The sequence below is a fragment of the Daejeonella rubra genome (assembly GCF_900103545.1).
Lineage (GTDB): Bacteria > Bacteroidota > Bacteroidia > Sphingobacteriales > Sphingobacteriaceae > Daejeonella > Daejeonella rubra.
Genome location: NZ_FNHH01000005.1, coordinates 1 through 115343, shown reverse-complemented (window position 1 = coordinate 115343; position 115343 = coordinate 1). Strand labels below are relative to the sequence as shown.

Genomic DNA, 115343 nt, shown 5'->3' with positions numbered 1-115343 from the left:
AGCTTTGGATGATCAATTTTTATGGGATGCATTGGAAGGGTATTCCTATACCTCAGATCCGGGTGCCGACCTGAGTATTTTGCAAAGGCAGTTACATGAACGTATAGTTCATTTGCAGGAGAACAAGAAAGTATTTGATCTTACCTGGCAGCGTCTAAGCATAGCTGCTGCAGCAGCAGTTTTATTTATTTCTGCTGGCATTTTATTTTGGATGAACACTAGTCAAACTGCTAAAAAGCTTGCCTCGTCGCCAAAACAGGTAGATGTTACTTTAATGGATTCTGATTCTGTAGGAGCCGTAATTAAATCTGCTGAAGTGCCGGGGAAGGCTCCAGCATCTTTGGGCAAGGGATCAGTAAATGATCAAACCCGAATAAACAAAGAAAAGACCATCAATATTGCTTCTGCACCTTCTCTTCCGGTAATAAGCGCAGTCCCGGATGCACGGTCAGATGCTCCGCCCTCATCAGATACAAAACTATCAGCCAGAAATATAAGTTTAGATTCTAAAGTCACACCTTCCTCCAGCAGCCGCGTTTCTTCTTCCGGACAAGCTATTCAGGAGTCTGTTGTACAGCCTGTTACTGGCTGGGATATTTATAGAAAATACCTGGAAGAAAATATCAGGAGACCTGTTAATGAACCCAAATTAAGCGGGAGTGTATACCTTTCATTTGAGATCAATGCGGAGGGCAGGCCTTTAAATTTTAACATTTTGAAGTCGCTTTCTGGCTCCTATGATGCCGAAGCTATCCGGCTTGTAAGGGAAGGTCCTGACTGGAAATCAGCAGCAGGCTCAACGATCAGAACAGGCAGGGTTGAGGTTATTTTTAAATTTTAATTCAGCTTTCCGGGACTTATCAGCATCTTAATTTGTGTAAATTTGAATTTAAATCTTACATATGAGGAAGTTACTCCTACTAATTCCGGTATTATTTGTCCTGTCCTGTCAGCAAAAATCTACAGATGAAGGTGCTGTTTCAGCCATAGTGAGAGATGTTCATTCATTTGCAGAACCAGAAAAGGCTATTGTAAAGCACCTTGATCTGGATCTTAATGTAGATTTTTCAACGCAAATTATTTCGGGTAAAGCTATATGGACCATAGAAAATACTTCCGGCGGGACTGAAATAGTATTTGATAGCCGACAACTTCAGATCCAAAAGGTAACATTGGATGCCGATGAGAAGGAAACAACTTTTTCTCTGGGAGATGAGATAAAGTACCTTGGCCAGCCATTACGTGTTAAAATTGATCCGTCCACAACAAAAGTTACTATTTACTACTCTGCCTCTAAAGATGCAGCGGCCGTGCAATGGCTCAATCCGCAGCAAACAGCAGGTAAAAAATATCCTTTTCTATTTACTCAAAGCCAGGCCATCCTTGCCCGAACCTGGATACCCTGCCAGGATAGTCCCGGTATTCGGTTCACTTATAATGCAAAGGTTACAGTTCCGAAAGATCTGCTCGCTGTAATGAGTGCGGAGAATCCACAGGCAAAAAATACTGAAGGTATATACAGCTTTAAGCAGCCTAATCCTATTCCTTCTTATTTGATGGCACTGGCTATTGGCGACCTTGAATTTAAATCTATTGATGGCCGTACCGGTGTTTATGCAGAGCCTGCTACCATAAGCAAAGCAGTTTATGAATTTGCTGATATGGGGAAAATGGTTAATTCAGCTGAGAAAATTTATGGCCCTTATAAATGGGGCCGTTATGATGTGATCGTGCTGCCTCCCAGCTTTCCTTTTGGAGGGATGGAAAATCCCATGCTAACATTTGTAACTCCGACTCTGATTGCAGGCGACCAGTCATTAGTTAGCGTTATTGCACATGAACTTGCACATAGCTGGAGCGGAAATCTGGTAACGAATTCAACCTGGGATGATTTTTGGCTGAATGAAGGATTTACAACTTATTTTGAACGCCGTATCGTAGAAGATGTTTTTGGAAAGGATGAAGCCGGAATGCAGGAACTCCTGGGCTATGGTGTTTTAAAGGATCTCGTTAAAGAGATGGGAGAAACAAATCCGGATACAAAATTGAAGGGCAATTATGAAGGCCGCGATCCGGATGAGGGTGTAAGTGAAATTGCTTATGAAAAGGGTTATTCCTTTTTAAGGACTATTGAAGATGCGGTTGGTCGCGAAAAGTTCGATATTTTCCTGAATGAATATTTTAGTTCTCATGCATTTAAATCGGTCACCAGTGAAGAGTTTCTTGCTGACCTTGAAGGTAAACTGCTGAAGGGGGATAAAGGTCTGAAAGATAAAATAAATCCTGATCTCTGGGTTTATCAGCCAGGTCTTCCGGGTAATTCTCCTGCTGTTGGTTCAGTTAAATTTAAGGTGCTTGATAGCCTGATAACAAAATGGAAAAGTTCATCGAATGCGGATGTTTTTAACTCTGTAAAGCTTTCATCAAACGAATCTTTGTACCTGATCAGTCATTTGCCTGAAAATACCAGTATTGATCAATTGAAAGTACTCGATCAGGTCTTTAAATTTACACCCTCAGGAAATGCAGAAATTCAGGCTGCCTGGTATGCTCTTGCTATCAGAAAAAGATACCAGCCGGCTAATAAAAATATAGAAGCTTTCCTGACCACAGTCGGCCGACGAAAGTTTTTAATGCCGCTTTATAAGGAATTAGTTAAAACTCCTGAAGGAAAGGAATGGGCAAAAAAGATCTATATTAATGCCCGCCCTAATTATCATTCTGTTGCATATAACTCTATAGACGAATTATTGAAATGAAACACTACCTAAGCCTGATCACTCTGCTTTATCTTTTTTCTGCCTGTTCTGATACTCGCGATCCTGATAAGATAATTGACAAGAGCATTGCTTATTATCATATGGATAAGCTTAAGAATGCCACATTGGAATTTGGTTTCAGAAACGCCAGGTTCAAGGCAATGCAAAAGGACGGTCATTTTAAGTATGAGCGCACTTTTTCAGATTCAACAGGTAATGTTCACGATATCCTTTCTAATGAAGGATTTAAACGGATATTGAATGGCAATGAGCTTAGTCTGGATAGTATTGACCGGGCCAAGTATTCACAATCATTAAATGCGGTGATCTATTTTCTTTACCTTCCGCTTAAGCTGAATGACCCTTCGGTTGTTAAGAAATATCTTGGGGAAATCAGAATCAAGGGAAAGACCTATCACAAACTAGAGATCTCATTCGATCAGAGTAAGGGAGGAGCAGACCATAATGATATATTTTATTACTGGTTCGATGCAGAAGATTATAGCATGGATCATTTTGCTTATAGCTCCGGGGGTAACAGGTTCAGAGAAGTGCTAAGAACCCAGAATGCTGGCGGTGTGATCTTTCAGGACTATATAAACTATCAAATGCCAGTGGATGACTCTATCACAACTGTATTAAAATACGACAGTTTGTATGATGCCGGAAGGCTTAGGGAATTATCCAGGATCGAATTATTAGACATGGTTCTGACCGAACCTGAAAAATAAGTATCTCACCGGAAAACTCTTAATATTCAGTGGTTGAAGAAAATGGGTTTGCTTAAAGGAACAGGCTCAGGATAAAATATAAGCTTGCTGCCAATGCGGCTGAAACGGGGATCGTTAAAACCCATGCCCACATCAGGCTGATGGTAATGCCCCATCTAACCGCTGATACACGTTTACTTAATCCTACACCAATTATCGCACCTGTGATGGTATGAGTAGTTGAAACCGGTATTTTAAAGTGTTCTGTCATGAATAATGTGATGGCACCGGCTGTTTCTGCGGCTACCCCCTCTAATGGAGTTACTTTAGTGATCTTGGTACCCATTGTCTTTACGATCTTCCATCCGCCGCTCATAGTTCCTGCTGCAATTGCTGTATAACATGCAATAGGGATCCATTCCGGAATATGGTTGATCTTTACTTTTCCTTCAACAACAGTATAACCAACCTGAAGCCAATGAGCCATTGAACTCATAGCAAGATGATCATCTTTAAGATATACAATGATCGCAGCAGCGATGATTCCCATTACTTTCTGAGCATCATTTCCACCGTGTCCAAGACTAAATAATGCGGACGATACTAACTGCAGCTTTTTAAACCACCATTCTGCACGTGATGGATTTGCATAACGACAGATGTTCACGATGATAACAGTAATAAAGTATGCCATGATCATACCGATAATTGGTGCCAGAACAATAAATGCAGCAACCTTACCGATAACGCCTAAATTGATCACATCCAATCCTCCGTGTGCAACTGCAGCTCCTGCAAAGCCTCCGATAAGGGTATGTGATGAACTGGATGGGATTCCAAACCACCAGGTAAACAAGTTCCAGCAAATAGCTGCTATCACTCCAGCTAGTATAACCACGAGATTGATATTCATGGTGTCAGCAGTTTTGGCAACAGTATCTGCAACATTTAAACTGAATATCCAGTAGGCAAGAAAATTAAAAAAAGCTGCCCAAATTACTGCCTGAAAAGGAGTTAATACTTTGGTAGAAACAACCGTAGCGATGGAATTGGCTGCATCATGAAATCCATTGATATAATCAAAAACTAATGCTAAAACAATGATTACAATTAAAAGTGTAAATCCCATAAGGCAGATGTGCTATCGTTTTGAGGTTCTTAAGCGTTCTTTACAAGAATGGATTCAAGCACATTGGCTGCATCTTCACACATATCAGTAGCAGTTTCCAATGCGGAAAGCACTTCTTTATATTTGATCAGATTGACGGCATCTTTCTCATTATCAAAAAGATCACCAACTGCTTTATCAAAAACATAATCAGCCTGATTCTCAATGCTGTTGATACGAACACATGAATCTGCAATCAGACGAATATTTTTCAGATTGCGAAGCTCATGTATTGCTTTATGAAGGTCCTGACAAGCTTGTAAGATAAGGTTGGAAAGTTCCTTGATGGGAGGAGTAATGATAGTTAAATTGTAAAGGTCCATGCGGCTGGCTGATCCATGGATATAATCGGCAATGTCATCTATTGCACTTGCTAATCTGTGAATATCCTCCCTGTCAAATGGGGTGATGAAATTTTTACTAAGCTCCAGGTGTATTTGGTGAGTGATCTCATCTCCTGTATGCTCCAGATCTGATATGTCCTTAAAAAGCTCTTTACGCCTTGCAAGATCTTCAGTGTTAACTGCTTCTACAAGCTTTTCACCCAATTTTATCAGGTTGGCACTATCTTGTTCAAAAAGAGGGAAGAATTTCTTGTCCTTAGGAATAAAATATTGAAAAATACTGTTCAGTGACATATCTATGATTTTAAAGATGATGCAAAGCTACAATACCAATGTTAAGTTAATGTTAACTTATTGGTTCATTAATCAGGCTCTGGCGAGCGTAAAACCAAAGGTTGATCCTATATTTTCTGTACTTCGTACGGTAATGGTCTGTTCATGGGCTTCAATAATATGTTTAACAATAGCAAGTCCCAGGCCTGATCCACCAATGTCTCTGGAGCGACTTTTATCGGTACGATAGAAGCGTTCAAATAGTCTTGGGAGATATTTCTCCTCAATTCCAATTCCATCATCGGTTATTTCAACTAATATCTGATCATGCAGCTGGAAGGTTTTGATATAGGTATTGCCCGGATTTTTACCGTATTTAAACGAATTGCCCAAAAGGTTGACCAGAACCTGTCTGATTTTTTCACGATCGGCATTTACCCAGGTTGGTGTTCTATACTTGTCTTTAAAATGAAGGGTGATATTGTATTTTTTTGACTTTAACTCGAGCGAATCATTCACCTCATTGATTAATTCAACCAGATCAAATTTTTCATATTGAACTGGTATTTCACCGCTCTCTAATTTCGAGATTGCATCCAGATCTTTAATGAAAGAGGCAAGCCTGTCGACATTGTTAGAAGCCTTTTCAAGAAAACGTTTTGATAGTTCAGGATCTTCAATATCTCCATCCTGTAGAACTTCAATATATCCCTGGATAGCAAAGAGTGGTGTTTTTAATTCGTGCGAGATATTTGAAAGGAATTCCCTTCTGAATTTTTCCTGTTGTTTTAACTGATCGATCTCTGTTTTTTTATCTCTTGCCCATTCTTTTACTTCCTGCTCCACATCATTGATCGGATCAGCACTTACATATTCACCCAAAGCATCTTTGAGATCTTTTCCAAGCTTCAGGTTATGGATCAGCTTGTAGATCAGCTTGATCTTACTGTAAACGAAACGCTCGATCAGATAGTAGAAAACGAGATAACTGGTTACCAGTGAAACAGAAAAAGTGATCACCGAATCTATTATTATTCCTTGAAAATAGAAGTTGATAATCGATAATGATAATGCAACTGCTAATGCATTGATGAAGACGAGTACCCATAGTTTCATACTGCAAATTACTACATATATTATTAATGCAATTATTTACTCTGATTTTATATCAGGTTGATTTAAAATCAGCTGATTAAAAATGATGGTTTTGAATATCTCAATTTGGATAGAGGCCCAATCCCGATTGCCATCGGGACTTCAATCCTTAGCTTGATAACTTAGAATTCTTCATGAATGAATAAAAGATGTTATTTCAGGAGTATTTTTTTGAAAAAATCTATTCTTCTTAACCTATATAAAAACTTTACCATGTGTTTTTTTGACTAACATTTGCGTTAGCCCTGGGAATTTGTCAAGCGTATAAACTGCCAGGTCTGAAACCATTGTATTACCAAACAATCCTTGTATCATCCTTCCGCTTTTCAGTCTGAGAGCAAATTGTTTTTCCCATCTAAGCGTATAATCCTGCTCCAATGCTATCCTGTTGATGTCAGAGCCTTTTTTTGCAAAACGCATGATACTTTCAGCAAGTATTTTGCCTGAATGAATGGCGATTGCCATACCATTACCGCAAAGCGGAGTGATCATTCCGGCTGAGTCGCCGCAAAAAAGCAAATGGTTTTCTGTTAGAGTTTTTCGCTCAAAAGATATTTCATTGATCACCTCAGGCTTTTCAAAAAGAAATTCTGAATTTTTAAACAGGTTTCGCAAATGTGGATTTTTATAAAGCACCTGCTCCTCCATTTCAGGAATGCCTGAATACTTTTTGAGATTAGCCGTTTCAGAAAGGTAGCATAAACAGTGTTTATCATCTTCGATCTTACTTACCCCGCAATAGCCGCCCTCAAAATTATCAAGACGAATCAGATTCCCCGGAAGGTCTGTTTTAACATGGTATTTTACTCCCAGATAGGGACTGCGTCTATAAAAAAAACTGCGATTTAATTTTTGATCCAGATTGGATCGTTTACCGTAAGCTGCTATGGCAATGGCTGATTCATAAACTTTATTGCCAGGTGTTGAAATCCTGAATTTCTCTTCACTGAACCTGATATCATCCACCTTTTCGAAGATAAATTCTACACCCAGGCTTTCTGCATGCCGGTAAAGCATATGATCAAGTTTGAAACGACTTATACCAAAGCCTCCCATGGGCAGATCGGCCTGCAAGATCTTTCCTGAAACAGATGTTACTTCTAATCGGTTTATCCGGGAAGGCCCGAGTTCAGAGATCCCAATATCCAGTGACTCAAAAAAAGGTAAAACCTCATTTGAAATATACTCACCGCAAACCCTGTGAAATGGATATTTCTTTTTCTCTATTAAGCGTACCTGATAACCGTTTTTCTGTAAAAGAATTGCGCTGGTCAAACCTGCGAGTCCGCCTCCGATGATCAGCACATCGCTCATCTTTGCTTATATGGATTTTTATTTCCCGTCCCTAACTTTTTCCCGCTTTCAATGCATACCTGCCATCTGAAAGCCCACATCCATTTGATCGAATAATTTTTAAATCCTCCTGCTTTGAGCATTTGATCAATTTCAGACCGTTTAAAACTTCGAAGTACCGAAAGTTTTGAATCATGCTTAACCATCTCAGACCTTGAAAATACATAAGTGATAATTCCTATGGAATGGTAAGCAAACCAATGTCTATGGAGGTCATTGATAACAACATAGGTGCTGGCACAACCGGCCATTTTTTGAATTAGTCTGATCCAGTTTGGATCGGTAAAATGATGGGTAAAAAGACTGGAAATAACGATATCAAATTGATCAGGAAGTAGTTGGTCACTCATTACATCGGCTAAAATGTATGAGATCTCCGGGAAATCTTTTGATCTTTCCCTTGCATATTCTATTGCTGATTCTGTGGCATCAACTCCTACCAGACTGATCTTCAGATTGCGCTTGCGAGCCCATTTGGCAATAACTCTCAAAGAATCACCGCCGCCGCAACCCCAGTCGCTGATGCGCATACCATCCTTTATTCCAATCTTTTTGAAGGCATTAAAAAATACATCGTAGCCTCCAAGTAGTTTGTTCACTACTTCAAGCTCATCCATGATCGGGTCGATGATCTCATGGCCAAGAGAAAAATCGTCCATCATTTCCTCTTCTGAGCTTCGGTGTTTAAAGTCAGGCATTTCCATTTCTTTTCAGGATCATAGATTCAACAGTTAATCCCGGTCCGAAGGCAAAACCCAGAATATTTTCACCATCAATTCCCTCAGGATCCATCATTATTTTTTTCAAGACAAATAATATTGTTGCAGATGACATATTGCCGTAATCCCTCAATACATCATATCCAAAGCGATTGGCCAAAGTTGAAAAACCTAAAGCGTTTTCTGCGGATTCCAGAATTTTTCTTCCTCCCGGATGAACGGCAAACCTGCTGATATCTTTGAATTCGAGTCCCGCTTTTTTGAGCAGCTGATTGGAAATGGATTGAATATGTTTTAAAATCAGCTTGGATACCTTCGATGTTAATTTCATTTCAAAACCGGCATCACCGACATACCAGCCCATTTCATTTTTAGCTTCATTTAGAAATTCGGAATAAAATGTATCGAGAGTAAGGCAGTTTTTTTGATTGGTTCTTTCTGAACTATTTTCTACAATAACCGCAGCTGCTCCGTCCGAAAACAATGAATTTGCCACCCAGTTATCGAGAGTATTTTCTTTTTGAAAGTGCAGTGTGCATAGCTCGACAGAAACGATCAGAACTTTTGCAGATTGATCAGCACGGCAGATATAATCGGCAACTTTAAGAGCATTTAATGAGCCGTAACAACCCATGAAATTAATACAGGTTCGCTCAATGTTGCGGTTTAACCCTAATTTTTCGACCAGCTCAATGTCTATGCCTGGTGCATGCATACCCGTGCAGCTTACAGTAATTAGGTGTGTGATCTTTGAAGTCAGGTCTTCGCCATGATCAGTAAAACAATCTTTAACAGCTTCCGATGCCAATTCTGATGCTGTATCCTGATATAACCGCAATCGGTCGCGTGTTCCCGGGAAAGGTTCAAAACCTTCGGTATTGCTAAAGAAGGTGTTCTTATGGCTTTCTGTTTCGCCAAAATCGGGGATCACTGAATACCGGTGCTCAATTCCCGAATGATCATAAATCTGCTTCAACCTGGAAGCATTGGTAGCATTCAAACCAAATGCTTTTACCATGAATCTAAAGATATCATTCTGTGGGATCCGGTATTTTGGGTTGGCGGTACCAATCGCGCTTATGCAACTGCTCATAATTCAGTAAAATACTAAATTTTTCTCTTTCTGGATTTAATCATTAATTGATAAGCAATTATAATGATCCATATTATAGTTTAACCAATTGGCTTATTAAATGTTATTTTAGTGAATGAATTTTATCAGGAATATTTTTCCAAGTGCATCTGCTTTAGTGCATTTGCGCATTTTGTTTTCTGTCTTTCTGATGCCCGTCTTTCTGTTTGCACTCTCTCAGGTGCCGCAGATCAATTTGCAGGATACAATTTTGACATTCATCATTTGGCATTTATTGGTTTATCCTGCCAGCAATGGTTACAACAGTTATTTTGATAAGGATGAAGGAAGTATTGCGCTTATAGAAAAGCCACCAAAAGTTGATAAAAGCCTTTATTATTTCTCCCTTTTTCTTGATCTTTTAGCCTTAATACTCTCATTATTTGTTGGGTGGATCTTATTTCTTGCAGTGCTTATCTACGGAGTGATTTCTAAGATGTACAGCCATCCCGCATTCAGGTTTAAAAAATATCCTGTCATAAGCTTTTTGATCGTATTTATTTTTCAGGGAGCTTTTGTATACTGTAGCACCTACGTTTCGATATCAGGGCTTGATACACTGGCGGGATGGAATTTAAATTTTACGCTTGCCGGATTGATCTGTTCCTGCCTCATCGGAGCTACTTATCCGCTTACGCAGGTTTATCAGCATGAAGAAGATTCAAAAAGAGGAGATATAACCCTGAGTATTGTCTTAGGGATCCGGGGTTCTTTTTATTTCTCTGCAGTTCTATTCCTGCTTTCTGCTATTCTGCTTTATTTTTATTGGGATAGATTAGAAATGATCAATTACTTCTGGTTGTTTCTTATCATTGCTTCACCGGTTTTTATCCTGTTTGCCAATTGGTTTTCTGCGGTTTACAGCGACCCATCCTATGCAAATTTTAAGAACATGTCGCGAATGACACTCCTGAGCAGTATCTCGATGCTGATCTATTTTGGCTTATTGAATATTATTTAGACATGGAAACTACAAACTCAAGGTATTCCTGAGGTAGTTTATGTTCTTTAGCTCCTTCGGTAATACTTTTTAAATAGTCTTTTGATGGATAAATATTCTCATCGTCATTATCAGATATAAATGTAAAAGCCGGAACATTACCTGTTTCAGTTTCTATGGTAACATTGATCAGTCGATAGCCTGGTTCAGTAGAGAGAAGTGTCTCTTTATACTTATTATCAATCTCGTAAATAGCTCCAAATACATCTTCAGATTCAGAAACAATAATATTTGCTCTTGCAGTTCCATCAGCATTTTTAACATTAAAGCGAAAGCCATAATCCAGAAGTCTGCCCTGAAGATAGTTTTGAATTTTACTTCCTGTTCTTTGCTCCAGAATACTTTTTTTCAAGTTGCTGGCATAAGCAAAATAATTAAAGCTGTTATTGTTCTCCATTCCACTCATTATAAAACTGTTCAAGGTAAGTAAGCATAAACTGATGTCGCTCTTCTGCGATTCTCAGGCCTGTTTCTGTATTCATTTTATCTTTTAACAAAAGAAGCTTTTCGTAAAAGTGATTGATCGTTGGGGCTTCAGATTTCTTGTATTCCTCCTTGTTCATGTTCAAAGCAGGAGGTATTTCCGGATTGTATAATTCTCTGTTTTTGAATCCGCCGTAGGTGAATGCCCTCGCTATTCCTATAGCACCAATAGCATCAAGCCGGTCTGCATCCTGTACTACTTCCATCTCTTTGGAATGGAAATCTATCTGGCCAAGACTTGCCTTGAATGACATATTCCGAATGATCCGTTGAATATGTATGATAATGGAATCTTCTATTCCTATAGATTTTAGAAATTCGCCTGCTTTCTGCGGACCGATCTCTTCATCCCCGTCATGGAACTTACTATCTGCAATATCATGAAGCAGGGCGGCAAGTTCAATTATAAAGGTATCTGCCTGTTCAGTATTTGAGATCAGGATCGCATTGTTCCATACCCGCTGAATATGCCACCAGTCATGTCCGCTTTCTGCACCTTGCAGGGTTTGCTTAACAAACTGTACAGTCTGACTAATAAGTTCCCTATTCGGCAGCTTTGGGCTCTCTTTTACTACCTTCATATAACTCGTATTCCAATAATCTGCAGTCCAGTTTACCATTATAGAACTCGATCCTTCGATCAGCCCGGAGTCCGATCTTTTTTGCCAGATCAGGATTTCCAGTAAAAATATAACCGCGATATCCCTTGCATTTCTGCTTCATAAAATCACCGATACGTTTATAGGTTGCTTCCAGCTTCGAATGAACACCCAGTCTTTCACCATATTCCGGATTGAACATAACGACTCCAGGGCCTTCCGGAACAACAGTATCTGCAAAATCACAAACAGAAAAATCAATCAAATGATCAACCCCTGCAGTACGTGCATTTTTAATGGAAATATCAACGGCATCTTCAGAAATATCCGTTGCCACGATCCTGAAATCAATTTCCCGTTTAGCCTGATCCTTTAGTTTACGTCTTTCTGCGAAGAACACTTCTTCTTCATATCCCAGGATATGCATAAAGCCATAATTCATACGGAACAAGCCCGGAGTTTTATCGCAGGCAAGCAGTGCTGCTTCTATCGCTAAGGTACCTGATCCGCACATAGGTACAACAAAGGGGCTTTTCTTATCCCATCCCGTTGCCATGATCGTTCCCGCTGCCAATGCTTCAAGCATTGGTGCTTTTCCAGGAATTTTTCGGTAACCATGTTTGGCAAGCGTTTCGCCCGAGGTATCAATAAATATCTCCGCATCATTCTCTTTCCAGTACAGGTGGATCACCGCTTTGTTTGCTTCGGGGCCGGTATTGGGCCTGATCTCCTTTTTCTCTTTGATGCGGTCAACAATTGCATCCTTCACTTTCAGGTTTGCAAAAAGAGGAGTAGTGATCGTTTCATTATCTACTGTAGAAGTGACAGAAAAATAACCTGTAAAATCGATCAGCTCTTCCCATGCTATTTCAAGCAGTTCTTTGTAAAGCCGGGCAGGATTTTCTGCCGTGAAGGTCTTTATTGAATATAAAACCTGACTTGCGCAGCGCAGGTTAAGATTTAATGGAATACAATCATTTAAGGTACCTTCCAGTTCAAGGCCGGTGGAGAATGTCCTGGTAATTTTATAACCAAGGGCTTCAACCTCCTGCTGCAGATACGCTGATAAGCGATTGTTGCAGGTAATGATGATCTTACTTTTTGTGTGGAAAACTTGCATAATAATTTGCGAAGTTAACAATTAAAAATTGCCTGAATTTTATACTTTTACAAATTGTATCCGACGATAGTTTTGTGTTGCATACTTTCCTGATCAGCTTCAGGAAATAAAGAATAGAGTTCGTTCATAAATAGATAAATACAATGGAAGTTAAAGGAAAAGTACATGAAATCTCACAGGTAATTACAGTGAGTGAAAAGTTCAAAAAACGTGAGCTTATACTGGAATACGCAGAGAATCCTACCTATCCGGAATATGTGAAGTTTGAAGCAGTGCAGGATAAGGTTAACCTGTTTGACAATATTAAAGTTGGCGACAATGTTGAATTGTTTTTTAATCTTCGCGGACGTCCCTGGACAGATAAAACAGGTAAGACCTCTTATTTTAATACCCTTTCTGTTTGGAGATTAACACCGCTTGGCGCAGCTGATGGTGCATCTGCAGCTCCTGAATATGCAACTCCGGTTGATATCAGTGCAGCTCCTGGTGATGATGATGATCTGCCTTTCTAATTAGGATGATATTTAAATTCAGAAGCCCCGTTCCCAATAAAGGGACGGGGCTTTCTGATTCTCACATAAACAATTAGTTTTTAATCAGTTTTCTCACAAACCACCCGGTATTCTGTTTGATGCTGATATAGTAAATGCCATTTTTAGGCAAATCGATCTGCTTCATATAATTTCCTGTAAAGTTTGCGGCTTCATCGGCATAAATCTGATTAAGCTGGCTGTCTAAGATCTTTATTTTAACAGCACCGCGACTCTCCATATTGAATGAAAGCCCAAGTTTACCGTTAGAGAAATTAGGGAAAAGTGTGAGGTCTTCTACCTCCAATACAGTCGTCAGGCTTTCACTTCCCGTTATCTTCTTTAACTGCTCTTTCTCAGCATCGCTTATGCGGATGTTCATACGGCTTGGAATGCCATCCTTATCAATATGATTGTAGTTAAAGGAAGATACATTATTTCTTTCCTCTGTTCCGGGCATCATGCGTCTTTCAAAAACCATTGGCGGAGCAATTCTTCCACTCATCCTGGGTTCTTTTGTTGTATCGAAGTTTCTGTGCATGGTAATGATCCGCTTCCTTAAATTACTATCCAAACCATCCATTTTGAAATTAAACCCTTTCATAAGTGTATCAACATTGATCTCATTGCCATCGAACTTGAAAACATGTACACCCCCCGGCATTTTATTATCAAATCTGAATTCAAATTCCTGCTGTTTTCCATCGTTCCAGTTTAAAACGGGTGGCTCTTCTCCACTATTTCTTCTTCTGATTATTACCCGTTCTTCGTTTTGTCCGCCAGGTCCTTTAGCTTTACCCTCCATCTCATTAAATTCTTCTCTGAGTCGGATACGCTCTTTCTTATCAGCTTCACTCATCTTTTTACCATTCACAATGGTATCCCCATTACTGATAATGATGCTTCTGGTCATCTTTTTATCAACCTGAGCTTTAACAGATGATCCTGAACTGATGATGATCAGGACGAAAAAACCCATCAGAAGCAAGTGGGGATTAAGAATATACTTTTTCATGATTATTTTGGTTTTATAATATGGATGAATTTAGTTTGACTATATCAAAGGAAGATTAAATCGGTTTAAATTATTTCTTTAGACAAAAATATATGCCTGAATACAATGATTTTGTTAATGCTTTGTTAAAATATGTTAAAAGTAAATTGACATAGAGCATGTTGCGTATTTTTGTGATGGTATGAAAAGAAAAAGTATCAGTTTAATTATTGGATTAATGACAATTGCATTGCTTGGAGTAATGGGCATGCAATGGTATTTTTTCAGACAATCATACCAGTTACAGTCGCGCTTGTTCGATCAGTCTGTACATGAGGCGCTCAATAATGTAGTAGATCGATTGGCCAAAAGGGATGCGAACAGTTTTTTGGAAAAAAAAGCTGCTTTTATTGCACTTCCACCCCCTGTAAGAGCTGAAATTTCACCAAAACTTGTATCGGCACCTGAAAGGCCCCGAAAAATACAAAGAAGAAGGCCAAGGCTTTCAGATGCCAATTATTTGTTAACAGAACAAAGAAAGGCCGACAGTATTTTCAGGTTAAGAGACAGTATGCTCCGGGCGCGCTATCCTAATGTGCTATCATTCAATGATGTAGTGAGCCAGTCTGAGTTAAAGGATCTTAAATACAATTTCCAGGTTGATGTATATCAGGTGGAAGATGCTTTCGGACAGATCCATGAACAAACCAGGCGAACTATAACAAGAGCATTAAATGGGAATGTACTGGGCGGGAATACTGTTTTGCCTGATTCTGTTACTCAATATATTGTTTTTGACCCTGTGGAGGGCACTTTTTTACGGACTATCCCCAGGCCAAGAATGAAAAATTTAGTACGTCATGAAGCTGAGACTGAAAAAGACAATACCGTTCAGAAGGTGAAGCAATATTTTGCAGAGGGTAAAGATAATAAGGAAGAGGTATTCAAGGATCTTTATCAGGAGTACCGTGAAGTAAATGTTCCCCTGAATAAACGGGTACATCCTCAAACACTCGATTCTATGCTACGTTCTGAATTAAGAAATCTTTCAATTTTCAGTGAATATGAGTATAAAGTAACATCTGCGAAGCGGGATTCTGTCATTTTTACCCGTGCTTCCAACCGCGCAGAATTTTTGCCTTCCAATAGTTATGAGACCCCTCTTTTTCCTAAAGATATGATTCGCGATTCAGGGATGCTGACCATCACCTTTCCTGATAAAAACAATATTATTCTTTCCAACCTGACAGCGATGATGGGCCTTTCGGGCGGCTTATTACTGATACTGATCTTTAGCTTCGGTTATACCATCCATTCTATCCTGATGCAGAAAAAGATCTCTGAAATGAAAACGGATTTCATCAATAATATGACACATGAGTTTAAAACTCCGGTGGCAACAATTATGATCGCAAGTGAGGCATTGAAGGATCCCGAACTTGCCTCTGATAAAAGAAGTATTGACCGCCTTGCCAATATTATTTATGATGAGAATGTTCGTTTGGGAAGCCATATCGAACGGGTATTGAACATCGCTAAAATTGAAAAGGGTGATCTGAAACTTGAGCATAAAGAAGTTGAGATGAATGATCTTCTTGCTGCAATAGTTGACAGCATGTCTTTACAGCTTCAAAAACGTAATGCAAGCATTGAACTTGATCTGAGTGCAAGCCGGGCTATTGTAATGGGTGATGAGCTGCATTTATCAAATGTGATTTTCAACTTATTGGATAATGCCAATAAATACAGTCCGGAGAATCCTCAGATAAAGATCAGTACATTTAGCTCAGGCAGAAATCTGATTATCAGGGTGGCTGATAGGGGGATAGGAATGAGCAAGGATCAACTATCAAAAATATTTGACCAGTTTTATCGCATCCCGACAGGTAATCTGCATGATGTAAAGGGATTTGGCCTGGGCTTGAGTTATGTGAATAATATAATTAAAAATCTGAATGGAACGATCAAAGTAAAAAGTGAAAAAGATGTGGGTTCTGAGTTTGAGATCAGTCTTCCCCTGAAATCAGTAGCATAATATTGCTGCAATTGCCTTTTTTAACAAAATAGTTTTCCCTTTCCGGGACCTCCATATGAAAAGAATTTTATTAGCCGAAGATGACCCGAATCTGGGTATGCTTTTACAGGATTACCTTCAGTTGAAGGGAAAATTTGAGGTGGTCCTTTGTCATGATGGAGAAGAGGCTTTCAGGGTTTTCACCAAAGAGCATTTTGATATCTGCATATTTGATGTGATGATGCCCAAAAAGGATGGATTTACGCTGGGCAAAGAAATACGACGCATAAATCCCGGCATTCCGATCATTTTTGCAACTGCAAAGGCCATGATAGAGGATAAAGCCGAAGCTTATAATCTGGGAGGTGACGACTATATTACCAAGCCATTCAGGATCGAGGAACTTCTTTTGCGAATTAATGCTCTGCTGAAAAGAGTAAGTGAACCGGCAAAGACAGAAGCTTCAGACCTGCCTTCAAAATTCGAGATCGGAAATTATAAGTTCGATTATACCGCTCAGTTGATAACCAATGGTGATTCTCAGCAAAAGGTTTCGACCAAAGAGGCTGAACTCCTGCGCTTATTGTGCCTGAAGAAAAACGAGGTTTTAACCAGGGAAGAGGCATTATTATCTATCTGGCATGATGATAATTACTTCAACGGCCGGAGTATGGATGTATTTCTGAGCAAATTGCGCAAGTATTTAAAAGAGGATCCGAAGGTAGAAATAATCAATGTGCATGGAAAAGGATATAAGCTTCTGGTTAGCTAAAATTGATCTGATTTCTGTATATTCGGTAAAAGACTGCTTATGAAATTCCCATCTTTAGTGGCTCTTGTCCAGTCATCTAAAAAAGCTCTTACACGTTTTCCGCTCGAAATCCTGTTTGCCCTGACAGGTACACTTTCTGCCACAATCTTAGTTGAAATTGCTGATCTCAAACTTGAAGCAGAACGCTATTTTATAAGGTTGATCCTTATTTCAGTTTTGGGCCTGTCATTATCCCTGTCTGCAACCTTGTTTTCTGAAAGCAGGGCAATAAAAAATTCTCTAAAATACTTATTAAGATCAGCGGTAATAATTATATGTATTGGTTTATTTTTCCTCCTCGACCCACTCAAGCAGGAGTCTGATATTCTGAAATTCTTATTGCTGGCCCTTTCATTTCATCTTCTTGTTTCATTTTCTGCTTTCGCCGGTTCCGGGTATATCCACGCTTTTTGGGTGTTTAATAAAACAATTTTCCTGCGGTTTTTAACAGGGGGCCTGTACAGTGCCGTGCTTTTCCTGGGACTTGCAGCGGCTATTGGCTCAATGAACTTTCTGTTCAATTTCAAATTTGACTGGGACACATTCGCAATTCTGTGGATCTGGATCGTAGGAATGTTTCAAACAGTATTTTTTCTTTCAGGCGTTCCGGAAAACCTTTATTTACTGGAGGAGGACAAGAGTTATCCTAAAGGTTTAAAGGTATTTACGCAATATGTCCTTATTCCGCTTGCTACAGTTTATGCCTTAATTTTACTCGCTTATGAGGCTAAGATCCTCATTGAATGGGAACTTCCCAAGGGCCTTGTTGCAAATCTGGTATTGGGATATGCTGTGTTCGGGATATTGTCCCTGCTACTGATCTACCCGGTAAGGAATCTGGATGAGAATAAATGGCTGAAAAAATTCAGCCAGAGCTTTTATTATATTCTCATACCCTTAATTTCATTATTGATCTGGGCCATTCTGGCCAGAATAATAGATTATGGCATTACAGAGGAGCGTTATTTTTTAATGATCCTGGCAGGATGGTTAATCTTTATTACCGCCTATTTCCTGATTTCAAAAAGCCATGATATCACCATCATTCCTTTGAGCCTTTGTATCCTGACTATTTTATCAGTCTATGGGCCGCAGGGAGCCTTTGAAACATCCAGACGTTCACAGCTTAATGAGCTTAGTCTCCTGTTTGAAAAATACAAATCTGTTGAAGGAGGAAAGATCAAAACTTTAAAGCATGTTCCTGAAAAGGAAGATATGCTCAGGATGGTGAACATTGTGGATTATCTGGTGGATAATCATGGTTTAAAAAGTTTCAACCCAGTACTTGATCAGGATCTTCAGAGTGTTGAAGATTCATTACTTTTATTGACCAGATCAAAGAAAAAAAATTCAAGGACCGATACCTGGGAATTAAGAAGTAATCAAAAGAATTGGCTGTATAAGCATCTCAACCTCAAAACAGATGATCGAACAGGTTCAAAACTAAATTTAGGGAATAATATGTTTGAGGCTGAAAATATAGAGCTTCTTCCATTGAGTAAGGCAGATTTTATGTTAGCTGTTAGTCAATACCCTGATTCGGCAAGGAGCCTGATCAATAGTTCCAGGTTGCTTATCTCACAGGTTCAAAATCAAAACAGATTTAAGGTTGTATACGGATCAGAGGTCAAATATTTACAAATGGATACTCTGATAAACAAGCTTGATGCGGAACTGAAAAAGCAGGAGCTTCCTGAGGGACAGACATTGCCTGTCTCAAGGAAATTGCTTACTCAGAACCTGGAATTAGAGGGCATAGCCCTGGAAATTCTCTGGAATCACCTGAACTATAACGATCAAAAGAAATTGATATCAGCCAATGGCTATGCCCTTATAAGAATAAAGTAAGGATTCAAAAATTCTGCTATTTGCCGGGCTTAAAGATCAAATTTGATCCCCTGCGCCAGTGGCAATTTATCTGAATAATTGATCGTATTGGTTTGACGACGCATATAGGCCTTCCATGCATCAGATCCTGATTCACGTCCGCCTCCTGTTTCTTTCTCACCGCCAAAGGCTCCGCCAATTTCTGCTCCGGAAGTCCCGATATTCACATTGGCAATACCGCAATCTGAACCGGCATACGACAAGAACTGTTCTGCTTCACGCAGGTTCAGCGTCATGATTGCAGAAGAAAGTCCCTGAGGAACATCATTCTGCATAGCGATAGCTTCATCCAGGGTTTTGTATTTCATAAGGTAGAGAATGGGTGCGAAAGTTTCGTGCTGTACGATCTGATAGTCGTTTTTAGCTTCTGCGATACATGGTTTTACATAGCATCCTGATTCATAACCTTCACCTTCAAGCACCCCGCCTTCAACAACAAAATTGCCACCTTCTTCCTTGCATTTTTCAATCGAGCCGAGGTAGCTTTTTACTGCCTCTTTATCGATAAGCGGACCAACATGAATGTTTTCATCCAGTGGATTTCCAATTTTTAATTGTCCGTAAGCCTTGACAAGTTTATCGCTGAAGGCATCATAAACACTTTCTTGAATGATCAGCCTGCGAGTGGAAGTACATCTTTGTCCGGCAGTTCCAACCGCACCGAAAACTGCCCCAACCAGCGACATTTCCAGATCAGCATCTTTGGATATGATGATGGCATTGTTTCCGCCAAGTTCCAGTAAACTACGTCCCAAACGGGCTCCCACCGCTGCACCCACGGCTTTTCCCATACGGGTTGATCCGGTTGCGGATAGCAGTCCGATTCGTTTATCATGACTCATCAGTTCACCAATATTACGGTCGCCGATCAGCAGGCATGAAGTACCTTCAGGAACATCATTGGCTTCAAATACTTTTTGGATTATATGCTGACAGGCAATGGCCGTTAGGGGAGTTTTTTCAGAGGGTTTCCATATACACACATTGCCGCAAACAAGAGCAAGACTGGCATTCCATGCCCAAACCGCCACCGGAAAGTTAAACGCTGAAATAATTCCTACCACACCCATCGGGTGCCATTGCTCATACATGCGGTGCGCCGGCCGTTCAGAATGCATGGTTAAACCATATAACTGACGTGATAGTCCAACTGCAAAATCGCAGATATCGATCATCTCCTGCACCTCACCATAGCCTTCCTGCAGGCTTTTTCCCATCTCGTAACTTACAAGTTTCCCAAGATCTTCTTTATTCTGGCGAAGGGCATCACCAAGCTGCCGGATGATATCGCCTCTTTTCGGAGCAGGCCAGGTTCTCCAAACTTTAAATGCCGCTTCAGCTGTGACAACTGTATTTTGAAAATCTTCGGCATTCGCAAAATTTACACTGGCGATCTCTTTTCCATCTACAGGTGAAATTATAACAGTGCCCTCTTGTGCATTGCTGCTGTTCCAATGTTTTCCTGTGCTGCAGGATTGATTAATATGTTGTATTCCAAGGTTCTGTAATATCGGAAATATGTCTATTTGCATAAAATTTCGTATTTTTGTCAAAGTTAAGCATTTCCCCCAAGGGCAGGACACACGGATAAAAACTAAACATTTCCTGAAACAGCAATAGTTAATTAGTTATTTTCAGCCTGTTAGCTTTAAGAGTGTCAGGATGTGGAAAAATAAAAGCTGAATAATAAGCTATTTGCCTTAAATTGATTGCAATAGGATATATTGTTCTTTAAACAATATGCAGGGGGAACATTCTTAATGGTATTATTTTAGGATGGAAGAAGATTTTGAGTTTGATTTTTCCGAAGATCCCAGATTTTCGGTAGAAAGATATGAAGAGATGATCCGCAATCAGGATCAGTACTTTTTTGATGCTCAGGCATTTGAAAGTATTATTGAATACTACGTTGAAAAGAATGATCCGATCAAGGCATTGCAGGTTGCAGAATATGCCATTAATCAGCATCCTTTTGCTGCCGTATTTTCTATTAAACAGGCGCAGCTGTATTTAGCAACCAACCAGTTCGACCGGGCATTTGAGTCATTGAATAAGGCCGAGACACTGGAACCTTCGGATGCTGATATTTACACCATCAGGGGTAATATTTACGAAGGATTGGAGCGTAATCAGGATGCGCTGGATAATTATGAAAAGGCATTGGGGCTTGCAGAAAGCACCGACGAGATATTACTTCATATAGCTTATGTATATCAAAGCATGGGTGATTATGAAAATGCAGTTGGCTATTTAAAGCAATGCCTGGAGCAGAATATGGAAAATCAGGATGCGCTATATGAGCTTGCATTTTGTTATGATGTTCTGGATAAACAGGAAGAAAGCATCAAGTTTTATGAGCAATACATTGATAATGAGCCTTATTCTTATGCTGCCTGGTATAATTTAGGAAATGCATTCAACAAGATGGACCTATATGAAAAGTCGATCGATGCTTATGATTATGCTATTCTTATCAAAGATAATTTTGCTTCCGCTTACTTTAATAAAGGAAATGCCCTGGTCCATCTGGATCGTTATACCGAGGCAATAGAGGTTTATAAGCATACTTTTGAATATGAACCGCCAAGCGGGGACACCTATACCGCTATTGGGGAGTGCTATGAAAAGCTGGAACGGATGGATGAAGCGCGCTCCTATTATAAAAAAGCAGTTAAGCTTGATCCTTCACAATCTGATGCCTGGTTTGGTATCGGAGTAACTCTTGATTTTGAAGAAAGATATTTCGAATCTCTTTATTTTTATAAAAAGGCACTCGATCTGGATGATAAAAATGCAGACTACTGGTTCGCCATTGCAGATGCTCAGTATAAACTTAAACAGCTTGACGAATCTGAAAAGGCATATGAAAAAGTTCTGGAGCTCAATCCGGTGGATATCGAAGCCTGGCTTGACTATTCATCCATATTATTTGAGCAGGATAAACTTACTGCTGCAATAGAGATTATTTCTGAAGGAATTAAAAATAACCCTGACTCTGCCGAGCTCTATTACAGGATGGTTGCCTACCTTTTTGCCGCTCATCAGTTTGGTGAAGCACTGATCTACCTGGAAACAGCACTTAATTCTGATCCGGAGAAACACCATATTCTTTTTGAATATCTGCCTCAGCTGCATGAAAACAAGGTTATTGTTGATATAATCAACCGTTATACCCGTTAAAGGGCTAATAAATTTTTTGAGGCCTCAGGTATTGATTTTTTTTAGGAAATTTGCAAAAAATTAACCCGGCCTTCTTTTCAAAATAAACGATTATACCAAGGCTCAACCAATTATACAAAAGCAATATAATAGCAGATGAATTATACTTTAAAAAGCATCCCCGATCGTACACAAAAACCTCGTGTTAATGGTCTTACGATGGTTATGGACAAGGGTCTTAGCATTCGTCAGATTGAAGATTTTCTGGAAGTTGCCGGTCCGCATACGGATATTGTTAAATTAGGCTGGTCAACTTCTTATGTTACCCCTAATCTTGAGAATAAATTAAAAATATATCGTGACGCGCAGATCCCTGTGTATTTCGGAGGAACCTTGTTTGAAGCCTTTATCATCAGGAATCAATTTGATGACTACCGTAAGATCCTGGATAAATATGATATGAAGTTCGCTGAAGTATCTGATGGTTCGATTACCATTCCTCATGATGAAAAATGTGAGTACATCCGAAAACTAAGCGATCAGGTAACTGTTATATCTGAAGTAGGATCTAAGGATGCTGCCAAGATCTTTGCTCCCTACAAATGGATCAGTTTAATGAAAGCTGAGATTGAAGCAGGATCATGGAAAGTTATCGCTGAAGCACGAGAAAGCGGAAATGTTGGTCTTTACAGAGATTCAGGAGAGGTAAGACAGGGTTTGGTTGATGAGATCTTAACTCAGATACCTGCTGAAACCATTATTTGGGAAGCACCTCAAAAGGCACAGCAGGTATGGTTCATTAAATTGATCGGTTCAAATATAAATCTTGGAAATATAGCTCCGGCTGATGTGATTCCAGTTGAAACTTTGCGTCTGGGACTAAGAAGCGATACTTTCGATCATTTTCTTGATATGGAAGCATCCTAAACATCTTCCTTTATTATTTCAGAAGCCATAAGTGTAAAGAATTATTATGAAGAAGTACGGCCTGATCGGATATCCTCTAACTCATTCTTTTTCCAAAAAGTACTTTACAGAGAAGTTCTTAAGGGAAGGGCTGGATAGTTATCAGTATGAGCTTTTTCCACTGCCCAATCTAAGTGACCTGCCTGAGCTGATCAATAGTATTCCAGATCTTTGCGGCTTGAATGTTACTGTACCACATAAGATCGGAGTGATGTATTACCTCGATAAAGTGGATCCCGCTGCCAAAGAAATAGATGCGGTAAATTGTATAAAGATCGTTAATCATCAGCCTGTGGAGGCTTTTTTCAGTGGCGAACTATCTTCCATGCAGGTCAGGCTTGAAGGATATAATACGGATGCTTATGCTTTTGAAAAATCCTTAAAGCCTTTATTGAAAAAACATCATCACAAGGCATTGATTCTCGGTACCGGCGGTGCTTCCAGAGCTGTTGCTTATGTGCTTAAAAAACTGGGTATTTCATTCAAAAAAGTGTCCAGGCGTGCTGTTGGTAAACAGTTATCGTATAAAAAACTAACAGAGGAAATTCTGAATGACTATCTGTTAATTATCAATACAAGTCCGGTAGGTACAGCTCCAAATATTGAAGAATGTCCGGATATTCCCTATGAATTTCTAACAAGCAAGCATTTATTGTACGACCTGGTTTACAATCCGGCAGAAACCGAGTTCCTCAAACGCGGAAAGGCAAAAGGAGCCAGCATAAAGAACGGTTTGGAAATGCTTCATCTGCAGGCTGAAAAATCCTGGGAAATATGGAATAGCTGATGGTCAGGAATTTTCTATTTGGTCTTTTCAGCATCCTCATACTTCTTTACTCCTGTGCTGGCGATTACTCTCCTAAACCCCGTTCTTATTTTAAAATTGATCTTCCTGAAAAAAAATACCAGCTATACACAAGTGATTGCCCCTATAGTTTTGATTTCCCTGTTTACGCACAGATCCTGCCTGATAAAGACAGAGAGGCTAAGCCATGCTGGATCGATGTGCATTATCCTCAGTTCAATGGTCGGATACATTTAAGCTATCAATCATTTTCTTCAAGAGAGCAGTTCGATCAATTGGTTGAGGATGCCCGGACATTTGCATTTAAACATACCGTGAAAGCCACCGCAATTGATGAAGCCATGATCTCCTACCCTGAAAAGAAGGTTTATGGCATCTATTATTCAATTGATGGAAATACCGCATCCTCTGTGCAGTTTTTTTTAACAGATAGTACCAAAAACTATTTGCGTGGTGCCTTATATTTCAATGAACAACCTCGTCTTGATTCAATTCAGCCAGTTCTGGATTTTATTAAAAAGGATATTGATCATATGATCAAAACGTTTAAATGGAAATAGCAGATATACCGTTAGAACATAATGCTGGTGCACGCGTGTCGCGTGTTCTCATATTAACTTAAATCCAAATTTGTGCCTGTTGACGATTTGCCTCACCTGCTGGAGGGCAGGTTTCAGCATGTTTTCTGATTGAGTTTAAACTTTATTAGTCACTATGCAATCCTTTTGAGGGTATGTTTGCTTATATTCAAATCGTATTTCCCGAAATTTATAAGCTATTGATAAAGATTTGAGTTTACATTAAACTGAAAAAATTCATGAAAGTAATTTACACCCTCTTAATCCTCTTATTCATCCATTCAAGTACTCAGGCCCAGCTTAGCCAGGATGAAAAAAAAATCATTGAATATATCAAAGCAAATTTTGGCGAGTCGGAAGAATTGCTGATCGAGTCTGTTAATATTAACAGCGGTACTTTGAATACAGAAGGTGTAAAAAAGGTAGGTACTATTTATCGCAGAGAACTTGATAAACTGGGTTTTACCACCGAGTGGGTTGATCTGCCTGATTCATTGCGCCGTGCAGGGCATTTGGTAGCCACCCGAAAGGGTTCACAGGGTAAACGCCTCTTTCTGATCGGGCACTTGGATACTGTTTTTGAGCTGGATATGGCTTTCAGTCCTTACACAAAGCTCAATGATTCTACTGCAACCGGCCAGGGTGTGAATGATATGAAGGGTGGTAACATGGTAATGATCTCCGCATTAAAAGCCCTTAATTCCCTCGGACTTTTAGATAATACCCAGATCATTGCGTACTTCACCGGTGACGAGGAAAGCTCTGGTTCGCCTCATGCTGTGGCCAGGAAAGATTTTATTGAACGTGCCCGTACTACCGAGATCGCATTGGGTTTTGAAGGTGCACAGGGCCTGAATACTGTTGCTGTTGCCCGCCGTGGAATTGGTGGCTGGGTACTTAATGTGAATGCTAAGACAGGCCATTCTGCAGGAATTTTCAGTCAGAGTGCAGGTTATGGCGCTATTTATGAAGCTGCCAGGATTATCACTGAATTTCGCACCCAGTTAAAAGATGAAAAGTATCTGACTTTTAATCCGGGTTTGATGAGCGCTGGTTCCGAGATCAGAGTTGATAAAGCTAATGCAAGGGTTGAGGCGATCGGGAAAACCAATATTATTTCTCCTGCCGCTTATGTTGCCGGAGATCTTCGCTTCATTTCAGAAGTGCAGCGTGATAAGGCAAGAGAGAAAATGAAAACTATTACTGCCCAGAGCCTGAATGGAACCAGTTCTACCATAACTTTTACCGACGGACTTCCGGCAATGGAGCCAACAGAAGGGAACTACAGGCTGGTGAAATATCTGGATAAGATCACCCGCGATATGGGTATCGGTGCAACACTGGCAGGTGATCCCGGAGCACGCGGAGCAGGGGATATTTCTGATATTGCCAAATATGTGGATTGCCTGGATGGAATGGGCGCTTCAGGAGGTGGAGCACATAAGCCCGGTGAAGTGATCAACTTAAAGGAGCTGCCAATCCTCGTTCAGAGAGCAGCCTTAATGATCTACAGATTAAGTCGTGCAAATCCATCACTAAACTGACCTTAAAAATTCAATTGCGATCAATTTCTCTTGGCTGAAATTGTCTGAAGCAATATTCTGTATCGGAATGGACGGAATTAGGTACTTTTGTAATTATGATCCAAATTAAGTCACTCGCATTTAATCCTTATCAGGAGAACACCTATATTCTTTCCGACGAAACATCGGAATGCGTGATCATTGATCCCGGAATGTATACGGGCGATGAGCAAAACGAATTTTTGAAATTTATTTCCGACAATAAACTGAAGCCGGTTTTACTTCTGAATACGCATTGCCATATAGATCATGTTTTGGGAAATAAATTCGTTTTTGATACCTATGGATTATTACCTCAATTCCATAAGGGTGAAGAGATTGTCCTGAATTCAGTCGTTTCTTATGCCCCGCAAATGGGAATTCGCTATGAAGTTTCCCCCTTGCCTGAAGTTTTTTTGCCAGAAAGTGGCACTGTTAAATTCGGGGAATCTGAGCTTGAACTTATATTTTCACCGGGCCATTCGCCGGCTCATTTATGTTTTTATAGTGTGAAAGATTGCTTTTTGATTGGCGGTGATGTATTGTTTTACCGAAGTATAGGCAGAACAGACCTTCCGGGTGGGAATCATGATCTGCTGATCACTAATATCCGTGAGAAATTATTTGTCCTTCCTGATGATTGCCGTGTTTATCCGGGCCATGGACCATCCACCAGTATCGGATTTGAGAAGCAGTATAATCCTTTCCTTAGCTGATACAAACAATATTTAGACCGATAATTTGAACACCTCCTATTATATCGCCAAAAGGTATCTGTTTTCAAAGAAATCGGTCAATGCGATCAATTTCATATCAGGCATCTCCATGCTCGGCGTTTTTGTAGGTAGTGCCGCACTCATTATTATTCTTTCGGTATTCAATGGTTTTGAAAATATTGTACTTTCTATGTATAATACCTTTAGTCCGGAACTCCGCATCGAAGCCCTGAAAGGTAAGACCTTTGACCCTGGAAACACTCATTTCCTGACCTTGAAGAACGATAAACGCATCATTAATTATACCGAAGTATTACAGGAAAAGGCTCTGGTAAGATATGGCGAAAGTCAGTCGATTGCCCTCGTAAAGGGTGTTAGTGAAGGTTTTCTGAAAAATAAAACCGGACTGGATTCAGTAATTTCCAGTGGAAGCTTCACGCTTTGGTCTAAGGGTCAGGATATGGCTGTGATAGGTTCTGCCTTGCAGACCTATCTGTCCATTAACCTGAATAATGAATTTCAAAGTCTCGATGTATATTCGCCCAGAAAAGGTGCTTTAAATTCATTGAACCCTGCGGATGAATTCAATGTACGCTCCATTTATCCATCCGGTGTTTTTGCTGTTCAGCAGGAATTTGATAATACCATGATTGTTCCTATTCGTTTTGCAAGAGAATTGCTTGGGGAGAATAAACTGGTATCCTACATCGAAATAAATGCCGCTAGAGATGTTGTGATTGAGGATCTTCAAAAGGATATTGAAGAATCTTTAGGGAAGGAATTTTTGGTCAAGAACCGCAGTCAGCAGAATGAATTACTTTATAAGATCCTGAATTCCGAAAAGTGGGCCATATTTCTGATCCTGACCTTTGTTTTGATCATCGCGATCTTTAATATTATCGGATCATTAACGATGCTGGTTATTGATAAACGTAAAGATATTGCCATTTTAAGCAGCCTGGGGGCTAATAAAGGCTTGATCAGGGGTATTTTCTTTATTGAGGGGATGATGATCTCCATGCTTGGATGTGTTTTCGGTATGGCTGCCGGATTGATCTTTATCCTCCTGCAGCAGCAATTTGGTTTTATTGCGATGTCGGGCGCGAATCTGATGATCGATTCCTATCCTGTTGGGATCAAGCTGACTGATTTTATTCTTGTATTTGGAACCGTATTGCTGGTTTCTGTGATCGCTTCTGCGATCTCTTCCAGATTGAGTGTAAAGAATTCTATGAATTTGAGGGAGGATTTGTAGATTATAAAAACTTCCCCGGCACCAGATAATTTTTCACGTAATCCTCAATACCATCTTCAAGGTTGTAAAAATCCTGACTATATCCAATGGAGCGAAGTTTTGCCATATTGGCTTCAGTGAAGTACTGGTATTTTTCGCGAATATCTTCCGGAGTAGGTACAAAAGAAATAGAGGGCTCTTTGTCTAAAGCTTTAAAGGTGCCTTTTGCCAGGTCAAGGAAGGTTCTTGCCTTGCCGGTTCCAAGATTGTAAATACCGGAGTCTTTACGGTGATGCATCAGAAAATACAAGACGTTCACCACGTCTTTGATGTAAACAAAATCACGCATCTGTTCCCCATCCTTAAAATCGGGATTATGCGATTGAAATAATTTCATGGATCCTGTTTCCCGGATCTGATTGAAGGTATGAAATATCACGGATGCCATTCTTCCCTTATGATATTCATTAGGGCCATACACATTGAAAAACTTTAATCCAGCCCAGAAATATGGTTTCTTTTCCTGTTTCAGAGCCCAGATATCAAAATCATTTTTCGAGTCACCATAAGGATTAAGGGGTTTGAGCATTGGAATCCTGGATTCATCATCATCATATCCGAGCTCTCCCAAACCATAGGTGGCAGCAGAGGATGCATAAACTAGAGGAAGTCCAAATTCAGTACAAATATTCCAAATGGTCTTGGTATAATCAAGGTTCAACTGATTGAAAAGTTTAACATCCATTTCGGTAGTATCAGTGCGGGCTCCAATATGAAACACGAACTGCACATGCAAATGGTTTTCGCGCAGCCATTCCGCGAAAACATCCCGGTTTACCTGTTTGGAATAGCGTTTACCTTCAAAATTTTTATTCTTGTTTTCATTAGAAAAATCATCCACCAGCACCAGGTCATAAAAACCTTCATCGTTTAATTTTTGAACCAAACAACTTCCAATAAATCCTGCTGCGCCTGTAATAATGATCATGCTAAATGATTAAGTCTTTTGTACAATTATAAGAATAAGTTTTGTTTCGTTTCGGGGATGATACCGACTTTATGGGCCTCCTCAAAGAATGTATGAACCGCTTTTCTTCCCACCTCACCCAGATCAATGGAAAATTTATTGACGTACAGTTCAATGTGTTTGTTGATTACCTCTTTACTCATTTCCTGCGAAAGTGAGCAGATAAAATCCATTCCGGATTCCGGATGATCAAATGCGTATTGAACACTTCGTTGAATGATGCGGTTCACCTTTTGTTTTATGTCCTCAGGAAGCTCTCTTTTAATCATGATACCACCCAACGGAATAGGGCCCTTGGTCAGATCTTCCCAAAATTCACCCAGATCGATGATCTTTTTCAGACCTTTTTCCTGATAAGTGAATCGATTTTCATGGATGATCACACCCATATCGATCTGATGATTCAATAAGGCTGATTCAATTTCAAAAAATTTCATCTCAATCTTATTTTTCGCTTCCGGGAATGCCAGGCTAAGTAGAAAATTTGCAGTGGTGTATTTGCCGGGAATGCCAATTCTGAGGTCTGAAGACCCGATAGCTATCGGGTGAGGTCTGAGATTTTGCAAACCATCAGTTGAAATATAATCTTCATTTTCGCAAATGAGTAATGGGCCAACCCCGAAACCTAATGCACTTCCGGCATGAAGCAACACGTATTTTTCAGTGAGGTAGGCATAGGCATGATAACTCAGTTTGGTGATGTCGAGGTCTGCCCTGAAAGCTTTTTGATTAAGCGTTTCAACATCATCAAATACTACATCAAAGCTCAGCCCTTCGGTGTCGATCTTCTGATGGATCATGGCATCGAAAATAAAGGTATCGTTAGGGCAGGGAGAAAATCCGAGGCTTAATTTCATGAATCAAAAAGCTGTATCAGTGTATCATTTAATGTATTTACCGCTAGCTCAATTTTCCAGTTCTCCCGGTTGCGCCGCTCTACAAAATTTGAAATTGCCCGGATCTGAATGCAGGGTGTATTGCTTTGTTCGCAGGAATAAAAAAAGGCAGCTCCTTCCATGCTTTCAATTTCCGGATTGAAATGGGCGATGGTTTTTAAGATGGAAAGGTCATTCCCATGGACTTTATTGACAGTAATTGCTCTGACTTCCTGCAGGTTTCTATGTTTTGTAAAAGATGGATTGGGCTTTGGTAAATAGGTGCTCTTGCCAAGTCCGAGTATTTCAATAGATAAAAAATTATCTCCGTCTTCTGCTCCAAACTCAACAAAAATATCTTCTCTAACCAGGCAAATATCTCCGGGTTTCAGATTGGGATTAAAACTCCCTGCAATGCCTGCGTTTATGGCCAGTTCGAAATGTTCTTCAGAGAGGGCTTTACCAAGTGCAAATGCAGTAGGTACCATGCCGGCGCCAGTTATCAGGACTTTTATCTGGTAATTCCGGATGGTTTTTTCATATGGAGGCACATCACTGAAGGAGAAATGCGTCAGAAAGGGTTCTATCTCGGCCCTGGTAGCGGCAACAAGTAGTATTTTCATTGTGCAATTTACGCAATTCGCTTCATTTGTACTTAAGGAATTTTTTGGGATTCGCCTTTCGATGTTAAGCTGAAACTAAAACTATCGGTTAATAGGTTAAGCGATACATAGGTAGTATTGGCACTCTTATAATCCGTTTTTGAAGTTCTTATTTTTTTGAAAAATAAAACCCTAACTGTGTTTCCACATTTGTCATATCTACAACGATTGGAGCCTTTTGACCATCAGAAATGAACATTCCGCATAGATCATATTTATTCAGATCAATAATAATATATCCTGAATTAGCTGTATTAAACCTTAGATATCTTGCATTGATAAGCTCGGTAACCTTGATTTCAGGATAATATTTTTTCAAAATGCCCCTTGAGTATTTCATCTGGTAAAAGCAGTCGTGTTGTATACTTTCAAATACTTGTTTGCCATTAGTTTCAATATATTTCTCAGATTGAAGTTTGTCGGTATTGAAAAAAACAGCAGCAGGAAAACCTATTTTGATAGTGTCTTTAAAGCTACTGGAGGGCTTTCCCTCAATGGTCCTGACCGAATCAGTTTTAGAGGGCAGTACTTCTTTATTTTGTACATTATTGGTGCAGGAGTTTGAAAATATCATGACCAATACTGCCAGCAGGTAATTTATTGGATTTGTTATAACCTGTTTAATCTCCATGTCCTAAAAATTATGCTCTAAATTAAATCATTTGAAAAGAGCATCCCAGATAATATTTTATTTCCCGCATCATACTTAATTGAAAAACCAACCGCCCTTTGTATTGGACCGGTTGGTTTTTCAGTGATAAAAATTTACTATTTATTGAAAACTTAGTAGTTCCATAACCTGGTTATATTAAATCCGATCAGGAATTTACCACCTTTTACTTTTGTGCCATCTGCTGCAGTATAGTTAAAAGGGCTATTGTTATTGTAAAGGTTATTTCTTTGTTGATTCAGAGTGGAATAGTTGCCCATAAACAATTGGAATGAGTGGTTGCTGGTATTGAATTCCAGTCCGAATGATACATTTGGATTTGGGTTTTTAGTATTGTGTTTTGTAAGTGGCTGATCATAATTAACTATTACTGATGTAACAGCAGTTACTTTGTATCTTCCTGATACTGCCAAAGCAAAATGATCAAACTTCATTTCCCTGAAGATCTCTTGTCCAGTACTATCATTTTTTGTATAGAATCCATTTACTGAGTTCTGATGAGACATGCTGGGAGCTACTTGAATTGAAAACTTTTCAGTTACTTTTCTTGCAACAATGATCTGGTTAAATGAAGAAATACGCTCAGATTGGAATTTGAAAATACTGTTGTCCTCATCTTTTCTGGTATCATAGGCTAAATTTCCATAATAGGTTACACTGACAGGATATTTTCCTTTAGTTTGTTTAATGATGGAGTATTTGGCATTACCGTCCCATAACATATGATCTTTGGCAATACCAAAGCCGATGTACAGATTTGTAATTGGAGCGTAGTTTACACCGAGTCTGATATTAGAGGGTGCAAAAAATCCCCAGAAATCATCATAGCCCTTTTCTACAGTTCCAAATCTGTGCATGATATCCATTTCGAACGTTCCTTTAACGGGAACCATAACAGTTTGATTGTCAATGATCCAGACACTTTCAAAGGTATTTTTGACTGGCTTGACCTTAGCAGGCATGACTGAAGTATCAGCCACTGCTGTACTATCCTGTGCGTATAGGCTTGCCTGATTTATAAAAAGGCAAGCGACCAGAAATCCGGTTAGAACGAACAGGCGGGTAGGTAAATATATTATAGGTTTCACTTTCTTAGGTTTAGGTCAGTTAATTGTTCGGAGCACCATTTCTTATCCAGTCATATACTTTTTGTCTGTCTGAAGCAGAAGGGATATATTCCTTCATTTCTCCATTGATCATTTTGTATAATTTGCTCTCTTTAGGCACTATCGTGTTGACAAATCCGCCATTGACAACTTCCTGATAAGCAATTGCTGTTGCCAGATAGGGTTTATGAGCACCTGAAACATGACATCCCGATAAAGCACATTTGGTATTAAATATCGGTGCCAGATCCTTACTGAAACTTACCGATTGCGGTGGTCCATCCGGATCAATTGCCCCTTCCGGGATGATAGTATCCTTGTAACACCCGCTCATACCGATCACCATTGTTAAAATGAAACCGGCAAATATTAGTATCTTTTTCATAGTAATTCTTTATTAATTACTTGTTGTTGAAGTTCATATTACACTCGATGTCAATTTTATCGGATATACTGGTACTTGCAATCCCAAAATCTCTGCAGTTAAACTGAAACTTTAACTGTAATCCAAATACATCATATGGAGCTGCAGTAGTTCCTACAGTTGCTCTTTTTATATATTTTAATTTTCCGACAACTGATTTTGTTATAGGAGCACTTAAGGTACCCTTCCAGGTTAGTGTTAAAGTAACGATGTAGTCATTACTCAATGGATCAAATTTCACTTCTGTTGATTTGATCTTTGCCAGGTTAGTCATTGACAGGTTCTGAGTTCCTGCTATAATAGCGGTTGTTCCTAAAGCAGAAATATTACAACCTGCATCACGTCCGGGTTCTCCTGTATTGGATGTATTGATCTGTACATATCCATTGATAAATGTTTTTGTAGGATCACTTTCATAAAATGCCCATGAATTATCTTTTAATGGCTGACCAGTTGTTGTGTAAGTCGTCATTTCTGCATCCGTAACTTCATGTGTGCCAAACTGGTTGAAACGACCGGTAAGTAAGCCGGCGGCTCCAACATAATTTGTTGACCACATCACGTTTGAGTGTGATTTGTCAAGTTTCCACTCACTCGTATTTCCCACTGTCATATTTCCGGGGATATGAACATTAGAACCCCGGGTGATAACCGGACCAGTAGTGGCGGCAAGAGGAATGGCCTCGTTCTCATTTGTGCAACTGGCAATGTAACCAGTTCCGCTGATAATGAGCAGGAACATCATCAGTGTTTTGTTGTTAAATGTTTTCATATTTATAGGTTTAAAAAATGAACAATTGGTTAAGTATTTATAGCTCTAAGTTCTCATTAACAAGCCGCAACTAAAGTGATTCATATTAAGGTATTAAGTGACTGTTATCACTAAATTGGCCTGTATAATTGTATTGCTATTGCTTTCGTAAGTAATTGAAAATCAATAAAATATTATGGCATAAGTGAGACTATGGATTGCTCCGGGAAATCGTATTTGTTGATTGATTTCGAAGATGTTTTTTCCCTGAAAGAATATCTGATTTTTTCAGGTGATTATCTTTTTTCTAAAATGGTTTAACACAAAAGATAATAGAAGTAAACATGCAAAAGTGCCAAGATTCAAGATAAGGCTGGCGGTATAAATTTTCATGTCGTTTCTGACCATATTTATATCAGCAGAGGATGATGTTAACTGCGTCAATAAATTTTTAATCAGAACAATAAAAATGACTAAGCTATGCATCAGACTAATACTTGTTTTTTTGCTTATTGCTGGTATCCAGAAAAGGATAGCCAGGAGTCCCCAAATAGTTAAATAAGGATGTTGTATGTTTTCAAGCGAATAATTCGGGTATAGGTTTTTTAATATCAGCCCCAGGTATAAGGTGCCGGCTAATGCATATCCGTATGGCAAAAGCTGGACTAGTTTGCTTTTAAAACCCTGCTTTAAGTTTGAACTTCCGGCAACAACAAGAATTGTGGCATAGATTAATGGGAAACCTGAAAAAAAAGCAATCAGTTCAAGTTCTTGTATGTATGCAAAAAAACTATTATCCATTATGTTTAATAATTTTAAAATTGCTGATTTTTATTCCTGTAAGTTGATGAGCGCTTTTGAAATTTAAATTTCCTCCCATTGGTTAAAACAGGAGGAAATGATTCTTTATTTTAAGCGCTATGAGATGAATCTTCCCCATATTATTAATAGGGAAAATTTCTCTATAATTTGACTTTCATGTTCTTTTGGAGCTAATATTTTAAATTTCCTCCTCAGGAACAGCTACCCCCAATTTCTTTATTTTAACAATTTGTGTGATCAGATAAATGATGGTACCCCATACTCCTATGAAAATGGAATAGGCCATGATCAATAACCATATTGGCGTTCTGAATCGGGTGGTCCATAGTGTTCTCTGTTCAAAGAAACTATTGTCTGTTTTTACAGCAATTCCCCATGGTACAGTTTTTTCGATGAGAAGGTTTCCATAAAGATCGTTCTCCTGAATTTTGGCAACCAATACGAAATTTCCTTTTTGGTCGCCCGGTAAACTATCTTTAGTAAATTCCATGGTAGCAGTACCACTGGAGTCCGTAGTATAGGTTTCTTCATCGCCGGCAGAAAGAATTCCGCCCAGTCTTTGAACACCTACTTTCATCTCCACATCAGCTGCTGGAACCCATACTGAATCAGTCAGTTGCATCACCTTAACGCTTATGCTCCTGATCCCATCTGTGGTAAGGGTATCCAGTTGAATTTTGGATTTTGAAACGGCAAGTTCTGCAGCAATTTCATCTTCCTTACCAACAGCTACCGCAATAAAAGTAGGGTTTGAACTTTCAGCCCATGCTGCTTTTAATGAGGGTGGAAGAAAACTTTTAGCCCTGCCATTTTTATCGGTACTTACTTTGCCAATCAAATTTTCAGGTGTATTACTGTTCAGATAGAAGTGAAACACCTTATTCTTAAGTGGCTCTGTATTTCTTCCTTTCTTAAGCGAGTTTTCAAGTATCAGGTATTGTACTCCATTATTTACTGTGAAATAATTCAGTTTTACCAGCTCCACAGCTTCTTCTTTTTCCTGAGCCGAAACCCTGTTTGTTAATGCTATAAACAGGAATGGCAGTAGAAGGAAAATGTATTTATTTATTTTCAGCTTTTTCATGAGAATATAATTGTTTTTTAAAGGCTATGAATCTTACATGAGCTTATTCATGTCGTTTTGTGGGCGGTAAGCTCATGCAGGTTTCATCTTGTTCAGTTATAGTTTCCTGGATTGGAATGATCGGATAAATTCTGGCAAAGAAGGTGATCACCAGTAAAGTGCCTGCAAGAGTTCCCATTGCTATGGCCCATTCTTCCCAGCTGGGGAAATAATGATGAAACTCTGCCGGTGCATCCTGCATAGGTAAGAATGGATGCAGTAAAGTGGGTGTAACGATCAGATATCGTTTGAACCATGCACCGATCACGATCATGATACCTGCAATAAACATTGGTAGTGGCTTTCTGCCTTTTTTGAATACCAGTATCAGGATCGGAATGATCATCCCGATCAGGATGGCAAACCAAAAAATAAGTGCAAATTCACCGGAGAACAAACCTTTCAAATGCGCTTCTTCTCCACTCTTCATTTTAAAGGCAGGAACCAGGTATTCATTGATGTTGAAATACAGGTAAAGCAGAGATAGCATGACCACTATTCTTCCCATTTTTTCAAAATGCATTTCAGTGATATACTTTTCCAGTTTATAAAACTTGCGGAAAACAAACATTGCAACTACAACGCCACCTGCTCCAACAAGGAATGCCCCTGAGATAAAGTAGGCGCCAAAGTTCGTGCTGTCCCAGCCCGGCCTGTAGGTGGTTGCAAACAACCAGGAAGTAACGGTGTGAATACTAAATGCCACAGGGATAATAGTGATACAAAGTATGGTTATCGCCCGCTCACTTATTTTAAACTGTTCTGCTGTTCCTCTCCAGAATGAGCCCTGGAACAGGTATAATTTATTCAGGATATTACTTGACCTTTCTTTGAATTTGATCATTATTTTAAGATCAGGAAGCAATGGCAGGTATAGCAAAAGTAAACTGATTACAAAATAGGTACTGATTACAATTACATCCCACATGATAGGTGATTGGATGCGGCCATGTAAAAACAGGTTCAGCATTCTGTCGGGTCGCCCCATATCAATAATGATGATCAGAGAAGCAAATACGATAGCTGATACAGCGATGATCTCTGCAATTCTGGTCAACGGTGTGGCCCATTTCATGTTCGAGAGACGAAAGATAGCGGTGATGAGGGATCCCACCAAGCTAATGGCTACAAAGAACACAAAATTGGAAATATAGATGCCCCAGGATACATAGTCGCCCATGTTGGTTACCACAAGTCCCTTTGAGAGCTGTCGGTAATAGGCAAAAGCGCCAATTAAGCAGATGAAGATGAGTGAGTAGGTCCAGATCATGCCCAGCTTCCCAAATTTTTGGGGAAGAAGGTCCTGGATGATCTGGTCTTTTGTTAAAGATGGTGAATTTTCCACTTGACTAATTTTAATGACTTTGTTTATCAGCAGGGCTTAGATTCTCTAACCCTGATTCATAAGGGAAATTACGGCTAACCGGAGGCAGATAATAAACACTTGGTTTAGTTCCCAGGTCTTCCATTAATCGGTAACCGGCTTTATCTTTAATTAATTCGCTGAACCGGAATGTTTCTGCTCCATTGGTAACAGAATCTTCATTCATATCACCAAACATGAAAACACCATTCGGACAGGAGGTTACACAATGTGGTAATTCTCCCATTCTGGCCATATCCGGACAGAAATCACATTTACTAACCGTTCCGATCTTTTGTGGCATGCTGGTTTCGCATGAGTATGGTTGAGCGGCTACGGCTTCCTCAAGAATTGGCTCCTCCCAATTAAATACACGGGTAGAATAGGGGCATGCAGCCATACAAAAACGGCATCCGATACAGCGGTCACTGTCGATTAATACTAATCCATCCTGACGTTTGAAGGTTGCATCCACCGGACAAACCTTAACGCAGGGTGGTTCATCACAATGCATACAGGTAGTAGGTTGCCAGAAAGGAGCACTTTCTTCTGCTTCCTGCATGGAAAGTACTTTTATCCAGTTTTGTCCCGGATTTAAGGAGTGTGCATGGTTACATGCTTCCTGGCATTTTTTTAAGTTTTTACAACGTGCAAGATCTATGACCATCACAAATTTTTTGCCTTCAATACCTTTTCTTTCTTCACTGTTTGTGAGGGGTGGCATATGAGGAACAGGCTTTAAAAAGGCCTTATCTATTTCGATTATTTCACCATCGACAGAAAGTAGTTTTACTTTCTCTCCGCTTAGCGCGACTGTTTCTTCTGGTGCAAAAGGATTATTTCCGCATCCTGTGGCTGTTGCAGCAGCAGTTGCCAGCAGACCATTTACGAGGAAGTCCCTTCTTGAGGTATTGTTTTCCATGTCAGGTTTATCTAATTATCTGATTTATTTTTTAACCCATTTTTTCAGCTCTTCATCACTGATCTTTTTTGCAGAAGAAGTCAATAATTTTTTATCAATTTCTACCAGTTTGCCATCCTGGGTCAGCATTTTTATTGTCTCGGTTTTTTCCTCCTGCTTGTCAGCAAATATTTTCATGAACGTAAGGGAAGAGAGAACTGCAGCACCCCAAATCAGAAACTTTTTTCGGGTAGGAGTTTTTTGTGGATTTTCCATAAAATTGTTTGTCAGGGTTTCAATAAGGTACGTTATGTGCAATTCTGATGAATTGCGAAAAAATATTCAGGCTTATGGAAATAAAAAAGACCAGTCTTCAAATTCCGAGACTGGTCTTGCAATTTCCTCCTGTGCGAAATATTATTTAAGAGTTCTGATGAAATTTACCATAGCCCAGCTTTCGTCTGCATCTGGTAATTTCTTTTTGAAATTAGGCATATCATCACGGCCTTCTCTTATTTTGTAAAATAAAGAACCATCAGATTGAGCCTGAAAATCGGCTTTTGAAAAATTGCCAGGATCTGTTTCAAGCTTAGCAGCTTTTGACCCGTCACCTAATCCTTTCGCTCCATGACAAGATTTACAATGGGTGCTCCATAGTGCTTTTCCTTCAGCTATTGAGGCTGCATTGGAAGCTACAGGGTTCTTCATTTTTTTGAAGTTATCAGGAACAGGCCATGGCTTATTCTGATTGTTTTCCATTAAAGTAAAACTGAATCCTGTAAAGCCCATGGTAATGGCAAGTATTAAAATGATCTTTTTCATCTGTTTATTTTTATATTTTAACTTTAATTTAATTATTGCAATTCAAGGCTTAAGTATTTTTCTAATTAATTAAAAATTAGACGTTTATATTTAATATTTATTTCCTTGTTTTATAAAGGTATATATTCCGTTATGTCTATATCGTGTCTGATGTCAGTTGTTTAGGTGATGCTGGTCACCTTTTGTAATTTAAATGTCATCTGATCATATTTGATACTAATGCTGTTTAAAATGGTGATTATTGTCAATTTTGGCTATTCTTTCTCATTAATGAAAACGTTTTTCATCGGCAGTTGCCTTTTTGATTTTTATTAATTAGAGGTGATGCGGTTTTTTTATAATTTAAGCAGGCCGGTCTGGTTTATATCCGGACCAGCCTGTTTAATGTTAAAATTTTATGTTTTTAAAAATTCCATAAGCGGCTAATATTGAATCCAATTACAAATTGCCCGTTCCGGTAATCATTTTGGTTGAACATATTATTGCTCTGAGGTACAATACCGTAATAAGTACCCATAAATACTTGGAATGCATGGGCGCTGGTAGTTGTTTCAAAACCGAAAGCGATATTAGGATGCGGGTTATTGGTTGGATGTTGAGTAAGCGGCTGATCATATCCTACTGTTACTGCAGATTGATCGGTCACTTTGTATCTGCCCAGGGCTGAAATTGCCAAATGTCCGTTTTCCATTTTGTTTTGTACGTTCCCCTGACTGTCAACATAACCTTCTATATTGTTGAACCAGGAAAAACTTGGTGCTACCTGTAATGATAGCTTTTCTGTTATCTTTCTAGCAATTAGAAGTTGGTTGAAATAAGAAAAACGGTGTACGGCATATCTGAAAAAACTTTTGTCGCGGGCATCAATAACCATGTTTCCAAAGTAGGTGACACTTACGGGCATTTTACCATCAATGGTTTGAAGTAACAAACCAATTTTGGCATTCAGATCTGCCTGCATTCTTTCTTTTGTAAGACCTGCACCAACAAACAATTTGTTTAGCGGTGAATAGGTCAATCCCATTCTGATGTTTGAGGGTGCGAACAGTCCAAAAACATCTTTCCTGCCATTCTCTATGGTTCCAAAGCGGTGTTGAATATCCATCTCCAAAGTTCCTTTTATCGGAACCATTACAGTTTGGTTATCCATTAGCCAAACACTGCCAAATGTATTTTTAACAGGTTTTGATCCTTTATTTGTGGATACCTCGGTACTGTCAGCGGTACTTGCTACCGCTGTTGTGTCTTGTGCGAGTATACTACCAGGATTTAATCCTGATAATAAGGCAAGAGCCAGACAACTCCGTTTCAGGAACGGAAATTGAGAATTTATATATTTTTTCATATTGATTAGTTGTTTTGAGCGCCTTGTTTTAACCAGGCAAGGACTAGTGCATTGTATTCCTTATTGATTCCGCTTACCGGCATGGGAGTTCCTTTTTTACCGGTCATCCACAGATATACAACACTGGATTGCGGCTCACCGGGGCTTACAAAACCACCATTTGATAAAGAGGCATAGGCATTTACAGCTGACAGATCCGGTGATTTACCGCCAGGGCTATGACAACCACTGGTATTGCAGCTTTTATTTAAAACAGGTACAATATCTGCGGAAAAACTTACCGCTCTGGTTATTTCCTCACCCGTATCAAACAGCACGGTTTTGTCTTTGTAACAACCCATGAGTACTAACATGGTAATGCCAACTAAAAACCCGTATATTTTTTTATTGTATATCATGATCTAGATTTTAGGTTTTCCTGATTGGTACTGACAATTACTTTTTAAACTTCAGTATCAGGTTAGGTTTTATAGAGTGAGCGATCTGTGCATTCTCAAATATTCCTATTCCAAAATACTGATCTGCTAAGTCTGAAAAATCAACATCATAGATATTATCAGCAGTTTTTAGAGCCCTTGTAAATTCAAGTATCCAACCACTACCGGTATAGATAGCCTTGCAGCTAATATCACCGCGGCTACCTGTATAAGAATTAATAGTAAGACCTGGAATTGCTTTTGCACCGAGGCCTAGTCCGATTCTTTGATAATCTGTACCTGTATTCGGGTCAATTGTGGTACCATCACTTAAAGTAAGTTCTCCTGTTGCAGAAACTGCAGTAACTAATTTAGCGGTGCCGGCAGTAATTTCAGTTCCTAATATCCAGCCATAATTTGATTTTGCCGGAATTACATATTTAGGGACAGAAACTGCCAGGGCAGGAGCAGAACCTGTGATAAAGAGACTTTGGACATTATTAGCATATACATCATTTCCCGGATCACCTTGTCTGCCGTTTGGATATTTGTTGATCTGGTTTTGATCTTCAAATTGAAAACCTCCGTTTACTCCGCCTCTCACAGATTTCCAATGCCACATATCAATTTTTTCAGTGGCAGAATTGGTAAAGTGACGGCTTGAGCCATCTGTTGCCGGCAATCCTGTATGGCAGGATTTGTAGCAGGTTGCTGTACTCCATCCTGCCACAGAGTTATTGATATTCCAAAGGAAACCAACTTTGTCTTCATAAAAGGCCGGTCTTATAATGGCACCGGTAGCGCTGAATGTTGGAGCACCAATTTCCTGTGCCCACCTTTTAGTAGCGGGATCATAATACCATGGCTGACGGGATAAAGATTGAGTTGGATCAAGCCATTCAAGAAGGAAATAAATATTTGTTTGATCATAAGCTGATCGTAATGTAACATTAGAAATTACATTTCCGGTATAGCTTCTAAAAACATCGCCCGTTACTTCCGGAACAGCGGTGCTGAATTGCAATTTTGGACTATTACTCCATATCGCGTCGATAGTACCATCTATTACCGGTGGGGTGGTTACTTTGACAGACACCAAATCGGTGTTGTTATTGATGGTCTGTGGGATATCCAGGATCTGGTCTCCTTTTGTACAGCTGCCCAAATACCCTACAACCAGGATAACTGAACTCATTGCCGCAACATATTTTAGGCTTAATTTTTTCATAATTGTTTGTTTTTTTACTTTTATCTGACAAAATTCGATATTAATAGGGTCCGAATAAGTGACTCTTATCACTTTAATAGCTGACTCTGGGATCATTTTTATAAATTATTATTCTATTTTCAAATTCATAAATTTCTCATTCTTATATAATTGGAATCAAAACCTGAATACACATATTAACTGAAACAAAAGATTGTCATAATTGTGTTAAATTATTTTCGATTTATTTAAGCCATATTTCTTCCTGCCCTAAAACATTAAGTGATTATGTCAATAAACCCTCTCAGCGATAGCCAATTTGATTATTGATTCAATTATTACCATGCTATTTAGTTTGAGTATATTTGTATTTTAATTTTTTGAAAATGATATATATTACCCGTAGGGAAAGATTTAATGCTGCCCATAAGCTATACCGCGAAGAATGGAGCGATGAACAAAATCTTGAAATATTCGGAAAATGCTCCAACCCAAACTGGCATGGCCATAATTACGAACTGTTCATCACAGTAAAAGGAGAGATCAATCCGGAAACAGGATTTGTGATTGATCTGAAAGATTTGAAAAGGATCATCACAGTTTACGTAACGGATGTTCTGGATCATAAGAACATCAATCTTGACGTGAACTTTATGAAAGGGAAGATGGCTTCAACCGAGGTGCTGGCAGTTACAATCTTTGATGTTCTTAAACCGCATATCGATGGTCAGGGTGCTATATTGCATTCTGTGAAACTTTTCGAAACTGAAAATAATTTTGTAGAATATTTCGGCTGATCTAATTTCAACTCAAGCATCTGATAATGGACGTAAAAAACAACTCTGCAGAAGAAAAAATAGATGGGTATACTAAGATCGACCATTACGACCCCGCTAAGATCGAGCGTATAGCATCTCATTACAAGGCAATTTTAGCTGAGTTGGGTGAAGATCCATCTCGTGAAGGTCTTATTCAAACACCTATCCGCGTGGCTAAGGCTTTGCAATTTCTGACTCATGGATACGACACTAAACCGGAAGATATTCTTCGTAGTGCCATGTTTAAGGAAGATTATAGCCAAATGGTTGTTGTAAAAGACATCGAAGTATTCTCTATGTGTGAACATCATATGCTGCCCTTCTTTGGGAAGGCGCATGTTGCCTATATACCTAATGGTTATATTGTTGGTTTGAGTAAAATCCCCAGAGTGGTTGACTCTTTTGCCCGGCGTTTACAGGTTCAGGAGCGTTTAACAAATGAAATACGTGATTGTATCCAAAATACGCTTGATGCCGCTGGAGTTGCTGTTGTCATTGAGTGCAAACACTTATGTATGTCAATGCGAGGAATTCAAAAGCAGAATTCTGTGACCACTACCTCTGCATTTACAGGAGCTTTCGTAAATGAAACAACACGCTCAGAATTTTTGCGCTTAATAACCGCAAGCTTAAGTTAAAACCGACAACTATTTTTATTAATTTACATTTATTGGATTGATTTAATATGAAATCATACATATTTCCGGGTCAGGGTGCCCAATTTGCAGGGATGGGAAAAGATCTTTATGATCATTCATCCACAGCCAGAGATCTATTTGAAGGTGCCAATCAAATTTTGGGTTTCAGGATTACCGACATTATGTTCAATGGAACAGATGAAGATCTGAAGCAGACCAATGTCACGCAGCCTGCCATCTTTCTGCATTCTGTTATTCTGGCAAAAGAGCTAAAAAATGAATTTAATCCAGATATGGTGGCCGGACATTCTCTTGGCGAGTTTTCTGCACTGGTGGCAGCAAATGCTTTATCTTTTGAAGACGGATTGCGTTTGGTTAGTGCAAGGGCTAATGCCATGCAAAAGGCTTGCGAGGTAAGGCCATCTACAATGGCAGCAATACTTGGGCTGGATGATTTCACTGTTGAAGATATTTGTCAGCGGGTTAGCGATATCGTTGTTCCTGCCAATTATAATTGTCCTGGGCAACTGGTTATTTCCGGAACCATAGAAGGTATCGATAAAGCTTGCGAGTTATTGCTTGCTGCAGGAGCAAAGAGAGCATTAAAGCTAAATGTTGGAGGAGCATTTCATTCTCCTTTAATGGAGCTTGCACGTGTTGAACTTCAATCAGCTATTGAGAATACAGAAATTAACGAACCTGTTTGCCCGATCTATCAGAATATTGATGCTAAACCATACAATGATGTGGCAAGTATTAAACATAATTTGATCGCACAATTGACCGGAGCAGTTCGCTGGACACAAACGATAGAAAAAATGCTCCATGATGGAGCAAGTTCTTTTACTGAAGTAGGACCCGGAAATGTATTACAGGGCCTTGTAAAGAAAGTTGATCGTACTATCCCAACTTTCAGTGCCGCCTTGTAGAAGAATTATTCAAGATCTTCCGATATCAGGCCTGATTATTGAGCAGGTATACTTTTGTCAGATTTTTACTAATTCAATCATTCTTGAGCGGAAATTTTAAAGTTCGGTTTCTTCTGCTTATGCTAGCAATTGGCTTTGCTTGCACTGCTTTGACTATTAAATATACCATTCAGAAGCAGGAGATTCTTAATCTGGAAGCTGGAAAAGTTGAACGACGCCTTCAGAAGAAAGAGGAATTGATCAATACTATTTTAAGAAATACCGCATTTCGTGATTCTCTTAAAAATGTTCAGAATAATGAAGCATGGGCGCAGTATCTGATTTCGGAATTCAGTCAGAAGAAGAACATCTTTATTAATACCTATGAAAGTGGTCACATTGTTTTCTGGAGTGGGATCCAAATTGCGCTTGAATCAGACAGCCTCTTAAAGGAAGGCAGCAATTATATTCATAGAGGGAATGGCTACTTTGAAGCCATAAAAAGATCCTGGGGAGGTTTTTCAGTTGTTTGTTTTATACCGGTCAAGGCCGACTACCCTTACCAGAATGAATATCTCCGAAATAACTTCGCGAAGGATCTTTTGGCTTCCAATAGCCTTGAAATAGCAAGCTTAGATGATAAGGAGGAGTATAATGTCCGTAATCTGGAAGGTAAGTATTTGTTTTCAGTTAAATTAAAGTCAAATGCTTCCCCTTCATTCTATGTGGCTATTGAGCTGTTCATGTGGCTATTATCAGTCCTGTTCGGGCTAATATTTTTGACTAGTCTCTGTGTTTCGATCGCTGAAAAGGGGTATGTTAAGTGGGCTATCTTTCTTTTATTTAGTTCAATTATTACTTTAAGGCTTATTGACCTTCATTACAGATATTTCAGCAGAAATTTTGAGATTGAGATTTTTAACCCCAAATATTATGCTTCGAGTTATTTCTTTCCATCAATCGGAGAATTTTTATTAAATATCCTCGCATTTACCTGGGTACTTTCTTTTGTATATGCCTACCGGTATAAGATTTTAGCACCAAAAGTTCCTTATAGTAAAACTATAAGTTATTTGATATTTATCATATCAGCTTTAGTGATCTGCGCTATTGGCTATGGAACCAATGAGTTGTTCTTTGGACTCATCACCAATTCCAATATTAATTTTGATGTTGGGAACATATTAAATTCAACATGGTTAAACTGGTTTGGTGTTGTGATCTTTTGTTTTGCAATCCTGAATCTGTTTCTGATCATTATGTCTGCCCTGGCATTTACCTCTACCTTAACACTAAACAACAGAGAGCGCCTGTTGATTTTTGCCGGAGGATTGTTTCTAGCTCTTATTTATCGAACCTTCTTTTCCGAATTTTCAGTATACTTTTTGCTTTTTGCTGTCATTCTCTTGCTTGCCGGCGCTTCCTTCAATAAATATAAGGGTAAGATAAATACAAGTACATTTATTGTCTGTCTCCTGATCTTTGCCCTGATCGGTTCCTTAAAACTTGCGAAATTCCAGTTTTTAAAGGAGCGTGAAAGCCGTAAGCTGCTGGCAGGGAAATTGGAATCCTCAGCGGATCCAAATGCTGTACTGCTTTTCATGAATCTGGAAAAGGAAATATTGAATGATAAATTTATAATTGATTACTTCAGAAATCCGCTTTCAAGTCATAATGCATTAAAGAATCGGCTGGTGAAATTATATATGGCTGGCTATCTTTCCAGATATGATTTTGAAGCTTATGAATACAATGAGTGGGATGTGTTCTTTAAAGGAGATAGGAGCCAGCAGTTATCAAACTTCAAAAACCTGGTACTGAAAGGCTCTGTTAAAGTTTCAGATTATTTTTATCAAAGGAATAATACGTTTGGATTTCAGCAATACTTCGCCTTATTGCCTATAAAAGATAAAAACAATAAGGTTGGTACCCTGGTTTTGGAACTAAAGTCAAAGCGGCTCGACGAGGTAGGTGCTTTCCCTGAATTACTTGTTGACGGTAAAATTAAGGACGATCTCCAGCTTAGTGATTATTCTTATGCCTATTATAATGATGGCAGATTGTTGAATCAGCATGGAAAATATGTCTATAACCTTAGAAATTATGATTTTAAAGGGAAAAACAGAGATTTCATATTCGTAAATAAATTTGAAAGTGGCCTGCAGTATAATCATCTGGTCTATCAGCCGAATCCGCGTAAGCTCATTATTGTCAGTAAGGAAGGAAATAGTGTACTTAATCAGCTTGCTTCGGTTTCATTCATCTTTCTTGTCTTACTATTCTTTTCCAGTTTTCTTTATGTCATTCGATGGCTATGGTATGGCTTACTCCATTACAATATCAGCTTTCGTAATTTTAGATGGAACTATCTTATTAAGACAAATAAGATGCTGTATAAAACAAGGATCCAGGTATCGATGGTTTTTGCAGTTGTGATCACCCTGCTGATTACGGGGATTATCACATTTTACAATATTAGTCAGCAATATCGTGAGCAGCAGGAAGAGCTGGTACTTGATAAGCTAACCAAAATTTCTGCCGGAATTAATAAACAGCTGGTCAATAACGGAATTATAGCGCCGGATGAACAGGCAGAGGTAGCTTTTAATGCTTTTGCTGACATGAATGGTGTTGACCTAAACCTATTTGACCTGAATGGAAGATTAATTCTTTCTACTCAACCAAAGATATATGAGAATGAGCTCATTGCTCCTAAAATGAACGCCATATCTTATTTATATCTTAACAGGCTTCAAAAATCAGAATATATAAACACAGAACGTATTGGCGAGCTCTCTTTTATCGTTGCTTATGTTCCTCTAAGAAATAGTAAAAACGATGAAATTGCTTATCTGGGGCTTCCTTATTTTTCCAATGAGAAAGATTATCAGGATCGTATTGGGATATTCCTGAATGCTCTGATCAATGTTTATGCCCTGGTATTTGTCGCAATTGGCTTTTTCGCAGTGTTTGTTGCAAATCGTATTACCAGTCCTCTGACACTTGTTCAAAAAAGTCTGAGTGAAACTAAGATTGGCCGCAAGAACGAACCTATTTTATGGAAGCGGAATGATGAGATAGGGAACCTTGTCAGTGAATATAATACTATGATTGCTGCACTTGAAGAAAGTGCGCTGAAGCTTGCCAGATCTGAACGTGAGACAGCCTGGCGTGAGATGGCTAAGCAGGTGGCCCATGAGATAAAGAACCCGCTTACTCCTCTTAAACTGGGTGTACAGCTGCTTGAAAGATCATGGAAGGAGAAGGATCCAAAGTTTGATGAGAAGTTCGAAAGGTTCAGTAAGTCATTTATTGAGCAAATTGAGAGTCTGGCCCATATCGCATCAGAGTTTTCTAATTTTGCCAAAATGCCTGATACGGTATTAGAGAATGTGAAAATTCAGGATGTCATCGAACAATCTATTGTACTTTACAGGCAATTTGAACATACCACCATTATTCTTGAAGATACCAGTGGGTCTGAAGTAATAATAAAAGCAGATAAGGATCAACTTTTAAGATGCTTTAATAATCTTATCAAGAACGCAATAGAAGCCAGATCTGAAAAGCGCCGGAGTATTATTCGTATTTTATTATACTGTCAGGATGAGCAGGTGCACATCGAAATCAGGGATAATGGAAGCGGAATATCAGAAGAACTGGGGCAGAAAATATTTACACCTAACTTCACAACAAAAAGTTCAGGTACTGGTTTAGGACTTGCATTTGTAAAACAAACTATTAAGAGTATTGATGGGAACATCAGATTTGAGACCATACCAGGTATAGGAACAACATTCTTTATTTCCATTCCATTAAATATGAAACGGGCATAAATTCAGGCAGAATATTTTCCTGAAAATGTTATGTTCAATAGCAATTTATTTCAGAGCAAGAGATCCTTTACCCATCGAATAACCATCTGAATATAAAATGACTGTATAATTTCCCTTTTGGAAGTTTCCATTATTTGCCCAGTCTATTGTATACGTTCTGCCATCATTGGCAAATTCTATCGCGGTTTTATAGGTGTATTGGAGCTCTTCTTCATCAGAATTAAACATCCCTCCATTAGCAGATATAATTAAATTACCACTTGGGTCCACCACTCTCAGATAAATATTGTGCAATCCCTTGACCCCAAGTTCGTTGTTAACGATTGAAAAATTTATTCTCAATTTATCGGTCGTATTGGCGCGGGTAACAGTATTTTCTTTGCCACTACTTTTCACATTCAGTGCAAGTATAGAAATATTACCTGTTTTTAAAGCGGCAGCAGCCTTAACTTTCGTACTGAGTTCTTCGTTCTGTTTTTCAAGATCGGAAGCTTTAAAACTAACAGAATCAACTGTTGATTTTAATTCATCACGTTCAGTGGTTAGATTGGCATTAAGCTTTTTTAATGCTTCAATATCTGAGCTATATTTTGATACAAAGTATTTTAGTTGTTTAATATCCTCCTGAGCTTTTGCTAGTTGTCCCTGGGTAAGCTGACCTTGTCTAAGAGCTGTTCTTAGCTTTTCGATCTGTTTCCTTGCAGTTTCCTGCTCAGTCTTCATTTCCTCAGAAAGCTTGATATTCATGCTGGAGGCATTGTCCAGTTCAGCTTCAATTTTATCAATTTCAGTCTGCATTCTGGTTTTTTCGTCGCTTATGGTCACAATTCGGTCATTAGCTTTTTTATCCTTAAAGAATAAATAGGTATTAGTTCCTAATAAAGCAAGAATAACAGCAATTAAAAAATAGATCTTATTTGAGTCTTTTCGTGTGGGTTGTTCCTGGTTTTCCATGTGCAATTGATTTGTTATAGATTATATATGTCCATGTAAAATCATATAATTTAACTTCAGATGTAACAAATATATTGTTTAAGACTTAGGATTTTATTTTTAATTCCCCTATATATTATTTTTTATCACTTGATTTAATATCAATCAATTCTAATCCAATTTGGCTTAAAGCAATAAATTAGATTATTATCTTTACCGGCTTACCAGATTATTCTTTTCATGCTAAAGAACATATTATTCATTATTGCATTCATTATTGCTGTTCCATTGATATCCAAATCTCAAAGTACTATTCATCCAAAGCGTGAATTCAGAGGCGTTTGGGTTGCTACCGTTGCAAATATCGACTGGCCTTCAAGGCCTGGGTTAAGTGCGGATATTCAAAAAACCGAGTTTCTTCGGATTCTTGATCAGCATCAAAAGACCGGCGTGAATGCAATTATGCTTCAGATTCGCCCGGCAACTGATGCACTTTATGGAAAGGGTCGTGAATTGTGGAGCCGATTTTTAACCGGAAATCAGGGCCAGGCTCCTGTACCTTACTATGACCCATTGGATTTTGCCATAGCAGAAGCCCATAAAAGGGGAATGGAGCTGCATGCCTGGTTTAATCCTTACCGTGCAACTTTTAACCTTATTGATGCACATACCAGTGCCAGTCATATTACCAAGCAGAAACCTGAATGGTTCTTTACTTATGGAGGTAAAAAGTTATTCAACCCCGGACTTCCGGAGGTTCGCCAGTATATAGTCGGCGTAATTATGGATGTGGTTAAAAATTATGATATTGACGGGGTACACTTTGACGATTATTTCTATCCCTATCCTGAAGTTAATCAGCCACTTAGGGATAGTGAAACGTTTTACAAATATGGCGCTGGATTTAAAAATATTGACGATTGGCGACGTAATAATGTGGATACCTTAATTCACGTGGTTTCAGACAGCATTCATGCAGCAAAAAAGTACGTAAAATTTGGGATAAGTCCATTCGGTATCTGGCGGAATAAAACCCAGGATCCTGAAGGGTCTGAAAGTAATGGCTTTGACGGTTATGGAAAATTATATGCAAATGCCCGTAAATGGGCCCAGTCAGGCTGGCTTGATTACCTGAATCCTCAGATTTATTTTCCTTTTGGTTACCAGGTGGCACCTTATGATAAACTGGTCGACTGGTGGAGTAATAATGCCTTTGGCAAGCATGTATATATTGGGCAGGGTGTTTACAGGGCAATGGAAAACCGCCCGGGATGGAGTAATCGTAGGCAGATACCTGATCAGATCAGGTATCTCAGAAAAAATGAAAATGTTCAGGGCAGTGTTTTCTTTAGTTCCAAATCAGTAACCAATAATCTTGCAGGTGTTCAGGATTCCCTGCGTTCAAACTTCTATCGCTACCCTGCACTTCAACCTGCCATGACATGGCTTGATGCAGTAAATCCAAATGCACCACGTGAACTAAGGGCAAAGCTGGTTCCAAAAGGTGTTGAAATAAGCTGGAATGAGCCTCTTGAGGCAAGTGATGGAGATACGGCCTATGGATATGTTGTTTATCGTTTCAATCGCGGCGAAAAGATCGATGTTGAACAGGCTCATCATATCCTGAATATCTCTTTCAGTTCAGCTGTAACAACTTTTACAGATAATGCAGTAAGTGCTAACCACAGCTATATTTATGTGGTTACTGCTATTGATCGCCTTAAAAATGAAAGTCAGCATTCCAATGCTGTCTCAGCGACTGTTCAGTTTTGAGCTTAATTGTATAAAAAAAGCCGGTTCAAAGATCTTGAACCGGCTTTTTATTGATTATTTTTTTTTGATACTATTTCTCTGGAAGTAATACCATGCGGATGAAATTATCTGACAATCTGTACTGAACTGTAGCCTTTAGGAATTCAGGTGTCAATTCTTTTAATGACTCTAGATAAGTTAAGATCTGCTTAGGATCTTCCTCATTTTGATATTGATTTGTCAGATAACCTAACCAAAAACCATTGTTTTTTATCTGGGTTTCAGTAGAACGTGTCTCTTCGGCAATGAATTTCTCAATATCTAATGCCAGAGCACCGTTCTGTCTGATCTTATTTATTTCATCCAATGTAGAACTGATCAGTTTTTCAACATTCTCAGGCGCACATCCAAATGAAATATTGAAGGTGTATCTGCCTTTCGGAAATTTGGTATAAGATGCACGGGCACCAACACCATAAACTCCACCTTCATCTTCACGTAAACGTTCTATCAGTTTGATTGTAAGGACTTCAGCTAAAGCATCCAGCTGATTGTTGTGTTTTTCACTATAAGTATAATCACCACTGAAAACAAGACGAACACTTGCTTTTGGTTCCTGGCCTTTATAAATCTTTTTATCAATTTTTCCTGCTGGAATAGTTATACCAAGGTCTTTTGCAGCTTCCTTGCGGCTAATAGATGGTAATGATCCTAAATACTGCTCAAGTAATGGCTTGATCTTTTCCGGGTCAAAACTACCTACAAATACGAAGGTGAAATCACTTGCATCAGCAAATCGCTCCTTATAAATATCAAATGCTCTATCCAGGTTTATCTGATCTAGTTTTTCTATAGATGGTCCGGTACGGCGAACATTGTAATTGCCTAATACAGCAGATAATGAATCTGCAAATACACTGTTTGGATCATTTCCTCTGTTTGCAAGTCCGCCTTTCTGTTGTGCGATCAATCCTTTAAAGGTTTCTGCATCTTTTCGTGGCGCTGTGAAATACAGATAGGTAAGTTGAAGTGCTGTTTCAAGATCTTTTGGTGTGGTTGATCCTGAGATTCCCTCAGATCTTTCTGCAATATAAGGGTTAACAGAAACACGTTTACCGCTAAGTAACTTTGGAAGTTGAACAGAATTAAATTCGCCAACACCACCAGTCCTTATAATTGTTGTTGCATAAGCTGCCGACTGGAAATCTGCATCACTGTACAGTGAAGTACCACCCGGACTGAATGCTGTGAAACTGATCTCATCATTCTTAAAGTCTGTTGGCTTTAAAATCACCTTTATGCCATTACTAAGTTTCAGCTCTGTAACACCAATTTCAGCAGTCTTTGCTTCAGAAATAACCTTCCCTCCGCTGAGTTTGGAAGCAAGTAGTGGTTTATCAGATACCTGATCTACATAGGCAGTAACATTACTTTGTTTAGTTGCGCTGATCCATTTTTCAATAGTTGCCTCATCAGGTAAATTAGCTTTATCCTTTTCAGGTCCCATGATGATCACATCACGGTTCACATCAGTGATATACTTTTTGGAATATCCGTTCAGGTCGGCCAGAGTGATTCCTCCTGTTAAAGTGTTAGCCAGATTGAACTCATAAGCAATACCAGGACTAGCCTCCTGCTCAAGAAAATGACGAAGATACTCGTTCACAAAACTTGCCGATGGGGTTTTATCTTTCTCCTTGAAAGAAGATTCCATATTGGTTAAATACGATTGTTTTGCACGGTCTAATTCTGTTTGTGTGAATCCAAAACGTTGTACACGTTCTGTTTCAGTTAGCACAGCTTTAAAACCTCTTTCCATTTCTCCCGGTTTAGCTGCAACAAATGCGCTGTAATTATCCAAACCAGCTAAAAATGCGCTGATATTAGCCCCTCCCTGAAGGAACGGGGGATCTGCCTGCTTGCTTAGATCTGCAAACCTGGCACCCAGCATCTGGTTGAATAAAGACCTGACAATACTATTTCTGTAATCAGTTTTAGTGATCAGTTTTGATTCAGGATGCTTGATTATGATCTGAGCAACGCTTACAGGGAATTCCTTATCTGTAACAGCAATGAACTGATTCTTGTTGAGCAATGGAATTGAATATTTAGTACGTAAACGTGGTTTTGCAGGTTTTTTAAGATCAGAGAACTTAGCTTTGATCGTTTGTTCCATTGCAGCTACATCGATATCTCCAACAACAATAAGTGCCTGAAGATCCGGACGATACCAATCAGAATAAAACTGACGGAGAGTGGCCGGAGTAAAATTCTTTAGTACCTCCTCTGTGCCGATTGGCAAACGGTTTGAGTAACGCGAGTTATTGAAGATCATTGGAAGATATTGATCCTGCATACGCTGCTGGGCACCTTTTCCTAATCTTTTTTCTTCTAAAACTACACCGCGCTCCTTATTGATCTCTGCATCATCTAATGTTGCATCCTGTGCCCAGTCGCGCATGATCTGAATTCCAGTTTTCAGGATCTCAGGATCATCAGAAGGGATAGGTAACTGATAAACTGTTTCATCAAAACTTGTGTATGCATTCAGGTCGGCACCAAAACGCACGCCTGTTTTTTGCAGGTAATTAACAAGGTCGTTCTTCGGAAAATTCTTTGTTCCGTTAAAGCCCATATGCTCCATGAAATGCGCCAGTCCAAGCTGATCATCATTTTCCATAATGGAGCCTATTTTATTGGCAAGGTATAAAGTAACCCTGTTCTTAGGCTCAACATTCTTACGGATATAATAAGTAAATCCGTTAGGTAGTTTACCCGTTCTTACTGCCGGATCGAGTGGGATAATCTCGGATGCAGGACTCGCTTTGCTCTTGACTTTTGTTTGAGCGGTGACCATTCCGGACACAGCAATAACTATCGCTACCGAAAAGGTAAAGAGTTTATTAATACTTCTCATATATGATTCTTAAAATAATTGGAGCTGCAATTTAGCCAAAAAATTAAACTTTAACTATAATCTTCTTTTTGAACATCCACCAAAGAATGCCAAGCCATATCAGGATAAAGGTAATGGCCCCTGCAAGTGATGCGTTGACCGGTGAAAAGTAAGGGGTAAAGAATGTTTCATACATCCATACTCTTGAATTTACAATTGTCCCATCAGGCATAGTTACTTTGATCATCGTTAATATCCTTGGAATCAGGCCAGAAAGAAAAAAGACTGTGATTGCATTCACGCCATAAACAACAAAGGGTGTTGTACCCTTTTTGTAACCCTGAACATCAATGAGCCAGTAGCATAAGGCTAGTCCGATGGTAGCTAATCCGCCCGCATATAATACAAATGAACTGGTCCAGAGTGCTTTGTTTATTGGGAAACAAAGATCCCAGATCAGCCCCAGAATGACGGCCAATACTCCAATAGAGAACATCCATGAAATTTTGACGCTTTCTTCTCTGTCCTTACGTCTCAGCCATGTACCGATCAGCAAGCCGAATAAGCCGGTTGCAACAGCTGGTAGAGTGCTCAGGATTCCTTCCGGATCCCAGGTTTTAGCCGATTTCCAAAGGTGAGCTTCAGTGAGTATGCTGCGGTCCAGCCATGCTCCTAAATTGGTTTCTTTTTCAAGATTGGCATAACCAACTCCGGGTACCGGAACAAGGGTCATGAGTGCCCAGTAAACGATCAGGATTCCTATGAATAATCTTAGCTGTGTTTTTTGACTTGTTTTTATAAAGATCAATGCTGTAATAAAGAACACAATTGCAATTCTTTGAAGAACACCGGGAATTCGAACTGCGCTAAGAGCTTCCATGGGCTCAGTAAATACCTTTGGAAACAGGTTTAAAAATAGACCCAGTCCAAAGAGGATCAATGCTCTTTTGAAAGCTGTAAATATAAGTTTGGACTGGCTCGTATTACCTTTTTTACTTCCGAGTGCATAACTTATTGATACCCCGACAATAAACAGGAAGAAAGGGAATATCAGATCTGTGGGAGTACAGCCATTCCACTCGGCATGTTTTAAAGGAGCATAGATACTTGACCAGCTCCCGGGATTGTTAACCAGGATCATTGCAGCCACTGTTAAGCCCCTGAAAACATCGAGGGATAAGAGCCTTGCTGGAGACTTTTGCAGGATTGAAGGTTCAGACATACCATAAAGATAGTATTGCTTTATAGTATTTACAATTATGTTTTAATTAATTATTACAGGTTTTGAGCTAAAGCATTTAATGCTTCCTTATCCTTATTTTCAATACAAAGTTGCTCAAGCTGCTTTTTAAGATCTGCTGTAATTGCATCATACTTTTTCTGGCCATAAAGATTTTTCATCTCATTAGGGTCTTTTTGCAGATCATAAAGCTCCCAGAAATTTTTATAATCATAAAAACGAATCAGTTTATAACGGCTTGTACGTATCCCAAAATGCTTTAATACACTATGCTCACCCGGAAATTCATAAAAATGATAATAAGCAGAGTTTCTGATGCTCGCTTTTGGATCCCTTAATAAAGGCATCATTGACCGGCCCTGAATTTCTTTTGGAATGGAAATACCTGCTGCATCTAAAAAAGTGGGAGCAAAGTCAACATTTGATATTATCTGGTTTGAGACGGTTCCTGGTTTTATTACGCCTGGATATCTGATGATCAATGGGGTTCGCATCGATTCTTCATACATAAATCGTTTGTCGAACCAGCCATGTTCTCCCATATAAAAACCTTGATCTGACGTATAAACAACAATGGTATTTTTAGTCAGGTTGTTGTCATCAAGATAAGCCAGGATCTTACCAATATTCCGGTCAAGTGAAAGGGTCGTACTGTAGTAATCCTTCATGTACCGTTGGTACTTCCATTCGGATAAAGCCTTTCCTGTTAGTTTTTTCTTCAGAAAGTCCTCCTCGATCCTGTCATAATAGGCATTCCATTTTTTACGTTGCTCCGGGCTCATTCTTTTGATAAAAGCTTCTGCAGTTGCATCGGGATCGCTTTTCATCTTAAGATCATAACCCAGTTTCATTGTTTTTTCAATGGACATATCCTGCATTTCTGCAGCGATACGCTTTTCATAGGAATCATAAAAATTCTTTGGTAAGGGAAATTTAATATGATCGAACTTGCCTAGATCGGAAGTGTCGGGCATCCAGGTGCGGTGCGGAGCTTTTTCACCCACAACAACAAAGAACGGTTTTGACTCATCACGTTTATTGAGCCAGTTTATGGTCATATCCGTTACGATATCAGTAGCATAACCATTCTGCCTGGTAGTATCACCTTTCATGCTGATCATGGCGGGATTATAATAAAGACCCTGGCCCGGAAATATATTCCAGTAATCAAATCCCTGAGGGTATGACACTAAATGCCACTTTCCTATCCAGGCAGTTTGAAAACCTGATTGTTTCAGTCGTGCCGGAAACACATCCTGTGAAGCATCGAACCTGTCGCGGTTATCTCTCATCCCATTAACGTGGCTATACTTGCCTGTTAATAGTACTGCCCTGCTGGGACCGCAAATGGAATTGACCACAAATGCCCTGTTAAAAAGGGCTCCTTCTTTTGCCAGGCGATCAAGGTTTGGTGTTGCCCCATATTTGGAACCATATGCTCCAATAGTACTTACCGCATGATCATCTGTTAAGATTACAATAATATTCGGTCTCGACGATTGCTGTGCAAAGGTTTTAAGGCACAGTATACTGATGCTTAGAATAAATAGTAATCTGATCCTCATATTCCCTTTTTCAGACTGCGATTAAAATTTCCATCTGACAAATGCTTCCATCGCTTCATATTCAGCCAAACCAAGTTTGTCATATGATTTAGCAGTTTCACGTGTGCGGTCTTCTGCACGTACCCAAAATTCTCTGGCATCATCACCTGGAAATACAGGTCTGTCCTTTTGAGATTGATGTTTAAAGATGGCTAATCTCTTACGTTCAACTTCCTGAGGTGAGAGAGGCACAGCCATTTGGATTTCATGGGTCTCAAATTCATGCCATGCACCACGGTATAGCCATAACCAGCAATCTTTAACCCATTCTTTATCCTTCAGACGCTCGAGAGCTTGAATAATGATATCAAAGCAAACCTTATGGGTGCCATGCGGATCAGCAAAATCGCCAGCAGCAAAGATCTGATGTGGTTTTATTTTATCGAGCAAGTCCATCGTAATTAGGATATCGTCCTCAGCAACAGGCTTACGTGTTGTTTTTCCTCTGTCATAAAAAGGAAGAGCCATAAAATGTATATGGTCATCTTTAAGTCCGGCAAAACGGGCCCCACTTATTGCCTCTCCTTTACGAATCAAACCTTTCAATGTCTGAATCTCTGCAGTATCAGCCTGATTAGGTTGTTTATTTTCCATGAACTTACGCATAGAAACATAAAGTTCATCGAGTTTATTAGTATCCAGATCTATGGATTTGCTGAAATCTCTTGCGAATTCAACAAATCTTAGCGCATCGTCATCCCAAACAGCGGTATTACCTGAAGTTTGGTAAGCAACATGCACATCATGACCCTGATCAACAAGTCTGATAAAAGTTCCGCCCATTGAAATTACATCGTCATCAGGATGCGGTGAGAAAATGATCGATCTTTTTTTGTCAGGGACCGCCCTTTCAGGCCTTTGTGTATCATCAGCATTACCTTTTCCCCCCGGCCATCCGGTTATGGTATGCTGAAGTTTATTGAAAATATGAATATTGATATTATAAACCGGCCCCTTCTCGGTTGCCAGCTGTGCCATTCCATGGTTGTTATAATCTTCTTCAGTAAGTTTCAGAATTGGTTTTCCCAGCGTATTGGCAAGCCAGATAACCGCCTTTTTGATCATTGGTACATCCCATGTGCAATCTTTAACGAGCCAGGGCGTATTAAACCTTGTTAGTTCTGAAGCAGCGTCCTGATCCATTATGAACTCTACATTTTCAGAAAGCTGCAGGTAGGTTGCCGGAACTTCAGCAGAAATTTCACCTTCAACCGCTTTTTTAATGATAGAAGCCTTCTTCTGATTCCAGGCCATAAGTATTATTTCGCGGGCTTTAAAAATTGTGCCGATACCCATGGTAATTGCCTTGGTAGGAACATTTTCTTTTCCTCCGAAATCGCGTGAAGCGTCTCTGCGGGTAAGATCATCAAGAGTTACCAGTCTGGTCCCTGAATTTGGTGCCGACCCCGGTTCGTTAAAACCAATGTGACCGGTACGACCGATACCCAATATCTGGAGATCAAGTCCGCCTAATTCTGTGATCTTCCGCTCATAACTAAGGCAGAAATCATGAATTTCTTCAATTGGCAATGTTCCATCCGGAATATGAACATTGTCCATATTTATATCAATATGATTGAACAAATTTTCTTTCATGAATATCACATAGCTCTGTGGCGATGTGGGTTTCATTGGAAAATATTCATCAAGATTGAATGTGATCACATTTTTAAAGCTAATACCTTCTTCTTTGTGAATACGTACAAGTTCGCGATAAACTCCTATTGGTGTAACTCCGGTTGCAAGTCCAAGGATTGCATTTTCACCTTTCAATTGTTTGCTAACAATTAGGTCTGTAATACGGCGTGCTACCTTTTTAGAAGCAATATCTTGGTTTGCATAAACGGTAACAGGAAGTTTTTCGAATCGGGTTTCTTCGAGAAGATTTAATCGGGCCATCTGAGAGTCTGACTATATTAGGTGAGATGCAAATATAATTACAAAAATTTTATCCTTTGGAATTGCTTATAAATTATCTTTTTTTAAAGCCGCGATAATCAAATTTTCAATGCTTTTAAGCGATAAACATTTCACCCAAAAGCTGTAAAAATTTATCTAAAATTGTATCATGAAAAGAATTATTGCCGTTTTTCTGATATTTTCCGCCGGGATTTCCCAGTTAAATTCACAAACCTTAAAGGTAATGTCTTATAACATTCATGTCGGGCAAAATTCAAAGAATGAGGATAAGCTTAGGGAGATTGCCGAATTTATTAAGGCATCTAAGGCGGATATTATTGGTCTTCAGGAAGTCGACAGTGTATGCAATCGTTCAGGTAAAATCGATCAGATGAAATTTTTGGCTGAGCAAACCGGAATGCATTATGCCTATGCCCGTCATTTTGCATTTGACGGAGGTTCATATGGTCTTGGAGTTTTATCACGATATCCACTTCATACTATTAAAAATAATAGGATCTCTGTGACCATAGCAGGAAAGCCTGAAACAAGGGCATTGTTGAGCGCGAGCATTTTTCAAAGAGGAAAAGAGATCAGCTTTGCAACTGTTCATATGGATTATCGCGACCAGAGGTCAAGATTGAAGCAATCAGAAGAGATTGTGAAGATGTTCAGTGGAAATAAAAACCCTGTAATTCTAACCGGCGATTTTAATGCCCGGCCTGGCACAAAAGAGCTTTTGGCTCTTGAGGGTTTTTTTGCTGATGTCAGTTATTTATCCGGACCTACCTATCCTGCAGTTAAACCCTTAAACAGGATTGATTTTATTATGCTTAGTAAAGCACATCTGAACAAGGTTAAAAAACAAGAAACTCTTGCTGTTGAATATTCAGATCACCTTCCTGTTGTGTCAAGTTTTAAATGGACCTGGTAAATTAAATTTACTCCTAATATATATGACTGGTTTTTTATCAGCACTTAGATTTTAATTGTAGCGCTTACCCTTCATTTCTATCGTTTTATCAGCACTTGAAATTTTAAGATTCCGGAAAAATTTTAAGCTTTTTTTCATTGGAATCACACCATGAAAACCTGCGTGTTTCTTCAGGATTTCTACAAATCAGGGAAAAAATTTAGATTTTTTGATAATTTTTTGCTAAAAAATACCTCAGTAGCTGTATATAGATGTTTAAACCTGCAATTTAATGCATGTTTTATTTCCGTGATTTAGCTTCTGAATAGCGATATTTTTTTATAGCTTAAAATTATATTTATCTGTTTTTAATGCATTTCAGGCAATATTTTATAAAAATTCAGTGTACTTTATACACTTTGTTTTTTTAAATTATTTGTTTGCATTCTTCTCAATAAATCAAATTTTTGAACTAATTACTTGCGTATTTGTGCAATTTAATTAAACTTTGACTGATGCATAATGCGATTCTCAGAATTCCATTATGTTAACTGAATTTATGAACTAATCAAAAAATTAATCTATGAAAAAAGCATTACAAATGTTGTTTTTTGCCGTTTTTTTATTGGTAATAAATGCCTCAGCACAGGAGATCACTGTAACTGGGCGTGTTACCGATAATGATGGCATTTCCCTGCCCGGTGTATCTGTAAAGATCAAGGGGACATCAACAGGGGTTTCCACAGATTTGGATGGAAAATATTCTATCAGGGCAAATCAGGGAGCTGTATTACAATTCAGCTTTATAGGTGCGTTTCCTCAGGAGCGTACAGTTGGAACAGCTAATACGATCAATATTGTTCTTCGTACTGATACCAAATCACTAAACGAAGTGGTTATAGTTGGTTATGGTACCCAGAAAAAAGCAACCCTAACCGGTGCGATATCTACAGTGGATGTTGCTGAGGTACTTTCGTCAAGACCAACAACTGATGTTGTTCGTGCTCTTCAGGGCGCAGTTCCTGGATTAACCATAACTTCTCCAAGTGGAGCATTGGGTTCAAATCCTAGTATCAGACTTAGAGGATTATCCGGATCTTTAAATGGCGGTGGCGCTCAGCCATTGATTTTGCTTGATAACGTAGAAATTACGGATCTTCAGAATGTTAACCCCGATGATATTGAAGCTATTTCAGTTTTGAAAGATGCTGCTTCTGCTTCTATCTATGGTACCCGTGCTGCATGGGGAGTGATTTTGATCACTACCAAATCAGGAAAGAAAGGTGCACCAACAAGGGTTAACTATTCAAATAACGTTTCAATGGCTACTCCAACTCAAACACCAGAAATGGCTCCGGCTGCAGAAGGTGCTGAAATGGCTTTATTAGCTTACAGACGTACTAATCCGACTCTCCCAAGATATGGCGTTGTTGGTATGTATGTTGATGATATAGCTGTTACAAAAATGCGTGAATGGAAACAAACGTATGGCGGACAGGATCTGGGTCCTGAAATGGTTCTTGGGCGTGATTTCGAGATCAGGGATGGATTCTTCTTTCCATACCGTGAATGGGATCCTGGAAAGGAATTTATGAATAAGTGGTCGCCTCAGCAAAAACATGATCTTTCATTCAGTGGTGGTAGCAATAAAATAAGCTATAATCTGGGAGCTGGATATCTTGGTCAGACTGGAGTTCTTAAAGTAAACCCTGATGAATTCAGCCGTTATAACCTTACGTTAAATTTAAATTCAGATATAACTGATTGGTTTAGCGCCAGGGGAAGAATGTTAACTTCAAATACGCTTACCACTGAGCCCTATTCTTATGGTGGTTCTACTTACGATCCTTTATATTACCTGTACAGATGGCCAACCCAGTTTCCATATGGAACCTATAATGGTCAGGCTTTCAGAAATGCAGTCGATGAAGTCAGACAATCGAATATGAATGAAGACAGAAATAATTTTTCTCGTGTTTCTGTTGGAGGAACCTTCAAAATCATACCAGGCTTAACAGTTGATGCAGATTACACCTATGGTGGTAATACTGGCAGAGGTAATCAGGTAGGTGGAGTAGCTTCAGCAATTGACTTTTGGTCAACTGGAGCAGCTTTAACATACAGACCTTATACTTCTGCTACTTACGACAGGGTAATTTATAGTTCTGATTATTCTTCTTCAAATAATGGAAGAGTTGTAGCTACCTATCAAAAAACAATAAAAGATCACGCATTCAAAGTGATGATGGGTGGTGAAGCAGAAACCTATGAATACGGTTCTCAATATTCTGAGAGAAGAGGTTTGATGGATCCTGCCAAGGGAGAACTTGGTTTAACTTCAGGAGATCAGTTTACGAGCGGATCTCATACTAACTGGGCAACCAATGGGGTTTTTGGCCGATTGAATTATACTTATCAGGACAAATATCTATTTGAAGTTACCGGAAGGTATGATGGTTCATCGCGTTTCCCAGCAAATGATCGCTACGCATTCTTTCCTTCAGTATCCGCAGGTTATGTGATCAGTGAAGAGAAATTTATGGATTTTGCCAGGCCGGTTTTATCAAATTTGAAATTCCGCGGATCCTGGGGAACGGTAGGTCACCAGAATGTAGGTAATGCTTTTTTATCACTGATGTCTACCGGTAATTCTAACTGGCTGGTTGGTGGTAAAAACATGATCGGTGTAAGTACTCCGACCATTGTGCCACCTTCATTGACCTGGGAAACAGTAACTGATCTGAACTTTGGAGTTGATGCCCGTCTTTTTAACGAAAGTTTTGGTATTAGCTTTGACTGGTACAACAGAACTACAAGTGATATGATCAGTGCAGGTGTAACCTTACCGAACTCTTTTGGTGCATCAGCGCCTCAAAGGAATTACGGCGAGATGCAGGTGAAAGGTTGGGAACTTGCATTAGATTACAGACATACCTTCGACAATGGATTTCGCTTCAATGCAACAGGTTCATTATCAGATTTCAATGAAAATTTAACCAGGTTCGCTAATTCCACCAAAACAGTTACAAGTAATTATGAGGGAAGGAATCTTAGAGAGATCTGGGGATATCAAACTGATCGTTTTTTCACTAAAGATGATTTCCAGCAGGATGCCAGCGGAAACCTGATTTTAGTGAGTGGCAGATATGTATTAAAAGCGGGTATTCCTGATCAAAAACAGTTTGAAACTTCAAGTTTCTTCTTTGGTCCTGGTGATGTTAAGTACAAAGATTTGAATGGTGACGGAGTAATTTCACAGGGTACGAATACAGTTGACAATCCTGGAGATCAGAGTGTAATAGGTAACTCTACCCCTCGTTATCAGTATGGTTTACGTTTAGGAACAGATTGGAAAGGATTTGATTTTGATATTTTCTTCCAGGGTGTTGGAAAGCGTGAACTTTGGGTACACTCACCAGCTACCGTTCCTGGTGTTGGAATTGGCGAAGGATGGTATGCTTCCCAGTTAGATTACTGGACACCTGAAAATCCGGGAGCATTTTACCCGCGTCCGTCAAATGTTGGCCAAACTGCTAATACTACCAATTTCTTAAGACAGACCAAATATCTTCTTGATATGTCATACCTGAGAGCTAAGAACCTGACATTTGGTTATACTATACCTTCCCGTCTCCTTGAGCGTGTTAAGGTTAACAAAGCACGTGTGTATTTCAGCGGTGAAAACCTGTTTGAAAAGGATAATTTAGGAGAGATCAGTATAGATCCTGAAATGGATTATACTTCTACAGGATCCAATGATCCAAGAACATTCGGAAGGGTTTATCCTTACCGCAGATCTCTTTCATTCGGACTACAGGTTACACTTTAATAAACAGATAAATATGAAAAAGTATATATTAATATTTTTGCTTTGCCCCCTGCTGTTTGTAGCAGGATGTAAAAAAGACCTGCTGGAAAAACTTCCTTTAGACAGGCTGACTGATGAAGATTACTGGACAAGTGAGTCAAATGTCAGGACATTTTCCTGGAATTTTTACCCGCGATATTTTCCGGGATATGCATCTGGTTTTGATCTGACCTGGGGTGGATTTTTCACCGGAGAGTCATTGAATGATGATGTGGCGAGCACCTCAAGATTCACTCAGAATCTGCCAACTTCCAATGGAACCTGGTCAGGGTCTTTTTCATGGATCAGACGTGCCAATCTATTTATTGAAAAGGTGAAAACTGTTCCGATGCCTGATGAAGCCAAAAAACACTGGACAGGTATTGCAAGGTACTTTCGTGCCATGGAATACTCAAACAGGGTAAATGACTTTGGTGATTTCCCATGGTATAATAAAGTACTTGATGAAACTGATCCGGCATTATACAAGCCACGTGATCCACGTGCTTTGGTAATGGATAGCGTTCTTGCAGATTTTCAATATGCAGCAGCGAATGTTCGTGTGAATGATGGTGATAAAGCAATTATAAACAGGTATGCAGTTTTGGCTACAATGTCACGTGTATTTCTTTTTGAAGGCACCTGGCAGAAATACCATGTTGGAAATAATGCAAAGGCTACTCAATACCTTGAAGCTGCAAAATGGGCTGCTAATGAGGTAATTGTAAGTGGAAAATTTACTGTTGCAGCTGATTACAGGGGAATGTTTAGTGCTCCTGATTTGGCAAGTAATCCTGAAGTAATCCTTTACAGAAGGTACGAAACAGGCTTGTTAACACATAGTCTTGCAAGTTATGTAAATAAGGAAGCTCAAACAGGTTATACAAAGGATGCTGTAGATTCTTATTTGGCAAAAGATGGTTTACCAATTGGATTATCTCCTCTTTATTTAGGTGATAAAACTATTTATTCTGCCGGTGGTGTTAAAAAATCTGCTGCAATGGCAAACAGAGATCCGCGTATCAATGAAACTTTTGCAGATTCTTTGAGGATCACAGGTTATGTGAAAGATTACGCGTATTCTACAAGCGGATATGCTGTAGTTAAGTTTTTAGATGAATCGGTAAGAGATAAGGCCGAAGGATTATCAAGTACAAATACATCGGATGCTCCTGAAATTCGTTACGGTGAAGTATTAATGAATTATGCGGAGGCAGCAGCCGAACTTGGAACTCTGACTCAGGCAGATCTTGATAAGACCGTTAATAAACTAAGAGCAAGAGCAGATATTAAAATGCCGAATCTTCAGGTTGTTGGCATTTTGCCTGCTGTGAATGGAGTTGTTTATAATGATCCCAACCGTGATCCTGCAGTTCCTTCATTGATCTGGGAGATCCGTCGTGAGCGCCGTGTGGAGCTAATGATGGAAGGGTTCAGATATGATGACCTTAGAAGATGGAAAAAGCTGGATTATGTTGACCAGGTTAAAAACAAAAATGCGAACCGTGGTGCATGGATCAAAAGATCTGACTATCCAAAAGCTACTACAGTTATGATTGAAGGCAATGCTGCCGAAGGTTATATCATTCCTATTCAGTCTGCTGCAAGTTATCGTTTGTTTGATAATGCAAGGGTTTATCTTTCACCAGTTGGGCCTGATCAGATCAAATTATACAAAGACCAGGGAGTTGAATTGACTCAAAATCCGGGTTGGTAGTATATTTCAAAATATCAATTTTTAAACCCCGCCCGCCGACAGGCGTGCGGGGTTTTTTGTTCAACCTATGTTTATTTAACCTGATACATGTTCATTAAATCCTCAGGAATTTTTTTGCTGATCCTTAGTTTCTGCATGCCGCTTATGGCTCAACCTGGTAATTTACAGCCAAAACGCGAATTAAGGGGTGTTTGGATCGCAACGGTCCGGAATATTGACTGGCCTTCTAATGGGAATACTGATCCTGTTGAACAACAAAAGGAGCTGCTCGAAATCTTAGATAGTCATCAGAAAACAGGTATCAATTCAATCTACCTGCAGGTAAGACCTTCGGCTGACGCCTTTTATGGCAGAGGAAGCGAACTGTGGAGTCAGTTTTTAACGGGGAAGCAGGGCGTTGTACCTGATCCCTACTGGGACCCTTTAGACTTTGCAATCACTGAAGCTCATAAACGCGGTATGGAGCTGCATGCATGGCTTAATCCATACCGGGCAACAAATGACCTTGTCGATACGAATACGAGCGTAAATCATATAAAAAGGAAACATCCTGAATGGTTTTTTGACTATGGAAAACAGGCTTATTTTAACCCGGGATTGCCTGAAGTAAGAAATTATATTACACAGATCGTAATGAATGTTGTAAGAAATTATGATGTTGATGGTATCCATTTTGATGATTATTTCTATCCCTATCCCGAAAGGAAAAGCCTGCCCGATTCGAACACATTTGCTCAATATGGACAGGATTTCAAAAGCATACATGACTGGCGGCGCAATAATGTAGATATTTTAATAAAGAGCTTATCAGATAGTATACATACTGCCAAAAGCTTTGTTAAGTTCGGTGTTAGTCCTTATGCAATTTGGCGAAACCGGGCTGATAGCCCGGAGGGTTCCGAAACAAGCGGCAACATTACTTTGTATCATTCTTTATATTCTGATGCCCGGAAATGGACCGCACAGGGTTGGCTCGACTATGTAGTTCCTCAAATTTATTTCCCATTTAATTATAAGGTTGCTGCATTTGAAAAACTGATGGATTGGTGGGCAGCTAATGGGTATGGAAAGCATGTATATATTGGGGAAGCCCCTTTTCTGGCTGACAGATCAACCGAGGGATGGAAAGACAAAAGTCAATTGTCAAATCAGGTTCGGTATCAAAGGGAAAACTCAAATGTTCAGGGGAGCATCTATTTTAGTTCAAAATCTGTAACCAATAACTTGGGTGGATTCAGAGACTCCTTACGTAATGATTTATATCAGCATCCGGCTCTCGTTCCTGCCATGAGCTGGCTGGATAGCATCCCTCCAAATAAACCCTCAGGCTTGAATGTACAGAAGCAAAGCGGCCAAATTTTGTTGAACTGGAATGCTCCGGATAAAGCAGCTGATGATGAAATGAATTATGGTTATATCATTTACAGGTTTATTAAAGGCAGAAAGATCAACCTGAATAATCCGGAAAATATTCTGAAAATACAATTTGACTCTTCTGCATCTTTTAGTGATAAAACTGCAGTACGTAAAAAAAAATATACCTACGTCATTACTGCCATTGACCGCCTGAAAAATGAAAGTTTGGCCTCGAACAAAGTAAAGATCAGGATTCCTTAATTATTGTTAAAAAGAACTCATTTGAAAAAATATATACTTTTTATTCTTGTCATAAGTCTCGGACTTAATGCTTGTAAGAAAAACGGAGGGTCTGCACCAACACCTGCTCCCATTACTCCTAAATCTACGTATGTTTCTGACCGAAGCTATAAGATAGTTGCCTACTTCCCTTCCTACCGAAACCCGGATTCGATCGACGCAAGTAAGTATAAGATGATCACTCATCTTTATTATGCTTTTTTGAATCCTGATGAAAGCGGAAATTTGAAAACATTGGCAGAGCCTGCACGTTTTTCAAAGGTTATTTCTATTGCAAAAAGCAATGGCGTAAAAGTTGGAATATCTGTTTCGGGCCCGGATGCGACATTCGTTTCACTTGCAGCTAACGCAAGTTCAAGGACAAATCTCGTAAAGAATGTTCTTGCTTTTGTAAAGCAGTATAATTTGGATGGCGTTGACATGGATTGGGAGTATCCGCGAACGAGCAATGGTAGCGACCTTACCTACAATAGTTTAATTAAGGAACTTTCTGACACCCTGCACAATAATAGTAAATATCTGAGTGCTGCAGTTACCGCCGGAGTTTATGCAGGTGCGGTTAGAGATGGAGTCCGTTCGGACACCTATAATTATATCGACTTTTTTAATATCATGAGCTATGATGGTATGGGCTGGGATAAGTCTGATCTTAAACAACATTCATCCTATAATATGGCAGTAAGCAGCCTGGATACCTGGCTTGTTTTGAAAGGATTGCCTAAAGAAAAGGCAGTATTGGGTATTGCATCTTACGGAAGAAACAGTCTGAATGTTGCAGCAGGATATCGTGAATTCATAAATGCAGGTGCTAATTCTGAAATTGATTCTGCTATGTATAAAGGTGCGATGTACTATTATAATGGCACTGGTACAATCAGGAATAAGACGTTGTTATCCAAAGAAAGGGCAAATGGTATTATGCTTTGGGAATTTTATTTTGACACAAACGGTAAAACATCCTTGTTAAAATCAGTAAATGATGCATTGGGTCGAGTCTATAACTAATATGTGAATAACTTATGAAAAAAAACCTCATACTATCTCTGCCTCTATTTTATTTGTGTACATCTTTCATTAGTACAAATAACGATCTGCCCGTAAATTCGGGGATGTCAGATTCCGTGGTTTCCACACCAGTTCTCCTTAAACAACGGCCTGTAATTGTCTGGCAGCCATCCCATCAAACTAATACCGGTGTGAACTTCAGTGAAGCTGCAGTTTGTAACGGTATTGTGGAAGCAGCTATGAATGCCGAACCGCGCATGAAAGAATACAAGGTTTGGAGTCTTGGTAAAAAAGATCTTCATCACGCCGACGTTGGCAGCAATACCATCGTCGAGCAAACTTCTGCTGTAATAAACGGCCAGTTATCCGGATATGCCTGGGAATTACAGAAATCAAATAAAAAGGAGCCGCAAGTATTTATTTCCATTCATAATAACGGTGGCACCAAGCGCCATGCAATCTGGGGTTTTATTCATGAAGGAGATCAACATGAGGCGGAAAATCGTGCGCTCGCCCGTCGCCTGGTAAAAGCCATTAGTGCGGTAACGGGGCTCGAAGACCGGGGTGTGCTTTTCGACAGCTCTACAGGCAGAAATGATTACAAATGTAAGGTAAGTGGCAAACTCGCTTTCTTTAGCCTTGATGAAAATGTGAATAAAGCTCCATACCGTGTACTTCTTGAGGTTGGGGATAATCTTGTAAGTAAAGAATTTCTCGAAGACCCGATTAACCAAAAGAAAATGGGTGTAGCGATCAAAGTTGCTCTGGCAGAGTGGATGGCCGAAACAAAATAGGTGATGGGTCTGGCTAAGATATATTAACCTGAGTTCGACTTTAAAATTTATGACTATGGCTCAGAGAGATTTTTTTTAATTTTAAAAAGGCTCAAAAAATTATAGCAATGTACAATCAATTCAATATCCTATCATGATGAGAAAATTATTACCCTTTATAACATGCCTTGCCATTTTGTTGAACGCCTGCGTTACCGTGGTGCCGGTTAAACCGGTAGCAAACTTACAGAATGGTCCTAAAGCACCTTCAGAGTTTCGTGCTGCCTGGGTTGCAACAGTTGCTAATATTAATTGGCCCAGTAAACCGGGCCTTAGTACTGCTAAGCAGCAGGAAGAGGCAATTGTACTTCTGGATTTTTTAAAGTCTAATAACTTCAATGCGGTTATTTTACAGGTTCGCCCGCAAGCTGATGCGCTTTATAAAAGCGATCTGGAGCCCTGGTCATATTATTTGACTGGTGAAACAGGAAAAGCACCTTCACCTTATTATGATCCGCTTGAGTTCTGGACTGAAGCTGCTCATGAACGGGGACTTGAATTGCATGTATGGTTAAACCCTTACAGGTCACACCATAAAAGTGCTGGTCCGCTAAGTGAAAAGTCAATTGTAAAGACAAAGCCAGGTCTTTCTGTTTTCCTGAAGGAAGGTTACTGGTGGCTTGATCCGGCAAAAAAAGAAACGCAGGACCATACGGTTGCTGTTGTTATGGATATTGTAAAACGTTATGATATCGATGGAGTGCATTTCGATGATTATTTCTATCCCTATCCATCCTATAATTTGAATGAAGATTTTCCTGATGATGAAAGCTGGAAAGTTTATCAGGAGGAGGGAGGAAATCTTTCCCGCGGAGATTGGAGAAGAGAAAGTGTGAATGACCTGATTCAGAGGCTGTATAAAGAAATTAAATCTGAAAAGAAATATGTCAAATTCGGATTAAGTCCATTTGGGATCTGGCGGCCTGGCTATCCGGAGTCAATTGCTGGTTTCGATCAGTATGATCAGCTTTATGCAGATGCAAAGCTTTGGTTGAATAAGGGCTGGATAGATTATTTTACACCGCAGCTTTATTGGGAAACCAATAAAATTCCTCAGAGTTTCCCGGTATTACTTGGATGGTGGGCAGCAGAAAATCTGAAAAACCGTCATTTATGGCCTGGAATCAGTGTCAATAAAGGTGGTGGTGAAAAGAACAATGATGAGATTGTAAATGAGATCATGATATCTCGTGGAATGCTGCCTAAAAGCAAGGGAATTGTTCACTGGAGTATTTCGCAGCTTGTAAATAATGACAGTCTTACCAGGGCTATTGTTAATGGTCCGTATAAAAAACCTGCGCTTGTTCCTTCCAGTCCATGGCTTGATAATAATGCCCCGGAGCCTCCTTTGGTAAGTACCGAAATACAGGATAGGTCGATTAAACTAACAAGAAATATTTCTGCTGCAGGCGACATTTTCCGATGGATCGTATATTATCAGTATGGGGATAGATGGGATTACCAGATCCTTAATAGTAAGGATACTTCATTTGAAATCATGCTTAATTCGGTTTCGCCGGGAGTGCAGAAAAACAATTCCGAACCTGCAACAATTCCTTTAAAGCGGATAATGGTTACGGGTGTAGACCGAACAGGAAATGAAAGTGTCAAAAAAGAATTATATCTGCTAAAATAGCAAGGATCGCATTGGCAGATATTTTACATTATACCATAAAGTTTATACCACAGGGCCAAACCTGAGGCTCATTTTAAGAATCTTATCAATCCATCAAAGTACTTTTACCTGGCCTCTATATTCCTGTACTTTATGGTTGCTTGACTTGAGATCTGTTATGAGAAAGTCAATCTCATTAAAGCTGCAAACCTTCATTTTCTGAGCGGAATTAAGTTTTTCTCCAATACACATGATTACTGTCCTGGCAGCTGACTTTATCATGGCTTTTTTGACCTGAACTACTTCCCAGTCTGAATCTGTTATACCTTCATTTATATCAATTCCATTGGCTCCCAGGAAGCAAAGATCTACACGTATTTCTGATAATTCTCTGACCGTTTTTGAGCCCATAATGACCTGTGAATTTTTATTAAGCTGGCCACCTACAAGAATAACTGTCAAAAATTCTCTCTCTGCTAATTCGAGAGCTACCAGGGGGCTGATTGTGAAAATTGTAGCCTTCAGATTATCTGGAATTAGTCGGGCCATCTCCAGCATGGTCGTTCCACCACCTGTTAAAACTATCATGCCTTCAGATATCAGACTGATGGCTTTTTTGGCTATTTCTCTTTTTGATTCCTGAGCATAGATATCAATTTGTTCATATGGAAAATGAAATGATTTTGAAAGAGCTCCTCCATGTACTTTAAGGAGTTTTCCCTTTTCGGAGAGTTCATTCAAATCCCTCCTCACAGTATCTTCAGATACCTTTAAAAGCAAACTTAAATCTGAGGATAAAACCTTATTATGTAAATTGATCTGATTGATTATATAAGCATGGCGTTCTTTCTTTAACATCCCGCTCGCAGGTATTTCCTTCATTTATTGTATATCCTTATTAATGAAAATTTAATTTAAATCTAAAATTATTTATCTCATTAAGATACGCAAAAACCTGCAAAATAAACAATGGTTTTATTAAATATGGGTTTGTCCGGCTGTACTATAAATTCAAAAACCATTACTGCAGCAGTAATGGTTTTTGAATACGATAAGGGCTATTCTTTTTTATAATAACTTGAACCCAAGACTTAAATGAAATAAATTTTGTTGCTGACTATATTTTTCACTTTGACTTACATTGCTTAATCCTGCCTCATAACGAACATCAAATGTAAGGTTGCCCAAATCAACACCGCTACCTGCCTGGAATCCAAAAGTTTGTTTTTTATAATTTCCAAAATCAGTGACTGAATTGTATGCTGTGCCGAGGTTATTATCTTCATCAATGACAAAGGATACGATCGGGCCGGCCATAAAACGCAGGTTTAGTTTATTGGTACCGATCTTGGTGCCAACCAATAGCGGCAGATCAAGGGTTGTGAATTTTATTTTGCCTTTCACATCCATCATTCCTGAACTGGTTTCAATGCTTGTATATTCATTTCCTTTTGTTCCGAGGTATAGTTCAGGTTGAAAATACAATCCGGCAGCACCAACTCTGGTGAATACTCCTGCCTGGTATCCCATAATACTATTTTCATCTGTCAGGTCATCTTTGGTTTTCAGATTAGAATAGTTAACACCGCCCTTAATTCCGAAGGTGAATTTAGGTATTTGTGCCATTGCCGTAAGTCCGGTTATTCCGAGAAGGCATGTGAACATTATGATCTTTTTCATACAATCCTATTTAAGTGAATTTTCTAACTAATAAACAATATTTATTCCAAATTATTGTATTTGGTCATTTCTTCGAATTAGCTTGAAATTTGTCGGGATAAAATTTAATTTTGTGCAAATTTGTACTATGGCAGAGATCAGCATAAGTAATTCAGAATGGGATCGTTTGAAATTAAAAGTTAAACGTAAATACAATCATCTTAGCGATGAAGATCTTTCTTATCAGCAGGGACAGGAAGAGGAGTTAATTGTCCGATTGATGGGCCGCCTGAAGCGCAAAAGAGAATATATTGTATTTACCCTGAAAAAGGGTCTTGAGTTTCTCGAAACAAACCGTTTATAGAACAAAGTTTTTCTGACTTTATTGGTGTTTATCTTAATAGTTCTAAAAAAGGCAGGTTTTTTGTACTTTTAAATTCATAATTTAAAAATATGAACAAACAGTCCGGTTCAAATCCCAATTTCTTGAAATTGGTGAAGGGATTTATTCTCAGTGCGGTATTAATATCATTTTTCTCTTTTTCATATGTTGAAGACCTGTTTCAGGTGTCCAAGAATCTGGACATTTTTGCAGCAGTTTATAAACAGTTGAGTATAAACTATGTAGACGATGTTAATTCCTCAGAAATGATGAAAATCGGAATTGATGCGATGCTGGAAGACCTTGATCCGTATACCGAATATATTCCTGAGTCTGATATCGAAGATTATAAACTTAAATATGTAAGTACTCAATATGGCGGTATTGGTGCAACTATTTCCAATAGGGATGGCAAAGTTATAGTTGCCGAACCTTATCAAGGTTTCCCTGCACAAAAGGCAGACATTCGTGCCGGTGATGAATTGCTTGAAATAGGTGGAATTTCTTTAAAAGGAAAAAATAATGAGCAGGTTAGTTCTATGCTAAAAGGTTCAAAAGGCACTCCCGTTAAATTATTAATTCAAAGACTCAATACTCCAAAGTCTATTGAAATAAACCTTGTTCGTGAAGAGATCAGACAAGATAATGTAACTTACTTTGGTATGCTCGATAATAATGTTGGGTATATTAAGCTGGATAAATTTCTGGAGAATTCTGCTCAGGAGGTAAGAGATGCATTAACGGAGCTAAAAAAGAATAACCTGAATGGCTTAGTGCTGGACCTTCGTTTTAATGGGGGCGGTATATTACAGGAGGCTGTAAAAATTGTTAACCTGTTTGTTGATAAAGGTGTGACCGTGGTGATTCAAAAGGGTAGAAATCGGGATAAATCTATTACCTATACTACATCCAATAACCCGGAGGAACCAGATCTTCCATTAGTCGTTCTTGTAAATAACCGTTCAGCTTCTGCCTCAGAGATCGTTGCCGGATCATTACAGGATCTGGACAGAGCCGTAGTGATCGGTCAGCGAAGCTTCGGAAAAGGCCTGGTTCAGCAAACATTCAATCTGCCCTATAACAGCCTGGTAAAGGTTACTGTTGCTAAATACTATACCCCTTCCGGGCGATGTATACAGGCATTGGATTATACTCATCGGGATTCTGATGGAACGGTTGTTAAGGTGGCTGATTCTCTGATCACTGAATATAAGACCAAAACCGGCAGATCTGTTTATGATGGAAGCGGTATTTTTCCTGATATTTTTGTAAAACCTCTTAAGTATAGTCTGATAACCCAAACTCTGGCTTCAAAATATCATGTTTTTGACTATGCTACCCAGTATCGTAATCAAAACCCAACAATTGCCGATGCTAAAACTTTCAAACTTACGGATGCGGAATTTCAAAATTTTGTAAGCTTCCTTTCAAAAAGGGATTATAGCTATAATTCCCGTATTGAAAAGTTGCTCAACGAAGTACGTGATGAGGCAAAGAGAGAAAGCAAACTGGGTGAAGTTAGTAATGAATTAGAGGCACTAAATGCCCGGATATCCAATGCCAAGAAAAACGATCTGACTTTGTATAAGGAGGAGATCAAAAAAGTGTTGGAGGCTGAGATAGTATCACGATATTACTTTGAAAAAGGCAGGCTTGAACAAAACTTTAAATACGATCATGACCTGAGTGAATCTCTCAAAGTCATCTCAAATAAATCAGTTCTGGCCTCAATTCTAAATGGAGAGGGGACATATAAATCTATTGGTAAACCGGGTGAGGATTTTTCTGCAAGTACGGGAAAGTAGGATCAGTTAACAGTTAACAGTTATCAGTTAACAGTTTACCGATTGGGTACGGTAGCCAGACAACAGACAACCTAACTACCTGAAATTCAATCCCATATTATAAAGCATAAACGCCCATTTATCGGCTTGCTCTTCAATGATCTTGCCGGTTGGTTTTCCTGCACCATGACCCGCATTGGTTTCGATTCTGATTAGCGCAGGGCTAGCTCCTTTATGATACTCCTGTAATCTGGCTGCAAATTTAAAGGAATGAGCCGGTACAACCCGGTCATCATGATCAGCAGTAGTAATCAATGTAGCCGGATAGGATACTCCAGGTTTTAAAGCATGGTAAGGTGAATATTTCAGCAGGTAATCAAACATTTCTTTCGAATCTTCAGCTGTTCCATAATCATAGGCCCATCCTGCTCCGGCAGTAAATTTGTTATATCTGAGCATATCTAAAACTCCTACAGCAGGGAATGCTACTTTAAAAAGTTCAGGACGCTGACTCATAACTGCTGCTACAAGTAAACCTCCATTTGAACCTCCGGATATTGCCAGGTATTCTTTAGACGTATATTTATTGCTGATCAGGTATTCTGCTGCGGCAATAAAATCATCAAATACATTTTGCTTTTGCATTTTGGTGCCTGCCAGGTGCCACTTTTCGCCATACTCACCTCCTCCTCGAAGGTTAGGTACTGCATATATTCCTCCCTGCTCAAGCAGAATGATATTTGAGGTGCTGAATGCCGGGGTCAGGCTAACACTAAAACCACCATATCCATATAAAAGGGTTGGGTTTTTCCCGTTGAGTTCAATTCCTTTTTTGTGGGTGATGATCATCGGGATCTTTGTTCCGTCTTTTGAAGTATAGAATACTTGCTTTGAAACAAATTTGGAGGGATCAAATTCAACTCCCGCTTTTTTGTATTCAACAGATTGTCCTGAACCAATAATATACTTAAAGATCGTTGGAGGATAGATATAAGAAGTAAAGGTATAATACAACTCTTTTTCTGTCTTTTTAGCGCTGAATCCGCTTGCTGAACCTACACCGGGCAATGTAACTGTTCTTTCCAGATTGCCATCCATATCATACTGCATCACAAGAGATGTAGCGTCTTTCAGGTAATTGGCAAAGATCTTTCCACCGGCTGTGCTGACATTCAAAACGTTTTCTGTCTCTTTGATCAGATCTTTCCAGTTTTCCGGTGCCGGATTTGAAGAATCTACGGTAACCACTCGGTAGTTTGGTGCATTATGATTGGTGAAGATATACAGTTTGTCTCCCTGGTTATCGATCACAGAATGATCTCCCTTGTAATTATTCACCACATTGATTATCGGACTTCCTGGTTTGGACAGATCCTGAACATACAGTTCATTTCCTGTGGTTGATACAGCTGCAGTTATGACTAAAAAACGCTGATCTTCAGTAACACCGCCGCCAATGTATCTGCGGGGAGTTTGATCACCGCCAAAGATCAGTTTATCCTCTTTCTGAGATGTGCCAATTGAATGAAAGTATAGTTTATGATATTGGGTCAGTCCTGAAAGCTGGCTACCTTCCTTTGGCTTATCATAACTGCTGTAATAGAATCCTTCATTTCCTTTCCAGGATAAGCCTGAAAATTTAACGTCAATTAAAGTATCACCTACAACAGACTTGTCGGAAGTATTTAAGATGATCACCTTTCTCCAGTCGGAACCTCCTTCTGAGATCTGGTAAGCTACCATGCTGCCGTCTTTTGTAAATTCAATACCGGCAAGGGATGTGGTTGCGTCTTTTGAAAAAGTATTTGGATCCAGAAAAACTTCCGGTTTGCTTTTATCTTTTTGTCTGTACAGGACATACTGATTCTGTAAGCCATCGTTTTTATAGAAATAGGTATAATCACCTTCCTTAAACGGAGCGGTAAATTTTTCGTAATTCCACAGCGTTTCTAATCGTTTTTTGATAGCGCCTTTGAATGGGATGGTTGATAAATATCCCTGTGTCACTTTATTTTCTGCCTCTACCCAGGCTTTGGTCTCTGCTGACCGGTCATCCTCCAGCCAGCGGTACGGATCCTTGATGGTAGTTCCAAAATAGGTATCAGAAACGTCAGTTTTACTTGTTGCAGGGTAGTTCATGGGTTTAATACTTGGACTTGTATGTTGTGCTATTCCATTAAAAGGGATGATCAACATAGCAATTGCGAAGATTGTTTGTTTTAATCTTTTCACTGGATTTTCAAATTAAGTATCTGCTAAAATAGATAAAGCATTCATAAAAATGGTCAGATGCCAGTCAATTGTTGGAGATGATTCCGACAGAATTTTTCTGCATAGGCAGGCTCAAATTAAAAATTATGTATTTTTGAGTTCATGTCAGCCAATAAAATATTTTTCGCCTCCGATTTCCATTTTGGAGTGCCTGATTATCAGACGAGTCGAGAGCGTGAAGATCTTGTGGTCAGATGGCTTGAGCAGATCAGCCATGAAGCAAGTGAGATCTACCTGCTTGGAGATATTTTTGATTTTTGGTTCGAATACGGTGCTGTCATTCCTAGAGGATTTATCAGGTTTCAGGGGAAAATTGCTGAGCTGGTTGATTCAGGTATTAAGATCTTCTTTTTTAAAGGCAATCACGATATGTGGATGTTCGATTATTTCGAAAAGGAAATGGGGGTACAGATCATATCAGATGAACTGATCCTGGATAGAAGTGGAAAGAGATTTTTTCTGCATCATGGCGATGGCCTTGGTCCCGGGGATGCTAAGTACAAGATCCTGAAAAAGATCTTTAGAAGTGATCTTTGCCAATGGTTGTTTGCCCGGATCCATCCAAATCTGGGTGTGGGTATCGCACGGAAATGGTCCATGAAAAGCAGGCTTCAGAATAATAAAAAAGAGGAGTTTAAGGACATTTCGGAAGAGTGGCTCGTTACCTATTCGAAAGAGCTGCTTCTCAAAGAGCACTTCGATTTCCTGATCTTTGGGCACAGGCATTTGCCTCTTGATATTCAGTTAGGAGAAAGTAAATATATCAATCTGGGAGAGTGGATCAATTTTAATTCATACGCGGTGTTCGATGGTGAAAAACTTGAACTCCTGTATTTTGAAAACTCTCCTGCCTGATTCTCACCCATCTATTCAAAGCCTGGCTATTTCCGATTACGTATAATCTTCAATTATTATGCAAAAAAGGCGTATTTTTGTGGCCTTGAATTTGTGCCGGTAATTTCAGGCATTAAAACAGGATATTTCAACGAACACTATGTTACAAAAACTAGAATATATTAAAGAACGCTGGCAGGAAGTTGAGCGCGAGCTCAGTAATCCGGCAACGATGAGCGATATGAAGCGTTTTGCTCAGCTGAACAAGGAGTATAAAGACCTGACGAAAATTGTTGAGGAGTATAAAATTTACAGCAATGTGATCAGCAATATCGACGCAAATAAGAATCTGCTTTCTAACGAAAAGGATGAAGAAATGCGGGAAATGGCAAAGATGGAGCTTGATGAATTATTGCCTCAACAGGAGCAGCTTGAAGAAAAGATCCGTGTAATGCTTATTCCTCAGGATCCTGAGGATAGTAAAAATGCTATTGTGGAGATCCGCGGAGGAACAGGAGGAGATGAAGCAGCGCTTTTTGCAGGCGATCTTTACCGGATGTATACCCGTTATTGTGAACGCAAGGGATGGCGCATGGAGGTTGTTGACGTGACTGAAGGAACTGCCGGGGGATATAAAGAAGTTGTATTTAATGTGACTGGTGAGGATGCCTATGGGCAGTTGAAATACGAATCAGGTGTTCACCGCGTGCAGCGTGTTCCTGATACGGAGACGGCTGGTCGTGTGCATACATCAGCAGCGTCTGTGGTGGTTTTACCAGAGGCAGATGAGTTTGATGTTCAGATCAGCATGAATGATGTGCGTAAGGACCTTTTCTGTTCATCCGGGCCGGGTGGTCAATCAGTGAATACCACTTACTCTGCAGTTCGTCTTACACACCTTCCTACAGGGATCGTGGCGCAATGTCAGGATCAGAAGTCGCAGTTAAAGAATTTTGATAAAGCATTTGGTGTTCTTCGGAGCAGGGTATATGAGCTGGAGCATGCAAAGATGCTGGAGGAAACTTCAAAAAAGCGGAAGACTATGGTTGCAACCGGCGACCGTTCGGCAAAGATCCGTACCTATAACTACCCGCAGGGAAGGGTTACAGAACACCGGATTGGCTTAACGATCTATAATCTTCCGAATGTGATGAATGGTGATATTCAGGAGATAATTGATCAATTACAGCTTGCAGAGAACGCTGAAAAGATGAAAGAAGGCTCAATTGCCTGATAATTTTATGGTTTTGGAGCTTAAATTCCACTTAATTTTCATTGTTAATAATTGAAAATAAGCAGGTTATGTCCAGAATAGAAATTAAGCTTTTTATTATTTGCACTATATAGGTTAATCCCGTATATTTGCCTCACTTTTAAGAAAAACGGTTAATGTTAATCTAAAAAGGATGATTCCGTAGCTCAGCTGGTAGAGCATTACACTTTTAATGTAGTGGTCCTGGGTTCGAATCCCAGCGGGATCACATAGTAATGTGCGTAGCACAAATAAAAAATTTCTCTGGGATGAGAAGTTTACCCAGATGAAAATCGGGGAATCCCAGCGGAAACACAAAAAAATGTGCTTAGCACAAATAAAATTGTATCTTTCCTGTGTTAACAGGATTAGCCTGCCAAGGCAGATATAGAATGATAAAACGGACCGGTAGTTCAGCTGGTTAGAATGCCGCCCTGTCACGGCGGAGGTCGCGGGTTCGAGTCCCGTCCGGTCCGCAATTTAAACGAAAGGAGAGTCAGAAACGTCTCTCCTTTCGTTTTTAAGGCGTTTTTACTCCAAAATCAGTGTGTTACCTCTCAAAAACAAAAAGTGCCTTTTTGAGGTCAAAAACCCAATAAGTGGTATTAATTACAAGTATTTGTGTGTTACCCTGTGTTACCAAAATACTATATTTGTGTCAGGAGGTATTAAATCATGGCTACAGCTATAGCAGTACTCTGGAAGATTTCAGAAAGAACAAGTTCATCTGCAATTCGCATTGACTTTCCCGGAAAAGATTCTATTAACAATTAGTTTCTTAAATATCAGAATCTTAGTGGGATGTTGCCAAATAGCGTTTGTGCTCATACTATTCTCTTTTGTCGTTTTTTTTGTATCTCCTCCAGTTCCGTTCTAAAAATTCTATTCGGGAAAGCATGGTATTTAACTGCACCACAAGGTCTTTCACATTGGCTACTTTATTATGCTTGGTATCTACCTTCGGAAAACGGTTCTTAACTCCAGTAGTCTTGTAAATCCTGTCTTCCAACTGCTCTATGCGAGTGAAGGTCTTGTTTAACACATTCATTACCATTCCGAGCGTGATGTCTTCAGATGCATTAATATGGTCAGGTGTTGCCAAATCTGGAAGGACTTTGTTTTTGAACGGGTGCTCACCGACACCATGCATAAGCCATTGGCTATCTACATTCAGGTTCTTCTCCATAAGCATGATGATTCGCTCAGTCACTGGCTGATGCCCTGACTTGATCTTAGTCACCATACTGTATGAGATAGGAATCGCTTTGGATAATCCTACAGTAGTTAAACCCAATTCTTTGGCAACCTGCCAGAACCTTTCGTTCACTCCAGTATCGGAGATTACAGGTGTTTTCTTTAATCTGTTTATCTTTACCATTATAATACCTCCCCCCAAACTATTTTAATAAGTTTATAGATACATACGATATTTTCCTTTGCAAGACTGAAGCTTCCTCCTGACTCTTTATTATCAGAATGAAGGGTGAGTATGCCATCAGATAATAAAGTATTCTCCTTAATTCTCCTTACTATAATATTGCCTGGATAACAAACAGCCACTACTCCAGTTTGATAGCTGTAATCAGTCTCAGGGACTTTACGACCAATAAATCGTGTGCCAGTTGCATACGTATCTCTCATGGAGTTATCACCAAGTTCAATTAATATACAATCGCTTCCGAATATCTCTCCATTCTGACTCACAACAATGGCTGATTCTTTAGCCAATTCGTCAGTACCGTTGCAAGAATGTCCTTGCGACATATTTGCACTAATGAAAGGAAGGGAAACCTGAAACACACCCGATATATTAGGCAACTGGCTTTCATTGAATGGAATATTGCTCTCCGCTAAAAATAATCCTATATCAACAGAATACTTATTGGATAGAGCCTTAGCCAAGCCAATAGGCATTGACCTCTTACCGCTTTCAATCATCGAGAGGTAACTCTGGCGAATGTTAAACTCTTTGGCTATCTCCTCTTGGGACAGGTTCAACTTTCTTCTTAGGTAGGAGAGATAAGTTTTTTTTGTTTTCACTGTCATTTAATTTGTTAAGGGTTGTAAATAAAATTAATTTAAATTGGAATCATTAATTGTTATAATAAATACGAATGCCATGCTGTTGCATAATATAAATAACAAATATATAACAAAAAATTGCAAAAATTAATAATTTATAACAAAATATATCTTTAATATTCAAGAAAATTACTTGACATACTTAAAGTAGAGAGTAATGAGGATATAGATATCTCTCCAGTTACTTGAATCTTCACAGGAGGATTGACTTTTTGGAAAAGATAAAGGACCTTGAATGGATAGACTGATAGCCAGCATCTGATTTCAATTGCTCAACTATCCCAATTTTACGAATCGCTTCTACCCATTGGATGGAGATCACAACTTCGCAAAACATTTGGTATATTTATATCTAAATGAAGAGAGTATGGAATTAGACATAGAAAAAAACCAAGATTCGCAATCGACTTCAGGTTCATTGACGCAGGAGACAGAACTAAGTTTCTTGGAACAGCTAAGAGCGATGCCCTACGACAGAAGTCGGATAGGTCAGATAAATATCTACAACGTCTCGGCAACGCCAAAATTCGGAACCAAAATTACGTCAACTGGCGAGGACAAGTAAAGGAGTCTAAGGAATTAGAAGCCTATCGTGCTTTATGTAAAGAACAGCTTGATTTAGCTTTTAAGGTGAAATTTATTTTTGAAGCTAAGAAAGTATCATGGAAAAAACAGAAACACGCGGTCGCAAAAAGATACGCCTCAATTATTACTTATGCTTTTGGGTGACTGGTGAGCAGAGAGCAAGACTTTTAACCAGGGCGGAAGACAAACAGGTACTGGTTGACAGGGTAGCACAGATGATTGAAGACGGTATAGAGATAAGCAAGTACTACATCAGTAACTCGAAGGAGTTCTTGGAGTTCCTGTCATTCCGACCATCACTGACTATCTCTGCCCTGGCTAAAGAAGCCGGGATTCCAAGGAGTTCGCTTCATCAAATAGTATCAGGCAAGTTGAACATGACTGAAGCGTATGCTGAAAAACTGGCACCGGTTCTTAGCAGGTATGGTACTAAGGTAAATTCAAAGGATATTATGAGGGGAGCAACTGAACTTAAAGCAAGAAAAAAATAATGATTTGTGTACACCAAATGTGTGTACCGGTACACTTAACGTATTGATTTATAGATATGTTGCGAGTCCCGTCCGGTCCGCAAACACTCGAAGTAATACCCTGTAAGTCAATAGCTTACGGGGTATTTTGTTTTATAGGTACAACATAAGTACAACAAATTCGAAATTTCACTTTGTTTCTCCTCTTTACTCTGACTTTCTTCAAATTGATAATACGTCCGTCTATTTAAATATGTGTATGGCGGAAATGTCTGTTTGGCAGATGATCTTTATGAAAATGAGAGATGGCGTATCTACCCTTACAGATAATTGTCCCTTAAATTACTAATCGCCTTATTCACCTGCTATATCCTTTATATATAGCATTAATCTATTAAAATCCTTGATTTAGGTATAATTGGGTTTAAAATAATAAAGCTCCGGAAGTTTAAATCAAGAGCTCAGAAATTGAAAATTATAATTTTGATTGGTACGAACAATAGGGGAAGCTTACACTAGGAGTGCCAAACGGTAGGCCGATCATTTCTCAATATAAGCTCCAAGCTCACATTCAGGCAAGCTCCAAACCAACCTTGCTCTTCCTCTATATCGAATAACCTATGCATCGTGGCGGGAGGAAAAATCTTGACAACTTACCCCCCCCACTTATGCAATTACTAAGCACCGACTCCAGTTGTCCATTTTGTAGCGCCTCAGTTCTGGATAAAGGAGATTGAAAGAGCGGTTGCTTACAAATAAAATTTATTAGACTGTGACTTTAAGGGGGCTTTTACACTTATCCGCTAGCATCACTTTGTATCATTAACCATGCAAAGTACTTTCCTGGATCTAGATTTTAAATTAACATAGAATGTTAATTGTAACATTTTGTTAATGCATTGTTCACGGTAGCTTGATTATGTAAATGTTCCTTTGTGCATCAGCAGCTCACAAAAGTTCCGATAATATCAATTCATTGAGAAATAGGAACTTTTAATCTGTCTTCCATTAAATGAAATTTTAAAAATGTACGACTAATTAAACACTCAGGATATAGGGATATGCCAGGTATAGAACTATAAGATCCACGACAGGCAAATAAAGCCACTTAAAAAATTCAATAATTTATTTTACATATCACGCATTTATCGCAAATGAAAAAACAACTTTACTTACATTTTTTTTTAAAAATATGTGTTCTAAGTCTTTCCTTTTTAATAGTCTTTAATCCCGTTCAGGATGTATTGGCTTTTAATTATATGGAAAGTAGGGGGACAGTTATTTTAGATAACATATTAATCAAAGGCAAGGTCATAAATAGCAATAATGAGCCAATGCCTTTTGCAACAGTTCTGGTGAAAGATACAGATATCAAGACCCAAACAGATGGTGATGGAAATTTTACCTTAGAAGTGCCTTCCCGAACGTCTGTAATAGTAGTATTCTTCATTGGATACGAAAAAAACGAAAGGATTGTAGGTGATCAAACTACCTTTACAATTCAACTGAAAGAAAGCAACAACAATTTAGAAGAGGTTGTTGTAATTGGTTATGGAACTCAGCGAAAATCTGATTTAACAGGCGCCGTTGGAAGCATTAAAAGTAGTGAGTTGATGCAGCGACCTGCGATAAATGTGGAGCAATCCTTAGCTGGTAAAATAGCAGGTGTAAATGTTTCAACCAATTCAGGTCGTCCGGGTGGCAGAACCTCAATTTCTATAAGAGGTTTCAGTTCTATTAATGCTTCGAATGATCCGCTATATGTAGTTGATGGAGTCATCTGGACAGAAGGCATCACTAACTTAAATCCCAATGATGTCGAATCCATAGATGTACTGAAAGATGCTTCTTCCACTGCCATATATGGTACCAGAGGTTCAAATGGAGTAATCATTGTTACTACCAAAAGGGGAGATAAAGATGGTAGCCAGGTCAGATATGATAATTATTTCGCAATCAATCAATTACCCGCTTCAAGAAACCTGGATGTGCTTAATTCTAAAGAATGGCTTTTCATGGAAGAAGAAGTATTTAAAAATGCAAGTAAGTTTGATCCTACAGGTTTTCTGGCAGGTAAATACATTAATCCTGTTGAGAAAAGAAAAGCTTATTTAGTTGGCAATACCTTAGGCAACCGTGAACTTTTTACACTTGGCCAGAATGGATTACCTCAGCCTATTTATGATATTGATTGGAGTAAAGAGACTTTTAGAACCTCATTAAGTCAGAACCACAACTTGGCCTTTACGGGTGGAAATCCTAAAACCAATTATGGATTCTATATGGGTTATGCCGATGATAATGGAATTATTAAAGAAAGCTTTCAGAAAAAATATAATGTCAGAGCGGTAGTCGACCAGCAAATGAAAGACTGGCTCAAAGTAGGTGTTACTTTAAGTTATGTCAGGAAAAATGAAGGCGGTGTGGATGATAGTAATGGCTCCTATAATGTGATTCGGAATGTTGTGGAAATGGTACCTTTTATTCCATTTAAGTATTCAGATGGCACTTATGGTTATGGCGGTGATTATGCTGGTCTTGAAAAGTTAGACAATCCTTTGTCGGAGGTTTATGAAAACAATATACTTTTCAACTCTAATGCTTTTAATGGAAGTAGCTATGCTAATTTTAAAATTCTTAAAGGCCTTGAATTTACATCCACATTGGGTACAAATATCACCAATGATGTAAACCCGAATTTCTCTAGTTCCAAACTACAGGGAGGAACAAGGAAAAATTCATCACGTATTTCAAGCAATGAAACCAAATTCTGGCAGTGGTCAAACCGTTTCAACTATAACAAAACATTTAATGAAAAGCATACCATCAATGTGCTTTTGGGTACTGAAAAGCAAAAGCTGAATTATCTGGGATGGACTGCATCTACAGGTTCGATGCCTGATGATTACTATACTTATTTTAATCTAGGCGCAGGCTCAACGCCTCTTGCACCTTCCTCGGCTACTAATTCTTACCAGATGGAGTCTTACTTTAGCCGTTTGAATTATAGTTTAGACGAAAAGTACTTATTTACAGTAACCGGACGTTTTGATGGTTCTTCAAGGTTCGGTAAAAATAATCAGTTTGCCTTTTTTCCATCAGCTGCTGCTGCCTGGAGGGTATCTGAAGAGGACTTCCTGAAAAATAACCGTACGATCTCTAATTTAAAACTGAGAGCCAGCTACGGCTTAACAGGGAATTCTGAAATTGGCTCATACCGTTCATTGGCTAACTTAAGCACCAATGCTTACATTTTTGGAAATATAAGATCTTCCGGATCGGCCATTGACCGCTTAGCAAATCCTGATTTACAATGGGAAAAAACAGCTCAATATGATTTAGGATTGGAAGTGGGTATTCTTGATAACCGGATTAACTTTATTGCAGATGCTTATTATAAGAAAACCAATGACTTATTGCTCGATGCTCCGATTCCTTCAACAAGCGGATATTCCACGGTAACTAAAAATATCGGCAATATGGAAAACAGGGGTATTGATTTTGCTATCAACACCGATAATATCCGTAAAAAGAATTTAACCTGGTCAACAACGTTTAATATTTCCTACCTGAAAAATAAAGTTACCGCATTAGGTGAAAATAATGAGGATATCATTTATGGTTTTAAAGAAGGGCAGATCCTCCGGGTAGGTTATTCTGTAGGATCAATCTTCGGGTATGTGCGTGATGGTATTTACAGTACAGATGAAGCGGCGCAGGCCAAAGTTTATGGTAAACTTCCAGGTGATGTTAAAATCCGGGATTTTAATAATGATGGAATTATTAATGCAAAGGACCGTACCATTATTGGAAAGGGTATTCCTGACTTTTATGGCACACTTTCCAATTCATTCAGATATAAAGCCTTTGATTTAATTGTTGAATTTCAGTATTCTAAAGGAAACGACATTTTCAACAATACCAGAAACTCCAGCGAAGGAAGGTTTGGCATTGCAAATAATTATGCGACTGTGTTAGATTCATGGACACCAACTAACCAGAGTGCTGTACTGGAACAAGTAAGGCCTACAGGCTATAGTTACTTTATGGATACCCGTAAAATGTCTGATGGCTCATTCATCCGTGGTAAAAACCTTGCATTAGGTTATACCTTACCAAAGTACTTATCTGAAAAAATGGGATTAAGTAGTTTAAGAGTAACTGCTTCGACTCAGAATTTCTTCTTGAGTACCAAATATTTTGGATACGATCCTGAACTGAATAACTACAATACTGCATTTTCACAGGGAATAACTTATTCCAATTATCCGAAACCAAAAACATACATGTTTGGGTTAACATTAAATTTTTAAATCATGAACACGAAAATAAAGAACATAACTGTCCTCTTCCTGCTTGTCATTTTTAGTGCAGGCTGTACTAAAGATTTTCTTTCTGAAACCAATAAATCGGCCATCACACAAGAAAATTATTTCACTACTGCCTCACAGGCGCAGGCAGCAATAACCGGAATATATCCAATGCTACATACCTTCAATCAGGAAATCGAGTTTCGTGGTGATGCCGTATGGTCATTATTAGAAATGCCTGTTGGGCATATTGGATTAGGAGGTTCACAATATAAAGATGGATCTATAAAGCATACTAACTCTGCCAATGAGCCGGTCTATAAAATGGTATGGTCAGGTTTTTATAACGGGATATCGAATGCTAACCTAGCCATAGAAAAAATTCCTGGTATAACCATGAATGATGCCAAAAAGAAAAGCCTGTTGGGTGAAGCGTACTTTTTACGTGCTTTATATTATTCATATTTAGTGAAACTATATGGGGATATTCCATTAATTACAAAGCCAATTAATTTTTCTAGTCCCGATCTATATCCTGAAAGATCCCCTAAAGAAAAAGTATATGACTTAATCGTCAGCGATTTACTGGAAGCAGAAAAAATGGGTTTACCTAAAGTTGACAATACAGGTAAAGCTTCCTTGGGTGCTGTAAAATCTTTATTGTCTGGAGTTTACTTAACCATGGCTGGCTACCCATTAAACAAGGGTAACACTCATTACCAGTTAGCTGCGGCAAAAGCAAAAGAAGTTTTGGATGGAGGATATTACAAATTATTTGATAGTTATGACTACCTGCATGATAGGGCTCATAAAAATAAAGATGAACTGATATTTCAAGTTCAGTACCTAGCCGGAGTAAAAGTTAACCGTATAACCGAATTTATTTCTCCGAGTGGTATATCTAAATTAACCAGCGATCTTGGAACCGTTGTGCCTATTAAAGAATTTGTGGAATCTTATGAAGCGAATGATAAACGTACGCAGGAAAAGCAGTTTTATTTTACAGAGGATTATGCAAGAGGTAGCACAACCAAGATTATTAAATTTGCACCGGCTCTTTATAAATACTGGCTTGAAGAAGGTGCAGGAAAAAATGGAGATGGAAATTCTGACCAGAACTGGACACTTCTGCGTTTACCGGAGGTAATGCTGATTTATGCAGAGGCTTCCAATGAAGTGGAAGGCCCTACCAGTTATGCTTACGATCAGATTAATAAAATCAGAACAAGGGCTAATTTGGTTAACCTGAAAGGATTGACAAAAGATCAATTCAGGGAAGCAATCTGGAGAGAGCGCTACCATGAGCTTGCTTTCGAGAACAAAGCGTATTTTGATATTCAGCGAACCCGTAAGGTTTATAATCTTAAAGCCGGAAAATTTGAGGATGCATTTTCATACATCAACGAAAGTGGAGTTAAATTTAATCAGCAATATATGCTTTGGCCTATACCTCAAAGCGAAATAGATGTTAACAAAAAACTTAGTCCTCAGAATACCGGTTGGTAGAACATTTAAATTTTATATAAATGAATTATTGTAATTTAAAGAAATCAATATCTTTTGTAATCCTGCTTTTGCTTCTTACAAGCACGGGTTGCATCACGGTACGTCAGTTTCAAAAGCCGTTTTTTTTCATTCAGATGACCGACCCTCAATTTGGTTTCTTTAATTCCAATAAGGATTTTGTAAAAGAAACCGAAAATTTTGAAAAAGCAATTTTAGCTGCAAACCGCCTGCGTCCAGCATTTGTAATTGTTACCGGAGATTTAATTAATCGCCCTGGAGACTCTTTGCAAATTGCTGAATATAAACGGATTGTGGCTAAATTAGATTCATCTATTCCAATTTATCATCTTGCTGGTAACCATGATATTACCAATGATCCTAAACCTCAAGATATAAAAGCCTATCGTAAACAATTTGGGCCGGATTATTTTACTTTTAAGCATAATGGAATGTTGGGTATAGTTCTTAACTCCTTATACTTCAAAAGTCCTGCTGGCGTCCAGAAAGAAGCTGCTCATCAGGATAAGTGGCTGCGTCAGGTGCTACAAAAATCAAAAAGCTCCAAATCACAATCTGTTTTGGTTTTTCAGCACCATCCCTGGTTTTTAACTGATCCAGAAGAAAAGGATGAATATTTTAATATCCCGCGGGAAAGCCGGAAAAACTATTTGTCTCTATTTAGTGATTTCGGTGTCAGCTATATATTTTCTGGACATTACCACCGAAATGCATGGGGTAAAATCGGTAATATAGAAATGGTTACTACGGGACCAGTAGGGAAACCTCTGGGTAAAGACCCTTCTGGATTTCGGATTGTAAAAGTCGATGGAAATCAAATTAGCCATCAATACTATAATCTAGATTCTATTCCCGTTCAAATACGCTAAAAGGATTTGATTACAGCCCATTATTTCAGATTTTTTTCTGAGATAATGGGCTTAATTGTTACCAGTGGGCGTAAGGACACCTTGTTAAAAGACATCAAGAATCTGTCGATGAAGCTTATGGTTTAATATTCAAAGGCCAGGAAGGCAGTTGGGTCATTATTTTAGGCACTCATATCATTTCGGCAAATACACATTTGACTAGACAGTCCGTATTATTTTTACCACCGTGGTGTCTTCACTCGGTTGGTGCCATTGTCAATTGACGACTGGCTCGAAATACAATTCAAGTGTAGAAAATAATTTTCACTTAACAAAAAAGTATTGCTAATATTTTTTGGATTAAGGACTAATTCCTAGTTTTTAAGACTCCAAGGCAATAAATACAGATCAAACTTTAATGATGTATTTTCAAGAAAAAAGACATTGAGAAAGAAAATTCAAGTTTGGAGAGGAATCCAAAACTTAATCAGTGAGGAATAACAAATAAAACCATACGAAAGAGACTAATTGTGTATAAGCTAGTACACCCGGCTATTGTTACCTATTTTCTTAATTAGAAAAAATAGCTGTATTTGGAATCAACAGAATCTCTTTCGCACGGTATTATTTTTACAATTGAAGTGGATAGTAAAACCTTCGACTTGAACAATTGTGAGACTTAGGTAGATGATAATCTTCAACAGCTTTCAACTAGTCTACTGCCTAAGTGCAATGATATAAAAGCAGGAAAAATAATTGATATATACAAGTTAATTAGCTCATTTACAAACTTTTATAATAATCAAATTAGTTATTTACTATAACGAAATTAATGATGCCGGATGTCGCAGTTTCTTACATACTTATTTGAAGAACAACTATCCGATCAGCTTGATACATCTGTAGCAATAGTCATTGACTCAGGTTCAAATTTGTGGGGCTTACGAGAAAAAGCTTGCATTTAGGGTAAAAAAAATCTTCATACATGATTTATTCCATGCCCTTATTAAGCCTGATCATTCCTGAGGGCGTTTCTGATTATTTTAAGCTGGTCAGGGCGAACCTACAGTTTGTGCTGTCCACCGATCCCAATCAAACCCGGCTCTATCCCACCGGTATTTTGCAATATTCCTGCCTCTGTTCTTTCGGCGCGATACCTTAACCAGAACCGGAGGTTCCTCTTCTATCGTTTTAAATAATTTTATTTGTAGTTTACTATCTGCCGGATAGTTTATCTGCGATTTATCAAAGGGGATTTTCTTCTTTTTGACCTTTAACGGCTGATCACTCATATACTCTGCAATAGCTACATTCCAGGCGGAACGGAATCCCAGTACAGCAGCTTTGATGCTGTAAGCCTGTTTTAAACCCTGATCTGCTATAACCACCCGTGCAAAAGAAACTGCATCTGCAAAACGTCTCCGCTCCTGTTTCTGCTTTTCTGAATAAATCACAGCACTTCTGTCCGGAAATTTAGAAACAACAGTCTTCCCCCCGCATTGCCTGAATAGCAACTGGCGGTTTATGCTTCCACTGAAGCCTTGAAAAAGTGCTGAGGTATGAATAGCCATTTTCTTAATTCCTGATTGAATTTAAGAATAAGTACACTGTTTATCAAGAACTTAAATTAAAAACAGAAAAAATAAAGCTAAAAGAGAGGGCTTAGGTACGTCTTAGATTCGTTTGGTGTATAGACATTTTACGTTCAGTTGTAATTAGAAATGGGTTTTGGGATAGAAATCGAAAAATTGAAGATGATGATTTTGGAATAGCATCAAGACAGAGATAATGCCAACAAAGCTGCATTCCCCGCCGGTATGTCAATCCCGACGAAGGAGGGATCTTCCTCAAAATTCTCCCTGTTTTGAGTTAAGCAGCATCAGCTCTAATCGTCCAATGCAAAAGACTCTTTGACCCCTCCGGAATAATTTCGGAAATGTTAACTAATATCAGAAGCATTTATAGTCATTCTTTTCTCTTTAGGCTGGAAATATGCTTAGTACACAAATTTGAACCTGATCCCAGATCTCCTTTTTTATTACAATTAATTTCCTTTATAATGATTTTCCCTTTGTTCTTTTTCATTATCCATTGCCGGACCCTGACTTACTTTTCTCCAATCAATCTTATAGTTATATTTTTCCATTGCCTTATCCCAGTCAAAAATGACTTTGTCAGGAAATTCAAATTTATAAGTCTCTAAATTTGGTTCTGTAGTGAAAAAATCATCTAATAAGCTTGCAGTAATATCATATTGATTAACATATGGAACCCCCAATATATTATAAATGACTTTTAAGACTGACCCAAAATTTGCATGAGTTTTTGAAACAAAATTTCGTTTTACATATGGACCAGCCATCATCAAAATACTCCTGTGGGCATCTATATGATCAACACCACCTTGTGGATCATCCTCAGTCACAATTACCAGCATATCTTTCCAATAAGGTGTTTGACTTAAAAATTGCAATGTTCTGCCAAGGGCTAAATCATTATCGGCCATAAATGATTGTGGGTATGGATAACCATCTTTTGGTCTGATACCTGCACCATGATCGTTAGGTAACATCATAGTAATGAGTTGAGGCAATGTATCTTTCCCATTTAGCCACATATTAGTGAATTCCTCTTCGAATTGCTTTACCCTAAATTGATCCGGGATATTTGTGTTATATCCGGCAAAATTATGTGAAGTCTTGCTCCACAAGGCTTTTTGCATTGGAACCATCACAATATGTGCTGCACCAGTAAGGGTGTCTGTGCTAATTTCCCGAACATGTGCAGTTTCATTTGCTTGTCCGAAGTTATAATATGATATATTTTTTCTTTCTAATGCTTCCCATAAACCACCTATTTCTGCATAATCTTCCGGATCCATACTTCCTGTAGACCCAGGGAATCTCCTTCCTGGGGCGGATGAAAATAATTTGGCAGTTTTGCTTACACTGGAATTAGTTTCTACCCATTCATTCGGAATAACACCCAACATCCAATGGTGGCCATGAATTGAAGCATCACTATCGCAATAAAAGTTATCGCTCACAGCAAATTGACTCGCAACTTTAATATGGTTTGGGCTGATGTTAACACGTTTGTAGTTTATGCTATCTAGCTTAACTAAAACATTATTACCGTACCTGGCTAAACTGGTGTCTCCTCTTACATTTTTAACCTGACTTAAAACCTCATCAAAGGTTCTGTTTTCCTTGGTTATGTATACAATGTGTTTGATTGGAGATACTGAGCTTCCTGGTGTCGTAGGCAAGGCGCTGGTATTTATGTTTTTTACTTTGATATATGTGTTGTCAATAACCTCCCTGGTATATGTTTTCAAGTCTTCTTCGTTCGGATTCTTTACCTTTTGGAAAGTGCCTAATTGAATATCTCCAATGTACGTGCCTTGTGGTGGCTTTATGAAATTTTGTCCTCCATTAGGGCCTGCACCATAACCTCTGCAGGAAATGATATATATATCTGATTCATCGGCAGAAAGTTCAACTCTTGTGGGGCCCCAGCCTGTTGGAATTAATCCTTTGGTTATCCCTGAATGAGTATCAATAACGGCAACTGCATTGAACCCTAATAAGGAAACATATAGTGTATTCTGATCTTTGCTTAAGGTCAAACCAAAGGGCACCAAACCACGATATTTATCAAGGCTCGTATCAATTTTTATTGCAATATGTTTTACTATTTTTCCATTTTTATAATCGATGACCGAAATATTATCATTGCTGGCATTACTTACATAGGCGTATTTCTTTCCTATTGCAATGGAGTTCGGACTTGATCCTCCTACAACCTCAATGTCATCGATCCATTCTCCTAGTAAGTATCCTGTTTTAAGTTTTTTAACAGTTTTGTTCTTTGTTAAATCTATAACAAATACGCTCATCGACTCATCTGAATTCGGATCTCCCAAACCGGGAATTTTCTTTCCGTCAATTGTTGTTCCTTCGATTGATTCTTTTGAGTTATTTGGGAAAGGATGCCAATTGATCATTTGCTGATTTATATTTTCCAGGTTTGTTCCACCTACTAAAGGATAAGAATACATACCTACATTGGCTACCAATGCCGTTTTAAAATCGGGTGAAAGGGCTAATCCAAACGGTTGTCTTCCCGTTGGGATGGATGCTGTAATTGCCTTGCTTTTTAAATTTATTCTAACCAATCTAAAATTTCCCCGGTCTAAGACTAATAACTCCTCTTTCCCGGGATTGTAAACTAAATCACTTGTAAAACTATCTTCATAAATAGTATTCTCAAATACCCCGTTCAAATTAATTTTGTCCAGAATTTTCAAATTTTTATAATCATAAACTATAACGGTTCCTTCGTCACCCCCGCTTAGATAAACATGGTTTAATTCAGGATGAAAAGCTAAACCTAAAAATGAGCCCTTCTTTAAAGGGGCTTCAAATTTATTTTCATAATCCGGAATACGTGTTGAATGCATATCCGATAAGGAAATAATACTGATCACTCCATTATGTAAAGTGATTCCAGTTTTCCCGTCAGGAGAAATTCTAAGGCCAAAAGGATCATGAGTAATTTGGATTGTTTGTCCGGCCGGACTTACATACCTGCCACTTGGCAATACTGATTTTTTGCCAGGGCTTATTGAGGCATATTCTTTATAACCCGGAACTGAAATGTAATGATCTGCCTGCTCTTGAGATTTTAACTCGGAAATAACACTGAAGTAAATCAGTATTAAAAACAAAAAGCCAAATTGATAATTTTTCATTTGTTAAATTTTTAACAGAGGTAGTAATCTAAATTAAAGTGGATATATCTAAGCTGTTAAGTAATTATGAACATTTAGAATCCTGGTTTTTAACTGTTTCGTAAATTAATTCAGCGTCAAGAAAATGTTATTCATTTATTAAAATAAAGTTTAAATAAAGTTCTAAGAAAATTTTTCTGAAGTCTTTTATTCATTAAAATAAAATGTTTAGTTAATCAAAAAATTATGTTGTCGTACAAACTTTGTCCTCAACTAATCCTAACTAATAAATGATGAAAACGAAACAGAACTCAATGATTTTTTTTAAAAAATTCATTCTTCTGGCATTGATTTTAATTTTTTGTGGCCAATCTGGTGTTTTTGCACAAAATCAACTAAAAGGAATTGTCAGAGATTCAAATAAACAAAGTCTGCCTGGGGTAAGTGTGAAAATTAAAGGGTCTTCCACAGGTGTTGTTACTAGTGCTGATGGCTCTTTTACACTTAGGTCTGACCTAAAGCAAGGAATATTGCTTTTTTCTTACATCGGGTTTTTGACACAAGAAATTACCATTGATGGAAGGTCAAATTATGAAATTTTATTAATCGAAGATGCTACTGTCTTAAATGAAGTGGTGGTTACCGCCTTAGGTATTAAGAAAGATATCCGGCGCCTGGGCGTGGCTATTCAAACAGTGGATGGTGCTTCTTTAGTAAAGGCAAGAGAGCCGAATGCTGTTAATGCATTGGTAGGCAAGGTAGCGGGTTTGACAATTGGAACTCAGCCTGAATTACTTAGACGACCAAATATTTCTCTCAGAGGAAATCGGGACGTTTTGTTTGTTGTGGATGGGGTACCAATTAATTCTGACACATGGAATGTGAGTGCTGATGATATTGAAAGTTATTCTGTATTAAAAGGCGCCTCAGCGGCCGCGTTATATGGTTCCAGAGGAAAAAATGGAGCTATTTTAATTACAACCAAACGAGGCTCAAAAGATAAACGAGGATTCCAGGTAGATTTTAATTCATCAAATATGATGGATAATGGATTTTATGCAATTCCTAAAACTCAGGATGAGTATGGTCCTGGTGATCATGGTAAATATGCCTTCGGTGATGGCCGTGGTGGTGGTTTAAATGATGGTGATTATGATGGTGGTTGGGGCCCGAAATTTGACGGTCAATTAATTCCTCAGTATGACTCACCTGTAGATCCTGTTACCGGAGTTAGACAAGGAACACCCTGGTTGGCAAGAGGAAAAGATAATCTTAAAAGATTTTTAGATCCGGGAATTCTTTCTACGAACAACATCTCTATTTCTTCCAGTGGAGATAAATATAATCTGAGATTTTCAGGCTCTCATATTTACCAAAAAGGTATTGTTCCAAATACAAAATTAAATATGACAAATTTTAATATTACAACTGATTATTCGTTTTCAGACAAATTAAAATTTGAAAGTAGTTTACAATACAATCGTCAGTATACTCCAAATATTCCGGATGTCAATTATGGTCCAAACTCTATTATTTATAACATGACCTTATGGGCAGGAGCTGACTGGGATGTTGATGACATGAGAAATTACTGGCAGGAAGGTAAGGAAGGAATTCAGCAGATCTATGCTGAATATCAGCGATATAACAATCCTTATTTTATGAGCTATGAATGGTTAAGAGGGCATAATAAATCAGATGTGATTGGCCAGGCTGCAATGACCTATAAATTTACTCCATTTTTAGATTTAATGTTACGTACGCAGGTAACTACCTGGGATTTAATGAGAAATGAGAAAATGCCATACAGTGCTGGATCATATGGCAGAGACGAAAGAAGAGGTGACTATAGAGAAGATAGACGTAGTTTATTTGAAAACAATACAGACCTGTTAGTACGCTTTGATAAGGATCTTGTAAAAGATTTGAATGCGAAAATCTGGACGGGAGCAAATATTCGGACATTTAATTATAATTCTCAATTTGGAACTACAGATTACTTAAATGTTCCGGGATTGTACAATTTTTCTAATTCAGCAAACCCTGTAAAAATCTACAATTTTAATTCAAATATGAGAGTGATTTCTGCATATTACTCTGCAGATTTTACTTATAAGGATTGGTTAACAGTTTCCACTACTGGTAGAGTGGATAAATTGTCAACCCTGCCAAAAGGTAATAATACATTTTTCTATCCTTCGGTAGCTTTATCTACTGTGGTTTCTGACTATGTAAAATTGCCTTCTTTTATCTCATTCTTTAAGTTGAGAGGATCTTTTGCAAATGTTAAAGACGGACTAACCCAATCCACAATAGGAACTACACCTGCAGATAGCTATCCTGTGGGTTATGGTGATCAGTATTATTCGCCATATGATGGTCCGACGTACCAAAATTCTGCTTATTATAGTACTCCATTTACGTATAATAACCAACCTGCGGCAAGATATACGAACGTTCTGAACAATCCGGAATTACAGCCAAGCAGTACTTCTCAGTTTGAATTTGGCGGTGATATTAGAGTGCTGAAAAACAGAATCGGTTTAGATTTCAGTTATTTTAAATCAGATGAAGGCCCCCGTATTTTCAACCTTCCAATTTCTACAACAACTGGTTATTCATCTACATTGGTAAATGGTATTAAAACCAAAAAAACCGGATTTGAACTTGCGTTAAATGCATCGCTCTTCAAAAAATCAAATGGTTTGTCATGGGATGTAACCGCCAATTACTCAACTTTTAAGGAAACTTTGAATGAAATTTTTCCAGGTGTAACTAACTTAAATACCTTTTTCAAGGTAGGCGATCGATTAGATAAGTTTTATGGTAGAGCATTTGTGAGAAATCCAAATGGAGAGATTATTAATGATGCATCTGGCCGACCAATTTATAATCCGGTAAGTCAATTTTTAGGGCATATAAACCCTGATTTTGTTTTAGGTATAAACAACAGATTGTCCTACAAAAATGTTTCTTTAGGGTTTCAATTTGATGGAAGATTTGGAGGTGTAATATCTAATTATATCCAGAGACAAACCTATAGAGGTGGACGCCATATTGGTACCGTTACAGGTACTATGGGTGAAGCCAGATATCAGGATTACCTTGGTGTAAAAGCATTTGTAGGAGAAGGTGTTCAGGTTGCAAATGGTGCTGCTATTAAATATGATGTAGATGGCAAAGTGACTAATTTTTCTGAATTGACCTACTCACAAAATACTACAAAACAATTTGTGCAGGATTATGTGAGCCGTTACTATAATTCTGATGAAGGTAACTTAATGAACAGAACATTTGGAATGCTAAGAGAAGTGGTAGTTGGATATAACTTTCCAACAAAACTGTTCAATAATAAAGTCCAATCTTTTAGTGTCTCTCTTGTTGGAAGAAATCTATTGTATTTCGCTGAGAGTAAAGATATCGATTTGAATCAATACATAGGTGATGGAGGTTCAGGTTTACAAACACCATCCACAAGAAGATATGGCGTAAATCTTAATATCACATTCTAATTTTAAAAAAAAATATCATGAAAAGTTTAAAGTATAGTTTAATTCTAATGCTAATAATAAGCTTCATGGGTTGTGAAAAATCTTTTGAAGAATTAGAAGTAGATTCTAACCGGCCAGTAAGCGTTCCTGCATCTTTGGTGCTTCAGTCAGTTCAATATGACATGTATAATAATACTGGTCGTGCATTTAGTGCAGAAATGCGTTGGAATCAATTTTATTGTTCCAATTATAATTACTACGCAACAAATGAATATCAATGGTCTGAAGTAGCTAATCATTTTTTCACCTTAAAAAATGTGATTAAGATGGAAGAAGAGGCTAGGAAAGCTGGATTAGATGCGGTTAATCCCTATTCCGCAACAGCTAAATTTTATAAGGCTTTCTTCTATGATCAAATGTCTAAGCGCGTAGGTGACTTGCCTTTGTCTGAAGGTTTGCAGGGTATAACCGTCCTGAATCCTAAATATGATACCCAAAAACAGGTTTATATTCAGATTTTGAAATGGCTGGAAGAGTCCAATTCTGATTTAAGTGCATTGATAACAAAAGGTAATCAAACACTTACAGGTGATATTTATTTCGGGGGTGATTTAAGAAAATGGCAAAAGGCTGTGAATGCATTCCACTTAAGAATACTTATTCAGTTGAGTAAAAAGGAGGCTGATGCGGACTTAGGTATTAAGACAAAGTTTGCTTCCATTGTTTCAAATCCTGCTAAATATCCTTTAATGATTTCTTTAGGGGAAAGTCTTCAGTTTACATCAAATCAATATAATAAGTATCCATCAAATCCAGATAATTTCGGATTTGATGCTACCAGGCAAAATATGTCAAGAGCCTATATTGAAAGGTTAACAGAACGTAATGACCCCAGAGTTATGGTAACTTGCGAACCAGCTGGATCCCAACTTAAAGCAGGGAAATTAGCATCTGATTTTACTAGTTATGTTGGTGCAAGTTCGGGGGAGGATTTGGCAGATATGTCTTCTAAGGCAGGAACCTCTAATGGTGCAGATTTTGCTCCCGGGCAATATTCATTTCAAAACAGAAAAAGATATTATAACAACTATGTAGGAGAGCCAACATTTTTGGTGGGTTATCCTGAAATGTGTTTCAATATTGCCGAAGGTATCCACAGAAATTGGACAAGCGGAAATGCTTCACAATGGTATGAAAATGGGATCAAGGCATCCATGGATTTTTATGGTATTAAGAATGGTGCAAATACAATGACCTATTCTCGAAATGGAAGTAAAGATGCTATAGAATCAAGAACGTTTAACATTGATTTTAATCTAACTGATTATTTAGCCCAGGCAAATGTTAAATACGAAGCCGGCAATGTCGGTTTAGAGAAAATCTTAACCCAGAAATACCTCGCTTTCTTCATGAATTCTGGCATGGAGGCTTATTTTAACTGGAGGAGAACAAGTTATCCAACATTTTATACTGGTGTAGGTACAGGAAATTCAGGTAGAATTGCTTTAAGATGGATATATCCACTTTCTGAACGTACCAGTAATTCAGTAAATTATAAGGCAGCAATCGATGCTCAATTTTCCGGAAAGGATGATATCAATGATCAAATTTGGTTAGTAAAATAGAAAGTGGTTAGTAAGAACAAAAAGGCGGAATATTTTATTCCGTTTTTTTGTTTATATCGTTCTAATGATTGCTTAACATGATTTTTGTTTATTCGTATTCTGAGTATGTTTAATTAAGATCAATCAAAAGTTAGATCACCTGAAGCAAATTTTTAATTCTCATTAGCCCAAAAAATCTTTAGTGTTTAATTCTAAGGGATAAGATATCAATGAATGAGTAACTCTATTTATGCCAGGTTCGAAATCCCTGGAAAGAAATTGGAATTAATTGAGGAAGAATTACCTGAATTGATGGGAGGAGAGATCTTAGTAAAAAATACTTTCACAACACTCTGCAGGAGCGATTTGTACACTTATAAGGGAGTCAGGAAAGAAAAATCACCCACTATTCTTGGGCATGAAATAACTGGATATATTGTAGCTTTTGGGCCCGATTGCCCAAAGTTTGATAACAGAGGTGAGAAGCTCAAAATAGGAGATAGAATCACCTGGGCAATCTATGCCAGTAATCCTGAAGATCCAAATTCAAAAAAAGGATTCCCACAAAAGGCGAAAAATATCTTTAAATACGGACACGAGCAAATAACTGAGAGTAGTAATTTCCATGGAGGCTTATCTCAATTTACCATAATCAGAAAGCATACTCCGCTTGTAATATTAAAAAATATAGTCTCAGATCATGTCGCAGCCTTAATCAATTGTTCGGTGGCAACCATGGCAGCAGCAGTTCGGTTAGCTGGCGATTTAAGAAATAAGAATGTTTTAATAAGTGGAGCAGGAATGTTGGGAATTGTTGGTAGTGCAATGGCATCCACGTTCGGTGCTGCGGCTGTTTCTACACTTGATATCGATAATAAAAGACTTAAGGTTTCAAAATTATTTGGTTCGAAGTATACAGGTAATAATGTGAGTGATTTTAATAAAAAATTTGACATTATTATCGAAACAAGTGGTGTTCCGGAAGTGATGACTAATTCTCTTCAACATTTGGAAATTGGAGGTATAGCAGTTTGGTTAGGAGCGGTTTTTCCTCAGGCAGACCTAAAAATTAATGCAGAGTTTATTGTAAGAAATCTAATTACTATAAAAGGTTTGCACAATTACAATGATTTTGATTTAGTATCAGCAGTTGATTTTATTGAAAGAAATTATAATGTTTTTGATTTTGAAAAACTTATTGTTGGCGACTTTAATTTACAATCTGTCAATGAGGCTTTTGACTATGCAATTGATCAAAATCCATATAGGGTAGGTATTGTAATACCTTAAAGTTTTTGCTCAATTCTACCCCCATTTTTTATTAAAAATATTCATGAAAGCATTGGAAAATAGGCTTAGCAAGGAAGATCTTAATTTTTTATTGACAGCATCTTCCGCTGCATTTATTACCTATCTGAGTATGTATGCTTTTAGAAAGCCTTTTACTGCAGCTACCTTTGATCAATTATCTCTTTGGGGGATAGATTATAAAATTTTGTTAATTATCTCTCAGTTATTGGGGTATACTATATCAAAATATATTGGGATTAAAATAATTGCTGAATTAAAGCCAGAAAAAAGAACAAAGACATTAATTTATCTGATGTTATTTGCCTGGATTTCTTTATTCTTTTTCGCTATAATACCTTATCCATTTAATTTCCCATTCATGTTTTTAAACGGCCTGCCATTGGGGATGATCTGGGGGGTAGTTTTTAGTTATCTTGAAGGGAGAAGGTTTACTGAGCTTTTGGGAGCTGCAATGGCTTCGAGTTTTATTGTTGCTTCTGGCCTGGTTAAAGGTGTTGGTAGATATACTATAGATCAGTGGTCAGTTCCGGAAGTTTGGATGCCTTTTTTAACTGGCTTTATATTTTTGCCGGCACTTATTTTAGGAGCAAAGCTTTTACACAAATTACCTCCTCCAAGTAAGGAGGATATCTTGTTGCGGACAGAAAGAGTTCCAATGACCTATTTAGACAGGAAATTATTTTTTCGACGCTTCATACCCGGAATTATTTTTTCTGTGTTGATATATGTAGGCCTGACTATTTTCAGGGATCTGAGAGATAATTTTGCAATAGAGTTTTGGACGGGTTACGGATACTCGAATACTCCTGCATTATTGATTTTTTCTGAAATTCCTATTGCAATAGTTGTATTAATAATTATTGCTTTAATGATTTTTATCAAAGACAATAAATTTGCCTTTTTCATGAACCTTATTGTCAACTTATTTAGTGGTATTTTTTTATTGGTTATTACAGTGCTGTTAATGCTCAATAAATTTGATCCTGTTTACTGGATGATCTTATCGGGATTTGCAATGTATCTACCCTATATTATTTTTCATACTGTGTATTTTGAACGCTGGATAGCTTATTTTAAAATCAAAAGTAATATTGGCTTTCTAATGTATATTTCTGATGCTGCCGGCTATTTAGGAAGCACATTTATTTTACTATTTAAAAATTTTAACTCGTATCAAATTTCTTGGATTGATTTCTTTAAGATAAGTGCTTTAGCAACTTCACTATTGATAATAATATTGTCGTTTTTAACTTTTTTTTATTTTAAAAAGCAACATCTTAAATATCAGATTATTTAAAATTGTCATATGAACAAAAGATCAGCAATTGTAGTGGGAGCAGGAATTTTAGGCATGGCAACTGCAAGAGCCCTGGCTATTAAAGGGTATAAAGTTAAAGTAATTGAACGGTCTCAATTCTCACTTGGAGCATCCATTAGAAATTTTGGAATGCTTTGGCCTATTGGTCAGCCTGATGGGCAACTCTATGATAGAGCAATCAGATCAAGAGAAATTTGGAAGGAATATTTAAATGCAAGTTCAATTCCATTTAATTCATGTGGCAGTTTGCATCTGGCCTATTCTAATGAAGAATGGAATGTATTGGAAGAGCTTTCTAGCATTTTCAGGGAAAGCGGAAGACCTGTTAATCTTATCAACCCTGAACAGATAGGCAATAGATTTGATGGGATAAACCAGACTAATTTAAAAGGAGGTTTATTTAGCAGTGATGAAGTTATAATCGACCCCAGAGAGGGTATTCGTAATTTACCACTTTACTTGAAGCAGAACTTTGGAATTGAATTTATTTGGGGAACTGCCATTTCAAGAGTAAAACAAGGATCAGTTTTTTCAGGATCGACCAGATTTGATGCGGATTTGATCTTTATTTGCTCAGGAGCGGATTTCGAAGTACTATATCCGGAGGTTTTTAAGCAACATGAAATAACAAAATGCAAATTACAAATGATGCGTTTTGTTTCGGAGAAGCCTGACTATAAATTAGGGACATCCATCTGCGGTGGCTTATCGCTTTTGCATTACAAAAGCTTCACAGCTTCAAAAGCACTGGAAATATTGAAAGCAAAATTGCAGAATGAATTACCTGAGCACCTTAAATGGGGTATTCATGTGATGGTTTCACAAAATATGCAGGGAGAGCTAACGGTTGGCGACTCTCATGAATATGGATTAGATTTTGACCCATTCGACAAACAGTACATAAATCAATTGATTCTAGACTATTTGAAGAATTTGGTCCACATCGATCAATGGAGATTAGTGGAATCATGGAATGGCATTTATCCTAAAATGACCAATGGCAAAACAGATTTGCATATTGAGGTAGATAATGGTGTTCACATATTAAATGGAATTGGTGGAAATGGAATGACTTTGTCATTTGGTTTTGCAGAAGAAATTATTAACAAAATTTAAATTTTATGGTACAACCAGTAACGCAAAAGATTTTTCAGTTGTTTGAAACTAAGGGTGGTTCTATGTATGGAGGCGAAGCAGTAACCCAATTAGAGCATGCACTTCAGTCGGCATATCTAGCTAAATTAGATAATGCAAAGGATAGCTTAATAGTAGCTTCTTTATTGCATGATATAGGACATTTATTACATGATTTGCCAGAAATGGCAAGTGAAGATGGCATAGATGACGTTCATGAAGAATTGGCCGGTGGTTTCTTGACAAAGTATTTTACTGAAGATGTAGTTGAGCCTGTAAAATTACATGTGCAGGCAAAACGGTATTTATGTGCCACTGAGCAAGGCTATTATGAATCTTTATCACAGCCGTCAAAGACAAGTCTTGTATTCCAGGGAGGCATTATGAATGACCAGGAAGTAGAAAATTTTAAAACTAATCCTTTTTATCTGGATGCTATATCGTTGCGAAAATGGGATGACTTAGCAAAAGATCCGGATTTTGTAACTCCACATCTAGTTGATTTTATAACCTCTCTGGAATTAACTTTAAAAAAATAGTATGAGCGTTTTAATGATCGTGTTTGATATGGCAGGGACTACTGTTGATGAAGATAATGTGGTATATAAAACGCTGCAGGATGCAATCGTCCATTATTCTTGTCCTGTAACTTTAGCTCAGGTATTGGAATTCGGAGCAGGCAAAGAAAAGCTTCAGGCCATAATTGATATATTAGAAAATACGGGCTTTAAAGTAAATTCTGAAAATATCGACTTAATCTTTACATATTTCAATGATATGCTGGCAAAGAATTATGATACTTTAAATGTTAAGCCACTTCCTGACGTTGAACGTACTTTTAAGGAGTTGAAGGAAAGAAATATTAAAGTTGTTCTAAATACCGGTTATAATCGCAAGACGGCAGAATCATTAATCGTAAAACTTGGGTGGGAAGAATCTAATCAATTTGATCTGTTAATTACTGCATCTGATGTAAATAATAACAGACCCCAGCCAGATATGATTCTATTAGCTATGTCGAAACTGAGTATTTTGGACCCTAAAAAAGTAATAAAAGTAGGAGATTCTACAGTTGATGTTCAGGAGGGGCAAAATGCAGAATGTTTATTAAGTATTGGAATAACTACAGGTGCTCATACACACGAACAATTGAGGGAAGCTGATCCTGATTTTATTATAGATAACGTTTCTGAGTTGATCGGAATTATTGACTATTTGGATTGAGCCATTAACTATTAAAAAATCAATACCTCAATTTAATATTATTCCTTCCACTATCCTGATATTACAAAAGCCAAAGGCATTTTTATTTTATTAAGGAACTATTTGAAATTTTTTATTCAATCTGTTATTCCAAACGATTAGTAGAAAACTTTAAATTATCATAAAGCCCTGTATACTGATAGGAAAGCAGATTTTATAAAAACCCATAATTAATTGGTTTTTGATTTCAAATAAATTATCTATTTTAATTTATTATTTCAATTAAATCCTAAATATTAAACCATTAATTAATTTAATTATGAATCAAACTGTTAATGCAAATCGCCTATTCCTGGCAAGTTGTTTTGCACTTATTACAACGGCATTTTCGTTTAGTATACGGGCAGGTATCTTAACACAACTGGGAACTGAATTGAATCTGGACACAGTACAACTGGGTCACATCAATCAAATGTGGTTTTTGGGTTTCCCGATATCCATGATCCTGGGTGGAATTTTTTACTCTACCATTGGGCCCAAGTTGATTATGCAAATTGCTCTGTTAGCTCATTCAATTGGTATTGTGTTAACTATTTATGCTACTGATTACTATACCTTACTGATTTCTACACTATTAATTGGTTTGGGCAATGGTTGCACAGAAGCAGCTTGTAATCCAATGATAGCTGATTCTTATTCCGGATTAAATTTTAGCCGTAAAATTAATCGTTTTCACATGTGGTTCCCCGGGGGGATAGTTTTAGGTGCTTTGATCTCAAAATTCATGACTGATGCAAGCATGAGCTGGCAAGCTCAAATTTGGGTGATTCTAATTCCTACCATCATATATGCTGTTTTATTCTTTGGTCAAACTTTTCCAAAACCAAGAATTTCTGAAAATTCTACTCTTGATAACTTCAAGGCGATGTTAAACCCATTGTATTTGTTCATGGCAGCATGTATGGCATTAACTGCAATATCAGAGTTTGGCCCTCAGCAATGGGTTGGTCCAATCCTTGCAAAAGCAGGAGCAAGCCCAATGTTGATTTTAGCTTTAGTAACAGGACTGATGGCTGTGGGAAGGTATTTTGCAGGCCCGCTAATCAAGAATTTGAACACTGTAGGTGTTTTACTGGGTTCTGCAATTTTTGGCGTGATCGGTATTTACATGATGAGCACAATGGATGGTAATATGCTATATGTTGCCGCTGTATTTTATGCTCTCGGAATCTGTTATTTCTGGCCAAACATGATAGGATTCATTGCAGAAAATATGCCTCAAACCGGAGCCCTTGGACTTTCAATTATGGGAGGGATTGGAATGTTCTCTTCTTCCATGTTCCAACCAATTATTGGAGGATGGATCCAGGAAAATAAAATAGTGGCCGTATCACAAGGCTTAGCTGGTGATGCAGCAGATCTGGCTGCAGGTCAGGCAACCTTATCTAATATGCTGCTTTTCCCTGCAATTCTAATCGTAGCATTTGCTGCTTTATATTTATACATGAAAAAACAAAAAACGCTAAGTCCGGCTGTTTGATAATTTTAATAGAGGGGGCATTTGCTCCCTCTGCTTTTACTTTCTGTGTATTCGATTTAAATATTACGGAAATGTTGATGCCTGTAATTTTGCAAAAATTGCAGGCCGATCTTTACATACAAAAACAGGAGATATTAAAATCAAATTCTTGCCTGTCATTACAGTCTTTTCTCAATAAAGCCTAGCTCATTACCCTGTTTCCCAAAGATTTATTCCTAACAATTTGCTGTTACTGAATTAATATTCAGGTAATATGTGTTGTTTATTCTTGTAAAGACTAAAAGGAATGAATTGAATCAAATCTACTCTCAGTTATCAGAACTTCTTTTCTACTTCATCTTTATTCGTTTTTCTAAGATCAATTCAATTTTTAGACATTAATGAATAAACAAAAGAGACAGGTAGATATAATCGTGATCTCAGATGTACACCTCGGTACATATGGCTGCAGGGCAAAGGAACTGCTGCATTATCTAAAATCAATAAAGCCCAAAATTGTTGTATTGAATGGTGACATTATTGACATATGGCAATTCAACAAAAGCTATTGGCCTAAGTCACATATGAAGGTTATAAAGCATATCATGAACTGGCTCAGTAAAGGCGTTAAAGTTTATTATATAACTGGTAATCATGACGAAATGCTTAGAAAGTTCGAGGGTTTCAAAATGGGATCTTTTCATATTCTCAACAAGCTGATACTTGATCTGGACAACCAGGAAAAGGCCTGGATATTTCATGGTGATGTTTTTGATGTGACGATGCAGCATTCAAAATGGCTTGCAAAACTTGGGGCCATAGGTTACGACACATTGATCATTATAAATAGTCTTGCTAACTGGATATCAGAAAGGATATTTAAAAGGGGCAAATTATCATTCTCCAAAAAAATTAAGAACAGTGTCAAGGGAGCTATAAAATTTATAAATGGTTTTGAAGAAACTGCTGCAGATATTGGTATAAGTAAGAATTATCAATATGTTGTTTGTGGTCATATTCACCATCCTGAAATGCGCAGAATAGAACAAACTCATGGAAGTATCATGTACCTGAATTCCGGAGATTGGATTGAAAATCTTACAGCTTTAGAATACCACAATGGTCAATGGGATTTATTTCGCTTCAGCGAATCAGAAAGAATGGCTATGTTGAATGGTACTGAAGAGGAAGCTGAAGAAATGGACATAAAGCAACTATTTAGTCAGATGGTTTCTGAGTTTAATTTAAGAACATCATGAAGATTCTATATGCGATACAGGGAACAGGAAATGGCCATGTTACACGTGCAAGAGAGATCGTCCCTTTGCTAAAGAAAAACCATGATGTTGATATCCTTATAAGTGGTACTCAAGCAGATGTGGGGCTGCAATTTGATATCAAATATCGATTTCATGGCTTAAGTTTCATTTTCGGAAAGAACGGTAATGTAGATATTGCCGAAACCTATAAAAAATCGCGTTTAAAGCAGTTGATGAAAGACATAAAATTACTGCCGGTTAGTGAGTATGATCTGGTTATCAGCGATTTTGAACCTGTTTCTGCCTGGGCTTGTTATCTGTCCGGAAAACCATGTGTTTCAATTAGTCATCAGGCCGCTGTCATCAATAAAAAAGCCCCAAAGGCAAAGAGTTTTGATCCCCTGGGTAAAACTATTCTTCGGACCTATGCTCCTTCAACAAGTCAATATGGCTTCCATTTTTTACCATATGATAGCAATATATTTACTCCGGTAATACGAGCAGAAGTAAGACTGAAAGAACCAATTAATTCAGGTCACTATACCGTTTATCTGCCCGCTTATGATGATGATCGATTAGTAAAAATATTGTCGATGGTAGAAAATGTTGAATGGCAGGTATTTTCTAAACATAACAAGGAGTCATTTCATGAGAAAAATGTTTGGATAAGACCCATCAATAATGAGGAATTTATTGACAGTATGTCAAGTGCAAGCGGTGTTTTCTGCGGAGCAGGATTTGAAACCCCTGCAGAAGCATTGTTTCTTAAAAAGAAACTGATGGTTATACCAATGAAGGGCCAGTATGAGCAGCAATGCAATGCAGAGGCATTGAAAAATCTGGGGGTTCCTGTAATTAAAAGTCTGAAGAAAAAACATCTTCAAAAAATAATCGACTGGGTTTCAAACGGGAAAGTTATTCCGGTAAATTATCCGGATATGACAGAAAAGATATTGACAGATATACTGGAAAAGGAATCACAGGTTTTATCAGTAAAAAAGCCTTCAAAAATTAAGCGTTCCGATTTTATATTATTTCGGAATTCTAATTTCTTTAAGATATTAGAGAAAACTTCTAGTTAGTTTATTTTGATAATTAATAAGTCCGATTTTGGTGAGCAATTTGTCTGGGGAGTAGCAGCTTCAGCATTTCAAACAGAAGGTTCGTGCATTACAGATGGGAAAGGTCTATCAATATGGGATGAGTTTTCAAAAAGGAGAGGTAAAATCTTTAAAGGCCATTCTGCTGATATTAGTTGTGATTTTTACAACCAATATGCCAGGGATATAGCATTGATGAAGTCAATGCATATAAATAACTTCCGATTTTCCTTTTCCTGGTCCAGAATATTTCCCAAAGGAGCTGGTGAGTTAAACAGTGATGGAGTAGCATTTTATGACCGCGTAATAGACCTTTGCCTGGAATTTGGTATAACACCATGGGTTACTTTATATCACTGGGATCTCCCGCTAGCACTTCAGCAGAAAAACGGCTGGGCAAATCGAGAGATCGTTGACCATTTTTCTGATTATGTGTCTTTTTGTATCAGCCATTTTGGTGACAGAGTAAAGCATTGGATGATATTGAATGAGCCAATGGTGTATACCGGTGCAGGATACTTTTTAGGCATTCATGCACCCGGAAAGAGAGGTATGGATAATTTTATTCCTGCGATCCATCATTCAGCACTTTCACAGGCAGCAGGAATCAATATTGCAAAACAACTTAGAAGTGATATTGAAGTTGGAACAACTTTTTCATGTTCAGCCATACATCCTCATACCATCAGGGAAAAGGACATTAAGGCAGCAAATAAAGTGGATGCTCTGGTCAATCGCCTGTTTGTTGAACCTTTATGCGGACTTGGTTACCCGGTTGAAAGCCTTCCCTTTTTAAAAAGGATTGAAAAATTTATGCATCAGGGTGATGAAATCGCATTACAGGCGGTACCTGATTTTATCGGAATACAGAATTATACCAGGGAGGTTGTTAAACATTCCTACTTCACGCCTTATATGAATTCATCATTGGTAAGTGCAAAAAAGAGAGTAAAAGAAGTTACAGACATGGAATGGGAAGTGTATCCTCAGGCTATGCATGAAATGCTTCATCGTTTTTCTAAATATAACTATAAGAAAATCTATGTAACAGAAAATGGAGCAGCTTTTCCTGATTCCGTAGCAGATGGAAAAGTACATGATCCTAAAAGAAAAAATTACCTGCAATCCAATATTGCAGAAATATTGAAAGCTAAGTCGGAAGGCGTAAATGTTGAAGGTTATTTTGTGTGGAGTTTTACTGATAACTTTGAATGGGCAGAGGGTTACCGACCTCGATTTGGATTAGTTCATGTAAATTATGAAACCCAAAAAAGGATCATCAAAGAGTCAGGCCATTGGTACAGTGATTTTTTGTCGGGCAACTGTTAACTTTTTCCTAATCCACAGAGTACCTTTTCTTAATGGACCATATTCTTGGTCACAGGTTCATAATTACAGTATAGTGCTAATGTTGATTAATATTAGGTTAACTGAAGCTTAAAACAAAGGCTGATTTTTATGAAATTATTTTTAACTGGAATATTAAATTGTTTTTTTCATAACCTAAAAAAAACATCAATGGATTTATTTGTTAATATCTGAAAGGGACTTTTGAGCGATAAAAAAATCTCACTCGAAAATCCTTTTTATGAAAAGACAGTTTTTACAAATTATTCTTAAATGTTTTATTCTTCTTATTATAAGTCCATTCGCCTTTTACGTTGAAACATTTGCTCAAAGTTCATTTTCAGGAAAAGTAAAAGACTCGAAAAACGAACCTATCCCCGGAGTAAGTGTTCGTGTCAAAGGAACCACTAATGGTGCAACCACGGATATTAACGGAGAGTTCAAAATAAATGCAAGTTCTAATCAGGGCTATCTTGTTTTTTCATCAATCGGTTATTCAACCATTGAGATCCAAATGGATAACAGGAAGATTTACGAGGTTATCCTTGCTGAAGACAATAAGTTTCTAAATGAGGTTGTTGTAACTGCACTTGGAATTAAAAGAGATGAAAAATCACTTGGATTCGCAGCTCAAACGATTACTGCCGATGCGGTTGTTGATGCCAAAACCAATAATTGGATAAATTCACTTTCCGGTAAGGTTGCAGGTTTAAATATTCAGGGTACTGGTGCCGGACCAATGGGTTCATCAAGAATCACACTCAGAGGTGAATCGTCATTGAATCTTGACAATAATCAGGCCTTAATAGTGGTTGATGGTGTTCCTATCAGTAGCAAGATAACAGGAACCGGATTTAATTCCCACCTTTCTCAGGATAGTCCGGTTGATTATGGTTCAGGAGTTTCAGATATCAATCCTGATGATATAGAAACTGTCACTGTACTTAAAGGACCGGGTGCAACAGCTTTATATGGTAGTCGTGCAGCTGGTGGTGTAATTATCATAACTACAAAGAGTGGGGAGCGTAAAGGCAATGGATTGGGAGTTACATTCAACTCAAATTTTAATATTGAGCAGGTTAATCGTTGGCCTGATTACCAGTTTGAATATGGTGAAGGAAGAACAAATACCTATTACTCCTATTTAGATAGTCCTGATGGAATTAATACAAGTACAACAGTGGCAGCAGGAAGAGCCTGGGGTCCTAAATTTGATGGTCAGAGTTACTATCAGTATGATCCAAATACTCCGGGTAATAAACCAACACAAAAAACACCATGGGTTGCTCATGACGATTATATTTCAGGATATTTCCAAACCGGGCAAACACTATCTAATAGCTTATCCATTGAAGGCGGATCTGAAAAAAGCTCTGCCAGGCTTTCAATTACGCACTTAAAAAACAAATGGATTATTCCAAATACGGGCTTCGAAAGATTAAATGCAGCTCTGTCCTTTAATCAAAAAGTTTCTGATAAATTAAAAATCACTGGAAGAGCTAATTATTCGAATAAAAAGAGTGATAATCTTCCAATGGCAGGATACAATAATCAGACTTTGATGTATTTCCTGATAATTGGTACTACCCCTAACATCAGGCCTGAGTGGTTTAAGCCATACTGGCAACCCGGTTTAGAAAATGTAGTTCAAAAGAATCCCTTTAATCCAGGTCCGGACAACCCTTATTTAGCAATGTATGAAATGCTGAATAAAATGAATAAAAATGGATTAATTGGAAATGTTTCGGCTACTTATGAGATTTCCAAAAAGTTTGATCTATTGCTTAGAACCGGGGTAGATATGTCTAATGAATTCCGTTCTCAGCAAAGGCCATTTAGTATGACCAGATACCCGCGGGGAATGTATCGTGAACAAAATGTGTTTTCTTATGAATCAAATACTGATCTATTACTTTCTTTCAAAGATAAAATTTCATCAAAAATTTCCATCAGTGCGAGTGCCGGTGCAAATACAATGATTCAGCAATATGATTTTGCCGGTGTATATGCAGATCAATTGGCTCAACCGGGTGTTTACCAGATTTCCAATAGCTTAGATCAGGCAGTGGTTGACCCATCCAGAACTAAGAAGTCAATAAATAGTGTTTATGGAAGCACACAGATTGCATTCGATGAAAAAATATTTTTGGATCTGACAGGAAGAAATGACTGGTCGAGTACATTACCCTTTAAGAACAATTCTTTCTTTTATCCATCCGTAAGTTCAAGCTTTATTCTGGATGAAATTTTTGAACTACCAAAGGCAATTACCTTTTCCAAATTCAGAGCATCATGGGCACAGGTTGGTAATGATACCAGACCTTATCAAACAGCGAGGTATTATGATCGTATTTATGGCAATTCATTCACAAACCCTAACCAGCTATTCAATGCAGAGTTAAAACCGGAAATTACTTCGAGTTATGAGTTTGGTTTGGATATGCGTTTTCTAAACAATAGAATAGGATTTGATATTGCTTATTACAATAATAATAGCCGTAATCAGATTTTATCCATTCCATTAGATCCGGTTACTGGATTTTCTACTGCACTAATTAATGCGGGTTTGATCAATAGTAAAGGCTGGGAAGTCCAGATAAACGGAAAGCCAATTTCAAAGGAAAAATTCTCATGGAGTACGACTTTACTTTGGAACAGAAACCGCAGTTATGTAAAGGAATTGACTGAGGGCTTAACTAATCAAATAATCTATCAGCACAATACCAATGTAACTATTGAAGCCCGGGTTGGTGGATTAATGGGAGACATGTACGGAAGAGGATTTCAACGTTCTCCTGACGGTCAGATCATTTACAACTCTGCCAACGGTTTGCCTGCCCCACTTGATCAGGTTGCACGTAAAATGGGTAATGCTTTTGCTGACTGGAAAGGTAGTTTAATGAATGAATTCAGGTATAAAAATATAAATCTGAGCATTTTAATGGATGGACAGTATGGTGGGGAAATGTATTCTCAAACCAACCATAAAAATAACACTCTCGGAAAAACAAGAGTCACTCTTCCTGGTCGGGATAATGGAATTATTGGACAAGGTGTTGTAAAACTTGCAGATGGTTCATTCGTTCCAAATACAAAACTTGCCCAGGCCAGCGCTTATTATGATAACTACTATCAAATCAGCAATGCAGAAACTAACATTTTTGATGCTTCATTTTTAAAGATTAGGGAAGTAAGGTTAGAATTTGGTCTTCCTGCAAATTTGCTTAGAAAATTAGGTGTTCAAAAGACATCCGTAGCTATTTGGGGTAGAGATCTATTCAACTTTACCAAATTCCCTGGATTTGATCCGGAAGGTGGTAATCTGAACAACGGGACTTTAACCCCGGGAGTAGAGTTAACCCAGTTTCCATCTAATCGATTAGTTGGGACTAATCTAACCTTTAAGTTTTAATCTCAATTTGATTTTTATAATTCAACAGACATGAAATTTTCAATTAAAATAGTTACTGCAATACTTTTAGTATTCACTTCCCTCTTATCCTGTACTGATAATTTCGAGGAATTAAATATCGATCCTAACCGACCGAAGGATGTTACACCGGGGATTTTATTAGGCCAGATGCAATATCGTATCGTCAATAGTTCAATTCAAGCTTCCCGAAGTTTTACTCATGAACTAATGCAGGTTGATGCTCCAAGAGCAAGCACTAGCGGACAAGGTTTGCATCGTTATGTAGTTAATCCCGGTCAGGCGGTATGGTCTGCTTTTTATGATCGCTTAACCGATGTGGAAGATATTTATAAGATATCAGATCAACTAAAAGAGAATAATTATAAAGCAATTGCTTTGGTTTATAAAAGCTGGGCCTATTCAATTTTGACTGATTTATATGGAGATGTTCCTTATTCACAAGCTATTAAGGCTTCTGAAGGAAATTTTTCACCAGCTTTTGATAAACAAAAAGATATTTATGTGCAGATCTTAAAAGATCTGGAAACAGCAAATAGCTTATTTGATGATACTAAGGCCCTGACTTACGGAGGTGACATGGTTTATAATGCCAATGCACTTACAGGAAGCAAAAATATTGGGATTCAAAAATGGAAGAAATTTGCTAATTCTCTTAGATTAAGATTATTACTTAGAATTTCTAAGCGTGAAGGTGAAATAAATGTTAGCCAGCAAATTAATTCAATTTTAGCTAACCCTGCCACAAGCCCGGTGTTTGCTGCCAATGCAGATGATGCAATTTTCAGATATCCGGGAACATTTCCTTATTTTAATCCCTACTACCAGGCCCGTACTTTAGACTGGAGGGAAGGTACTTATTTCACGAAGTTTTTTCTTAATCACATGAATGCAGTAAACGACCCAAGGAGAGCAATTTGGGCAATCCCTGTTACGGTAAACGGACAAAGTGTTTATCAGGGTATAGAAAGTGGTTATCCAACGAGTTTAGAATATATAGTGGGTCGGAATTCAAGTTACCCCGATGCATTAAAGACGTCTCCTCTTTTAGGAGTGATGATGACGTACTCGGAGGTAGAGTTTATCAAAGCTGAATTGGCTTTAAAGGGCTACAATACAGGGAAAACTGCACAGGTGCATTATGAGTCTGGCATAACTGCTTCCATGGTTCAATGGGGAGCAAGCATGCCGGCTGGATTTTTGAATTCGGCGGGTATAGCATATAATTCTACAGGTGCTATAGCTCAGCAATTGGAGCAAATTATGCTGCAGAAATACTATGCTTTCTTCTTTGTGGATTATCAGTCATGGTTTGAAAAGCGCAGAACCGGATATCCTGTTTTACCCAGAGGTACAGGTATCCCCGCAGAAAATCTCTTTCCTTCCCGTGTTCCTTATCCTACCTATTTGCAATCTCTGAACTCTTCTAATTTACAGTCGGCGGTTACATCAATGGGCGGAGACCTGAGCACGATAAAAGTTTGGTGGGAAAAATAGTAAATTCATAATCCAAAATCATCGTAATGAAAAGAATATATTTCCTGGGATTTCTTTTTCTGGCATTCAATTCAAATGCACAGAATTTAGCATCCAAACTTGAAGAAAAAACAATACAATTGCCTAATGGCTGGTCATTGTCGCCGGCAGGAAGGTCATTAGAACTTGGCGACCTTCCTTTGAATATTACAGTTTCCCGTTCAGAGAAATTGATGGCAGTCAGTAATAATGGGCAAAGTATACAAACCATACAATTAATCGATCCGAAATCTGAGACCGTATTGGATAAGGTTGAAATACCCAAATCTTTTTATGGGTTAAAATTCAGCGGAGATGATAAATTTTTATTCGCTTCCGGTGGAAATGATAACTGGATCCTTAAATATGAAATAGTCAATTCGAAATTGCAAATCAGGGATACCATTAAACTTGGCAAGCCCTGGCCTGAGAAGATCTCACCTGTCGGGATCGAAATTGATGACAAAACAAACATAATGTATGTTGTTACCAAAGAAAACAATTCGCTTTACCTGGTTGATCTAAGAGATAATAAAATACTGCATAAGGAGAATATTGGCTTCGAAGGATATACCTGTGTATTATCACCTGAGGGGAATATGCTTTACATTTCCTTATGGGGAGGTAAAAAGGTAGCTTTTTTTGATACGAAACTTCGCAAAATTACCGGGCATATCGATGTGTCATTTAACCCGAATGAACTGATCTTAACCCGGGATGGGAAAACATTATATGTTGCAAATTCACAGGATAACAGTGTGTCTGTAATTGATGTTAGTGCTCAAAAAGTAACAGAAGTGCTGGATGCGGCAATATATCCAAATTCACCTATCGGCTCAACAACCAACGGATTGGCGCTTTCAAGTGATGAAAAAACTCTTTTTATAGCGAATGCAGACAATAATTGCCTGTCAGTATTTAATGTCGGCCTAAAGGGTAAAAGTGTTTCAAAAGGCTTTATTCCTGTGGGTTGGTATCCCACCAATGTACGTGTAATAAAGAATAAGATCTTTGTGAGCAATGGCAAGGGATTTTCCTCATTTGCGAATCCACTTGGACCACAGCCGGTGCGTGCAGATGTAAAATCGGAATCGCATAAAGGTGAATTACCTCAGGCAAATAATCGACTACAATACATTGGTAGTTTGATGAAAGGAACGATGAGTATTATCGATGTGCCTTCTGCTGCTGACCTGGAGGTTTACTCAAAAAGTGTTTATAAAAATACACCCTATAAAAAGGATAAAGAGCTGATCACTGATGGGGAAAAAGGAAATCCAATCCCTAGCAAGGTGGGAGATCCTTCACCAATTAAATATGTGTTTTATGTGATTAAGGAAAATCGTACATACGATCAGGTTTTTGGAGATATTAAAGAAGGAAATGGCGATTCAACACTGACACTTTTTGGCGAAAAATATACTCCCAATCAGCATAAACTTGCTAGAGAATACGTACTCCTGGATAACTTCTATGTGGATGCGGAGGTTAGCGCAGACGGACATAACTGGTCTTTGGGAGCTTATGCGACTGATTTTCTTGAAAAAACCTGGCCGACTTCCTACGGCCGCCGTGGTGGACAAAACGATGGATTAGGTCGCCGAACTGTGGCCAATAATAAGGATGGATTTATTTGGGATATGTGTAAGAGACATGGGGTAACTTTTAGAACCTATGGCGTTTTTGCTGATGGATCAAAAGGAAATATCCCGGTTCTGGATGCAGAACATGTTTGCTCAACTTTCACCGGATATTATGACCAGACTGTGAAGGATATTGATCGTTTTGAACAGTGGAAGTCTGATTTTGATGGCCTTATTGCTAAAAATGTAGTGCCTCAATTGAGTACTATACGTTTAGGTGCAGATCATACTCAGGGTCTTGGGGTAGGCAAACCAACTCCATATGCTTGTGTGGCCGACAATGATCTGGCTGTAGGAAAATTAGTTGAACATATCAGCAACAGTTCTATATGGGCACAGTCGGCCATTTTTATACTGGAAGATGATGCTCAGAATGGTCCTGATCATGTGGATGCTCATCGTTCTATTGCCATGGTGATAAGTCCTTATGCCAAGCGAAAATATCATGATGATACGATGTATTCTACTTCAGGGATGTTGAGAACGATGGAATTGATTTTAGGATTGCCACCCATGACACAATATGATGCTGCCGCAATGCCGATGTTCAGGAGTTTTACAAATACCCCTGATAATACCCCATATAAATCTCTTCCTTCATCAATTGATCTAAATGAAACCAATAAAATTGTTTCCAAATGGTCGAAAATATCAGATGGTTTTAATTTCGCTGAAGTTGACAAGAATGATGATCGTTTATTCAACGAAGTGCTTTGGAAAGGCCTGAAAGGTGATGATTCAGAAATGCCTGCACCAAGAAGAAGCGCTTTTCTAAAGCTTGAACAAAAAAAGATGAATGATTAAGTAGAATTTGGCTTAAAGTCTATTTTTTTCAATAAAAGAGCTCCAAATATATTGTTTGGAGCTCTTTTTATACGCGGCTTTGCCGGATACTCTAACCTCAGCAAATTGTCCGGTAATCTGGTATTGCTATAAAAACCTTAACTTAACGTGAGTTCGATATAAGGCTTATTCAAGTTAAAAAGAAAGTTGTAGGGATTTGGTTTGATCAAACTCAAACTGTGATTTGATGGAAGGCTT

At 38.3% G+C, this 115343-nt stretch carries 88 protein-coding genes, 2 tRNA genes and 1 riboswitch (1 of these 91 running past the window's edge); of the genes, 51 read left to right on the top strand and 39 right to left on the bottom strand.

The features are described 5' to 3' along the window. The 3 genes from BLR27_RS05300 to BLR27_RS05290 all read left to right on the top strand — a co-directional run. Positions 1–841: the 3' portion of an energy transducer TonB gene (locus BLR27_RS05300; RefSeq protein ID WP_090701405.1), read on the top strand. It extends 89 nt beyond the left edge of the window; 841 of the gene's 930 nt are visible here — the last part of the coding sequence; the start codon falls outside the window, past its left edge; its stop codon occupies positions 839–841. Between the two features lie 61 nt (positions 842–902). Beyond that, on the top strand, positions 903–2759 hold the full coding sequence (locus BLR27_RS05295) for a M1 family metallopeptidase (RefSeq protein WP_090701400.1): 1857 nt from the start codon (positions 903–905) through the stop codon (positions 2757–2759). After that, entirely contained in the window at positions 2756–3490 is a 735-nt protein-coding gene (locus tag BLR27_RS05290; RefSeq protein ID WP_090701396.1) for a DUF6503 family protein, read from the top strand. Before BLR27_RS05295 ends, BLR27_RS05290 begins: the two co-directional genes overlap by 4 nt. 52 nt (positions 3491–3542) lie before the next feature. On the opposite strand, the gene BLR27_RS05285 is transcribed toward BLR27_RS05290, so the two are convergent. From BLR27_RS05285 to BLR27_RS05260, 6 genes are all read right to left on the bottom strand, one after another. Further along, the gene (locus BLR27_RS05285; RefSeq protein ID WP_090701392.1) at positions 3543–4598 is read right to left on the bottom strand and encodes an inorganic phosphate transporter; all 1056 of its coding nucleotides are present in this window, start codon (positions 4596–4598) and stop codon (positions 3543–3545) included. 29 nt (positions 4599–4627) lie between these two features. Beyond that, positions 4628–5275, bottom strand: a complete 648-nt coding sequence (locus tag BLR27_RS05280) for a DUF47 domain-containing protein (RefSeq protein WP_090701389.1) — start codon at positions 5273–5275, stop codon at positions 4628–4630. Between the two features lie 72 nt (positions 5276–5347). Then, the gene (locus BLR27_RS05275; protein WP_090701385.1) at positions 5348–6370 is read right to left on the bottom strand and encodes a sensor histidine kinase; all 1023 of its coding nucleotides are present in this window, start codon (positions 6368–6370) and stop codon (positions 5348–5350) included. A gap of 234 nt (positions 6371–6604) precedes the next feature. After that, positions 6605–7723 (bottom strand): NAD(P)/FAD-dependent oxidoreductase, encoded by a 1119-nt coding sequence (locus BLR27_RS05270; RefSeq protein WP_090701381.1) that lies wholly within the window; start codon positions 7721–7723, stop codon positions 6605–6607. Further along, positions 7720–8460: a methyltransferase domain-containing protein gene (locus tag BLR27_RS05265; protein WP_090701671.1), complete on the bottom strand. Its 741-nt coding sequence runs from the start codon at positions 8458–8460 to the stop codon at positions 7720–7722. The genes BLR27_RS05270 and BLR27_RS05265 overlap by 4 nt, the downstream gene beginning before the upstream one ends. Beyond that, positions 8453–9574 (bottom strand): type III polyketide synthase, encoded by a 1122-nt coding sequence (locus BLR27_RS05260; RefSeq protein ID WP_090701378.1) that lies wholly within the window; start codon positions 9572–9574, stop codon positions 8453–8455. The genes BLR27_RS05265 and BLR27_RS05260 overlap by 8 nt, the downstream gene beginning before the upstream one ends. A 115-nt stretch (positions 9575–9689) precedes the next feature. Between BLR27_RS05260 and BLR27_RS05255 the strand changes: the two genes are divergently transcribed. Next, positions 9690–10574, top strand: a complete 885-nt coding sequence (locus BLR27_RS05255) for a UbiA family prenyltransferase (RefSeq protein ID WP_090701375.1) — start codon at positions 9690–9692, stop codon at positions 10572–10574. Here the strand turns inward: BLR27_RS05255 and BLR27_RS05250 are convergent. Genes BLR27_RS05250 through BLR27_RS05240 form a run of 3 tightly spaced genes read right to left on the bottom strand, consistent with a single transcriptional unit; the run spans position 10567 to position 12815 of the window. Beyond that, positions 10567–11010 carry a gamma-glutamylcyclotransferase gene (locus BLR27_RS05250; protein WP_176767613.1) on the bottom strand — a complete coding sequence of 148 codons (444 nt, stop codon included), beginning with the start codon at positions 11008–11010 and terminating at the stop codon, positions 10567–10569. The genes BLR27_RS05255 and BLR27_RS05250 overlap by 8 nt on opposite strands. After that, on the bottom strand, positions 10997–11677 hold the full coding sequence (locus tag BLR27_RS05245) for an HD domain-containing protein (RefSeq protein WP_090701367.1): 681 nt from the start codon (positions 11675–11677) through the stop codon (positions 10997–10999). The genes BLR27_RS05250 and BLR27_RS05245 overlap by 14 nt, the downstream gene beginning before the upstream one ends. Beyond that, positions 11640–12815, bottom strand: a complete 1176-nt coding sequence (locus BLR27_RS05240) for a THUMP domain-containing class I SAM-dependent RNA methyltransferase (RefSeq protein WP_090701362.1) — start codon at positions 12813–12815, stop codon at positions 11640–11642. The genes BLR27_RS05245 and BLR27_RS05240 overlap by 38 nt, the downstream gene beginning before the upstream one ends. Before the next feature lie 143 nt (positions 12816–12958). On the opposite strand from BLR27_RS05240, the gene BLR27_RS05235 reads away from it, so the two are divergent. Continuing rightward, complete coding sequence (locus BLR27_RS05235) at positions 12959–13327, top strand: DUF3127 domain-containing protein (protein ID WP_090701357.1); 369 nt, start codon at positions 12959–12961, stop codon at positions 13325–13327. A 73-nt stretch (positions 13328–13400) separates the two neighbouring features. On the opposite strand, the gene BLR27_RS05230 is transcribed toward BLR27_RS05235, so the two are convergent. Beyond that, positions 13401–14360, bottom strand: a complete 960-nt coding sequence (locus tag BLR27_RS05230; protein ID WP_143007702.1) for a T9SS type A sorting domain-containing protein — start codon at positions 14358–14360, stop codon at positions 13401–13403. Between the two features lie 181 nt (positions 14361–14541). On the opposite strand from BLR27_RS05230, the gene BLR27_RS05225 reads away from it, so the two are divergent. From BLR27_RS05225 to BLR27_RS05215, 3 genes are read left to right on the top strand one after another with little or no spacing between them, the layout of a single operon-like run. After that, positions 14542–16374: an ATP-binding protein gene (locus tag BLR27_RS05225; RefSeq protein ID WP_245704441.1), complete on the top strand. Its 1833-nt coding sequence runs from the start codon at positions 14542–14544 to the stop codon at positions 16372–16374. Between the two features lie 55 nt (positions 16375–16429). Then, positions 16430–17125 carry a response regulator transcription factor gene (locus tag BLR27_RS05220; protein WP_090701351.1) on the top strand — a complete coding sequence of 232 codons (696 nt, stop codon included), beginning with the start codon at positions 16430–16432 and terminating at the stop codon, positions 17123–17125. Between the two features lie 39 nt (positions 17126–17164). Further along, positions 17165–19012, top strand: a complete 1848-nt coding sequence (locus BLR27_RS05215) for a DUF4153 domain-containing protein (protein ID WP_090701347.1) — start codon at positions 17165–17167, stop codon at positions 19010–19012. Positions 19013–19041: 29 nt separating this feature from the next. Here BLR27_RS05215 and amaB read toward each other — a convergent pair whose 3' ends face one another. Then, positions 19042–20583 (bottom strand): L-piperidine-6-carboxylate dehydrogenase, encoded by a 1542-nt coding sequence (amaB, locus tag BLR27_RS05210; RefSeq protein WP_090701344.1) that lies wholly within the window; start codon positions 20581–20583, stop codon positions 19042–19044. A 244-nt stretch (positions 20584–20827) separates the two neighbouring features. Between amaB and BLR27_RS05205 the strand changes: the two genes are divergently transcribed. The 7 genes from BLR27_RS05205 to BLR27_RS05175 all read left to right on the top strand — a co-directional run bounded on the left by BLR27_RS05205 (position 20828) and on the right by BLR27_RS05175 (position 28092). Beyond that, positions 20828–22231 (top strand): tetratricopeptide repeat protein, encoded by a 1404-nt coding sequence (locus BLR27_RS05205; protein ID WP_090701340.1) that lies wholly within the window; start codon positions 20828–20830, stop codon positions 22229–22231. Between the two features lie 135 nt (positions 22232–22366). Further along, complete coding sequence (locus BLR27_RS05200) at positions 22367–23137, top strand: phosphosulfolactate synthase (RefSeq protein WP_090701337.1); 771 nt, start codon at positions 22367–22369, stop codon at positions 23135–23137. Between the two features lie 46 nt (positions 23138–23183). Further along, positions 23184–23963: a shikimate dehydrogenase family protein gene (locus tag BLR27_RS05195; protein ID WP_090701333.1), complete on the top strand. Its 780-nt coding sequence runs from the start codon at positions 23184–23186 to the stop codon at positions 23961–23963. After that, on the top strand, positions 23963–24541 hold the full coding sequence (gene gldD, locus BLR27_RS05190; protein ID WP_090701330.1) for a gliding motility lipoprotein GldD: 579 nt from the start codon (positions 23963–23965) through the stop codon (positions 24539–24541). The genes BLR27_RS05195 and gldD overlap by 1 nt, the downstream gene beginning before the upstream one ends. Before the next feature lie 257 nt (positions 24542–24798). Continuing rightward, entirely contained in the window at positions 24799–26103 is a 1305-nt protein-coding gene (locus tag BLR27_RS05185) for a M20/M25/M40 family metallo-hydrolase (RefSeq protein ID WP_090701327.1), read from the top strand. A 95-nt stretch (positions 26104–26198) separates the two neighbouring features. Continuing rightward, the gene (locus tag BLR27_RS05180) at positions 26199–26837 is read left to right on the top strand and encodes an MBL fold metallo-hydrolase (RefSeq protein WP_090701324.1); all 639 of its coding nucleotides are present in this window, start codon (positions 26199–26201) and stop codon (positions 26835–26837) included. A 25-nt stretch (positions 26838–26862) separates the two neighbouring features. Then, positions 26863–28092 carry an FtsX-like permease family protein gene (locus tag BLR27_RS05175; RefSeq protein WP_090701320.1) on the top strand — a complete coding sequence of 410 codons (1230 nt, stop codon included), beginning with the start codon at positions 26863–26865 and terminating at the stop codon, positions 28090–28092. A 1-nt stretch (position 28093) separates the two neighbouring features. Here the strand turns inward: BLR27_RS05175 and rfaD are convergent, their stop codons facing one another. The 16 genes from rfaD to BLR27_RS05095 all read right to left on the bottom strand — a co-directional run bounded on the left by rfaD (position 28094) and on the right by BLR27_RS05095 (position 41606). Beyond that, the gene (rfaD, locus tag BLR27_RS05170) at positions 28094–29059 is read right to left on the bottom strand and encodes an ADP-glyceromanno-heptose 6-epimerase (protein ID WP_090701315.1); all 966 of its coding nucleotides are present in this window, start codon (positions 29057–29059) and stop codon (positions 28094–28096) included. Positions 29060–29085: 26 nt separating this feature from the next. After that, positions 29086–29955, bottom strand: coding sequence for a menaquinone biosynthesis family protein (locus BLR27_RS05165; RefSeq protein WP_090701311.1), 870 nt, complete (start codon positions 29953–29955; stop codon positions 29086–29088). Next, complete coding sequence (gene mqnB / locus BLR27_RS05160) at positions 29952–30596, bottom strand: futalosine hydrolase (RefSeq protein WP_090701307.1); 645 nt, start codon at positions 30594–30596, stop codon at positions 29952–29954. Before mqnB ends, BLR27_RS05165 begins: the two co-directional genes overlap by 4 nt. Positions 30597–30744: 148 nt before the next feature. Further along, positions 30745–31266: a hypothetical protein gene (locus BLR27_RS05155; protein WP_090701303.1), complete on the bottom strand. Its 522-nt coding sequence runs from the start codon at positions 31264–31266 to the stop codon at positions 30745–30747. A 152-nt stretch (positions 31267–31418) separates the two neighbouring features. Further along, positions 31419–32393 carry a DUF5777 family beta-barrel protein gene (locus BLR27_RS05150; protein WP_143007701.1) on the bottom strand — a complete coding sequence of 325 codons (975 nt, stop codon included), beginning with the start codon at positions 32391–32393 and terminating at the stop codon, positions 31419–31421. 19 nt (positions 32394–32412) lie between these two features. Then, a complete protein-coding gene (locus tag BLR27_RS05145) occupies positions 32413–32796 on the bottom strand; it encodes a hypothetical protein (protein WP_090701298.1) in 384 nt (127 codons plus the stop codon). Positions 32797–32812: 16 nt separating this feature from the next. Next, positions 32813–33607 (bottom strand): YceI family protein, encoded by a 795-nt coding sequence (locus tag BLR27_RS05140; RefSeq protein WP_090701295.1) that lies wholly within the window; start codon positions 33605–33607, stop codon positions 32813–32815. Positions 33608–33874: 267 nt separating this feature from the next. Beyond that, entirely contained in the window at positions 33875–34387 is a 513-nt protein-coding gene (locus BLR27_RS05135; protein ID WP_090701291.1) for a hypothetical protein, read from the bottom strand. A 199-nt stretch (positions 34388–34586) separates the two neighbouring features. After that, complete coding sequence (locus tag BLR27_RS05130; RefSeq protein ID WP_090701287.1) at positions 34587–35492, bottom strand: hypothetical protein; 906 nt, start codon at positions 35490–35492, stop codon at positions 34587–34589. A gap of 43 nt (positions 35493–35535) precedes the next feature. After that, a complete protein-coding gene (gene nrfD / locus BLR27_RS05125) occupies positions 35536–36876 on the bottom strand; it encodes an NrfD/PsrC family molybdoenzyme membrane anchor subunit (RefSeq protein ID WP_245704439.1) in 1341 nt (446 codons plus the stop codon). Positions 36877–36886: 10 nt separating this feature from the next. Continuing rightward, positions 36887–37816, bottom strand: coding sequence for a 4Fe-4S dicluster domain-containing protein (locus tag BLR27_RS05120; protein ID WP_090701278.1), 930 nt, complete (start codon positions 37814–37816; stop codon positions 36887–36889). A 24-nt stretch (positions 37817–37840) separates the two neighbouring features. After that, positions 37841–38071, bottom strand: coding sequence for a hypothetical protein (locus tag BLR27_RS05115; RefSeq protein WP_090701274.1), 231 nt, complete (start codon positions 38069–38071; stop codon positions 37841–37843). Between the two features lie 141 nt (positions 38072–38212). Continuing rightward, a complete protein-coding gene (locus BLR27_RS05110; RefSeq protein ID WP_090701270.1) occupies positions 38213–38617 on the bottom strand; it encodes a c-type cytochrome in 405 nt (134 codons plus the stop codon). 403 nt (positions 38618–39020) lie between these two features. After that, the gene (locus BLR27_RS05105; RefSeq protein ID WP_090701266.1) at positions 39021–39962 is read right to left on the bottom strand and encodes a DUF5777 family beta-barrel protein; all 942 of its coding nucleotides are present in this window, start codon (positions 39960–39962) and stop codon (positions 39021–39023) included. A 5-nt stretch (positions 39963–39967) separates the two neighbouring features. Next, a complete protein-coding gene (locus BLR27_RS05100; RefSeq protein WP_143007700.1) occupies positions 39968–40360 on the bottom strand; it encodes a hypothetical protein in 393 nt (130 codons plus the stop codon). Positions 40361–40397: 37 nt separating this feature from the next. Then, complete coding sequence (locus BLR27_RS05095; RefSeq protein WP_176767612.1) at positions 40398–41606, bottom strand: ethylbenzene dehydrogenase-related protein; 1209 nt, start codon at positions 41604–41606, stop codon at positions 40398–40400. Between the two features lie 365 nt (positions 41607–41971). On the opposite strand from BLR27_RS05095, the gene BLR27_RS05090 reads away from it, so the two are divergent. From BLR27_RS05090 to BLR27_RS05075, 4 genes are all read left to right on the top strand, one after another. After that, positions 41972–42382: a 6-pyruvoyl trahydropterin synthase family protein gene (locus BLR27_RS05090; protein WP_090701255.1), complete on the top strand. Its 411-nt coding sequence runs from the start codon at positions 41972–41974 to the stop codon at positions 42380–42382. Between the two features lie 26 nt (positions 42383–42408). Beyond that, a complete protein-coding gene (folE, locus tag BLR27_RS05085; protein ID WP_090701252.1) occupies positions 42409–43041 on the top strand; it encodes a GTP cyclohydrolase I FolE in 633 nt (210 codons plus the stop codon). 47 nt (positions 43042–43088) lie between these two features. Continuing rightward, positions 43089–43970, top strand: coding sequence for an ACP S-malonyltransferase (fabD, locus tag BLR27_RS05080; RefSeq protein WP_090701249.1), 882 nt, complete (start codon positions 43089–43091; stop codon positions 43968–43970). Positions 43971–44053: 83 nt separating this feature from the next. Then, entirely contained in the window at positions 44054–47785 is a 3732-nt protein-coding gene (locus tag BLR27_RS05075) for a sensor histidine kinase (RefSeq protein ID WP_143007699.1), read from the top strand. A 45-nt stretch (positions 47786–47830) separates the two neighbouring features. Here the strand turns inward: BLR27_RS05075 and BLR27_RS05070 are convergent, their stop codons facing one another. Further along, a complete protein-coding gene (locus BLR27_RS05070; RefSeq protein WP_090701241.1) occupies positions 47831–48739 on the bottom strand; it encodes a hypothetical protein in 909 nt (302 codons plus the stop codon). A 219-nt stretch (positions 48740–48958) separates the two neighbouring features. On the opposite strand from BLR27_RS05070, the gene BLR27_RS05065 reads away from it, so the two are divergent. Next, positions 48959–50491, top strand: coding sequence for a glycoside hydrolase family 10 protein (locus BLR27_RS05065; RefSeq protein WP_090701238.1), 1533 nt, complete (start codon positions 48959–48961; stop codon positions 50489–50491). Positions 50492–50561: 70 nt separating this feature from the next. On the opposite strand, the gene BLR27_RS05060 is transcribed toward BLR27_RS05065, so the two are convergent. The 4 genes from BLR27_RS05060 to nagB are packed head-to-tail and all read right to left on the bottom strand — an operon-like array spanning position 50562 to position 58109. Further along, entirely contained in the window at positions 50562–53387 is a 2826-nt protein-coding gene (locus tag BLR27_RS05060) for a M16 family metallopeptidase (protein WP_090701234.1), read from the bottom strand. 43 nt (positions 53388–53430) lie between these two features. Then, entirely contained in the window at positions 53431–54588 is a 1158-nt protein-coding gene (locus BLR27_RS05055) for an acyltransferase family protein (RefSeq protein WP_090701232.1), read from the bottom strand. A 53-nt stretch (positions 54589–54641) separates the two neighbouring features. Further along, positions 54642–56171 carry a sulfatase family protein gene (locus BLR27_RS05050; RefSeq protein ID WP_090701228.1) on the bottom strand — a complete coding sequence of 510 codons (1530 nt, stop codon included), beginning with the start codon at positions 56169–56171 and terminating at the stop codon, positions 54642–54644. A gap of 21 nt (positions 56172–56192) precedes the next feature. After that, on the bottom strand, positions 56193–58109 hold the full coding sequence (nagB, locus tag BLR27_RS05045; protein ID WP_090701224.1) for a glucosamine-6-phosphate deaminase: 1917 nt from the start codon (positions 58107–58109) through the stop codon (positions 56193–56195). 169 nt (positions 58110–58278) lie between these two features. Here nagB and BLR27_RS05040 point away from each other — a divergent pair, with 169 nt between their 5' ends. From BLR27_RS05040 to BLR27_RS05010, 7 genes are all read left to right on the top strand, one after another. Continuing rightward, positions 58279–59043, top strand: a complete 765-nt coding sequence (locus tag BLR27_RS05040; RefSeq protein WP_090701221.1) for an endonuclease/exonuclease/phosphatase family protein — start codon at positions 58279–58281, stop codon at positions 59041–59043. A gap of 562 nt (positions 59044–59605) precedes the next feature. Beyond that, complete coding sequence (locus BLR27_RS05035; RefSeq protein WP_090701216.1) at positions 59606–62851, top strand: SusC/RagA family TonB-linked outer membrane protein; 3246 nt, start codon at positions 59606–59608, stop codon at positions 62849–62851. A 13-nt stretch (positions 62852–62864) separates the two neighbouring features. After that, positions 62865–64586: a RagB/SusD family nutrient uptake outer membrane protein gene (locus BLR27_RS05030; RefSeq protein ID WP_090701212.1), complete on the top strand. Its 1722-nt coding sequence runs from the start codon at positions 62865–62867 to the stop codon at positions 64584–64586. A gap of 87 nt (positions 64587–64673) precedes the next feature. Beyond that, the gene (locus BLR27_RS05025) at positions 64674–66203 is read left to right on the top strand and encodes a glycoside hydrolase family 10 protein (RefSeq protein ID WP_245704437.1); all 1530 of its coding nucleotides are present in this window, start codon (positions 64674–64676) and stop codon (positions 66201–66203) included. A gap of 21 nt (positions 66204–66224) precedes the next feature. Further along, positions 66225–67247 (top strand): glycosyl hydrolase family 18 protein, encoded by a 1023-nt coding sequence (locus tag BLR27_RS05020; protein WP_176767611.1) that lies wholly within the window; start codon positions 66225–66227, stop codon positions 67245–67247. Positions 67248–67261: 14 nt separating this feature from the next. Continuing rightward, a complete protein-coding gene (locus BLR27_RS05015; protein ID WP_090701205.1) occupies positions 67262–68041 on the top strand; it encodes an N-acetylmuramoyl-L-alanine amidase in 780 nt (259 codons plus the stop codon). A 133-nt stretch (positions 68042–68174) separates the two neighbouring features. Further along, positions 68175–69716 (top strand): glycoside hydrolase family 10 protein, encoded by a 1542-nt coding sequence (locus BLR27_RS05010; RefSeq protein WP_090701200.1) that lies wholly within the window; start codon positions 68175–68177, stop codon positions 69714–69716. Between the two features lie 93 nt (positions 69717–69809). Here the strand turns inward: BLR27_RS05010 and BLR27_RS05005 are convergent, their stop codons facing one another. Together BLR27_RS05005 and BLR27_RS05000 are read right to left on the bottom strand one after the other, a co-directional pair. Then, the gene (locus tag BLR27_RS05005) at positions 69810–70553 is read right to left on the bottom strand and encodes a DeoR/GlpR family DNA-binding transcription regulator (RefSeq protein WP_090701656.1); all 744 of its coding nucleotides are present in this window, start codon (positions 70551–70553) and stop codon (positions 69810–69812) included. 210 nt (positions 70554–70763) lie between these two features. Continuing rightward, positions 70764–71375 carry a porin family protein gene (locus BLR27_RS05000; RefSeq protein WP_090701196.1) on the bottom strand — a complete coding sequence of 204 codons (612 nt, stop codon included), beginning with the start codon at positions 71373–71375 and terminating at the stop codon, positions 70764–70766. Between the two features lie 127 nt (positions 71376–71502). Here BLR27_RS05000 and BLR27_RS04995 point away from each other — a divergent pair, with 127 nt between their 5' ends. Then, on the top strand, positions 71503–71718 hold the full coding sequence (locus BLR27_RS04995; protein ID WP_090701192.1) for a hypothetical protein: 216 nt from the start codon (positions 71503–71505) through the stop codon (positions 71716–71718). Between the two features lie 89 nt (positions 71719–71807). Then, entirely contained in the window at positions 71808–73541 is a 1734-nt protein-coding gene (locus BLR27_RS04990; RefSeq protein ID WP_090701188.1) for a S41 family peptidase, read from the top strand. A gap of 75 nt (positions 73542–73616) precedes the next feature. On the opposite strand, the gene BLR27_RS04985 is transcribed toward BLR27_RS04990, so the two are convergent. After that, complete coding sequence (locus BLR27_RS04985; RefSeq protein WP_090701652.1) at positions 73617–75659, bottom strand: prolyl oligopeptidase family serine peptidase; 2043 nt, start codon at positions 75657–75659, stop codon at positions 73617–73619. Between the two features lie 234 nt (positions 75660–75893). Between BLR27_RS04985 and BLR27_RS04980 the strand changes: the two genes are divergently transcribed. From BLR27_RS04980 to BLR27_RS04965, 4 genes are all read left to right on the top strand, one after another. Continuing rightward, complete coding sequence (locus BLR27_RS04980) at positions 75894–76646, top strand: UDP-2,3-diacylglucosamine diphosphatase (protein ID WP_090701185.1); 753 nt, start codon at positions 75894–75896, stop codon at positions 76644–76646. Between the two features lie 139 nt (positions 76647–76785). Continuing rightward, positions 76786–77859, top strand: coding sequence for a peptide chain release factor 1 (gene prfA, locus BLR27_RS04975; RefSeq protein ID WP_090701182.1), 1074 nt, complete (start codon positions 76786–76788; stop codon positions 77857–77859). A 174-nt stretch (positions 77860–78033) separates the two neighbouring features. Beyond that, positions 78034–78106: transfer RNA gene (locus BLR27_RS04970), tRNA-Lys, on the top strand. A 173-nt stretch (positions 78107–78279) separates the two neighbouring features. Then, positions 78280–78353: transfer RNA gene (locus BLR27_RS04965), tRNA-Asp, on the top strand. 353 nt (positions 78354–78706) lie between these two features. On the opposite strand, the gene BLR27_RS04960 is transcribed toward BLR27_RS04965, so the two are convergent. Next, entirely contained in the window at positions 78707–79255 is a 549-nt protein-coding gene (locus tag BLR27_RS04960; protein WP_090701179.1) for a helix-turn-helix domain-containing protein, read from the bottom strand. After that, on the bottom strand, positions 79255–79923 hold the full coding sequence (locus BLR27_RS04955) for a helix-turn-helix domain-containing protein (RefSeq protein WP_090701176.1): 669 nt from the start codon (positions 79921–79923) through the stop codon (positions 79255–79257). Before BLR27_RS04955 ends, BLR27_RS04960 begins: the two co-directional genes overlap by 1 nt. 698 nt (positions 79924–80621) lie before the next feature. Between BLR27_RS04955 and BLR27_RS04945 the strand changes: the two genes are divergently transcribed. From BLR27_RS04945 to BLR27_RS04930, 4 genes are all read left to right on the top strand, one after another. Continuing rightward, positions 80622–81035: a helix-turn-helix domain-containing protein gene (locus tag BLR27_RS04945; RefSeq protein ID WP_090701169.1), complete on the top strand. Its 414-nt coding sequence runs from the start codon at positions 80622–80624 to the stop codon at positions 81033–81035. A gap of 1133 nt (positions 81036–82168) precedes the next feature. Next, positions 82169–85327 (top strand): SusC/RagA family TonB-linked outer membrane protein, encoded by a 3159-nt coding sequence (locus BLR27_RS04940; protein WP_090701166.1) that lies wholly within the window; start codon positions 82169–82171, stop codon positions 85325–85327. 3 nt (positions 85328–85330) lie between these two features. Continuing rightward, on the top strand, positions 85331–86830 hold the full coding sequence (locus BLR27_RS04935; RefSeq protein ID WP_090701162.1) for a RagB/SusD family nutrient uptake outer membrane protein: 1500 nt from the start codon (positions 85331–85333) through the stop codon (positions 86828–86830). Positions 86831–86850: 20 nt separating this feature from the next. After that, a complete protein-coding gene (locus tag BLR27_RS04930; RefSeq protein WP_090701158.1) occupies positions 86851–87717 on the top strand; it encodes a metallophosphoesterase in 867 nt (288 codons plus the stop codon). 180 nt (positions 87718–87897) lie between these two features. Next, a riboswitch (SAM-I-IV-variant riboswitch) is annotated at positions 87898–88002 on the bottom strand. A gap of 746 nt (positions 88003–88748) precedes the next feature. Here BLR27_RS04930 and BLR27_RS04925 read toward each other — a convergent pair. Together BLR27_RS04925 and BLR27_RS04920 are read right to left on the bottom strand one after the other, a co-directional pair. After that, positions 88749–89267 (bottom strand): hypothetical protein, encoded by a 519-nt coding sequence (locus BLR27_RS04925; RefSeq protein WP_090701156.1) that lies wholly within the window; start codon positions 89265–89267, stop codon positions 88749–88751. A gap of 473 nt (positions 89268–89740) precedes the next feature. Next, positions 89741–92449, bottom strand: coding sequence for a bifunctional YncE family protein/alkaline phosphatase family protein (locus BLR27_RS04920; RefSeq protein WP_090701153.1), 2709 nt, complete (start codon positions 92447–92449; stop codon positions 89741–89743). Positions 92450–92742: 293 nt separating this feature from the next. Here BLR27_RS04920 and BLR27_RS04915 point away from each other — a divergent pair, with 293 nt between their 5' ends. The 14 genes from BLR27_RS04915 (at position 92743) to BLR27_RS04845 (ending at position 115106) form a co-directional block, all read left to right on the top strand. Beyond that, entirely contained in the window at positions 92743–95940 is a 3198-nt protein-coding gene (locus tag BLR27_RS04915; protein ID WP_090701648.1) for a SusC/RagA family TonB-linked outer membrane protein, read from the top strand. Positions 95941–95957: 17 nt separating this feature from the next. Further along, positions 95958–97544, top strand: coding sequence for a SusD/RagB family nutrient-binding outer membrane lipoprotein (locus tag BLR27_RS04910; RefSeq protein ID WP_090701150.1), 1587 nt, complete (start codon positions 95958–95960; stop codon positions 97542–97544). A 213-nt stretch (positions 97545–97757) separates the two neighbouring features. Beyond that, positions 97758–98813 carry an alcohol dehydrogenase catalytic domain-containing protein gene (locus BLR27_RS04905; RefSeq protein WP_090701146.1) on the top strand — a complete coding sequence of 352 codons (1056 nt, stop codon included), beginning with the start codon at positions 97758–97760 and terminating at the stop codon, positions 98811–98813. Positions 98814–98856: 43 nt separating this feature from the next. Beyond that, on the top strand, positions 98857–100131 hold the full coding sequence (locus tag BLR27_RS04900; protein ID WP_090701144.1) for a DUF5690 family protein: 1275 nt from the start codon (positions 98857–98859) through the stop codon (positions 100129–100131). A gap of 9 nt (positions 100132–100140) precedes the next feature. Further along, positions 100141–101268, top strand: coding sequence for a TIGR03364 family FAD-dependent oxidoreductase (locus tag BLR27_RS04895; protein ID WP_090701141.1), 1128 nt, complete (start codon positions 100141–100143; stop codon positions 101266–101268). Between the two features lie 5 nt (positions 101269–101273). Beyond that, positions 101274–101825, top strand: coding sequence for a phosphonate degradation HD-domain oxygenase (locus tag BLR27_RS04890; RefSeq protein WP_090701138.1), 552 nt, complete (start codon positions 101274–101276; stop codon positions 101823–101825). 1 nt (position 101826) lies between these two features. Further along, positions 101827–102510: a phosphonatase-like hydrolase gene (locus BLR27_RS04885; RefSeq protein ID WP_221406296.1), complete on the top strand. Its 684-nt coding sequence runs from the start codon at positions 101827–101829 to the stop codon at positions 102508–102510. 298 nt (positions 102511–102808) lie between these two features. Then, positions 102809–104029 carry an MFS transporter gene (locus BLR27_RS04880; protein WP_090701137.1) on the top strand — a complete coding sequence of 407 codons (1221 nt, stop codon included), beginning with the start codon at positions 102809–102811 and terminating at the stop codon, positions 104027–104029. A 380-nt stretch (positions 104030–104409) separates the two neighbouring features. Next, positions 104410–105267, top strand: coding sequence for a UDP-2,3-diacylglucosamine diphosphatase (locus BLR27_RS04870; RefSeq protein ID WP_090701127.1), 858 nt, complete (start codon positions 104410–104412; stop codon positions 105265–105267). Further along, positions 105264–106349, top strand: a complete 1086-nt coding sequence (locus BLR27_RS04865) for a glycosyltransferase family protein (protein ID WP_090701126.1) — start codon at positions 105264–105266, stop codon at positions 106347–106349. The genes BLR27_RS04870 and BLR27_RS04865 overlap by 4 nt, the downstream gene beginning before the upstream one ends. 6 nt (positions 106350–106355) lie before the next feature. After that, on the top strand, positions 106356–107696 hold the full coding sequence (locus BLR27_RS04860; RefSeq protein ID WP_090701125.1) for a GH1 family beta-glucosidase: 1341 nt from the start codon (positions 106356–106358) through the stop codon (positions 107694–107696). 259 nt (positions 107697–107955) lie between these two features. Continuing rightward, the gene (locus BLR27_RS04855; protein WP_090701122.1) at positions 107956–111126 is read left to right on the top strand and encodes a SusC/RagA family TonB-linked outer membrane protein; all 3171 of its coding nucleotides are present in this window, start codon (positions 107956–107958) and stop codon (positions 111124–111126) included. Positions 111127–111156: 30 nt separating this feature from the next. Continuing rightward, positions 111157–112641, top strand: a complete 1485-nt coding sequence (locus BLR27_RS04850; RefSeq protein ID WP_090701120.1) for a SusD/RagB family nutrient-binding outer membrane lipoprotein — start codon at positions 111157–111159, stop codon at positions 112639–112641. Positions 112642–112667: 26 nt separating this feature from the next. Then, the gene (locus BLR27_RS04845; protein WP_090701117.1) at positions 112668–115106 is read left to right on the top strand and encodes a bifunctional YncE family protein/alkaline phosphatase family protein; all 2439 of its coding nucleotides are present in this window, start codon (positions 112668–112670) and stop codon (positions 115104–115106) included. Positions 115107–115343 lie beyond the last annotated feature (237 nt).

What these genes read in the sequence shown, in the direction of transcription:
- BLR27_RS05295 (WP_090701400.1), top strand. Translation starts at nt 903, where the DNA reads ATGAGGAAGTTACTCCTACTAATTCCGGTATTATTTGTCCTGTCCTGT.
- BLR27_RS05290 (WP_090701396.1), top strand. Translation starts at nt 2,756, where the DNA reads ATGAAACACTACCTAAGCCTGATCACTCTGCTTTATCTTTTTTCTGCC.
- BLR27_RS05285 (WP_090701392.1), bottom strand. Translation starts at nt 4,598, where the DNA reads ATGGGATTTACACTTTTAATTGTAATCATTGTTTTAGCATTAGTTTTT.
- BLR27_RS05280 (WP_090701389.1), bottom strand. Translation starts at nt 5,275, where the DNA reads ATGTCACTGAACAGTATTTTTCAATATTTTATTCCTAAGGACAAGAAA.
- BLR27_RS05275 (WP_090701385.1), bottom strand. Translation starts at nt 6,370, where the DNA reads ATGAAACTATGGGTACTCGTCTTCATCAATGCATTAGCAGTTGCATTA.
- BLR27_RS05270 (WP_090701381.1), bottom strand. Translation starts at nt 7,723, where the DNA reads ATGAGCGATGTGCTGATCATCGGAGGCGGACTCGCAGGTTTGACCAGC.
- BLR27_RS05265 (WP_090701671.1), bottom strand. Translation starts at nt 8,460, where the DNA reads ATGCCTGACTTTAAACACCGAAGCTCAGAAGAGGAAATGATGGACGAT.
- BLR27_RS05260 (WP_090701378.1), bottom strand. Translation starts at nt 9,574, where the DNA reads ATGAGCAGTTGCATAAGCGCGATTGGTACCGCCAACCCAAAATACCGG.
- BLR27_RS05255 (WP_090701375.1), top strand. Translation starts at nt 9,690, where the DNA reads ATGAATTTTATCAGGAATATTTTTCCAAGTGCATCTGCTTTAGTGCAT.
- BLR27_RS05250 (WP_176767613.1), bottom strand. Translation starts at nt 11,010, where the DNA reads ATGGAGAACAATAACAGCTTTAATTATTTTGCTTATGCCAGCAACTTG.
- BLR27_RS05245 (WP_090701367.1), bottom strand. Translation starts at nt 11,677, where the DNA reads ATGAAGGTAGTAAAAGAGAGCCCAAAGCTGCCGAATAGGGAACTTATT.
- BLR27_RS05240 (WP_090701362.1), bottom strand. Translation starts at nt 12,815, where the DNA reads ATGCAAGTTTTCCACACAAAAAGTAAGATCATCATTACCTGCAACAAT.
- BLR27_RS05235 (WP_090701357.1), top strand. Translation starts at nt 12,959, where the DNA reads ATGGAAGTTAAAGGAAAAGTACATGAAATCTCACAGGTAATTACAGTG.
- BLR27_RS05230 (WP_143007702.1), bottom strand. Translation starts at nt 14,360, where the DNA reads ATGAAAAAGTATATTCTTAATCCCCACTTGCTTCTGATGGGTTTTTTC.
- BLR27_RS05225 (WP_245704441.1), top strand. Translation starts at nt 14,542, where the DNA reads ATGAAAAGAAAAAGTATCAGTTTAATTATTGGATTAATGACAATTGCA.
- BLR27_RS05220 (WP_090701351.1), top strand. Translation starts at nt 16,430, where the DNA reads ATGAAAAGAATTTTATTAGCCGAAGATGACCCGAATCTGGGTATGCTT.
- BLR27_RS05215 (WP_090701347.1), top strand. Translation starts at nt 17,165, where the DNA reads ATGAAATTCCCATCTTTAGTGGCTCTTGTCCAGTCATCTAAAAAAGCT.
- amaB (WP_090701344.1), bottom strand. Translation starts at nt 20,583, where the DNA reads ATGCAAATAGACATATTTCCGATATTACAGAACCTTGGAATACAACAT.
- BLR27_RS05205 (WP_090701340.1), top strand. Translation starts at nt 20,828, where the DNA reads ATGGAAGAAGATTTTGAGTTTGATTTTTCCGAAGATCCCAGATTTTCG.
- BLR27_RS05200 (WP_090701337.1), top strand. Translation starts at nt 22,367, where the DNA reads ATGAATTATACTTTAAAAAGCATCCCCGATCGTACACAAAAACCTCGT.
- BLR27_RS05195 (WP_090701333.1), top strand. Translation starts at nt 23,184, where the DNA reads ATGAAGAAGTACGGCCTGATCGGATATCCTCTAACTCATTCTTTTTCC.
- gldD (WP_090701330.1), top strand. Translation starts at nt 23,963, where the DNA reads ATGGTCAGGAATTTTCTATTTGGTCTTTTCAGCATCCTCATACTTCTT.
- BLR27_RS05185 (WP_090701327.1), top strand. Translation starts at nt 24,799, where the DNA reads ATGAAAGTAATTTACACCCTCTTAATCCTCTTATTCATCCATTCAAGT.
- BLR27_RS05180 (WP_090701324.1), top strand. Translation starts at nt 26,199, where the DNA reads ATGATCCAAATTAAGTCACTCGCATTTAATCCTTATCAGGAGAACACC.
- rfaD (WP_090701315.1), bottom strand. Translation starts at nt 29,059, where the DNA reads ATGATCATTATTACAGGCGCAGCAGGATTTATTGGAAGTTGTTTGGTT.
- BLR27_RS05165 (WP_090701311.1), bottom strand. Translation starts at nt 29,955, where the DNA reads ATGAAATTAAGCCTCGGATTTTCTCCCTGCCCTAACGATACCTTTATT.
- mqnB (WP_090701307.1), bottom strand. Translation starts at nt 30,596, where the DNA reads ATGAAAATACTACTTGTTGCCGCTACCAGGGCCGAGATAGAACCCTTT.
- BLR27_RS05155 (WP_090701303.1), bottom strand. Translation starts at nt 31,266, where the DNA reads ATGGAGATTAAACAGGTTATAACAAATCCAATAAATTACCTGCTGGCA.
- BLR27_RS05145 (WP_090701298.1), bottom strand. Translation starts at nt 32,796, where the DNA reads ATGAAAAAGATACTAATATTTGCCGGTTTCATTTTAACAATGGTGATC.
- BLR27_RS05140 (WP_090701295.1), bottom strand. Translation starts at nt 33,607, where the DNA reads ATGAAAACATTTAACAACAAAACACTGATGATGTTCCTGCTCATTATC.
- BLR27_RS05135 (WP_090701291.1), bottom strand. Translation starts at nt 34,387, where the DNA reads ATGGATAATAGTTTTTTTGCATACATACAAGAACTTGAACTGATTGCT.
- BLR27_RS05130 (WP_090701287.1), bottom strand. Translation starts at nt 35,492, where the DNA reads ATGAAAAAGCTGAAAATAAATAAATACATTTTCCTTCTACTGCCATTC.
- BLR27_RS05120 (WP_090701278.1), bottom strand. Translation starts at nt 37,816, where the DNA reads ATGGAAAACAATACCTCAAGAAGGGACTTCCTCGTAAATGGTCTGCTG.
- BLR27_RS05115 (WP_090701274.1), bottom strand. Translation starts at nt 38,071, where the DNA reads ATGGAAAATCCACAAAAAACTCCTACCCGAAAAAAGTTTCTGATTTGG.
- BLR27_RS05110 (WP_090701270.1), bottom strand. Translation starts at nt 38,617, where the DNA reads ATGAAAAAGATCATTTTAATACTTGCCATTACCATGGGCTTTACAGGA.
- BLR27_RS05105 (WP_090701266.1), bottom strand. Translation starts at nt 39,962, where the DNA reads ATGAAAAAATATATAAATTCTCAATTTCCGTTCCTGAAACGGAGTTGT.
- BLR27_RS05100 (WP_143007700.1), bottom strand. Translation starts at nt 40,360, where the DNA reads ATGATATACAATAAAAAAATATACGGGTTTTTAGTTGGCATTACCATG.
- BLR27_RS05095 (WP_176767612.1), bottom strand. Translation starts at nt 41,606, where the DNA reads ATGAAAAAATTAAGCCTAAAATATGTTGCGGCAATGAGTTCAGTTATC.
- BLR27_RS05090 (WP_090701255.1), top strand. Translation starts at nt 41,972, where the DNA reads ATGATATATATTACCCGTAGGGAAAGATTTAATGCTGCCCATAAGCTA.
- folE (WP_090701252.1), top strand. Translation starts at nt 42,409, where the DNA reads ATGGACGTAAAAAACAACTCTGCAGAAGAAAAAATAGATGGGTATACT.
- fabD (WP_090701249.1), top strand. Translation starts at nt 43,089, where the DNA reads ATGAAATCATACATATTTCCGGGTCAGGGTGCCCAATTTGCAGGGATG.
- BLR27_RS05070 (WP_090701241.1), bottom strand. Translation starts at nt 48,739, where the DNA reads ATGGAAAACCAGGAACAACCCACACGAAAAGACTCAAATAAGATCTAT.
- BLR27_RS05065 (WP_090701238.1), top strand. Translation starts at nt 48,959, where the DNA reads ATGCTAAAGAACATATTATTCATTATTGCATTCATTATTGCTGTTCCA.
- BLR27_RS05060 (WP_090701234.1), bottom strand. Translation starts at nt 53,387, where the DNA reads ATGAGAAGTATTAATAAACTCTTTACCTTTTCGGTAGCGATAGTTATT.
- BLR27_RS05055 (WP_090701232.1), bottom strand. Translation starts at nt 54,588, where the DNA reads ATGTCTGAACCTTCAATCCTGCAAAAGTCTCCAGCAAGGCTCTTATCC.
- BLR27_RS05050 (WP_090701228.1), bottom strand. Translation starts at nt 56,171, where the DNA reads ATGAGGATCAGATTACTATTTATTCTAAGCATCAGTATACTGTGCCTT.
- nagB (WP_090701224.1), bottom strand. Translation starts at nt 58,109, where the DNA reads ATGGCCCGATTAAATCTTCTCGAAGAAACCCGATTCGAAAAACTTCCT.
- BLR27_RS05040 (WP_090701221.1), top strand. Translation starts at nt 58,279, where the DNA reads ATGAAAAGAATTATTGCCGTTTTTCTGATATTTTCCGCCGGGATTTCC.
- BLR27_RS05035 (WP_090701216.1), top strand. Translation starts at nt 59,606, where the DNA reads ATGAAAAAAGCATTACAAATGTTGTTTTTTGCCGTTTTTTTATTGGTA.
- BLR27_RS05030 (WP_090701212.1), top strand. Translation starts at nt 62,865, where the DNA reads ATGAAAAAGTATATATTAATATTTTTGCTTTGCCCCCTGCTGTTTGTA.
- BLR27_RS05025 (WP_245704437.1), top strand. Translation starts at nt 64,674, where the DNA reads ATGTTCATTAAATCCTCAGGAATTTTTTTGCTGATCCTTAGTTTCTGC.
- BLR27_RS05015 (WP_090701205.1), top strand. Translation starts at nt 67,262, where the DNA reads ATGAAAAAAAACCTCATACTATCTCTGCCTCTATTTTATTTGTGTACA.
- BLR27_RS05010 (WP_090701200.1), top strand. Translation starts at nt 68,175, where the DNA reads ATGATGAGAAAATTATTACCCTTTATAACATGCCTTGCCATTTTGTTG.
- BLR27_RS05005 (WP_090701656.1), bottom strand. Translation starts at nt 70,553, where the DNA reads ATGTTAAAGAAAGAACGCCATGCTTATATAATCAATCAGATCAATTTA.
- BLR27_RS05000 (WP_090701196.1), bottom strand. Translation starts at nt 71,375, where the DNA reads ATGAAAAAGATCATAATGTTCACATGCCTTCTCGGAATAACCGGACTT.
- BLR27_RS04995 (WP_090701192.1), top strand. Translation starts at nt 71,503, where the DNA reads ATGGCAGAGATCAGCATAAGTAATTCAGAATGGGATCGTTTGAAATTA.
- BLR27_RS04990 (WP_090701188.1), top strand. Translation starts at nt 71,808, where the DNA reads ATGAACAAACAGTCCGGTTCAAATCCCAATTTCTTGAAATTGGTGAAG.
- BLR27_RS04985 (WP_090701652.1), bottom strand. Translation starts at nt 75,659, where the DNA reads ATGAACTACCCTGCAACAAGTAAAACTGACGTTTCTGATACCTATTTT.
- BLR27_RS04980 (WP_090701185.1), top strand. Translation starts at nt 75,894, where the DNA reads ATGTCAGCCAATAAAATATTTTTCGCCTCCGATTTCCATTTTGGAGTG.
- prfA (WP_090701182.1), top strand. Translation starts at nt 76,786, where the DNA reads ATGTTACAAAAACTAGAATATATTAAAGAACGCTGGCAGGAAGTTGAG.
- BLR27_RS04960 (WP_090701179.1), bottom strand. Translation starts at nt 79,255, where the DNA reads ATGGTAAAGATAAACAGATTAAAGAAAACACCTGTAATCTCCGATACT.
- BLR27_RS04955 (WP_090701176.1), bottom strand. Translation starts at nt 79,923, where the DNA reads ATGACAGTGAAAACAAAAAAAACTTATCTCTCCTACCTAAGAAGAAAG.
- BLR27_RS04945 (WP_090701169.1), top strand. Translation starts at nt 80,622, where the DNA reads ATGGAAAAAACAGAAACACGCGGTCGCAAAAAGATACGCCTCAATTAT.
- BLR27_RS04940 (WP_090701166.1), top strand. Translation starts at nt 82,169, where the DNA reads ATGAAAAAACAACTTTACTTACATTTTTTTTTAAAAATATGTGTTCTA.
- BLR27_RS04935 (WP_090701162.1), top strand. Translation starts at nt 85,331, where the DNA reads ATGAACACGAAAATAAAGAACATAACTGTCCTCTTCCTGCTTGTCATT.
- BLR27_RS04930 (WP_090701158.1), top strand. Translation starts at nt 86,851, where the DNA reads ATGAATTATTGTAATTTAAAGAAATCAATATCTTTTGTAATCCTGCTT.
- BLR27_RS04925 (WP_090701156.1), bottom strand. Translation starts at nt 89,267, where the DNA reads ATGGCTATTCATACCTCAGCACTTTTTCAAGGCTTCAGTGGAAGCATA.
- BLR27_RS04920 (WP_090701153.1), bottom strand. Translation starts at nt 92,449, where the DNA reads ATGAAAAATTATCAATTTGGCTTTTTGTTTTTAATACTGATTTACTTC.
- BLR27_RS04915 (WP_090701648.1), top strand. Translation starts at nt 92,743, where the DNA reads ATGATTTTTTTTAAAAAATTCATTCTTCTGGCATTGATTTTAATTTTT.
- BLR27_RS04910 (WP_090701150.1), top strand. Translation starts at nt 95,958, where the DNA reads ATGAAAAGTTTAAAGTATAGTTTAATTCTAATGCTAATAATAAGCTTC.
- BLR27_RS04905 (WP_090701146.1), top strand. Translation starts at nt 97,758, where the DNA reads ATGAGTAACTCTATTTATGCCAGGTTCGAAATCCCTGGAAAGAAATTG.
- BLR27_RS04900 (WP_090701144.1), top strand. Translation starts at nt 98,857, where the DNA reads ATGAAAGCATTGGAAAATAGGCTTAGCAAGGAAGATCTTAATTTTTTA.
- BLR27_RS04895 (WP_090701141.1), top strand. Translation starts at nt 100,141, where the DNA reads ATGAACAAAAGATCAGCAATTGTAGTGGGAGCAGGAATTTTAGGCATG.
- BLR27_RS04890 (WP_090701138.1), top strand. Translation starts at nt 101,274, where the DNA reads ATGGTACAACCAGTAACGCAAAAGATTTTTCAGTTGTTTGAAACTAAG.
- BLR27_RS04885 (WP_221406296.1), top strand. Translation starts at nt 101,827, where the DNA reads ATGAGCGTTTTAATGATCGTGTTTGATATGGCAGGGACTACTGTTGAT.
- BLR27_RS04880 (WP_090701137.1), top strand. Translation starts at nt 102,809, where the DNA reads ATGAATCAAACTGTTAATGCAAATCGCCTATTCCTGGCAAGTTGTTTT.
- BLR27_RS04870 (WP_090701127.1), top strand. Translation starts at nt 104,410, where the DNA reads ATGAATAAACAAAAGAGACAGGTAGATATAATCGTGATCTCAGATGTA.
- BLR27_RS04865 (WP_090701126.1), top strand. Translation starts at nt 105,264, where the DNA reads ATGAAGATTCTATATGCGATACAGGGAACAGGAAATGGCCATGTTACA.
- BLR27_RS04855 (WP_090701122.1), top strand. Translation starts at nt 107,956, where the DNA reads ATGAAAAGACAGTTTTTACAAATTATTCTTAAATGTTTTATTCTTCTT.
- BLR27_RS04850 (WP_090701120.1), top strand. Translation starts at nt 111,157, where the DNA reads ATGAAATTTTCAATTAAAATAGTTACTGCAATACTTTTAGTATTCACT.
- BLR27_RS04845 (WP_090701117.1), top strand. Translation starts at nt 112,668, where the DNA reads ATGAAAAGAATATATTTCCTGGGATTTCTTTTTCTGGCATTCAATTCA.